Genomic DNA, 115,343 nt, shown 5'->3' on the forward strand with positions numbered 1-115,343 from the left:
CCACCAGCGACTGCAGAGCACGAATGCTGGAAGGCACAATCCATATAGTGGCATCGTGCCAAACCGCTGTCTGCCAACGCAACGATTCCGAATAAGCAGCTTCTTCAACCACAAATTCGCGAACACCGCTTGCATACAACGCCGGTAAAAACTGGTGACCATCATGACGGTCGCCTTTGATCGCGAAAAAGATACTTTGGCCAGGAAATGAGATCTGGCGGCTGTCCGTAAGCAGGTAAGCAGCGTCGGTGGTGATTGTTTGAAAGCTGTTTGCAGTAATGTTCATTCCAATGCGGTTTTCAGGCCACAAAGGTATCAAACCTTACATCCATTTCTTGGATTTGAAATAAAATATCAGCCCCGTCGTGACTGCGATCATCAGTCCCCAAACATAATAATAACCATTATGCGCCCTCAGTTCGGGCATATTTTCAAAGTTCATGCCGTAAACGCCGACGATAAAAGTCAGGGGCATGAACACAGCAGAAAAAATGGTCAACGTCTTCATCACCGAATTCATCCGGTTACTGATCGTGGACAAATGTACATCTGCAAGGCTGGCCACAAGTTCGCGGTAGGAGTCAATGGTGTCCAGAACCTGCATAACGTGATCGTAAAGATCTCGCAGATAGGGAATTGTGTCTTTGTTGATCAGTGGGTTATCTTCACGGATCAACTGGTTGATCATATCCCGCAGCGGCCAGATAACCCTTCTGGCAATGGTAAGCTCCCGTTTCAGGGAATAGAGTTCTTTGAGCGACAACTCCTCCGTGCCCCGGATCACCTGATCTTCAACCGTATCCAGGCTGTCGCCCAGTTTTTCCAGAACGATAAAGTAATTGTCAATGACAATGTCCATTAAGGCAAACATCAGATAATCAGCGCCGTTCCTGCGCGTTTTGCCAACGGAGGCCTGCAAACGGTCCAGCACCGGAGAAAAAATATCATTGGTAAGTTCTTCCTGAAAAGACACCAGGTAATTTTCCCCCAAAACAAAACTGACATGTTCCGAAGAGAGGCAAATAGGCGATTCCGAATCAATATGCAGCATTTTCAATGTCAGGAACAGGTGGCCGCTGTCATATATTTCCAGTTTGGGCTTGTGTTCCGTATTCACCACATCTTCAAGCAAGAGCGGGTGCAGGTTATATAGTTTCCCAAGCTTCGCGATCAATGTGGTTTCGTGAATGCCGTCGACGTCGAGCCAGGTGACTGCCTTTTCGGTGGTCGCTTCCGGGCTGCATTCAAGCAGAGATTTTACCTGTTCATCCTTGAAAATCTGATCATTATACACAATCTTCCTGATCTTGGTCTTTAACTCAACATCAGGGCCAATGTATGTAAGTGTGCCGGGAGAGGTAAGCAGATTTTTCTTGTACCGCTTCGCCTTCCTGTCGCGTGAAATCAGATGTTCAGGCTGAAAAGCCCTTGTATTCTCTGCCTTTTCCAATGTTTTTTATTTAAGATGAAAAACGAGCAACGGCACGTGTGTATCAATGATCAGCTTACGGGTAACGCTCGGATTGATCAGAAACTCTTCAATAAATGATCGCTCCCGCGCCGACATGATCAACAGATCCGCACCCACTTCATCACAATAATCCTCTATGCCGTCCAGCACGTGCCTGGCTTCGCGAAATACGATCGTATCTTCCGCAATCGCGAAGTTGGATTTGATTTCTTCGATATACTGGCGGTCCTCCTGAATGTTAGGCTGTGAATCCGATTTGATTTTTAGCAATGTCAGATTAGCACCCAGATGGTTCATTAATACATAAACTTCGCGCAGAATGTCAGTCTCATCATATTCAAACTGCGTGGCGTAAACGACTTTCTGGAATTTTTTCGGAGTGCTTTGCGGCGGGATCACGAGCACCGGGCAGTTCGAGTTCAAGCCAATGCTGGTGGCCGAGCTGCCGATCAGCTTGTCCAGAAACCCGCCTGTTCCTGTCCTTCCAATGATGACCAGATTGGGGTTATGCGCTTCAATGGCTTCCGACACAGTGGATTGAACGCTGCCAATGGCCCAGATTGCTTCTGCCTGATAGCCTTCCGCAATCACATCATCCACATATTTTTCCAGCCTTTTCTGATATTCGACTTCCAGCTCGCTACTCATTGAGAGAAAATCGGTGCCGTCGATGCCGGGCAACACATTGCCGGGTGTAATGTTAACATCCGCTATATAAGGCTGATACGCATGCAGCACGAGCAACTTTGTAGCTTCTTTGTCCGCTATGATTTTTGCCGCAGCCAATGCATGTTCTGCGTTTTCAGAAAAGTCAATCGGGATAAGGATCTTGTTCATTGTCAGGGCTTATTTTAAATGGAATGATGTAATTTCCGAACATATCAAATTTACGGACTCCAAACAAGGATTTGCGCTGCTTTTAAAACAAAGATAATCTATGGACTAATGGCTGTTTGTCTGTCGCCTGGTGGTAGAGGATTTCAAATTTTCCAGACTGTTCCAAAAACCTACCAAACCAACAATTATTTTATAAACCGAGTATTGTTTAGTACAATCATTAAATAATATTGTCCAATGCATATAGTTAATTTTGTTTTAGGGTTCAAATGCGGCTGTTCGGATAGTTGGCCTTAAATTGATTTTTTATATGTTTACCGTCGAAAAGAATTCCTCATTCCAATTTCCCGTATGAAGAGCAAAATTACCATCATCAACATTGTCCTGGTTACCATAGCTGCGATAGCCACCGTGCTGGATGCATACGATATTATCTCCATACCCGCTACTGTTTTAATGAGCCTTCGCTGGGCCGCTCTTGCCGGGCTGATCATTTTTGCGATCCTGAAAAAAAATCTGACCACGTCTATCCTGATCTCCATGCTGGTAGGAACGGAAATCGGTTATGATTTCCCGAAAATGGGCACGGAACTGCATTTCTTGCGGCAGATATTTTTACAGATGATCAAAACGGTGATCGCACCATTGCTTTTTGCAACGCTTGTAACGGGGATAGCCGGCCATTCCGATTTGAAGCAAGTGGGCAGAATGGGCTGGAAATCATTGCTTTACTTCGAAGTAGTAACCACATTCGCATTGCTGATCGGGCTGTTTTTTGCCAACTGGTTTAAACCCGGCGTTGGCATCATTCCTCCCGAAACATTGAATGCAACCTTGCCGAAAGTGGCTGAACAAACCTGGCAGGACATTGTTCTGCATTCATTCCCGGAGAACATTGCCAAGTCTATTTATCATGGAGAAGTGCTTCAAATCGTTGTTTTCAGCGTTTTGTTTGGAATAAGCCTGGCTTTGCTGCCAACCGTTAAGAAAGAGAAATTCGTTCATGGCGTGGAATTGCTGGCCGAGGTCATGTTTAAGCTTACCAAGATCATCATGCTTTTTGCGCCGATCGGCGTAGGTGCGGCCATTGCCGAGACAGTGGGGCATATGGGAATTGACGTGCTGAGGAACCTGGCATTGCTGCTTGCAACATTATACTGCGCACTGATTGTTTTTGTCCTTATCGTTTTTATCCCCATTGCATGGTTCGCAAGAATTCCTGTTGTGAAATTTGCAAAGGCTATTTTCGAGCCGGTTTCCATTGCATTTGCCACTACAAGCTCCGAATCCGCGCTGCCAAAGGCGATGGAGAAAATGGAGAAATTTGGCGTCCCACGGCAGATCGTTTCATTCGTTATGCCCACCGGTTATAGTTTCAATCTCGATGGTTCGACTTTGTATCTGGCCTTGGCAACTGTTTTCGTAGCGCAGGCCACCGGCACGGAGATGTCTATCGGACAGCAGCTTACCATGGTTTTACTATTGATGTTGACCAGTAAAGGCGTTGCAGGGATCCCGAGGGCAACATTGGTAATCCTGCTAGGCGCCATCGCCAACTTTGGCATGCCGGAATGGCCCGTATTGCTCATTATGGGCATTGACGAGCTGATGGATATGGCCCGGACCTCGGTTAATGTAACTGGAAACTGCCTTGCAACGGCCGTTATTGCGCGCTGGGAAGGAGAATTGGATGATCTGAAAATGCACAATTCAGATCTGATCACGGAGGAGCCGGTGATAACAAAAAGTTAGATTTTTATTGGTTAAATTATTTTTATGTTGACGGTTTACGGAATTCCTAATTGCGATACGGTTAAAAAAACACGCACCTGGCTGGAAAAGCATCACATTGCATATACTTTTCATAATTACAAAACAGAGGGCATCAGCAACGACAAGATCAAGGACTGGTTTAAAACGCTTCCCTGGGATAAGGTGGTCAATAAGGCGAGCACAACCTGGAAAGCACTTTCAGATGAAGAAAAAGCGCTGATAACCGACGAAAAAGCCGCTGCCAAGCTGATGATTGCGCACACGTCGGTTATTAAAAGACCGCTGATCGAAGACGCATCGGGCAAGGCAGTGACTATTGGCTTTTCGGAGAAGGAATATGAAGAGAAATTCCTTTAATACTCCGGTTTTACGGTAACTACAACCGCTTTCAGTTTATTGGAGAATGTGGTGGCGAAGAGATAATATTTGCCACCATCTTTCAATTTCCATTTCTTTCTCAATTCTTCGCTTTTGGCCGGGAAGTTGCGGACTGTCAGATGCGCTTTATCGCCCTCAATATGCTGCATAATTTCGCGAATGTCCGGCTTGCAAACCGCAACCACTTCGAAAGCACGGCCCGGAAAATCGGTTATCAGCTTCTCCGACGTATATAACTGACTGTTAATGGACAATTTAGCGAGCGCATAAGCACTGCATATCGTTCGGAAAGCACCCGCTTTAAGGATCGCGGCATGCGGTTCATACAGATATTTCAATGGTCGCGAGTAATCCACGCCGGTCAACCGCTCGGATTCACGGGTCAGGTCCAACTGGCTGATCACCTTACCGGAACCGTTGATAATGCGCACTTTAATGTCAAATGTGTCGGATATCCAGTCTTTTTTAAGCACAAAAAGCAGTTCTTTACATTCCCCTTCGTAACCGATCACGTGCACTTCTTTGACATTAACAAGCGTTTTCGCAGCAAGGTCGATGTCCAGGAGCGGTGACGTTTTGAGCAAAATATTGGGTGAACTTTCAAATAAAATGGACAGATTTTCGACGATATCCGGTGTGCAATCGGAAAGCAGCACCACTTTTTCCTGTCTATCATTGCGTCTGGCGGGATCGGCATAGATCCAGTCGGCATAGCGTGGTTCCTTTTTAAGCGTTTCTATCGAGTCCAGCGCCTGCACTTCAATGTTGGTGACACCCAGTTGCTTAAAGTTGAACTCTGCCGTTTCGGCCACTTCGGGCTGCTGCTCAAAATATTGCACATGTTTAAAGTTCGTGTGCATATAATAGCAATCCACACCCATTCCGCCGGTAATATCAATCAGTTCATCGCCAGACATTAATGTTGCCTTATACCGTGCCGTAGCCTCGGAAGAACATTGTTCAACCGACAGGGCAGGCGGGAAGATGAGGTTGGGATTGGCGGACCAGTCAGGCAGTTTCTTCAAGGCCTTTTGCCTGGATTGAATTTGCGCCCCTAGTTTCCGGACATTAATGTCCTTGAAATGCTTGGCCCGTAACATGAGCTTGCTCACATCATCCCGCAAATGTTCCTGGATGAATTCGGTTTCTGCGTCGGTGAAAAACGTTTCAGCGGCAATGCGTTGTGATGTGATTTTATCCATGTGTATGTGATCGTTTATAATTTAACTTTTCGAAAATACGTCTTTTTGATCGTCTGTCACAGTTTTACGATGCTTTACGGTCAGCATTGCAGAATCTTGAAAAACCTGCTTATCAACATTGGACGGCTGGGCATTGATTATCAGCGTAATGCACATTCTGGGCTATTTTTTCTGCATTGTAATAAGTAGGACTAACCAAATGAAAATTATAAATTGTCCCCCTATATCCCTTAATCCTAAGTCTAACCTTTATTTATCATGAAAATTAAGACCTTTGAAGCGTATCAGGCTGCCTACAAACAAAGTGTAGACGATCCCGAAGGTTTCTGGGCAGAAGTGGCCCAACAGTTTCAATGGCGTAAACCATGGAAAAAAGTCCTGAGCTGGGACTTCAACGAAGCGAATATCAAGTGGTTTGAAGGCGGCGAGCTCAATATTACCGAAAATGCGCTGGACAGGCATCTTGCCGAGCGCGGCGATCAGCCTGCCATTATCTGGGAATCCAATGATCCCGAGGACAAATCCGTAACCATTACTTACCGCGTTTTATACGACCGCGTTTGCCGTTTTGCCAATGTCCTGAAAAAGCATGGCGTGCAAAAAGGGGACCGCGTTTGCATATATCTGCCCATGGTGCCCGAGCTCACCGTGGCCGTGCTGGCTTGCGCACGCATAGGAGCCATTCATTCGGTTGTTTTTGGTGGTTTTTCGGCCAAGTCCATCGCCGACCGCATCAATGATGCTGAATGCAATATGGTCATAACTTCCGACGGCGCATTCCGCGGCTCGAAAGTGATCCCGATGAAAGAAACGGTTGATGCCGCATTGGATCAATGCCATAGTGTAAAGCATGTGATCGTGATGACGCGCACGCGGACGCCGGTTTCCATGCTGAAAGGTCGGGATCTTTGGTGGGAAGAGGAAGTAAAACACGTGGATTCCGTGTGTCCCGCCGAGCCTATGGATGCCGAGGATACATTGTTTATCCTTTACACTTCGGGTTCAACGGGCAAGCCAAAAGGCGTGGTGCACACCTGCGGCGGTTATATGGTTTATGTGACCTATACTTTTGCCAATGTGTTCCAATATGAGCCGGGAGAAGTCCATTTCTGCACCGCTGACATTGGCTGGATCACAGGTCACAGCTACATTGTTTACGGTCCGCTTTGCTATGGAGCCACTTCGGTAATCTTCGAAGGCGTTCCGACTTATCCGGATGCAGGCCGTTTTTGGGAAATCGTTGCCAAACATAAGGTTAATATTCTTTATACTGCCCCGACGGCCATTCGTTCGCTGATGAGTTTTGGGTTGGATTTTGTCAAAAAACATGACCTTTCGTCGCTTACCAAACTGGGTTCAGTAGGAGAGCCAATCAACGAAGAGGCGTGGCATTGGTTTAAAACCAACATTGGCCATGACCATTGTCCTTTGGTGGACACCTGGTGGCAGACCGAAACAGGCGGTATTATGATTTCCCCGCTGGCCGGCATCACGCCTGAAAAGCCAACCTTTGCAACATTGCCATTACCCGGCATTCAGCCGGTGTTGGTGGACGAAAACGGCAAGGAACTGGAAGGGAATGGTGTCAGCGGTAACTTGTGCGTCAAATTTCCCTGGCCGGGCATTGTCCGGACCACATATGGTGATCATGAACGTGCGAAACAAACCTATTTCTCAGCCTATCCGGGCATGTATTTTACGGGAGACGGATGCTTGCGCGATGAAGATGGCTATTACCGCATTACCGGCCGCGTCGATGATGTATTGAATGTTTCGGGACATAGGATTGGCACAGCAGAAGTCGAAAATGCCATTAATATGCATTTGGGAGTGGTTGAATCGGCTGTTGTGGGTTATGCGCACGACATTAAGGGACAGGGGATTTACGCTTACGTGATCGCGGAAAATGAGCCTGATGATCCTGAAATGTTCCGAAAAGACATTGCAGCCACCGTTTCCCGGATCATCGGCCCGATCGCAAAACCCGATAAGGTTCAGTTCGTGACAGGATTGCCCAAGACGCGTTCAGGGAAGATCATGAGACGGATTTTGAGAAAGATTTCAGAAGGAGATATGAATAATTTAGGAGACACGTCCACATTGTTAGACCCGGCGGTTGTCGAGGATATCAAGAAAGGAGCGTTGTAAAATACAAATGCTGATAAAGAAAACGGGGAGCTCCAATTGTGCTCCCCGTTTTTATGCCTTAATGTTCTATATCAATGGTTTTTGGCAGTCATCGCTTTGTCCGTTGCGCAACCGCACCCTTTCGCACATCCGCCGGCATTACGCTTGTCAAATGCTTTCCAGACACGCCAGCCCATAAAACCGACTGCGGCAAGGAAAAGGATTAATATGATGATCTGTTGTCCCATGGTTTAGTAACAGCCGGTTTTTACCAATTGTTCCTGGCCGCAAGCTGAAATGCGTGCTGGTAATGATGTTCGCTGTGCCATGCGTAATTGGCGATGACTTCATCGAGGCGGAACACGCGGCCGGTTGCGGGATGCGTGTAAGTTCTTGCCAAATCATTTTCATCCAATGAATTAAGCAGCAGCACCCACCGCAAATGAACATAGCGAAGCAGCTGAATGGACAATTCAACCTGCGCCATTTTTGCATCCGGCAACTCAGCCCAAAGTTGTTCCTCGTAAGATTTTATCACCGGGTTATCCTCCGTCATTGCAAGCCTGCAACGCACATAAGCATTCATATGGCTGTCTGCCACATGGTGTACGAGCTGTCGCACTGTCCAGCCGTCGGGGCGGTAAGGCGTGTTGTATTTGTCATCGTCCCAGCCTCCTAAAAGGTTGATAAACTTAGATGGTAATGCGCTGATGATCTGAATGTTGGATTTAACTTCTGCGGGTGTATAAAGCTCCTGGTGCTGAAATTTTCCGATCGGGTATTTGAGTTGTTCGATGTCCATTCTTAATGATTGATATTTCGGTGGGGTTTACCTTTTTAGAAATTTTCCCGGATTACTTCAACTAGCTCCTTATGGCCGCCTGAGGCTGCAATGATGTCGCCTCCAAAGAGATAGTTGTCGCCGCCATTGAAGTCGGTTACCTTTCCGCCGGCTTCTTTGATCATGAGCACACCTGCCGCCATGTCCCAGGAATTGAGGTTATATTCGTAAAAACCGTCAAACCTGCCTGCTGCAACGTAAGCAAGGTCGACCGCTGCTGCGCCCATTCTCCGGATGCCGTGCGTTCTTTGCATAAGCAGTTCCAGAATGTACATATAGCGCTTCTGCTTCTCGAATTTATAATAAGGGAAACCCGTTGCGATGAGACTGTCGGCCAGCGATTCGACATTGGAAACCTTCATCGGCTTGCCATTGCACCAGGCACCGCCGCCTTGGCATGCGTAAAACATTTCGTTCAGGCTCGGCTCGTGGATCACACCAACCAGCAATTCCTTGCCTCTCGCTAACCCTACGCTGACGCAATAAACTGGGATTCCGTGGATGAAATTTGTCGTTCCATCGAGTGGGTCGATGATCCAGTTCAATGCGGTTGGGTCAGGTTCCTGGCCCGTTGTGCCTTCCTCCGTAATGAAGCTTGCTTCGGGAAGCAGTGCATTAAGCCCTGCCACCAGCAATTTTTCTGCTTCCTTATCGACGTAAGAAACCAGGTTGTTCAGGTCTTTATATTCAATTTTGTCGCGTGAAAATAATGCCGCTTCCTGCTGAATAAAGGATGAGGCCTTTCTTACAATTTCTATGGTTTGTTGCGTGAGCTGTTCGAGATCCATTACTATACTATCCTTTCTCAGGAATTTTAGAGAGTGAATTATTCATGTAGTAAACCCGGATGACCAATGTCAAAATGATCGGGATCACAACGAAATTATGTTTTAACAGATTACCTGTTGCGCAAAGTAAGAGAAATCCGTAAAATATCAACAAGAACGAGAACCACGATGGTTTCTTCTTTTTAGAAATCTGAAAAATCAACGGCATCCACAGTGGGAAAGCCCAAAGAATGTCATAATTCCATTTGGTATCATTGTGCTCGGTAGCGAACCATAGCAGGGCGAGCAGCCAGCCTGCGAGACCTACAACTGAGAAAAGTATTTTGTCCAAAAGAAAATTAAGCTTCTCCTTCCTGATCTGCCAGTAAGTAATGGCTAATGTGATCACAGCAAGGGCCCAGAAAACGTTCATAGGGGTGAAAATGCCGGTGTAATTGCGCGGTTCGGCTTTGAAATACTCATTGGTTGTCTTCACCAGCGGCATTAACCCGGAAGCCGTTTTTACTTTTGCATCGGTAAATGCAATGGCCAGATTATCAGGCAGGAAAGTGGCTTGCTCAGGCGTGGCAATCTCATCTGCAGGAGTTCCCAGGGCAAGGTCCATGCCGAAATCCGCCCAGGGATTCTGCTTGAATGCATAGCGGTCGATCCATTGCCTGAAACTCAGTTTTTCGTGCGTATAACCTTTATAAACCAGGCTGTCGCCGCAGGCTTCTTTTAAAGCAACGGCAAGTCGGCTCGCGCAATTGTCGTAGAAAAATTTGTAGGAATAAACCCTGTTTTGCGGCAGATAATTGTTTTCCAGGTAATTATAAAGTTTTTGTTTTTGCGGAATGCTCAGGTTTAAGACCTGCTCGGAAATAGACCGGTTTTCGGCGCGGTAATATTCCAGTTGCGGCCCCAGCGGATGCACCGAAATGCTGTACGGCAGATAGCCGCGCATGAAATTGATGTAAAAATTACCCTGGTCAAAACTGAATGTGCCGTAACTATAAGCATTATCAATGTTCAGAACGGGGTCATAAACCCATAGCACACTGTGTCCGAAACCGGAGTATAGTTCGTCGCCTGGGCCGAATGTAACAAGGCTAACCTTCGCTTCCGGACTTAATGTGGCAAATTGGGCGCTTGCGGTTGTTTTTGCCAGTAAAAAAATCGCTACAAATGCAATGAACCTGAAAATGCTAATCCTCATATTTATCTGATTTCTTTTTTTCTTCTGCTTTCCCTGCCAGGATGATTACGATTTCACCTTTGATGGTTTTCTCTGAAAAATAGGCGATGACTTCTTCCAGCGTCCCGCGAACATTCTCTTCATAAATTTTGGTCAGCTCCCGCGCAACGGAAACCTGCCTGTCGGCACCGAAGAACTCAACGAATTGCTGCAATGCTTTGATCAAGCGATGCGGCGACTCATAAAATATCATCGTCCGTTCTTCTGATGTGAGATTTTGCAGGCGCGTCTGACGGCCTTTTTTATGTGGTAAAAAACCTTCAAAAGTAAAGCGGTCGCTGGGCAGGCCGGAGTTGACCAAAGCGGGCACAAAAGCGGTGGGCCCGGGCAGACATTCGACTTGAATGCCCTGCTTAATGCATTCTCTAACGAGCAAAAAACCGGGATCGGACACAGCAGGTGTTCCGGCGTCGGAAACCAGCGCCATGCATTCACCTTTCAGGATCCGTTCCACCACCCGCGTCACCGTTTGGTGCTCATTATGAATATGGTAACTGTGCATGGGCTTGGAAATGCCCAGGTGTTTCAGCAGCGATCCTGATGTGCGGGTGTCTTCTGCCAGAACTACGTCCACACTTTTTAAAACATTGATGGCGCGAAGTGTAATATCTTCCAGGTTGCCGATGGGCGTGGGGACTATGTAAAGTTTCATTGAATGCAAATGGGCGGGCCACGCAGTTATTTTTTATTTTTTTCAAAAATTTCGTCGATCGCAGCTGCGAGCTTCTGGTCTTTCTCGGTAACAATGTTGCCTGCGTCGTGTGTGTTTAATTCAAATGTTACTTTGTTATAAGTGTTGGTCCAGAACGGATGATGGTCCATTTCGTCCACGGTTTCCGCGACGTCGGTCATGAAGGCAAATGCCTCTTTGAAATCCTTGAAAGTGAAGCTTTTTTTGAGTTTGTTATCCTCCTCTTTCCACATATCGTTTCGCGTTTATTTTATCAAAAACCTTTAAAACGGCATAATAAAACGAATATACGAGGTTTATGTATCTTTTTAAATTATTCGGTTAAATAGCCGAATCGGGTTTGATGGAGTATATTTGAACTTTGATCCGGTTCATATCCTTATTAAAGTATAACGGCCGGCAGCACATTGCAAATGGCGTGCGAAAGCAGCTCAGGCTGGACTTGTTAACATTTACATTTAACCGAAACTCCGCTCACAATCAGGAGTATTATTATGAAAGTAGAACTCGTTCGTGTTGATGATGCCTTTCATTTTGAAGGCAGTGGTTCCTCAGAAGTGAAAGTGCATACCGACGGCTCCCCGGAAATCGGCGGAAGCAACCAGGGCGTACGGCCTATGGAATTATTATTGATGGGACTGGCCAGCTGCAGCGCCATCGACGTAGTACTGATCCTCAAAAAGCAACGCCAGGATATCACCGATTTTCGCGTTATCGCCGACGGCGACCGCACACAGGAAGAAAACACGCAGCGCAAGCCATTTACCAAGATACATCTGACATTCAAATTTGCTGGCAATCAGTTGGATGAAAGCAAAATCAACCGTGCTATCAGCTTGTCGATGGAAAAATATTGCTCGGCAACAGCCCAGCTGGAAGCGCTTGCAACGATCACTTATGACATTGAGATCGCAACCGTTTAATTCAACATTACCTTCTTTTACAACGCATTAATTATATCGCAATGCAGCAATATCAGGATTTGTTACGCCATGTACTCAAACACGGAGTTCGTAAAACCGACCGAACCGGCACAGGAACGGTCAGTGTTTTTGGTTACCAAATGCGCTTCAACCTGAAAGACGGATTTCCTTTGGTTACCACCAAAAAAGTGCACACAAAATCGATCATTCACGAGCTTTTGTGGTTTCTGAAAGGCGATACCAACATTCAGTATCTGAAAGAAAACGGCGTCTCGATCTGGGACGAGTGGGCGGACGAAAATGGCGATCTGGGTCCGGTGTACGGCAAGCAGTGGAGGAGCTGGGAAGGGCCAGACGGCAAGACTGTGGACCAGTTGCAGGAGGTTTTGAAGCAATTGAAGAACTCGCCGGATTCGCGCCGGATCATGGTTTCGGCATGGAACCCGTCGCAGTTATCGGAAATGAAATTGCAGCCTTGTCACGCTTTGTTCCAGTTTTATGTGGCCCCGCCGGATGAGGATGCGGGAGAAACGCGTGGAAAATTGTCGTGTCAGCTATATCAGCGCAGCGCAGATGTTTTCCTGGGCGTGCCGTTTAACATTGCCAGTTATGCGTTGCTTACCATGATGATCGCGCAGGAATGTGACCTTGATCTGGGTGATTTTATCTGGACCGGCGGCGATACGCACATTTACCTGAACCACTTGGAGCAAGTAGGCTTGCAGCTGAGCCGCGAACCGCGTGCCCTTCCAAAAATGGTCATCAATCCGGATGTTAAAAGTGTTTTCGATTTCAAATTTGAAGATTTTGAATTGCAGGATTACAGTCCCTGGCCGGGTATCAAGGCCCCGGTTGCGGTTTAGCAATTTCGTGGGATGAGCATTCAGTATATCTTAGAGATCATTGGTACATTCGCTTTTGCTATTTCCGGCGCGCTGGCTGTGAAAGATCAGAAGCATCAGGACTGGTTCGGCGCAAGTTTCACGGCTTTTATTTCTTCTATCGGAGGAGGAACATTGCGGGATATTTTGTTGGATAGCTATCCGCTTGTTTGGATCAGTGATATTACCATCATTTATGCCATTATGGCCGGAATTTTGGTCACTTTTATTTTTTACAAATTCCTTTTAAGACTTCGCAAGACGCTTTTTCTGTTTGATACATTCGGGATTGCATTATTTACCATTGTAGGCACCGAGAAAGCATTGCATTTGGGCGTCCGGCCTGAAATCGCCGTTATTATGGGCGTCTTTACAGCCACTATGGGCGGCGTAATCCGGGATATGATGACCAACGAAATTCCCATCATTTATCGAAAAGAAGTGTATGCAACGGCTTGCCTTGCAGGCGCTTGCAGTTATTTGTTGCTGGATAGCATTGGGGCCGGGCGCAATGTTGCGTTCATTTCCGCCTCACTCGTCATCATAGCCATCCGCATTTTAGCGGTAAAGTACGGATGGAGCGTCCCGCGGTTTTTCCGCTGACAGGGGTTCCAGGGTGGCGTTACGAAAGTCATCACATGCCTCCGGCATTCAAATTCAACATTCGCATATCCATTGCTACCAATATTGCGTTGCTACCAATATTACATGCCTCCGGCATTTGTTACCAATATGCAAAAAAAGGGATGCGACGAAATCCGCCGCATCCCATATCATTTGAACATTCTCTGTTAACTCTTCTTTTTCTTGCCTTTCACAGCGGAAACAGCCTGCTTGGGCGCGGCGGATACTTTGGATTGGATTTGCTTGATTCCGTTTTCGATTTGTCCTTTGTAGAAACTTGTAAAAGCGACATCACTCGCAGCAGTTCCTAATGTCAATGCTTTCTGTGCAACCGGCAATGCTTCTGCATTCTTACCTAATTTGCTCAAAATCTGTGCTTTAAGCCATAGATTTGAGTAGGACTCTTTCAGGGCGATCGCCTTATCGGCCAGCGAAAGCGCCACTTGCAGATCCTTGCCTTTGGATAACAAGTAACCTGCTGTGCTTTGTAACGCCGCAACATCCTCCGGTTTTTCTGCAACTGCCTTATTGAGGCCAGCCATGGTGAGCGACTCCGTGTTTACAGCCAGGGGAACAGGCACATTAACGGACGACCAGGCAATGTTCAGGAAACCCGTGCTATCCGACGTAGGCTCGATGCTGATCTTGAAGTTTTCGGTAAATTCAGCCGACGTAGGAACGACCATGACTCTTGCCACGTCTTCGGCTTCTTTATAATCCTGCGTTCCGCCCTGGTTGAAGTTTTTATTCAGAATCACAGTCCAGGCAGCGCCGGATGGGATGGAGAACAATGCGTATTTCCCAGCGGGCACTTTTTTCCCTCCGAATGAAAAATCTGTTCCTGCTTCGAAGATGGTAGCCATGTTAGCGCCTGTGCGCCAGACCTGGTTATAGGGAGCCAATGCGGAGCTGTCGGCAAATACTTTTCTTCCTTTAAGGGCTGGACGCGAATATTTTACAGTGAAATCGGTTACTCCGATGCTTTGCATTACCGTAGCGGCCGGGCTGGCCTGTGGCGTGCGTTGACCGATGGCTGTTGCAGCTAATAATGCGGCAAGGGAAACCGATAATAAATACTTTTTCATTTCTTAATAAGGTGGTTTATTTCTTGAAGTATTAAACTTGTGGTGAAATTAGAATGAAAAAATCACATAGCCTACATGAAGCGAAATAGTTTGCTTACCCTCCTTGATGCACATACGCCGGAAGATGGAATTGAAAAAGATATGTATCAGGACACGATCGCATTTGTGAAAATGCATCCGGATTGTTTCGAACGATCGCTGGAAATCGGGCATGTTACGGCTTCGGGACTTGTACTTTCTACGGACGAGCAATCGGTGTTGCTCATGCATCATCAGAAACTGGGACGGTGGTTACAGCCCGGCGGACATTGTGATGGCGACTCTGACACAGAACGGGTTGCGCGTAAAGAAGTCTGGGAAGAAACAGGGATCCAACATTTGGATCTGTATAAAAGCGGAATTTTTGATGTCGATATTCATCTGATTCCCGAGCGAAAAGGCGTTCCTGCACATAACCATTATGACATCAGGTTTGCCTTTAAGGCTGCGCCCGGCCAGGAAATCGTTGTGAACGATGAATCGCTGGACGTGCAGTGGATCCCGTTGCAGGAGGTGCAAAAGCTGAACGATTCCGAATCCGTCGTGCGGATGATCCGGAAGATTACTGCTTGATGAATTTCAGTGCTTTTTCGTGATTATCCACACGTATCTTAATCAGATAAAGGCCTGCTGCCAATTGGTTTGCCGCAATGGGCTGTGTGCTGGTCAGTCTTGACTCTGAGACACTTAATGCCTTTCCATTTAATCCGTAAATACTAAGCGTAGCTTTTTTGCCGATCAAATGTGGCGGGATAGCAAGGCTTGCATTCTCCTGGACAGGGTTGGGTAACAGCACAATGGCTTTGAGCAGATCGTCCTCTGTACCAAGTGGCATAAATTCGTCCTGAATAACCTGTTCGGCCTTAACCGTGCTTGGAACACCGTAGCCTAGCAAGTTGTCAGGCGCGCTGGCCTGATGTCCCGATTTTTTGATTACATAAATAAGCTGCTGCGCGGTGAGATTAGGATAAGCCTGCCACAAAATAGTTGAAAAACCAGCGATCAAAGGCGACGAAAACGATGTTCCATTGCTGCTCGCCACATTTCCCGATGTATTACCGATCACCGAGCCGAGGCCCACGGCGGCAACATCTGGCTTTTGCTGGCCTACCGCATTTGGCCCAACTGAACTTAATGCCGCATAAGCCCGCTCGTAATTGGTCGCGCCGACGGTAAGTACGGAATCCACATCCGCGGGAGCAGTGACGTAGTGCCACGGCTTATTCCCCTCGTTACCGGCTGAACAGACCACCAGCATGCCCGTGCGGGTTGCATAGCGCGCGGCACGGCTTACAATCGTGGTTTTTCCATCCAGATCTTCGTAGGTGTAGTTGTATTCTGGTTTATTAAATTCCGCGTCGAATTGGCGGTAACCCAAGGAGGAATTGATCACGTCCGCGCCCACACTGTCTGCGCGTTCAGCTGCCATTAACCACGCAATTTCTTCATAAGGTGATTCCAGAAAGTCATTTTCTGTGCGATACAGGGCATAATTAGCTTTAAATGCAGCGCCTATCATAGTTCCAGGCTGATTCGCTGCCATGGTGGACATTACGTGCAAACCGTGCGATCCATCATTATAAACATTGCTTTCGCGACCCATGAAATCATAAGTGTCCGTGATCCTTTTTTCATCGCGCAGCGCTTTCAAAAAGCCGACCTGATCGGCATTCAAAAAGCCATTGTCGAGGATCGCGATCAGCATATTTTCTCCGTGGAAACCCTTGGTATGCAACTGGGGGACGTCCATTAATGCAAGCTGCGCATTCATATTTCCATAGTTGAGATCTTCCTCCGCTTCCAGTTTCCGGTTCAATGCGCTCACACGCTCTACATCGGGGGATTGTCCGTTAATGTTGGCAACGGGCAGGTTGAATTCAATGCTTTTGTAAAATGCCAGCTTTTTAATGTTCGCCAGCTGAGCAGCATTGGCTTCTACCACTGCGCCATTGAACCAGCGGGAAGTGAAAATGACCGACGCGCCCAGCTGTTTTATTGCAGCTATGTAAGTTTGATTCACAGGAAAATCACGCGTGGTAACCGGGATATTCTGTCGGGTCCTTCTTTCGATAGACCGGGCCGACAGAAACTCTGCCGGTTTATCTGCGGAGAATGTGGTGTTGGTTTTATCCTTAAAAAGAACAAAATAACGTGGGTTGCTTTGCGCGAAACAGAGGTTCAGGCAAAGGAATGAAGCAATGAGTGTGGTTTGTATAGTTCTTATCATGTTCCTAAAAGGTTAAACCGTCTTTTCACCAGGAATCTTTCTGCCACCCAGATGCGGACAATCGAGGAGCTCACGAATGCCGGAATAGGGGACAATGGTTTTCAGATAACCGTAATTGTCTGCCAAAGTAATTGTTTTATTGAGATCGCCCATTGAAATATCAATATCATTCATTCCAAACTGGCAAGGATGCTCATATCCCGTGGCGTGTGTGATTTCGATGATCTCCTTAGCCAGTGTGCTCATATAACTGTTGAAGCGCTCACTCTTTAATGTTGGATCAATGCCCGCTTCGAGCCATTTGTTATTGGTAGCGATGCCGGTAGGGCAGCGGTTGGTATGACAGGTTTGCGCCTGAATGCAGCCAATCGACATCATTGCCTCGCGTGCCACATTAATGATGTCCGCACCCATAGAAAAAGCCATCACTGCCTGAGCAGGAAGTCCCAGCTTGCCCGAAGCGATAAACGTAATCTTATCAGTAAGGTTTCTTTTTTGAAATATTTTATAAACAGTGCTGAAAGCAAAAACCAATGGCAACGAAACGTGATCGGCAAAAGAAGGCGGTGCTGCACCCGTTCCGCCTTCACCGCCGTCAATGGTTATAAAGTCTGGGCCTTTGCCCGTTTCTGCCATAATATCTGCCAATTCTTCCCACATATCCGTTTTTCCGACAGCCGATTTCAGCCCGACCGGCAGGCCCGTCGCATCAGCCATGGCCTCGATAAAATCCACCATTTCCTTCACATTCGAAAAAGCGCTGTGATAGGGTGGGGAAACCACGTCTTTACCGATGGGTACGCCGCGGATCTCGGCAATCTCTGCCGTGATTTTACTCGCAGGCAGCACGCCGCCTTTTCCCGGTTTTGCACCTTGTGAAAGTTTAAGCTCGATCAACCGGACGAATGGGTTCAGCTGCGTCATTTTTACGAGCTTTTCCATGACAAAATTACCTTCATCATCCCGGACACCAAAGTAGGAAGTGCCCATATTGAAAACCACATCCGCCCCAAACTTGTGGTAAGGAGACAGACCGCCTTCGCCGGTGTTATGGTAATTGCCGAATTGATACGAACCTTTATTCAATGACTCAATGGCCCGCGAGGAAAGCGAACCAAAGCTCATTGCGCTTACATTCACAATGGAACGTGGCCGGTAAGGGCGTTTCCGGTTATGGGATTGACCGATTACTTTGGCCGAAGGAATGGTATAATGATGCGGATCATTGCCATTTTTGATGTGATGGCTATGCGTAGTATCCAGCCGAAAAGGAAGCATGGCTGGTTTAATGAGCACATATCCAGGCTCTTGCATATTCTGGTCTGTGCCAAAACCCTGGTAATTATTTTCTTTTTTGGAAGAAGCGTAAATCCACGAACGCTGACGCCGGTTGAAGGGCAACTCTTCGCGGTTGTTGGCCACAATATACTGCCGCAACTCAGGGCCGATCGTTTCCAGCATGTAACGGAAATGCCCTACCAATGGAAAATTATGCTGGATCGTGTGCTTTCGCTGCAAAATGTCCCTGACGGCAATGATAACGGGAATCAGGATCAGGTATGCCCATATTGGGACAGCAGCAAAGAACGACGCAACGTTTTCCATGAATTGGTGGGTTTAGTGAACGGAAGGTCAGACCTCTTCCCAGGTGGTTACCACCGCGAGGTCCTTCCAGTAACCAGGATACGATTTTACAACAACGCCTGGTTCTTCAATAATGATGGGCGAAACCATTCCGGCTGGCGCAAAAGCCATGGCCATGCGGTGGTCGTCATACGTATGGATGGATGGGGTTTCTGCGGACGCAAAACCCGGAATCCGGGCGACTTCGTAGAGGTGGTCTTTTTCTATTTCCTTCAATGTCGCGCCCAGCTTCTGCAATTCTTGCTGTAAGGCGAAAACACGGTCTGTTTCCTTTATTTTGAGGCTTTCGATGCCGGTAAGGGACAAAGTAATGCCTTTAACGGCGCAACAAACTGCGACGGTTTGAGCAAGATCCGGACAAGCTGTAAAATCCCAGCCTATTGATGCAGCAGGGGCGATTTTAGTTAACAGAACGCCTCTTTCCGTAAATGTACTTTCCACGCCCAAATGACGCATAATGTCGACAATGGCACTATCGCCCTGCAAAGAATCTTTTTTCAGGCCCAGCAATTCCACTTCGGCATCATCAGCAAGCGCCACAATGCTATACCAGTAACTCGCACCCGACCAATCTGATTCGATGGCATAGGGATGCGGCTGATACTTGAAAGGGGGAATTATAATGGTGTTTGTGTGCCAGTCTGCATAATAGTTGATGCCGAAATGAGCCATTTGATTCAATGTCATTTCAATATAAGGCTTCGAGCCAACTTCACCTTCGAGCTGTATTTTCAACCCACTGGGCAATCCCGGCGCTATCAACAGCAATGCTGAAATATACTGGCTGCTCACATCGCCGCGCATGTTAATTTCGTTCTGGCCGGAATAGGAGAAACCATTCAGTTTTAATGGCGGGTAACCTGTTTCTTTCTGATATTCAATGTCTGCACCTAAAATCCTTAACGCATCTACCAGAATGCCGATAGGCCTTTCACACATCCGCGGCGTGCCCGTCATGATTTTCGACTGACCCGTTACAGCAAAATAAGCGGTCAGGAAACGCATTGTCGTGCCTGCATCAATCACATCGGCCACAGCATCATTGGAATTGAGCAATCTGAGCATGGTTTGCGAATCCCGTGCTTCCGAAACGTTGGTGAGCTCGCATTCAAAACCTGTTAAGGCATTAATGATCAAAGCACGGTTGCATTCGCTTTTGGATGCTGCAAGCCGGATTTCTGCGCGTATGGATTTCTGGGGTGGGTGGACTAGAATGGATTTCACTGTAAAGAATCAGATTAAGGACAAATCGAGGGCATCGGCCTTCGGGTAATTCGGTAAGTATTAATATGTTTCCAGGACTTTCAGCTTATTCCTGCCGTTTATTTTAAGCGAGGAGAAAGTCAGTTTGTAGCAAACAAAACCTGCGGCAATGAACGCGCCGCCTACAACAAGCGAGGATGCATCGGTTGTGAATCTTTTGTCATCAACGCCTTTGTTAAAAAAATCAGCACCCACATAAAGGAGGCCTGCAAGAGGCAGTAACGGTGCCAGCTGAGAAATGAACGGGATCCGTCGTGAAACCTTCATCAAACGAATATCTTTCAACAGGATTTCCTGGTAATCCATCCTGCCAACTGCCTCATTGATAATGGCAATGCTAAACGAGGAATCGCTGACGCTGGCTATGGTTTCGTTGAAACGGATGGTTTCATTGTGCATCCGGAACTTGATGTTGTCGCCGGGAAAGAACCGGTATCTGTGAAACCCGCCGATTACGGGGGATGCATCCAAAACCAGATATTTTTGTCCGGGTGTTGCAATAACCCGGCTTGTATTGCCTTGTTTGATAAAAAGTTCTTCGCTTGAAAGTGCTTTTCTGGCATCATAATGGTCTTGCGACCATGCATGAAGACTCCCTGTGAGTAGAAAAATTGCGATAACGAAAAGCTGTCTCATAGCGTTAAAAGAATGTTTCAAATATAGGGAATCATTCTCTGAAACGGGCAAAAGTGTTGCATTGTTGCGCACATTTTAAGCGTAAACTAATCTTCGCCAGCAGTTTAAAATGCATTAATCTGCCCGTCTTACAGCACAGCTGAACAGATTTCCATGAAATATTGGACGATGCGAATTGAATTAGGATATTTGCGGACTTGAAAAGAAGTTCACTCATTTGACGTATATGTATCAGGCCAGTTATTTAAAACATTTCACGGAAGAAGTTTTTCTTGCCATCGGATGCTCGCCGGAAGAGGCGAAACTGGCTTCAACGGTTTTGGTAAAAGCCGATTTGCGTGGTGTTGACTCCCACGGCATTGCACGTTTGGCGGGTTATGTGCGACTGTACGATCACGGAAGGCTTAACCCGGCGCCGGATGTAAAAGTGGTATATGAAACGCCAAGCACAGCCGTTGTGGACGGCGACAGAGGTTTAGGTCTCGTTGTGGCACCGAAAGCAATGGAAATTGCCATGGAAAAGGCCGAAAAAGTGGGTTCAGGCTGGGTTTCTGTTCGGAATTCAAACCACTTTGGCATTGCCGGATATCATGCGATGCTGGCTTTGGAAAAAGATATGATCGGCTGGACGATGACCAATGCTGCGCCGTTGGTAACGCCTACTTTTTCCTTGGATAAATTATTGGGGACTAATCCCATAGCCGTTGCTGTGCCGGCTTTGACAGAACCTGCATTTGTTGCAGATTTTGCTTCGACAGCCGTCGCTTACGGAAAATTTGAAATATTACAGCGCAAAGGCTTGCCTGCTCCATTAGGTTGGGCACAGGATGCGGAAGGAAATGCTACAACGGATTCCAATGCCGTGAAAAGTGGGGGCGGCTTGCTTCCGCTGGGCTCCGACCGTGAGCATGGAAGTCATAAAGGTTACGGACTGGGTGCCATCGTCGATATATTTTCGGGTGTGCTTTCGGGTGCTAACTTCGGCCCCTGGGTTCCGCCATTTGCAACTGCCGGATTCATGACGGCGCAGCAGGGTGTTGGCTTGGGAACGGGACATTTCCTCGGTGCCATGCGCGTGGATGGTTTCCGTCCTGCGGAGGAATTTAAGCAGGATATGGACAAATGGATTAAAGCATTTCGCGGCGCACGGGCTGCGGACGGACAAAAAGTGCTTATTCCCGGTGACCCTGAGCGTGAAAGTGAAGCCGAACGCAGCGTGAATGGCATTCATTTACTCGAACCCGTCGTTTTGTCATTACAGGAGTTGGCCAAAAGATTTGGCATACCCTTTGAAATCAATTTATAACATTAAACACAAAAGCCGACGGCCGCTTGCCGGAAGCCGATAGCCGTATCACTTATGTCGCGTAATTTCAAAGTAGGGTTGTTTGTAACAATTGCCATTCTGACTACAACATTCACGTTTTATTTCTGGCAGATATTCAAAACGCCAAACCTGCAAGCGGATAAAGAGACAAGCTTTGCATTGCTTATTCCTGAAAACGGGACTTATAAAGGCGTGCTTGATTCGCTGAATAAGCATGACGTTATTAATGACCACATTTCATTTCAGTTTCTGGCAAAGCTTCTGAACTATCCTGACAAGGTAAAGCCGGGAAGATATGTTATTAAGCCGAAGTCAAGTAACTATACGGTGGTTAAAAAGCTCGCGGCGGGAAACCAGGATGCCGTGAAGCTGACTTTCAACAATATCAGGCTGAAAGAAGATCTTATCAAAAGAATTGGCAGTCGGTTTGAGTTTGGAGAAGAGGGTTTCAGAAAAGCATTGAACGATCCGGCAGTTTGCAATAAATACGGGCTGGATACACTGACGATCGTTTCCATGTTTTTACCAAACACTTATGAAATATACTGGACAACCGGCACGGAGAAATTCCTGGACAGGATGCACAGTGAGTATAAAAAGTATTGGAATGAGGAAAGAACTGCAAAAGCAAAAGCCATCGGACTGACGCCCGCGCAAGTTTCCATTCTGGCTTCGATTGTGGAAGAAGAACAGGCGCGGAAAGTAGACGAGCGGGCCAAAGTGGCAGGGCTTTACATGAACCGCCTGAACGCGCAGATGCCTTTGCAAGCGGATCCAACCATTAAATTTGCTCTACAGGACTTTGCTATCAAGCGGATTTTGAATGGTCAGCTTTCGATTAAATCTCCTTACAATACATATGTCAATGTAGGCTTGCCTCCCGGCCCGATCCGCGTTGCAGACCTTAATTCCCTGAATGCTGTGCTGAACTACGAAAAGCACGATTATGTATATATGTGTGCAAAGGCGGACCTTTCAGGTTACCATGCCTTCGCCACCAATTATTCGGACCACCTGAACAACGCAAGAATGTACCAGACTGAGTTGAACCGACTCAAAATCATGAAATAATGTTCATTTACGAAGTTAAGGGCGTTCGGGTCCGGTATGCGGATACGGATCAGATGGGATATGTGTATTATGGAAATTATGCGCGCTATTACGAAATAGGAAGAGTGGAGGCCTTGCGGAGCCTGGATTTTCATTACAAGGTGATGGAAGACGAAGGAGTTATGATGCCGGTTTACGAAAACCACTCGCGCTACATTAAACCTGCCCGCTATGATGATGAGCTTAGTATCCGCGTTATTTTGCAGGAAATGCCGGGGATAAGGGTTGTTTTTCATTATGAGATCCGTAACCAGCTGAATGTGCTGCTTAATACAGGAGAAACGACACTGGTTTTTCAGCGACGCGACAATGGAAAACTTTGCGTGGCCCCGGAAAAGCTCCTGAATAAGCTGAAACCGTATTTTGAAATCTAAATAACCGCCTATGCTTGAGAAACTGTTGAAGAACCGTCATGTGAAGCGGCTAATTGTCTGGTTGCAGCAGACCGTTTTTCTGGGCGGGACAGTTTCTCTGTACGAAATCCTGGTGAACCTGGTCAGGAGCAACCGGAAATATGACATTGACCAGCGGGCTTCTGCGGTCGCTTACAGCCTTACGCTGGCAGCCTTCCCGGCCATTATCTTCCTTTTTACATTAATTCCTTACATTCCCATCGAGCACCTGGATCAGCAGATCATGGAGTTGCTGCGCGAGAACATTCCGAGCGGAATTTATGAAGACGCCGACCAGACGATCATGGACATTATCAGCAGGCCGAGGAAAGGCGTGCTTTCGTTCGGTTTTATTTTCGCCATGATCGCGTCGACTAATGGGATGATTTCGTTGATGCGGTCATTTGATATGGTTTATGATGACAACGAAACGCGGGGGTTCCTGAAACTGCGCGGCATTGCTACATTACTGACCCTGCTTCTAATTCTCGTGCTTTTTCTTTCTGTCATTTTGCTGATTGTGGGTGATGCGGTGATGAATATTCTCAGCGACTGGAACATTCTGCGAGACACCTGGATGATCAGCTTGCTGAACATTACCCGTTATCTGATCAGTTTTGGCTCGTTAATGCTCACGATTTCCATGATTTACAGGTTTGCACCATCGCATGGACGGCAATTCAGCTTTATCAACGCCGGCTCAGTCATTTCTTCTGTGCTGATCCTTTTTGCGACTTACGGTTTCTCCTTTTATCTGTCCCGTTTTAGCTCCTATAACAAACTTTACGGCTCCATAGGAACCATGATTGCGTTAATGATCTGGCTTTATCTGCTGGCTTTTGTGATCATTCTTGGGTTTGAAATCAATGCGGGAATTAACACAGCAACCAGGTCCAAAGCCATCTCGAAACGCTGAACTACCGCAAACTAACTACTTTTCTGACATCGCCTCAATGTTGCTAGTTTTGTCCTTCGGCTTCATTAAGAACTAAAAAAATGGCTGAACGGTCTGAATTGCCCTTCGTGTTGAGATGAAAGAAAAGGAGAATCCATTGGTGACTGTTATCCTGACAGCCTATAATCAGGAAAAATACATTGGCGAAACACTTGCATCGGTCTTTGACCAAACTTACCACAACATTGAACTAATCATCATCGACAATGCCAGTGCAGACGATACGCTGGCTGTCATCGGGACTTTCAAAAATCCATCCCGGAATTTTTCATTGATCAAAAACAGAAAAAATTCCGGCTTGTGCGCCGCCTTTAACTACGGGCTGTCCATAGCAAAAGGTAAGTATGTGATCGACCTTTCGGGAGATGATGTGCTGATGCCCGACCGCATTGAAAAACAAGTGGCAGCTTTTGAATTGCTGCCGGAGGATTATGCGGTGATTTTTTCCAATGCCCAATACATTGATCCTGCCGGAAAAGAGCTTGGTAATCACTATGCAGTGGATGCGCTCGGCAGCGCGGTCGGGCCGATTCCTTCGGGTGACGTTTATAAAAATGTGCTGGAACGTTACTTCATTTGCACGCCTACCATGATGATGCGTACGAGCACTATGCTGGAACTCGGCGGTTATGACGAGACGCTTACATTCGAGGATTTTGATTTTTGGGTGCGCTCGGCTGCCAAATTCCAATATTTTTATCTGGATGAAATCCTTACCCAAAAGCGCATCGTGCCCTCATCGCTTTCTTCCATGGTTTATAAAAAGGGAAGCGGCATGCTGGCCTCATATTACGCAGTCTGCAACAAAGCTTACGACCTGAATAGGGACCAGAAGGAATTTGATCTTTTGGCCGCACGCATCCGTACATTTATCAGAAAATGCTGGTATGCACAAGAATATGAACTTGCAGTTCGTTTTCGGGTTTTGCTGAACTACATTGAGAATCCGGGATGGCAAACCGAGCTCGTTGTTTTAATGTGCAGACTTCATCTTCCTGTTAATTTTGCCTATCGTTTTTATATCAAAAACTTAAAAAAAGCGCTTGGTCAGGAAGGTTTTAGCTTTTAGGATTGTTATTTTAAAAAGTTACTATTGCCTATGCCTGCTGAGTTTATAAAAATTTACCCGCAAAATCCTGACGAAAGAAGAATCCGTCAGGTCGTTGATGTGCTTCGGAACGGTGGCCTGGTGATTTATCCAACGGACACAGTTTATGGGCTCGGATGCGATATTTACAATTCCAGGGCTGTCGAGAAAATCGCCCGTATCAAAGGAATTAAGCCTCAGAAAAACGATTTTTCCTTTATCTGCTACGATCTGAGCCACATTTCAGATTTTGCCCGCGTCGATAATTCCGCATTCAAGATCATGAAAAGGGTTTTGCCGGGTCCTTATACATTCATTCTGGAAGCCACCAGCGCGGTTCCCAAACTTTTAAATACCAATAAAAAAACGGTCGGAATCCGTGTCCCGGACAACAACATTGCACGCCTGATCGTGAAAGAGCTTGGTAATCCCATTGTCACGACTTCTATCAAAGACGACGATGAGATCATCGAATATTCTACTGATCCTGAGCTGATTTATGAGAAATTCCAGCACCAGGTGGACATTGTTATTGACGGCGGATACGGTGGGAACATTGCTTCGACGATCGTAAAATCGGACAATGACGGATTCGAGATCATCCGGGAAGGACTGGGCGATACGAGTATGTTTTTGTAGGCCAAATTGTAATGTTTTAAGTTCGTATGGTATAATGCTATCCGGGTAAAATATTTATTATAAATTTTTTGATAATATCGTGAGGCTTTACCATATTTGATAGTGTCAGAAATTGAGAGTAACAGTAAGGAAATTAGCGGAATACGGATCGAATTACAGTATTTGCCTTGTATAGCGTATTTTACAAGTTTATTAAAGTACGACCGTATTTATATTGACATTGAGGAACGGTACGTAAAGCAGACCTATCGAAACAGGTGCAGTGTGCTAACTGCGAATAAAGTAGACCAGCTGACAGTTCCGGTTCAGAAGTACGAGACAGCCACCCCCACGAAAGACATTAAGATCGACTACGGTCAGGATTGGATCCGCCGTCATTTAGGCTGCCTGCAATCAGCTTACGGAAAATCTCCGTTTTACGAGTTTTACGCCCCGGAGCTTTTGCAGATATACGACAAAAAATTAGCTTATCTCGTCGATTTGAATTATGAATTATTGACAATTTGTCTTATATTGGTAGGAGTTAAAAAGGATTTACAGTACAATTTGTCAGGTCCGGAAATGGAGGATAGCGGAGTTTTTAATGCTATTTCACTCATTAACAATAAGAAAAGCGACTTTTCACCCGAATGTTATAAGCCAGCGCCTTACTACCAGACATTTGGGAATGATTTTGTAAGCAACTTGAGTATTATCGATTTACTATTTAATATGGGGCCGGAAGCAAGGAGTGTTTTGTCAAGATCCTGTAAGTTCCAGTAAAGCTATTTTGAACAAACGAGGATCAAGTAGCGTTTAGAATATTAAACACTTTTTATTGCTGCATAATGGAAGCAAAATTTTCGAATAGAGTGAAAGAAGTAATCACGATGAGCCGGGAAGAAGCACTTCGCCTCGGTCATGATTACATTGGAGCAGAGCATTTGTTGTTAGGAATGATTCGTGAAGGAGACGGCGTGGCGATTGGCTTATTAAAGAAGCTTGGCGTTTCACTGGACGATGTCCGACAGACCATTGAGCAGGCAACAAAGGGCGCAGCGACCAATAACGTTAAGAATTTACAAAATATACCCCTGACAAGACAGTCGGAAAAAGTTTTGAAAATTACCTATCTGGAAGCCAAAATTTTTAAGAGTAATTTGATCGGGACAGAGCATTTGCTGCTTTCGATTTTGCGTGATGAAGACAATGTTGGCACCCAGATTCTTCATAAATTTAATGTTAACTACGAAGTCATCAAAGAAATGTTAGAATATCAATCATCAGGATCCAAGCCGCATATGGGGCCGGAGACCGAAGACGGAGATGATGAGGCAAGAGGTGGCATGTTCGGGGGAGGAAGCGGCTCTGCATCTGGTAAAGAATCAAAAGGAGCAGAGAAATCACGGACTCCAGTGTTGGATAACTTTGGACGTGACCTGACCAAAATGGCTGAGGTTGGTAAATTGGATCCGATCGTTGGACGTGAAAAAGAGATCGAACGTGTAGCCCAGATCCTTAGCCGTCGTAAAAAGAATAACCCAATCCTTATTGGTGAGCCCGGTGTAGGTAAAACTGCTATTGCAGAAGGTCTTGCATTGAGAATTGTTCAGAAAAAAGTTTCCCGTGTGCTTTTTGGCAAACGTGTTGTAACATTGGATCTGGCTTCTCTTGTTGCCGGAACGAAATACCGCGGTCAGTTTGAGGAAAGAATGAAGGCTGTAATGAATGAATTGGAAAAATCTCCGGATGTGATCCTTTTCATTGATGAGCTTCATACTATCGTTGGCGCAGGTGGCGCTTCTGGTTCACTGGATGCTTCAAACATGTTCAAGCCTGCATTATCACGTGGAGAAATCCAGTGTATTGGTGCAACGACATTAGACGAATATCGCCAATATATTGAGAAAGACGGCGCGTTAGCACGTCGTTTCCAAATGGTAATGGTGGATGCAACTTCGATTGAAGAAACCATTCAGATCCTTGAAAACATTAAGGATAAATACGAGGATCACCACCACGTAAACTACACGCCTGAATCGATCAGTACAGCTGTTAAGCTTTCTGAAAGATACATTACAGACCGTTTCTTGCCGGACAAGGCGATCGACGTTCTGGATGAAGTAGGAGCGAGGGTTCACATTAGTAACATTACGGTTCCGGAAGATATTCTCGTTCTTGAAGAGCAGATTGAAAATATCAAGCAGGAAAAGAACCGGGTTGTTAAGAGCCAGAAATACGAGGAAGCAGCGCAATTAAGAGATCGTGAGAAGAAATTGATCGATCAGTTGGAGCGTGCGAAACTGGCTTGGGAAGAAGAAACAAAGCAAAAGCGCTACACCGTAACCGAGCATAATGTAGCCGAGGTGGTTGCAATGATGACGGGAATTCCGGTAACGAACGTGTCCATGGACGAAGGCAAGAAATTGCTGAACATGGCCGACGAATTGAAAGCCAAAGTAATCGGCCAGAACCCGCCCATTGAAAAGCTTGTAAAAGCAATTCAGCGCACGAGGGTAGGTTTGAAGGATCCTAAGAAACCAATTGGATCATTCATTTTCCTTGGACCAACTGGGGTAGGTAAAACCGAGCTTGCGAAAGTGCTTTCTACCTATCTGTTCGACAAAGATGATTCGTTGGTTCGGATCGATATGAGCGAATACATGGAGAAATTCAGCGTATCGCGTTTGGTAGGAGCGCCTCCGGGATATGTGGGTTATGAAGAAGGTGGTCAGTTAACTGAAAAGATCAGACGGAAACCTTATAGCGTAGTCCTTCTGGATGAGATCGAAAAAGCGCACCCGGATGTGTTCAACATTCTGCTGCAAGTGCTTGACGATGGAATCCTGACAGACGGTCTGGGCCGCAGAGTGGATTTCAGAAATACGATCATTATCATGACTTCAAATATTGGAGCACGTGACTTGAAAGACTTCGGATCCGGCATCGGTTTCTCTACCAAAGCAAAAACAGAGAACCAGGACGACATTATGAAAGGCACCATTCAAAGTGCACTTCGTAAAGCATTCTCTCCTGAATTCCTGAACCGTTTGGATGATGTGATCGTGTTTAACTCGCTTCAACGCGAGGATTTGCACAGAATCATCGACATTTCACTGGGCAAATTGTTCAACCGTGTGAAAGGTTTGGGTTACGAAATAGAATTGACAATTCCTGCGAAGGACTTCCTGTCGGAAAAAGGATACGATCCGCAGTACGGAGCGCGTCCTTTGAACCGGGCGATCCAGAAATATCTTGAAGATCCCGTTGCAGAGGAAATATTGAAAGGCGATTTGCGCGAAGGCGATGTGCTGGTTGCCAATCACGAAGAGAACAGTGAACAACTTGTTATCAGTGTTCGTAAGAAAGAAGAAGAGCTTGCCAACTAAGCGGCAGATCTCTTAGAGTCATAATGCTTGAAGAGGCGGGTCATTTGATCCGCCTCTTTTTTGTTAACATTCATTACCAAGAATGAAATGCAGATTTTAGCAAATAGTCGTTATGATTTAGTTTATATTTAGCCCAAGAAAATTATCATATCAAATGACCGTAAAATTCCGGAATAAAGCAGTTGTAATTGTACTGGGCTTACTGCTGGGCTTTACCAATTTACAAGCGCAAAAGCTTGCTACCGGCCCGCAAGTCCTGACTTTCTTCTCAGACGCCGACGATACCGAGCAGCCATATGGCCTCTATCTCCCCAAAAATTTCGACGAAAACAAAAAATATCCACTGGTAATTATGCTGCATGGCGCTGGTTCCAATCACCGGCTGGATTTACGGCGTGTCTTTGGGAAAAGCAATGCAGAGGACGAAACAGATAAAGAGGCAACCCGTTATTTTCCGCCGTGGGAAGATGTCGATTTCATTGTCGCTGCGCCGTTTGCAAGAGGAACAGCAGGTTATCAGGGCATCCCGGAGGAAGACGTTTATGATGTGTTGGACGATGTAAAAAAACGCTTTAAAATTGATGAAAATAAAACTTATCTCACCGGCTTATCCATGGGCGGAGGAGGAACGCTTTGGCTGGGGTTGACGAGGCCCGACATTTGGGCAGCAATTGCGCCCGTTTGCCCTGCGCCGCCGAATGGAACATTCGATCTGGCAGCCAATGCATTGAATTTCCCTATCCACTTTTTCCATGGCGATGCCGATCCCGTTGTTCCCGTTGCAGACACGCGGAAGTGGGTGCAGCATTTGCAGGACATTGGTGTAGAAGTGAGTTATAAAGAGTTTGTGGATGTCAAACACGACAGCTGGGTAAGTGCCTATGACAATGAATTTATCTTCGAATGGTTCGGGCATGCTGAACGTAACCCTTTTCCCGATCGCGTGAAGTTTGTCAGCAAGCAATACAAATACAATAAGGCGTTCTGGGTTCAGTTTGATAAGATGAATCTGGGAAGCCTGGCAGAGATTGACGCAAATCTGAACAAGCCTAATGCTGCGACCATTACCACAAAAAACCTTTCTGCATTTACAGTCAACCTGAAAGGCCACCCGAAATTCAATGCGACAACCAATGTAACATTCAATATTGACGGAAAAGCACTTTCGGCGAAAGTGGACAGCTCGGTTTCTTTCGTGAAAAACAATGATGTGTGGGCTGTTGCTACAAATCCAATTGCGACAGGCCTGGTTAAGAAAAAAGGAGCCGAAGGGCCGATATACGAAGCATTCTCGACACCTCATATTTACGTGTATGGCACTGCTGACAATCCTTCTCCAGAAGAGTTAAAGAAGCGCGTAGACGCTGCCACGCAGGCCGCGAACTGGTCCTATTACAGAGGCGAGTTTGTAGGCAGGATCATGTTCTTTCCGAGGACTTTGGCTGATAAAAATGTGCGGCCAAGCGATATAGAGAATGGCAATTTGATTCTGTTCGGAACAAAGGAAACAAATTCGCTGATTGCAAAATTTGCGGACCGGCTGCCGGTGCATTTGAATGCGGCCGACAAGGCGCATGGCCTTTTTTACATATTCCCCGTGGATAAGCATTATGTGGCGGTAAGCTCTGGTTTGCCGTGGTGGACTAGCGCAGATAATAAGGATGCAGCGTTCATATCCCCTGTGCACCGCAGGCTTCCGGAATTCAAGGACCTATTTTTCTTTAAAGATTCATCCACCAATGTGATAGTCGACGGCAACTTTTCGGAAGACTGGAAAGTGACGGACGAAATGAAGACAAAGCTTTCCAACTCAGGAGCAATTATGATTACCAAATAAATATAACCAACCCCAATTTTCGACAGAGAACAAATGAATTACAACGAGAAGATTTCACGGAAATCATTCATGAAAGCGAGTGCTTTTATGTTGGCAGCTCCTATGCTTTCAAAACTTGATTTGACAGCTAAGGCATCCTCTAAGATCGGTTTGCAGCTTTATACGCTACGGACAGACCTTGCGAAGGATTTGGAGGGGACATTGAAAAAAGTTGCGGCGATCGGATATAAGGAAGTTGAGCTTTTTGGATATAACGACGGGAAATTTTTTGGTAAAACACCAAAAGAATTCAAAGCGATTTTAGATGGCCTGGGACTCAACCCGGTAAGCGGACATTATGGTGCAGGCGTTCAGATGAAAGACCAAAAAGGCACATTATCCAATGACTGGCAGCGTGCGGTTGACGACGCAGCTGCTATCGGACAGAAATATGTGAACTGCGCTTATCTGACGGACGGCGAAAGAAAGTCAATTGAAGATTATAAGAAATACGTTGACCTGTTTAACAAATCAGGTGAGGTTGCCAAGAAAGCAGGTTTGCAGTTTGGTTACCACAACCATGATTTTGAGTTCAAGAAAATGGACGGCCAGCTTCCTTACGATTTGATTGCAAGCACAGATCCTGACTTGGTTAAGCTTGAATTGGATTTATACTGGATCGTAAAAGCAGGACTTGACCCAGTTGATTTGTTCAAAAAATATCCTGGCCGTTTCCCATTGTGGCACGTGAAGGATATGGACAAAACCGATCAGTCTTTCGCAGAGGTGGGAACAGGTTCTATCGACTTCAAAAAGATCTTTGACGCCCGCAAAATCGCTGGTCTGCAGCACTTCTTCGTGGAGCAGGATGTAGCGAAGCGCCCGGCTTTGGAAGCGATTGATATTAGCTTTAAGAATGTTACAAAAATGAAAGTATAGCAACATTCGGACATAAAAAAAGACCTGGCCGCATAGCAGCCGGGTCTTCCAAATTATGCAGATAAAAATATCAGTTTACAAACTGTAATTTAAGCTCGTTCAAACGGCTTCTCAAAGATGCGTCGATCTGACGGTCATCGATTTTCAGCACATATCCGCCGATCAGATTTGGATCGATTTTCTCAGCCAGCTGCACAGTGCGGCCGGTTTTGGCAGCAACCATGTCAGAGAATTGCTTGCGGAGCTCTTCCGTAAGCGGGGTGGTTGTCGTAACCGTCGCTCTTTGGATTCCCTGATTCAGGTTATAGCTTTGGATAAATTCGTTTGCTATTTCGTCAAGGATCGCCTCCCTGTTTTTCTTCGTAATGATGGTAAAGATCGCGTAGGAAACCGAATTGACACGCGTTTCAAAAAGCGCTTTCAAAATATTCAGTTTCTTCTCGTGACGCACAACCGGGCTTTTCAATGCAAGCATTAAGCCCCTGTTTTTATCGGCCGTATCCTTAAATAAAAGCATATCCTGATAAACCGCTTCCAGAACATTCTGTTCTTTGGCTAGCTCGATCAGCGATTTTGCATATCTGGAAGCAACTATACTTACTGACATTGATTTTTAATTTAAGGGACTAATTAGTTTAAGCGAGCAGAGGAAGCAAGGTCTGCGATCAGTTTTTCCTGTGCTTCTTTGTCTTTCAACTCACGCTGCAAAACCTTTTCAGCAATTTCAAGGGAAAGAACAGCAACCTCTTTTCTGATCTTCGTAACGGCAGTTTGTTGTTCGTTACGGATCGCTTCACGTGCGCTGTCGATCATTTTTTGTGCTTCAACAGCTGCCTTATCTTTTGATTCAAGGATGGTGCGGTCCGCAGCATCTTTCGCATCGCGCAGGATCTGATCACGAACGGCGTTTGCTTCTGCGATCAGCTTTTCGTTGTCCGATTTCAATTTAATCATTTCGGCTCTTGTTCTCTCTGCAAGATCAAGTGCGCCCTGGATTTCGTTTTCACGGTCTTTAAGGCCTTTAATGATTGGTTTCCAGGCAAATTTGGCTAAGATGAAAACAACCAGCAAGAATACAACCAGCATCCAGAAAATAAGGCCTGGGTTTGGAGTAAGCAATGACATAGTATAATGAGTTTTGAGTGTAAGAACCGCTCTCTTTTATTTCTTAAAAAATCGTGGAAGCCTAATGCTCCCACGAAGAATTTCAATGTTACCTCAGCCGCCTAATGCAAAAGAAGTAAGGACCCGTGGTCCAATGTTTTTTACTACAGCTTGAACGAAATCAGCAGACAGATAACCGCTGCGAAAAGCGCAACCGCCTCGATAAGAGCGGCGATGATAAGCATGGCAGTCTGGATAGCACCAGCAGCTTCTGGCTGACGAGCGATACCTTCAACAGCACTTCCACCGATTCTACCAATACCAAGACCAGCACCGATAGCAGCAAGACCAGCGCCGATTGCAGCACCGAATACAGCTAGACCAGCACCACTTTGTTCTGCAGCTTGAAGCAAGATTTGAAACAACATAATTGTGTTTGTTAAAATATATAATTAATAAAAAAGAGATTCAATCAATGTCCGTGATCTGCATGGCTGTGCTCTTCAATGGCACTTCCGATGTACATGGACGACAAAAGGGTAAAGATAAATGCCTGAATAAACGCCACCATGATCTCGATAAAGTTAAGGAACAAGGCGAAAAGCGAAATAACAGGAGCGATCACAATGCTTTGGAAAATAAAGATCAGACCGAAAAGACTCAAAAGGATAATGTGACCTGCTGTCATGTTGGCGAACAACCGGACCATGAGAGAGAAAGGCTTCATAAACACGCCTACGATCTCAACCGGAATCATAATCAGCAACAATGGAATAGGAACGCCATCAGGCTTCACAAGGTGTTTGTAATAATTACCATTTGCGTTCAAGTGCACAACAATGAATGTCAGCACAGCAAGCGTCATTGTAACAGCAATGTTACCCGTCACGTTGGCCGATCCTGGAAGCAAACCCAGAATGTTGTTTACCAATATAAAGAAGAACAATGTAAGCAGGTAAGGAAGGTATTTTTCGTATTTAGGGCCCACATTTGGCTTCACAACGTCATCGCGGATGAAAAGGATAATAACCTCCATGGCGGACTGGAAACCTTTCGGCGCCTTGCCTTTGCTGTTTTTGTAATAACCTGCAATGCTGGTGAAGATCAGGATCAGGATCACCGCGCTCAGCATCATGGATGCTACGTTCTTGGTGATCGAGAAATCATAAACAACGCGGGACTCGTCAACAGGGACAATTGTCTCAGCATCACCGTGAACGAGGTGATAACCATTGTATTCGTGGTGCTCGTTGTGGAAGTTCGAAGATGAGAAAACTTCAATTCCGCGATCTGCTGAATAAAGAATTACAGGAAGCGGAAGAACCACGCCATGCGTGATTTCCCACTCATGGGAATCAGCAATGTGGTGCATGATCATCTGACCAATATTGAACTCCTCTTCTGACTCTTCAAGATTATGTTCAATTTTATGCTCTTGCTCATTAATGCCTTCAACCAACTTTTCAGCCTCGTGCTGGGTAGGTTCGTCCGCCCTTGCAGGAACATTCAAAAGGCAGGTTGCCGCAACCAGGGCAGTAGTAAAAAACAGTCTCAAATGGGTGTACATAAAGGCTTGAAATGCTATGCTTTGTCAATTGCGGCGCAAGTTACGATACAAACCATATATTTCAAAGCATGTATAAAATAAATAGAGTGCAAAAAAGTTGATGATAAATAAGAATGAATCACTTAGCCCTTTGAACAAAAATAATGCAATGAAAATCAAGCTGAGAATGATCCTTCCGACGATGACTGCAATGTAAAAAGTGACGAATTTTTCACGGTTGTTTCGAAACCCGATCTCCATCAGGCGATGTGCGAAAAATGAGAGCCCGAAGAAGAATACCAGAATGTACCATATATAGGGGTGCAAAAAGCGGTCGAAGTGAAAATGTTGAGCAAGGAAAAATGCAATTCCGATAATGATAGTAGCAGCAACTGTCCGTAACATTAGAGGCGCTTTAAGTGCAATCTATTTTTTTGTAAAACCTTTGATCAACATATACAATGAACCTGCAATGGACAGCAGCGACAGCACCAGCGTCCACACAGGAACATCATTTTGCTGCCATTCGTCGAGCTTATAGCCCCCGTAAGTGAAGATCAGAATGGTCCCGAGCATTTGGGTGGCCATGCCGGAATATTTCAGGGAACCCGAAGATTGTTTTTGCAGCGCCCTTTTACGCTCGTCCTTCGCCGCATCATCATTGTTCGTTTCCATGTAGTTGCCGGATTATATAAGGCAAAATTGCTCCAAATTTTACAATTGCGCTTATCTTCGATACGTAATTATTTAAATTACCGTTTTAGATTTGCTTATAAGAAGACCAAAGACATCCCTAACTTCATATTTGTGACCAACCGTTTTGCCCTCTACATCTGCCGCACAGCCCTTTCACTAACCATGATCAGTTTGGTGGCAGCTTGTTCGCAGTTCAGTACAAAGCCTGCCGCAGTCGGTTTCCACAATCTTTCCGCACATTACAACGCCTATTTCATCGCCGAGCAGGGACTTGCCGAAGCGGAGTTTCAGATGAATAAGGCTTACAAAGAAAACTATAACGAATTGCTGCCCATCCTCCTGCCCATGGATTCGGTGCTTTCCCTGCCGGTAAAGCCGCAGTTGCAGGACGCAATCAAAAAGGCATCCATCGTGGCCGAAAAGCACCAGAATAGTAAATGGGTTGACAACAGTTATATTGTCCTGGGCAAATCGAGATTATATCTCGGCGAATGGGCCGACGGACTTGAAGCATTGCGTTATGTATATGCAAATGGCAAAGACGAAAATGACAAGAACAATGCGCTAATCCTGCTTATGCGGGCTTACATTATCAGAAAGGATTTTTCCAATGCACTGGGTGTGGCCGAATATTTAAGCCAGCAGCCGCTCAGCAAAGCATCGACCCGTGAATTTTATCTTACCAAAGCTTACCTGCACCAGCAAAACGGAGAATATCTGACTTCCGTGGCGATCCTGGAAGAGGCATTTCCGCTCCTTAAAAAATCTACCGAAACAGCCCGTATCCACTTCGCGGCAGCGCAGATGTACGACCGTCTGGGGCAGTACGCCTTGGCGAATAAGCATTATAAAAGTGTAAGCAAAAATCGCCCGGGTTATGATCTGGGGTTTTATTCTTCCATGAACTCGCTTCAAAATGAAGTTGTGCTGAACCCGAAGAAAGATTTGGATGATGTGGGTTTTGATAAAATGCTTCGTGATCGCAAGAATGCAGACTTGAATGACAAGATTTACTTTACGATGGGTTTGCTGGCTGAGCATAGGAAGCAGATCCCGGAGGCGATCAGTTATTTGCAAAAGGCCGTTGCAGCTTCAAAAGGCGCGAATATGGAGCAAAAGGCTTACAGTTATTTGCAACTCGCGCGGATTAACTACGAGTCGTTGGAAAAATTTGAATTGTCAAAAGCATATTATGATAGCGCGCTAACCATTCTGCCGCAGCAAGCACCTGAATACAAGCTTGTTTCAGAGAGAAAGAGGGCCCTGGATGAATTTGTAAAGCATTATAGCGTAGTAAATACAGAAGACAGTTTGCAAAAGCTGGCGCAGATGAACCCTGCCGCGCTTGACAACCGGATAGACGCTATTATTGAAGCGCAGGAAACCGCAAGAAAGGAGCAGGAGGCAAAGGAAAGAAAAGCAATGTTGGCGGCTCAGAACACGAATGTTCAAAGTGTCCAAAACCCGCTGATCAATGGTGGAGAACGCAGGTGGGAGCTTTACGATCCGGCACTGATTAATCAAGGACGGACGGAGTTTAAAAGAACCTGGGGTAACCGTCCTTTGGAAGACGACTGGCGTAGAAGCAGCCGGCAAATGCGCTCACTGGCCGGTAATGATCCGAATGCACCCGACTCACTTGCTGCACAAGCAGAAGTGGTCGCCGATAACAGTCTGAAAAGAGGCACACCGGAGTGGGACGCATTGCATGCTTCTTTGAAACAAAATATTCCTTTAACAGAACGCCAGATGGCCGAATCTCAAAAGAAAAAGGAGGACGCACTTTATAATCTGGGCAAGATTTACCGGTTCGATTTACAGGAATCGCAGCGGTCTATCAACACATTCGAGCGCGTTCTGGCGGAATATCCCAAAACACAATACAAGGAAGAACTCTATTATCTGCTTTATCTGACCTATGAGGCTGATAATGATAAAGATACATGGAAAAACAAGCTTTTTACGGAATATCCGACTTCGACCTATGCCAGGCTTGTTGGTAAGGCGTCGGACAGTAATGTGGCTGGTTCGGGAAACCCTGTGAAGGAATATGAAGCGGCTTATGCCCTTTATTCGAAAGGTGATTATACCAAAGCACTTGATGATATTGAACAAAATCTTCCGGCTTACAAAGGCCACGCTATGGAGGACAAATTTGCGCTTTTACGCGTTTTCCTGATTGGAAAAGTGCGGGGCAAAGATGCTTATACACAGGCCATTGCTGAGTTCATGAGATTATACCCTTCCAGCATCTACCTTCCAAGGCTCAAAGAAATGCAAGAGCTCAATTCACTTTCCATGGGAAAGAGATAATTGGCCGAAATTGTATATTTGTCTGTTTACAATTAATTAACTCCGTTTTATATGCTTGAATTCCAACCCGGAAAGTATCGCCGCACCATAATCCGTCTCTGGCGGACTATCGGAATTGGACTGGGTCTGTTTATACTTTACATTGTTGCAGTAAGCTTTAACTTTTTCTGGTTATTCGGCGGAATGCCCGATTTGAAAACGCTTGAAAACCCTAAAAGTGAACTTGCATCCGAGCTGATCAGTGAAGATGGGAAGTCCTTGGGTAAATATTTCTTCGAAAACAGAACGCAGATTGATATTTCGCAAATTTCTCCCAATCTGATCGATGCATTGGTTGCTACTGAGGATGCGCGTTTTGTGAACCATTCAGGGATAGATCCAAGAAGTTTGTTGCGTGTTTTCAAGGGTGTCGTTTCCGGGAATTCGAGTTCAGGCGGAGGAAGTACGCTGACGCAGCAGGTTGCCAAAAACCTTTTCAATACGCGTTCAGAGGAGTTTGAAGGCCTTTTAGGTAAAATACCCTTGGTAAGGATTGTGATTGCAAAGACCAAAGAGTGGATCCTGTCGGTGATCCTGGAAAGGAAGTATACCAAACAAGAGATCATGCAAATGTATCTGAACACCGTTTCGTTTGGTAATAACACCTACGGAATCAAGGTCGCTGCAAAGACTTATTTCAATAAAGAGGCCTGGGATCTGAATGTGACAGAAGCTGCCTTGCTGGTTGGGATGCTGCAAAACCCGACGCTTTTCAACCCATTGCGCTTTCCTACCAATGCTATGAACCGCAGAAATACGGTTTTGGCGCAAATGACCAAATACGATTACATTCCGAGAGAAGATTTTGAAAGATATAAGGAAAAGTCCCTAGGCATCGATTTCAACGTAGAAGGCCATAATACAGGGTTAGCGCCTTATTTCCGGGAATCTATGCGGGGTTACCTGAAAAGCTGGGTGAAGATGTATAATGAGGAGCATGATACGAATTATGATCTGTACACCAGCGGTTTGCGCATTTATACGACCATTGATTCAAGAATGCAACGTTACCAGGAAGACGCACTGACCGAGCATATGAAAGGACAGCAAAAGCTCTTCGACGAACACTGGAAAGGCCGTAATCCATGGTCATTTGATAACGGAAAAGAAATTCCTGGCTTCCTGACAACAGCTGCCCGCCGATCGCCGCATTTTATCTCATTGAAGCGTGACCTGGGAGAAGATGAAGCGTGGAAAATTATGCGTAAACCTTACAAGATGAAGGTTTTTTCATGGAATGGCGAGAAGGAAGTGATGATGAGCCCGATTGATTCAATCGCTTATTACAAGCGGTTTTTGAGAGCGGGTATGATGTCAATGGATCCGCGAAATGGACATGTGAAGGCTTGGGTTGGCGGCATCAATTTCAAATATTTTAAATACGACCACGTAAAGCAGGGATCGCGCCAGCCGGGTTCTACATTCAAGCCTTTTGTATACGTTTCGGCGTTGGACAAAAACTTCCTGACGCCTTGTGATCACGTAACGGACGCACCGGTTTATTTCGGCCCTTCCGACGGTGTGCCAGGTGGTTGGTCTCCTAAAAATTCCAATAATAAATACTCTTACCAGTCACTTTCACTGCGTCAGGCGTTGGGTAAGTCTGTGAACACCGTTAGTGCTTATCTGATAAAAATGGTGAAGGCCAAAACCGTGGCTGAGTATGCGCATAAGCTGGGCATTACGAGCAAGTTGCAGGAAGTTCCTTCACTTTGTCTTGGAATCAGTGATGTATCGGTTTTTGAAATGGTAGGCGCTTACAGCGCGTTCGCCAACGGCGGTCACAGGACTGAGCCTATGACCATTCTCCGCATTGAAGACCGTTACGGCAACGTTTTGCAAGAATTTTTCCAAAAGCAAAATCAGGAAATCAGCGAGAATATGGCATATAATATGCTGTATCTGATGCGTGGAGCCGTGGAAGATCCGGGAGGAACAGCCGGAAGGTTGAGACAATACGGCGTAACAGAAGGCAACGAGATCGCGGCCAAAACCGGAACAACTTCCAATTATTCGGACGGTTGGTTCATGGGTATGACGCAACATTTGGTGTCCGGGATCTGGGTAGGAGGAGAGGATCGCAGCATTCACTTCCGGACCATTGCTTACGGGCAGGGTGGTCGCATTGCCATGCCAGCCTGGGGAATGTTCATGCAGAAAGTTTACAAAGATCCTACGCTGGTCCAATACAGAAAAGAGCCTTTCAAAAAACCTGAAAATTACGTGCGGGAATGCGGCGGCGTGTCCACGGATAGCACCGACACATATGTTCCACCTTCCCGCTCAGACGACGAAGGCGTGTTGTTTTAATGGGTTAATGCACTGATCGTGAACATTCTCGTTGCCCCTGACAAATTTCGTGGCTCTCTTGAAGCAATTGACGTTTGCCGGGCAGTCAGCGAGGGTATTTTACTGGCCTATCCTCATGCGAATGTCACAACCATTCCACTAGCTGATGGCGGTGAGGGAACGGCGCAGATCCTGACACAGCAAGCGCAAGGTAAAACCATCCGCATCGAAGCGAATGATCCGCTAGGGCGTTCAATCACAGCTTCTTACGGCCTGTCTGGTGACGGGCAAACTGCCTACATTGAAATGGCGGCTGCGTCCGGTTTGGCATTGTTGTCTTCGGAAGAGCGCAATCCGTTGTTAACCAGCACGTACGGGACCGGTCAACTCATCAAAGATGCGTTGGGCCGGGGAGTTCAGCAAATTATTTTAGGCATAGGCGGAAGCGCCACGACCGACGGCGGCATCGGCATGGCGGAAGCATTGGGCTATCATTTTTATGATAAAAACAATGTGCAGTTGCCTGCAAGAGGTGAATCCATGCATGAGGTCGCGCGCATTGACGGAACTGAAAAGGATTACCGTTTGAATGCTGTTTCTATTACGGTCGCCTGCGATGTTACCAACCCGCTTTACGGGCCAAACGGCGCCGCACACATTTACGGTCCGCAAAAAGGTGCCGATCCCGACATGGTCGAATTGCTCGACAATGGCTTGAAAAATCTGAGTGAAATCGCTTCAAAAACTTTTGAAAAGGACATTAGTAATCATCCGGGCGCAGGTGCTGCGGGTGGCTTAGGTGCAGGTTGCCTTTGGTTTTTAAATGCAGTCTTGAAAGACGGTGTGAGCATTGTTATTGAGCAAACGCACATTGCGGAGCGCATTAAAGATGCCGATCTGGTTATCACGGGCGAGGGTAAGGTTGACGAGCAGACATTGGCCGGCAAAGTGGTTAAAGGACTGGCCGATTTTTGCAGCATAAACCAGGTTCCGCTGGCTGTGGTTTGCGGCACTTTGCAGATCACGCCCGAGCAAGTGCGTGATGCTGGCATAACTTATGCAGTGTCCGTTTTGAACCGGCCTATGGATCTTAACCAGGCCCAGGCAGATGCTTTTGAGTTGGTTAAGGACGCAACTTTTCACCTTGTGCGGTTGTTTTTTTCAAATAGATAAGGTCCAGAAATTTATTCAATGTCTGAATTCAATTATAAAGAAGAACTTTCAAAAATTCCGCTTGATCCCGGTGTATATCGCTATTTTGACGAGACCGGAGAAGTCATATATGTGGGTAAGGCGAAAAGCCTCAGAAGCCGGGTTTCGAGCTATTTCCTGAAATCCAATCAGCATGACCGTAAAACCAAACGGCTCGTAAGTCAGATCCGCCGTATTGAATACACAATCGTTCACAGCGAATGGGACGCATTATTGCTTGAAAATCAGCTTATCAAGCAATTGCAGCCGAAATTTAACATTCTCCTTAAAGACGATAAAACATACCCTTTCATATGCGTCACGCAGGAGCGCTTTCCGCGTGTGTACGTGACGCGCAATCTGGACAGGACCAAGGGCACTTTTTACGGGCCATTTGCCAGTTTGCGGACCATGCACACGCTCCTTGATATGTTCAGATCGCTTTACACGATACGTTCGTGCCAGTTGCCGCTTTCGCAGGCGAACATTGTAGCAGGGAAATTCAAAGTTTGTCTGGAATATCACATTGGCAACTGCAAAGGCCCGTGTGAAGGGTTGCAGGACGAAGCCGAGTACAATGCGGAAATCGAACAGGTCCATAATATCCTGAAAGGCAATTTATCGCTGCCGCAACAATATTTTAAAGACAAAATGTTGAAAGCTGCCGAGCAAATGGAATTTGAAAAAGCACATTCCTGGAAAACGAAAATCGAAAGCCTTTCCAATTTTCAAAGCAAAGCCACTGTTACGAATCCGAAGATCGGGAACATTGATGTCCTGACCATCGTGTCCGATGAAGAAGCCGCGTATCTCAATTTTATGAAAATAAAACAGGGATATATGGTTGCTACACAGACCATTGAGGTGAAGAAAAAGCTCGATGAAAGCGATGCCGAGATCCTCGCATTAATGATCGTCGAAATGCGTTCCAAGTTTGGGGCCGAAGCCAAAGAGCTGATCTCGAACATTAAGCCCGACCTGGAAATGCGCCTGGAACTCACTGTCCCTCAGATAGGTGATAAAAAGAAGCTGCTCGATATGTCCATGAAAAATGTGATGTATTTCCGCCGTGATAAAGCCGAGCGCAGGGAAGTGGAAGCATCTGCGACTTCGTCCAAAAAGGACAGGATTCTGATCCGTTTAAAGGCAGATTTGCAATTAAAAACGCTCCCAAGGCACATTGAATGCTTCGATAACTCCAACATTCAGGGTACGAACCCGGTTGCGGCCATGGTGTGTTTCAAGGATGGGAAGCCGTCCAAAAAGGATTACAGGCATTTCAACATTAAGACCGTTATCGGGCCCAATGACTTTGCATCCATGAACGAGGTGGTAGGAAGGCGTTATCTCAGGCTGATTGCAGAAGAGCAGCCGCTGCCGGACCTGATCGTGGTCGATGGTGGAAAAGGTCAGCTTGGCGCTGCCTGTGATGCATTAAAAAACCTGGGTATATATGGCCAGGTGCCCATTATCGGCATTGCTAAAAGATTGGAAGAGATCTACTTTCCGGAAGATTCCCTGCCGCTTTACATTGATAAAAAGTCTGAATCATTGAAGCTCATTCAGCAGATCCGCGATGAAGCACACCGGTTTGGGATCACGTTTCACAGGGATAAGAGAAGCAAAGCCAGCCTGATCAGTGAACTGGACGGTGTGGACGGCGTAGGTAAGGTTACGGCAGCGAAATTGCTGAAATTCTTCGGTTCTGTTCGTGGTATCCGCGAAAGTTCATTGGAACAGTTGGCGGGGCTCGTCGGACTTGACCGGGCGAAGAAGGTAAGGACTTACTTTGATGCTATGGCAGACAATGTTGAGTGACCAGCCAGGTTTTTGCCGGCAATGTATCCGGTTGTCCAGGCATTTTGGAAATTGAAACCGCCTGTAATGCCATCAATGTCAAGCACTTCACCTGCGAAATATAATCCTGGGACTGCTTTGCTTTCTAATGTTTCATGATCAACATCTAGCAAGGAAATGCCGCCACATGTCACGAACTCTTCCTTGAAAGTAGTTTTTCCTTTGACGTCGAACTGACTGTTTGTCAGTAATTCCGTAAGCCGGTTTAATAATTTATTTGTCGCATCCGACCAGCGCAGCTCGTCCGGAATCTCTGATTTTGCAACGAACGCTTTCCATAACCGCGCGGGAATGCCAAACCTTGCGTGGGAGGAGATTTGCTGTTTCGGCGTTTTGGCTTTTTCACCCATCAAAAATTCCCTGATCTGCTGCTCATTCATTTGCGGAACCCAATTGATCTTGCAAATAAAATTGTAATCCTTTTCCGCAAGATCGCGCGCGCCCCAGGCAGAAAGTTTCAGAACGGCCGGGCCACTAAAACCCCAATGCGTTATTAGCAGCGGGCCTTGCCATTCATGCTTGGTCCCCGAAATTTTTACAAGCGCATCCTGAACTGAGACACCGGCCAGCAACAAAAGATAATTGTCCGGCGTGTTAAATGTAAAAAGAGATGGAAGCGGGTTAATGATCGTGTGATCATGCGTTTGTAGCCAATCAAACCCACTGGCCTTTGGATAGCCGCCGGTTGCAATCAGCAGTTTATCCGCATAAAGTTTTTCACCATCAGTTAACTGAACCGAAAAACCTTCCCGGCCGTCTCCTGTAATTTTGGAAAATGACTGAACAGACGTGCTTGTTCTGATCTCAATGTTCAGGTTACGAGCCGTTCTGATCATGCATTCAATAATCGTTTGTGAAGAATCTGTAACCGGGAACATTCTGCCATCGGGCTCGGTCTTCAATTTTACACCCTTATTCTCGAACCAACTGACGGTGTCCTTCGCGTCAAAATGATGCAGCAGCTTCCGTAGCAGCTTTTCGCCTCTTGGATAATTTTTAATAAAAAAGCGCAGATCGGACGGGTTATGCGTCACATTGCAGCGGCCACCGCCCGACACCCGGACTTTGTTCAAAACCGTCTTATTCTTCTCCAAAATGACAATTTTTGCGTCCGGATTTTCTTCTGCCGCCGTTATAGCAGCCATAAATCCGGAGGCGCCTCCACCCACAATGGCAATCTGCATAGCACTTCTATTCATCATACAAAAATGACATGTAAGTTTTAAAAACTGCAATTTCTTTTCATATCTTTCTCCACAGCTAAAATATTTATAACCTAAATGTTTGACTATACATGCAAAAAATCCTCGTTATCGGTCTCGGAAAAGTGGGGTCTCTCGTCGGGACTTTATTGAGTAAAAAATTCAATGTTACCGGGGTTGATAAAACCCAACCTGCTGTGCTGCTTCCATTTCCGGTGATCCCCGGCGACATTAGCAATCCGGAATTATTAGAACAAACGCTTGCCGGGTTTGATGCGGTTGTGTCCTGCATGCCTTATAATCTGAACTTACCCATCGCGCGCAAAGCCTGCGAGCAGGGAATACATTATTTCGATCTGACCGAAGATGTTGCCACGACTGCCGCAATACGAGAAATGGCAAAGGAGAGCAGGAGCGTACTTGCACCGCAATGTGGCCTGGCGCCTGGTTTTATTGGCATAGTAGGAATGGATCTGGCCAAACGGTTTACCAAATTACGCGACATCGAACTGCGCGTAGGCGCTTTGCCACGCTATCCGAATGGCTTGATGGGCTATTCTTTTACATGGTCTCCGGCGGGTGTCGTGAATGAGTATATCAATGATGCGGAAGTGATCCATAATGGCATCAGGAAGATGGTTCCTTCATTGGAAGGCGTTGAAATGATCAATATTGAAGGGCAGGAGTTTGAAGCTTTCATCACCTCCGGAGGTTTAGGGACCATGTGCGAAACGTTGGAAGGGAAGCTGGATACGCTGAATTACAAGACGATACGATATCCCGGACATTGCAGTCTGATGCGTTTCATGCTTTATGAACTTTGCTTAAAGGATAAGCGCGAACTGATCGAGCAAATATTGACAGAGGCTAAACCGCCTGTGCAGCAGGATGTTGTTTACGTTTATGCAGTTGTTGAAGGCTGGAAAGAGAACCGGTTGGAAAGGGAAGAGTTTTACAGGGCATACCATCCCATTGAAATCGACGGGCAACATTGGCGCGCTATTTCCTGGACAACTGCCGCATCTATTGCCTCGGTTGTAGAGATGGTTGCAAATGGCGTGTTACCCAGTCAGGGTTTTATTCGTCAGGAAGATATTTTATTGCAAGATTTCCTTCAAACACAAAATGGTTCGTTTTTTAATTGAGAAGGAGCATTACACACAAAAGACTTATTAATGGAAAATATACAAACTGTCTTGGATGCGCTAGGCATTCAGCAGCTTAATAATGGTGTTAGCACAGGCAAAGTTCATCAGGCCGGAAATGGAGGGATTTTGGATTCCGTTTCGCCGGTTAACGGCAAAAGAATAGCGCAGGCAAACCAGGCTGATCGCTCTGATTATGACTTCGTGGTGCAGAAAGCGGTAGAAGCGTTTAAAATATGGAAACAGATCCCTGCACCAAAACGCGGTGAGATTGTGCGTCAGATGGGTGATCAGCTTCGGAAATTCAAAACGGAGTTTGGCACACTGGTAAGTTATGAAATGGGCAAAAGCTTGCAGGAAGGATTGGGAGAAGTGCAGGAAATGATCGATATCTGCGATTTTGCGGTGGGTCTTTCGCGTCAGCTCTACGGACTAACCATGCATAGCGAACGCCCGCAACACCGGATGTATGAGCAATGGCATCCGATCGGTGTCGTCGGCATTATTTCTGCATTTAATTTTCCGGTTGCAGTCTGGTCGTGGAATGCGATGCTGGCGTGGGTTTGCGGGGATGTTTGTATCTGGAAACCTTCGGAAAAAACGCCGCTAACGGCATTGGCGTCCCAGAACATTATCAAAACAGTGCTTGAAGAAAACGATGTGCCGGAAGGCGTTTCCTGTGTTTTGACGGGCGGTCGCGAGGTAGGAGCATGGCTCGCAAATGATCCGCGGATCGCATTGGTTTCGGCAACGGGAAGCACACGGATGGGGAAGGCGGTGGGTGAGGCCGTCGCGAGGCGGCTGGGTAAAAGCTTGCTTGAACTGGGCGGTAACAATGCCATCATTATCACACCGTCGGCCGACCTGCATGTTGCTATCCCCGGCATTGTATTCGGGGCAGTAGGAACGGCAGGCCAGCGATGCACTTCTACCCGAAGGATCATTGTCCAGGCTGACATTTACGAAGAGGTGAAGCAGCGGCTGGTAAAGGCATATGCGCAACTGCGCATTGGAAATCCCCTTGATGCCAACATGCACGTCGGTCCGTTGATCGATAAAGATGCAGTTTCTCAATATCAGCTTGCCGTAGAAAAAGTCATAGACGCCGGTGGCACTTTTATTGTCGAGCCGCAAGTGCTGAATGGGCCAGAATTTTCGTCTGGATGTTACGTTGCGCCATGTATTGCGGAGGTTCAAAATAAATATGCAATCGTGCAGCATGAGACATTCGCGCCCATTCTTTATTTGATCAAATACAATGAACTGGAAGAGGCCATCGCCATTCAGAATGACGTTCCGCAAGGACTATCATCTGCTATTTTTACGCTAAATATCAGAGAATCAGAGTTATTCCTTTCTCATGCAGGATCTGATTGCGGAATTGCTAATGTGAACATTGGCACTTCGGGAGCGGAGATTGGCGGGGCTTTCGGCGGAGAAAAGGAAACGGGCGGCGGTCGCGAATCGGGTTCGGATGCCTGGAAATTTTATATGCGCAGACAAACAAACACGATCAATTATGGAACGGCGCTTCCCCTGGCGCAGGGAATAAAGTTTGAGATTGAGTAATTAAAATTTTTAACTTTGTACAAATCAAGACACATTATATAACATCAGAATAGCCCCTCATGACTAAATACCAACTTACCTCAGACCAGATTAGCTCCAAAGTAGCCGGCGAAACTGTCATACTCAATCACAGCAAGGGTGCTTATTACGGACTGAATGAAGTGGGAATGCTTGTCTGGGATAATTTGGAAAGAGGCCCGCAAACCATTGATTCTCTTTGTGATGCAGTGATCAGCGAATACGAGATTGATGCTGAAACATGTAAAAATGACATTGATTTTTTGCTGAAAGACCTTATTTCTGAAAACCTGGTGGAAGTAACTAATTAGGCACGGTTGGGACGATTTAAGCACCATATTGCCAAATGGAATGGTTTATCGCATGAAGGAAAGCTCATTTTTCTGAAAGCGGCTGTGAGCCTGGTGCTTATCAAGACGGGTCTGACGATTTTACCCTTCGGAACATTCAGGAAAATATTCCATTGGCTTTGCAAAAGTGAATACACCAGGGAAATTTCCCAGGAAAGGATCGATCTGACTGTCTGGGCTGTTGATACTGCTTCCCATATACTGCCATTAGAATTGCTATGTCTCCCGCGCGCGCTGGCAACCAAATATCTGCTGCGTAAAGTGCCCGCTCTAACATTAGAAATAGGCATTGAAGTAAATCCTGCCAAGCAGTTTGAGGCGCATGCCTGGGTGGAGAAAAATGGCTCGGTAATCATGGGTAACTGGCCAGAATCAGTTCTTTATCAGCGAATTTGGGTTTGGCAATGATTTTATCATAACATACATGCACTCTTACAAAGCCTTTGGGTTAAATATCCTTTCCGAAATAGAACTTCCCGAATTAAGTGACGGAGACGCTAACTTCGATCCCGATTTATATATCAAATCAGCAGCATTCGAATTGCCAGCCCTGGGCAAAACACAGTTATATCGAAGGGGCGTGCGGGCATCTTTCGGGAAAGATGCTGATGAAGATCTTTATTTGCATTGGGATAATATAGCCTCGTTTAAAGCTACAACTGGTAATTATCTGTATGTTAATGCACTGACTAATGATGATAATCTGCTAAGCCTGTTTACAGTAAGTGAGGCTATCGGTTTGATCCTGTTTCAACGCGGGTTATTTCTCCTGCATGCCAGCTCGGTGCGGGTTGGCAATGAAGGCTGGTGTTTTATGGGAACGCCGGGAGCCGGAAAATCGACAACGGCAGCTGCGTTTATAAAGGCAGGTTGCAAATTGCTAAGCGACGACCTAACCGCTATCGGATTCCATGAAGATGGATCGGCTTACATTGTTCCTGCATACCCACAGCTTAAAATCTGGGACAAAACCGTCGCCGGCCTGCATTACTCAGAATCCGAATTACATCCGGTGAGCGAAGGTGTCAACAAATTCTCATATGAGCCGAAATCAGGTTTTTCACATGAGCCAGTGCTATTAAAGGAAGTATTTTTTTTGCATAGAGCACGCAATAAGAAGCCATTAGCAGCGCTGTCTGCTGCTGAGATCCCTACCGAGACATTGAAACACTTCCCGCTGCCGAGCCAGCTGCTTACCCGGGATGTTTTAAAAAGGCTTTTTTTACAGAGCTTTCAATGCAGCAAATCTGCGAAGCTGTGGAAGAAAAAACGTCCGGACGGATTTGAAAACCTGGAAAAATGGGTCAGTGAATGCATTCCGGAACAATTAATTGCCGGATAATATGCCAGACCTGAAAATTTCTCCCGAGCTGGCCCTGCTCATTGAAGCTGCGCTTGGAGGGAAATCAAAACCGCCATTCCAAATACGTCAACGCGAGGTAATCTGGCCAAAATTCACAAGGCTGGCCAACTGGCATCAGGTGAGACCATTATTACTGGATCATTTGCAAAGCCGTACGGAACAGCCTGACATTCCTGCCAAAAATCTGGCAGCTTTGAAAGAGTTTGCAATGGGGCAGGCGGTAACCAATATGGCGTTTCTGGGAATTTCCGTGCGCTTATATCAGCAGCTTATCGCGGCTGACGTCAAAGCTTTTTTAATGAAAGGTGCATTGTGGGCCTGGCTGTTGTATGACAAGCCCAATCAGCGGGAATTCGGCGATATTGACTTTTTTATCAAGGAAGAAGATGTTCCCCAAAGTCTTGACACATTAAAAGCAAGCGGCTTTGCGCCAGACGCTTACCGCAAGTATTTATTGAGTAAGGATACATTGAGACAGGCCTATCTGAATACGGATTATCAGCTTCCTTTGGAACCGGTCGGGGAACATACATTGCAGTCGCTGGAAGTCCAGTGGAGGCCGAGTTACCCTCGTTACTGCTATGACCTGAGCTGGGCGGAGCTTTCAAAAGATATGATCCAGGTTCAAATGGCCGGTGCTGCTATCCATATTCCCCGCATGGAAAACCAATTGCTCCTGATGGTCATTCACCATGGCGGGATCGAGCAGTGGGACAAGCTGAAATACATGGGCGATTTCGTAAGACTTTTACGCAAACATGCAGGTGAGCTCGATTGGGATTACATTCAGGACATGACCATAAAGAAAAGTTTCAACCGGTTGCTCATGGAATCGCTGGCGATGGCCCATATGCTTACTGGTGAAACCTTTTTTAGCCCGCACCTTTCAAATACTATGAACACTCCTTCTGAACATTTCAAAAATGCAATTCTTATGCATTGGGAAAACGAGCGTCCGGTATTGAAATCAAAATCATGGCGCATATTTACTTATAATATGCGGCATAGAGATAATTTGAGCATTAAATTATCAATTATCGCTGCCCATTTACGCTATCTCACTTACTGGAAGTTGCTCTGGCATAAGGCCTTTTGGTACAAGCAACACCGCTCTTAAACCAGCGTTAGCGTAATAGAACCAGAGATGCTCTTTCCATGCGCAAGAATGTTAAGCCCTTCGCCGGAATTGAATGAATCCACATTGGCTGTCAATGGCTCGATAGCGACACAATCGCGCGCAGGCGGGGTGTATACGACCAGATAATTGAACTTGCCTTCTCCGGTTTCTTGCTTAATCCGCAATGTAATGTCCTGATTTTCCGAGATGAGCTCAGTGGTTACACTGTCAGACACGGAGTTCACCACGAAGCAATTATCAAAAGCTTTCTGATATATTTTGGTCGGCTTTTCTACAAGAAACGGCTTTCTGCCAACCGGAATCTGGTTATTGTCAAAATCTACAATTTCATCAGAAGGAATGTTGATCTTCCATGCGTCGGCCTGCTCATTACCAAGCACGAAATACGGATGCCAGCCAAACATTGCCGGAGCCGGCTCATTGCCTTGATTGATTGCTTCGTAAGTTAATACAAACCGGCCGTCGGCGTGCAATGTATAGAGCACAGAGAAATCAACGTCAAATGGATAGCCTTCGGGATTATCGAGCGAATAGGAGAGTTTCACAGACGCGCGATCGGTTTGAATGTCCTGTTCGTCGATGTTGAATGATTGTTTTCTCACCAATCCATGTATGGCATTCAGGTTGCCGGTTTCATTTTTAACCAACTGATATTCTTTGCCCAAGAACTTATATTTCCCATCCGGGATCCTGCTGGCAAAGGGAAATAGAAGTTCACTGGCGCTCTTCGAATCCGCAAGCAGGCTGTCGGGAGTAGGCGGTGTTTTTAGCAGAGAAAACAGGGTGATACCTTTTCGTAATGATAGCTGACGGACAATTCCTCCTAATTCCGGAATGACAACACAGCGATTTCCGGTTGCTGATTCCTGGATTACAAGTTCAGTAAGCTCGCCAAATTGTTGCGCGAATATTTCAAAAGACATTTGTTGCGGGGTTTGGGATGGATGTTTGTTACAAAAATAATAGCCGGACAATGTGATTGCCCGGCTATATATATATCATTATGAAGTCAAAGCGGCTTATTCGTTTGACACGTCTTTGCCTGCCTCTGCCAATTCTTCTTCTTTGTTGTCTTTTTCCAATGTATGTTTCACAACTTCCTCATGGATCGCTGCTTCTTCATTGGAACGACGGTTAATGTAGGCCTGATAGCTCGTTTCCTTCTCGTAAGGACGTTTTCCAATCAGTTTTTCAAGATCACTCTGGAACAAAATCTCTTTTTCCAAAAGCTCTTTCGCCAACACTTCCAATTTGTCCCGTTTCTCGAATAACAGATTTTTAACAAACTGGTAAGCCTGATCGATCAGCTTTCTAACCTCTTCGTCAATAGCTTGTGACGTTGATTCGGAATATGGCTTCGTGAATGCATAATCGCTTTGTTTTGAATCGTAGTAAGAAATGTTTCCGATGCGCTCGTTCATTCCGTACATGGTTACCATGCTATACGCGACTTTCGTTACTCGTTCCAGGTCACTTAATGCACCGGTTGAGATCTTGCCGAATACCACATCTTCCGCAGCACGACCGCCTAATGTCATACACATTTCGTCAAACAGCTGTTCTGTACGATACAAATACTGTTCTCTCGGCAGATACTGGGCGTAACCCAATGCTGCTACACCACGGGGAACGATAGATACTTTAACCAATGGGTCAGCATGTTCCAGGAACCAGCCTGCCACCGCGTGACCTGCTTCATGATAAGCAACAATTTCCTTTTCCTCAGGTGATATAAGCTTGTTTTTCTTTTCCAAACCACCGATAACCCGGTCCATAGCATCCTGGAAGTCCTGCATGGTTACTTCCTCACGGTTACGACGGGCTGCAATCAATGCCGCTTCATTACAAACGTTCGCTATTTCAGCGCCGGCAAAACCGGGTGTCTGAGAAGAAAGTTTTTGAATGTTAACGTCAGTCGACAATTTTAACGGTTTCAAATGCACTTTGAAAATCGCTTCGCGACCGATAACATCTGGCTTATCAACAGAGATCTGACGGTCAAAACGGCCTGGACGAAGCAAAGCAGGGTCCAAAACATCAGGACGGTTGGTTGCTGCTACGATAATGATACCGGAATCGGTAGCAAAACCATCCATTTCAACCAGCAGCGAGTTTAATGTATTTTCACGTTCATCATTAGACCCTGGCATTGCACCACGTCCACGTGAACGGCCAACTGCGTCGATTTCATCAATAAAGATGATACAAGGCGCTTTTTCTTTTGCTTGCTTAAAAAGGTCACGAACACGCGCCGCACCCACACCTACGAACATTTCAACAAAGTCAGAACCGGACAGGGAGAAGAATGGAACACCAGCTTCACCGGCAACGGCCTTAGCCAACAATGTTTTACCAGTTCCCGGAGGTCCTACAAGCAATGCACCCTTTGGAATTTTAGCACCCAGCTTCTTGAATTTGTCCGGGCTTTGCAGATATTCAACGATCTCTTTGATCTCTTCTTTTGCTTCATCAAGGCCTGCAACGTCGTTAAAAGTAATTTTAACTTTGTTTTCAGCATCGAACAATGTAGCACGTGAACGACCAATGTTAAAGATCTGACCACCCGGACCAACACCGCCGGACATTCTGCCCAGAATGAAGTACATCACCAGGATCATGACAATGAAAAAGCCCCAGGTTCCGAGGAAACTGGTCCAGTCGTTGCGGGTATCCACTACAAACGGCACCTTGTCATCGTCAGGAATGCCTTCCTGCATTTTGTCGAAATCTTTCTTAAATGTTTCAGCGGACGTTACCTGGAACTGGTAATGAGAAACTGTCTCACCACCGAAGTAATTATTCTCCTTTGCAACAACCTTGTATTTATCCTGTTTCAGCGCCTCAGCTTTCAGTGTAACCTCAACAGACTTGTCATTAACAATCGTTACCCTTTCGACTTCTTTGTCAGCCATCATCTTCTCGAAACGCTTTTGCGTCGTCTCACGAATGGTTGAGGTTCGGTTGAGGTATGTTATTCCAAGTATAGTGGCAATCAGAGCAGCGATAATCCAGCCCTGATATCCTTTTTGGGGACTTTTAGGACTGAGAGGCCCTCTTTTGTTATCGTTTTCGGACATTCTGTGTTTTTAATTAAGAGGAAATATAATAAACAACATTCCGGTCCAGGCTAATGTTCACCTGCCGGTCATTTATACCATGGAATCTTCCAGGTATGTTACCTCTGCATCTCCCCAAAGTTCTTCCAGATCATAATGCTTGCGGCGATCTTTGTTGAATATGTGTGCGACAACGTCGACATAATCAATCAAAATCCACTCTCCATTCGCCTTTCCTTCCTTCTGCCAGGGTTCTGTTTTGGACATTTTATAAACTTCGTCTTCAACCGAATTGGCCAAAGCATCTATCTGCGTGTCGGAGTTACCCGAACAAATTACAAAAAAATCAGTGATTGAGTTTTTTACATTTCTGAGGTCAAGTATTGCGATGTCCAGGCCCTTCTTTTCTATCATTCCTTTTGCTACCAGCTCAGAGAGATCTTTTGAGGATAGTTCTTTATTTTTGCGTTCTTTCATTCGTAGTTAATTCCTTTTCTAAACCCTAAAGTAAAACAAAAAAATTGTACAACTCTATACAGGATACCTTAATAATTGGTAAAAAAGTTATATATCTGCCAACTTGTCACTCTACAAACGACATAGCGGCTGAAATAGTGCACGCAGGGTTGTTCGATGAAGGGACGATTGTCATAACAGATAATCAGGTAAAAGGCAGGGGGCAGAGGGGTACAGAATGGGTTGCAGATCCGGGTCAGAATCTTACATTTTCCGTCATTTTAACGCCCGGTTTCCTGCCGGTAGGAGACCAGTTTTTATTAAGCCAGACAGTCGCATTGGGAATCCGCGCTTATGCTGCATTATACGTAAATGACGCCAAAGTGAAATGGCCGAACGATGTGCATGTGAATGGTAAAAAAGTGAGCGGCGTCCTGATCGAAAATTCTATTCAGGGAAGCAAAATTGGCAGCTCAATTATAGGGATAGGCGTGAACATTAACCAGGCTGCATTCACAACTTCCTACGCAACGTCTATTAGCAGGGAAACAGGCCGGCGGTTTGTGCTCAGCGCAGAGTTCCACAAGCTGCTTCGCTGCCTGGACCATTCCTATGCCAATTTGAAATCCAAAACATTACATGATCGTATCCGTAAAGATTATTTGACAAACCTGTTCGGATACAATCATGCTGTTCGGTTTAAATATCAGGACCGTGTTCTCGAAGGCACGGTAAGCCGCGTTACTTTGCAGGGAAAGCTGGTTTTAAACCTTCTTTCCGAAAGCGGCATGCTGGAAGTGGGGCTGAAAGAAATAGAATGGCTGAAAGATTAGATCAGCCCCATTTGCCTATCACAATCATCACAATAGTACAAATTCCCAAACCGAGCGACTCTCTTGCGAGTTCAATGTTGAGGCTTCGCATGGCAGTTTCTCCAAAGAATACCCCTTCAAATTCCGGCGGCCATTGCAGCACAGCCGCGACCAAATACCCCGCACCAAGCGCATAAAACACCCAACTAGGCCACAGTTCGCGAATGCTCATAAAGCATGCAAGTGCCGCAAAACTGTAAATAGCAATCCATAAGCCCGAATCGGGGTCGTTAAGCTGTAAATAAGCAAAAGCGATGAACAGTATTCCGGAAGCAATCTTAAAAAGTCTCATATCGAAGTGGGGTTAGATTGGTTTTATTTACAAAATTGCGCCAGCGCATTGGCAGCATCCGAGTAACCAACATTAAGGGCTTGTTTCAAATTCGTACAGCCCAAATCCTTTTCACCATCATTCCATTGCGCAAGGCCGAGCCCATAAAATGCTTTGCCATAAGCCGCGTCCAAACGTACGGTTTGGCGAAAGGCCAGCGTGGCTTTCTTGTAGTCTTTGTTGCGATAGTAAGTGTTTCCGAGGTTATACCAGGCCATTTTATTGTTGTCGTCCAGTTTGGTGGCTTTCTCAAAGTCAGCGATGGCTTCGGTGGGTTTTTCCATCAGCACCAATAACTGACCGCGGTTAAGGAAGACGTCGGCGGTGTCCGGTGCGAGTTCGGCTGATTTGTTGTAATCTGCAAATGCGGAATCCAGCTTGTTCTCATCTGTGTAAAGCAGCGCACGGTTAAAATAGGGTCGGTAGGAGGTTGGTTTTATTTTGATTGCCTGGCCAAAGTCCAGGAGTGCGCTTGGATATTCTTTCAGTTCGTAAAAAGCAACGCCCCGTAAATTAAATGCATCAGCGTTCGCATCGTCTTTTTCAATGGCTTTGTTGATGAACTCAATGGCCTCGCGGGTCTTGCCCTGTTGCATTAATTCTTTCCCTTTTTGCAAAAAAGCATCAGAAGATTGGGCACATGAGACACATAAATAAAGGAAAAATAAAAAAAAATAACGCGGCATAACTGTTCATTTCTAATTGATTCGCACAAAAGTAAGCCCAAACGTTAAATGAATGTTTTCTTTTTGTCAATAAAATGTCTTTATCTTTGCACCTGGCAAATCGGAACTACCAGCTCCTTCCGAATCCCCCAGGTCCTGACGGAAGCAAGGGTAGGTGGTCGATGCGGTGAGATTCTCGGTTTGCCTTTTTTTATGTCCTTTCGGTTCTATTCTCCTCTTTCTTTTTGCTTTTGACCAGGGTTTTCTACTTTTGTGGAATATTCTAACCAATAAATTCCCGTTATGAAATTTTTTATTGATACTGCTAACCTGGCAGAAATTCAGGAAGCACAGGCACTTGGTGTTTTGGACGGCGTTACTACCAACCCATCGTTAATGGCGAAGGAAGGAATTACGGGCAGAGACAACATCATGCGCCACTATAAAGCAATCTGTGACATTGTGGATGGGGATGTGAGTGCGGAAGTTATTTCAATCGATTTGGCTGGAATGATCCGTGAAGGTGAAGAATTGATCGAGATCGACGACAAAATCGTTGTGAAGATCCCTATGACGAAAGAAGGCGTTAAAGCTTTGAAATATTTCTCAGGCAAAGGTGTTCGTACCAACTGTACATTGATTTTCTCCGCAGGGCAGGCTCTTTTGGCTGCAAAAGCAGGTGCAACATATGTTTCTCCATTCATCGGTCGTCTTGATGATATTTCAACTGACGGTATCGCGTTGATCGAGCAGATTCTTTTGATTTACAGAAATTACGGTTTTGATACACAAGTTCTGGCGGCATCTGTTCGTCACCCAATGCACATTATCCAGTGCGCAGAAGTAGGTGCAGATGTTATGACAGGTCCTTTGAGCGCGATGGAAGCATTGCTGAAACACCCGCTTACAGACATCGGACTGGAAAAATTCCTTGCTGACTACAAAAAAGGAAATCCAAATACCTAATTTTTTATGACAGAGTCAACAGAGCCAATTATCATACTGGATCGAGCAGATATTTATCAGGGTGAGCGGCCTGTTTTAAACGATGTACATTTTGAAATAAAAAACGGTGAGTTCGTCTACATGATCGGACGGACCGGAAGCGGGAAAAGTTCTCTTTTGAAGACGTTGTACGCAGATTTGTGGCTGCATACGGGATCTGCCAAAGTGGCTGGTTATGAGCTGCACAACATTAAGCGATCAGATATTCCGTTTCTCCGCCGTAAAATAGGCATTGTTTTTCAGGACTTTCAGTTGCTTTCCGATCGCTCTGTTGAGGATAACCTGTCATTTGTTTTAAAAGCGACTGGCTGGGACGATAAGGGCAAAATCTCAAAGCGTATTGCTGAGGTTTTGATGCAGGTAGGACTGGGAACTGCACAGAAAAGAATGCCTCACCAGCTCTCGGGTGGTGAACAGCAGCGGGTCGTAATTGCCCGCGCCATGCTGAACGAGCCGCGGATACTGATCGCCGATGAGCCCACGGGTAATCTTGATCCGGAAGTCGCGGAGCAGATTATGCAGGTTTTCAAGACGATAAACAATGCTGGCGTAGCCATTCTGATGGCAACCCATAACCACGAATTCCTGAGGAAATTCCCGGCGCGTGTTTTGAAATGCGAGAACGGAAGTGTTATAGAAGGCTGATTTAAATAAGCCTGTAAAAGGAAAAGCATCCTGTCGAGCGACGGGATGCTTTACTTTTTTATATGAACCTTAAATTACTTTGCAGTTAAATCAATGATCGGAATGATCATTTCTTCCAGCGACACGCCTCCGTGCTGGAATGTATCCCTGTACAAATTCACGTATTGATTGTAATTGTTCGGGTAAGCAAAGAAATAATCTTCCTTGGTAAACACGTAAGATGTAGAAACGTGTGGTTTTGGAAGGAAAATTCTTTCAGGCTTGCGGCATACCATCAGATTTTTATCATCAAAGCCCAGATTCTTCCCGTGTTTGTAACGGAGGTTCGTATTCGTCTCACGGTAACCAATGATTTTCACCGGTTTCTGAACGCGGATCATTCCGTGGTCCGTAGTCAGGATTAGTCTGCATTTCTTCTCCGCCACCTTTTTAATGAAGTCCAAAAGCGGAGAATGCTGGAACCAGGATTTCGTGATGGACCTGTAAGCAGCCTCATCCGGTGCCAGCTCCTTGATCATCTGCACGTCCGTCCGCGCATGTGAAAGCATATCCACAAAGTTGTACACAACCACATTCAGCTGGTTATTCAGCATATTATTGAAGTTGTCTATCAATGCTTTGCCCTGGTTGGCATTCAGGATTTTGTGATATGAGCTTTTTACATTATTAAGGTGATTCATTTCCAGCTGCTTTTGCAGGAAATCATGCTCATGATTATTCAATCCCTCTTCACCTTCGGGTGTATTTTCATCACTTACCCACCATTGCGGATGCTTACGCTCCATTTCGCTCGGCATAAGGCCTGAAAAAATCGCATTACGGGCATATCCGGTCGTAGTCGGCAGGATGGAATAGTAGGAAGACTCTTCTTCAATGTTGAAATATTCCTGCAAAATCGGCTGGATCATTTTCCATTGGTCATAACGGAAATTATCGATCAGCAGGAAAAACAATGGCTCATCAGATCCTTTCAGATGCGGGAAAACCTTTTGTTTCATCAATTGATGTGACAAAATAGGCTTATCCGAACGCGGATCGTTCAGCCATTCTTCGTATTCGTCTTCAATAAACTTGCAGAAATTAGCATTCGCCTCGCTTTTTTGCATGCTGAAAACCTCTGCCATACCTTGGTCTTCGGAACTTTCAAGTTCCAATTCCCAGTATATCAGCTTTTTATAAATATCCGCCCATTCTTCATGTCCGATCCGGTCCTGATATTGCATCGCGAGATTACGGAATTCCTGCTGGTAACTTAATGTCGTTTTTTCAGTTACAAGCCTTTTATTGTCCAGGATCTTCTTTACAGAAAGTAATATTTGGTTGGGATTCAGTGGTTTGATCAAATAGTCATCGATTTTGGAACCGATGGCATCTTCCATAATATGCTCTTCCTCACTCTTTGTAATCATCACAACAGGCAAATTCGGCTGTTGCTGTTTTATTTGTGCCAACGTTTCGAGGCCCGTCATACCAGGCATCATCTCATCTAAAAAAACAATGTCAAACCGGTCATTTTCAATGCGGTCCAATGCATCGGCGCCGCTGTTCACAGGCGTAACACTGTAACCTTTATTGGTTAAAAACATGATATGTGGTTTGAGAAGATCTATTTCGTCATCGGCCCAAAGAATGTTATATTGCATAGATACGTTTTTTCAATTGTTGTTAATAAAATCACTACAAGGGTAACGCCCCAGTTTGAACGGGTCGTATAAAAATACCCATTTTAACGTTTTTTAAGAGAATAGAATCTGAAAGCGCGTTGCTGAAAAAGTTACAAATAGCGTTCCAGATGGCGAAATTTAAAGTAAAAACTTTCTGCTTACACGAATCAGGTCCTCCGGCGTATCCACGCCATGAGAGTCATCGGAAGTGATCACCGCTTTGATTGCATAACCATTTTCCAGCCACCGAAGCTGCTCCAATGCTTCTGCTTTTTCGAGTGAGGAAACGGGTAGTTTAGTGATTTCCGCAAGGACGTCCGCTCGGTAAGCGTAGATACCTATATGTTTGTAAAATGTGTGAGCGCCAAGCCATTGTCCCGATTCCGGGTTGCGTAAATAAGGGATTGTTTGTCTGCTGAAATACAGGACTTCGTTGCGCTTGTTGAGAACGGCTTTGGGTACATTGTGGTTGAAAAGTATTTCATCGCTGTCAATCACTTTGACAAGCGTTGCGAGCTCCACATTACCATTCAATGCTTCTGCCAGATTATCAATGGGTTCCGGGCTGATAAATGGCTCGTCGCCCTGGATGTTGATCACATATTCGTATACGCCGTCCGTTTTGGAAAGTGCTTCGAAACAACGGTCTGTCCCGCTCTGGTGAGCACTGTCCGTCATAATGGCCTTGCCGCCGAAATCCACAACGTGGTTGAAGATTCTTTCGTCATCCGTTGCAACAATTACCTGGTCGAGTTGTGTAGCTTTGGATGATTGTTCATAAACCCGCTGGATCATGCTTTTTCCTCCTATATCAACCAATGCTTTGGCTGGAAAACGGGTGGAAGCGTAGCGGGCAGGGATTATTCCTAATATTCGCACGAGGTCGGTTGGTCTATATTTTGTTGAATTTTGTTTCAAAATAAAGCTAAAAAATTGCAAAAGGTCTTTTCTCAACGGTTTTTACAAAATATCTGGCGGATTTTACCAAACGCCGATCCGGACAGTGATCTCTGGGTGGTGGAATTGCGCGACACGACATTGAAAAAAGTGTCATTCTCTGTCATTGATACGGCGCAGATGACACAACTGTGGCATCATTCGCCCGACGAAGCCGATTGGTGGAGCTCCCTGACCGCATTTTCCCAAAACAGCATTTTCCTGCACAATTATCGCTATCCGGATGTTCCCGAACCCACCGACTTACTGGCATTCTCAGCCACCGACGGCCATTTTCGGTGGGCGTTACCCGGACATTTAATGGTAAAACAGCTGGATTCCAGGCATATAGAAGTCGCAACCAAGTCGGGAGAGCAGTTTGTTCATAAAGAATGTGATGTGGAAACAGCTGCAACCGCGTCGATGAAAGAAAATTATGGGCCGCAAATGGAAAAAGTAATTTTACAGGAACCGGTTCGTTACAGGAAGGACAGCGTTTATTTCCAAAAGCTGGCCTCATTTATCCGTGAAATAACCAACGGGCATGAAGCCGTAACGATTGATTATTTGGAGAAAAGACCCTATATAATGTTTTCTTATTATATTTACGATCAGGATAAATCAGTTCAATACCTCCTCATTGTGACCGATCAAAGGCAGTTGGTTTTACATGAACAACTATCCGAAGAACGCGAAGGAATGGGCCGCTCAACGATGATGTTAAAAGCATCTACATTGGTTTATCTTAAAAATAACAACGAGTTTTCGAGTCTAACACTTTCATAATAAATGAAATACATTTTTTGCCTGACCATTTTGTTAGGTTTGTTGACAGGTATGAGTGAGGCCCGGGCAAACGGGAGTTATAAGGTTGACTCCGTTGGGGTCGAAAGAGTGGGAGGTAAGATTTTCGTTCTGCATAGGGTAAACCAGGGACAGACCATGTTTGCGGTGGTCCGTCAGTACGGCACTTCCATTCAGGCGCTTCGCGAGGCTAACCCCGGTATGGCTGATCAGATTCAGTCGGGACAGACGATCAGGGTTCCTTATACACCGAAAACCAGCAAGAAGGATTCGAAAAAGGAAGACAAGAAAGAGGATAAAAAAGAAGATAAGAAAGAGGATAAAAAGGACGCTGCGAAAGCTGAGGTGAAGGAAGTAAAACCAACTGTAACAACACCTGCGGCCACGACACCTGCTCCATCAGCACCAGTTGCTACCGCCCCTGCACCCACAACAACATCTGCACCAACTGCCAGCGCAACCGTCGCTGCGCCAGCTAACGGCCTACACAAAGTTGAGCCAGGCGAAACGCTTTACCGTGTTGCAGTGAAATACGGCGTATTAATGGCTGATCTGAGAAAGTGGAACAACCTGGCCGACGACAATCTGAAAGACGGACAAGAGCTGATCGTCAGCGAGAAAGCACCTGAAAAGCCAGCTCCAACGGTTGCTGCGCCTGCGCCAAAGGTTACTACTACAACCACAGTGGTAAAAGATTCTGTAAAGGCAAAAGCGATTGTTCCTGAGAAAGTGGTGAAGCCGGTTGAAGAAGTTGCGCCTCCGAAAGTCGTAAAGGGCAAGAAGAAATCAGAATCCGGTCTGGCGGAAGTGATTGAGACGGATGAAAGCACTAGCAAATTCCTGGGCCTGCACCGCACTGCTCCCGTGGGCGCTTTGGTTGAGGTTTTAAATGAATATAATCAGGAAAAAATCATCGTCCGCATCATCGGCCGCATTCCCGATACGAGCATTAATGACGACATTGTAATCAAGTTATCTTCAAGGGCTTTTGAAAAAGTTTCGCCGAACAGCAAACGATTCCGGGCAGTTGTCAGTTATCTTGAATAGCATCCTACATCAACATTATGAAGCATTTACCTCAATTTCGTTCCAAAAGAGAAGAGGAGCGGGCAGCACTGAAAAACACCACCGGCTATAAATTATGGAGCGTGATGTTTACGATTCTTTATCCGTTTATCGCCATTTTTACCTTCTTGTTTTCGGGCATCATTATGTTTTTTTCAGGTATTTCAAAAGTTTTGGCTTACCTGTTCGGAGGAAGCCATGCACGGCACTGAGGTTATCATCCCTACATTTTCATCATTCGTTACGGATTTATTGGAAGAAAAGGCCGAGCAATATAATCAGCCTGCATTCATTCCTTTGGACCCGATCAGCATTCCGCATTCATTTTCTGTCAAACAGGACATTGAGATTATGGGTTTTTGGGCCGCAGTGCTTGCCTGGGGACAACGGAAGACCATTATCAACAAATGTCACGAATTGTCTGCGCTGATGGACGGCGCACCTTACGATTTTGTCCTAAATCACACAGAAAGCGACCTAAAACCTTTCCTGCATTTCAAGCACCGCACATTCAACGCGACAGATACGCTTTATTTCCTGCATTTTTTCCAGCAATATTATCGTAAGCATGAATCGCTTGAATTTGCATTCAGCAGTCACATGCAGGAAGGCGAGGAAACCATTGAAAACGCTTTAATAGGCTTTCACAACCTCTTTCGGGACTCAGAAAATTTCCCGTCCAGAACCGCCAAACACATTGCCACACCATTAAGAAAATCATCCTGCAAGCGCCTGAACATGTTCCTGCGCTGGATGGTTAGAAAAGACGACAGAGGCGTGGATTTCGGCATTTGGAACACTATTAAACCCTTCCAGCTCGTGTGCCCCTGCGACGTCCACGTAGACCGCGTCGCCCGCCTTCTAGGCCTCATCAAGCGTCCGCTCACCGACTGGCAAACCGCCAAAGAGCTGACCGCCTCCCTGAAGCAACTTAACCCTGATGATCCTGTGAAGTACGATTTTGCTTTGTTTGGGCTGGGGATTGAAGGCTTCGCGAAGTAATTCCTTTAAAGGACCTCTATACTTAAAATGGCTTTGTCGGTTAGTTTCAGTGATTTTCCGATTACTCACTGCTTCCTGCCTTTCATTCATTCTTTTGGCTTATCAAACTTTACAAAGAGCAAATTGCTTGCCTTAAACGGACTCTTCCGATTTGTGAACCAAAATTAAAGCGCGATGAAAAAAGTTTATCTGACAGGATGTCTTCTTGGCTTTTTCTTATCTGCGAAGCCGCTGGAGGGGAGAGTACGACTGCGTCCTCAAATACTTCGGTGGGTAGCAGTGCCGGCTATGAAAATCAAGTTGGAATTGGAAATACTAACCTGGGATACAGAGCGGGATATAAGAACCAGACAGAATATAATACTTTCATAGGCTATTCAGCAGGTGCATCAACACAAAGTGGTTATCATAATTCCTTTCTGGGAACCGATGCAGGCCTTTTCAACAAATACGGAAGCTGGAATTCATTTTATGGTTCGGGGTCGGGCAAGTCAAGCCAGGGCCATTATAACAGCTTTTCCGGTGTGAATACGGGCTTCAAAAATGACACAGGAGAGGGAAACAGTTTTTTTGGCAGTCATGCAGGGTATAATAACAAGACTGGACAGGAAAACACCTTCATCGGGTCAAAATCAGGAAGCGGGATCTTTGGAGATTTGTATAATGCAACTGCAATTGGTGCAAATGCATTCGTGAGCAATAGTAACAGCCTTGTTCTCGGAAACAATGCAAATGTAGGAATTGGCGTTTCGGCTCCTAATTATAAGTTACAGCTTAATACATTCTCGGCAGCAAAACCTGGATCTTCCACTTGGATCGTTGCATCTGATCGTCGTTTAAAAAAGGATGTTTCAGACTTTAAGGATGGTCTGGATTTGATTCAAAAGATGAAGCCTGTTTGGTTTACTTACAATGGAAAAGCAGGCATTGAGACAGACAAAAAGTTTGTTGGCATCATTGCACAAGAAATGCAGCAAATAGCGCCCTATACGATCGGCAACTTCACTTATCAGGATTCACTAGGCAACAAAACGGAGTATCTGGACTATGATGCGGGTGCGGTGACTTATATGCTGGTTAATGCGGTGAAGGAACAGCAGGAGATTATTGATCAGAAAGAAACGAAAATTCAGGATTTGGCTAGGCGTTTGGAACAATTGGAAAGAATTGTAGCTTCGGGAACAATCAAGCCGCTAGCTGGAAACAATGCGGCACGGCAGGAGCCGAATGAGAATGGTGTAGTGCTGGAACAAAACGCGCCCAATGGATTTTCTCAAAGCACTGCAATTCGCTTTTTCATTCCACAAACTGTGAAAGAGGCCGTAATTAATGTCTATTCAGTGGAAGGCGTTAAGGTAGGTTCGTACCCGGTTCTGGACCGCGGTGAGAGTACATTAACTTTGTCGGCAGACCAGTTTGCGAGCGGTGTCTTTGTCTATGACCTGGTAACCGATGGCAAAAGCAATGGTGCCAAGAAAATGATGATTACCAAATAAGCACTGCTAACTCAAAAAAATGCTGGCTCCGTGACAAAGCCAGCATTTTTTTGAATATATCAAACCCTACATCGCTGCGCTATCGAACTTTATCCATTCGATTCCGAAAAGAGGTTTCGGGCCTGCTGAGGGGTTTTTGAACACGAAAAACAGTTTGTGTAGCTTGTTGTCTGCGGGCGCTTTGACAGCAATGTTGATGGTTTCGGCCTTATCGACCTTTCCTTCACCAACTTTTGGTCCCGCAACGCCGTCGAGATGAATTTCGAGTATTCCGCCTGCTGTCCGTTCCGCAACCGAAGAAACGGCAACCGACAGATTTGAAATTCCACTCAGATCAATGTCATCAAATGAGATAAAACTGCTGTTTTTCGTGCCTATGACCATTTCACCACCTTTTTCATTTTTGAATTTAAAAATGTTGCTGGTGCTGTCCGCTGCATTGGCCAGGATGGTTGCCGGGCGCAATGCAATGGTTTTTGAACCGGTTAATGGTCCCATGGCTGCGCTGCCTTTATCTGTGTAGCTGGCTGTGAAAATATAGGAGCCATCCTTCTTCTTAGCCTCGGTTACATAACTGCTTTTCAGCGGCTTTTTATCAACCACTTTTTCCTTCGCCAGGGACAGAATGTATTTTACCATTTCCTCCGCTTCTTCCGGTTTATGTTGCGGATGCGCTGCCATAGCTTGCTCACCCCAAACCCCTCCACCACCGCGGATCACTTTTTCCGCAAGTGTTTTTACCGAGTTGCGTTCTTTTTCATAGCGTTTCGCTACTTCAATATAAGCTGGTCCGATAGACTTTTTATCAATAGAATGACAAGCTTTGCAGTCGCTCAGCTCAATCAGTCGCTTGCCGGTTTCGAAGCCTGTATTCGCCACATGGCCTTGTGCCAACTGCGTTTTATCGAAACCTTCCAAATAGTTGATCGTCAATGTCACTTCATCTGCCGGGATCTTTTTGTCGGCCAGACTTCCATCTTCCTTATCAGCCACGGAAACTTCGTAATTCACAGGTTTATCATTCCAATAAAACGTCTTGTTTCCCTTAATGGCGACATCTACTTTTGGAATAGCATTACCCGCTTTCACGGTTACTTCTGATGTGTTGGAATTTCCGGCACTGTCTGTCACTTTCAAAATCGCAACGTATTCGCCTGGCTTGGTATATGAGAAGCTTGGATTAGCAACTGTGCTTTTTGGAAGTCCTTTGCCAAATGTCCATTCATATTTCACCGCGTCGCCATCATGGTCAATAGAGCCTTTTGACGAGAAATTAACCTTCAAAGGAACCGCTCCAACCGTGTTTGTGGCTGTAGCTAGTGCAACCGGAACGCGATTTCCAGCATTGTATGTGATGTGGGACAAGCTGGCCTCATCATTTTGCGCAAACCAGTTCGGGCCATACTCCAATGTGTACAATGAACCGTCGTTCGCAAACTGCATATCAATAGGATGACTAAACTTGGTGTTTGGCAGGAAGCGCTCAATATTTTGCAAATCTCCCTGCTCGTTCATGGTTACAATGTTAATGTAATCGCGGATCCAGTCATATGCGAAGAACTTTCCATTGTAGTAACCCGGGAATTTGTTTTTGCTATCCTGGAAATCCGCAGCATAGTAAACCGGGCCAGCCATCGCATTACGGCCACCTTTGCCAACAATAGCGCCGAAATCAGGCGAATCGGCATATGGATAATAAATGAATGCTGGCTGTGCAGGCGGAAGTTCTTGTAAACCAGTGTTATGCGGTGAATTGTTGATCGGCTTAGCCGGATCGAAAGGTTTTCCCGACGTGCTGTCCGCAAAATTGAATTCAACATATGGCTTATTGTCAGCAATGAAAAGCGGATAACCGAAGTAGCCTGCTTTTCTTGCCTGGTTAACCTCGTCATAACCGCGCGGGCCGCGTTTTGGATCATCATTGGATGCATCCGGGCCTACGTCACCCCAATACAAATAACCTGTATGCTGATCCACTGAAATACGATACGGGTTTCTCGTTCCCATGACATAAATCTCTGGCCTTGCTCGGCGGTCGCTACCGTTTGGGTCTCCGGGAGGGAACAGGTTTCCTTCCGGAATGTCGTACAAGTTAGTCCCGCCCGGCATATTCGCCCGGCGATCGCCATATCTTGGCTTGATCCTGAGCACCTTACCACGCAAGGAATTCGTGTTTGACGAAGTATGGCGACCATCCCAGCCTTCACGTCCCGGCCGTCCGTCGATCGGTCCATAACCATTTGATTGGAAAGGGTTTACGTCATCACCCGTAGATAAATACAAATTGCTCTTTGCATCCCAGGCGATAGAACCTCCCGTATGGCAGCAATCATTTCTTTTCACCGGCACAGTCAGCAAAACTTCCTCGGTCGAAAGCAGCAACGTGTCTTTTACATCATCATACTTGAAGCGCGATAAATGCTGAGCTGTGTCTTTTTCAGTTGACGGAGGCGAATAGTAAAGGTAAACGAGCTTGTTGGTTTTGAAGTTTGGGTCAATGTTTAAGCCCATCAAGCCATATTCCTGTTTGATATAAACGGGAACATCTGCAACAACTTTGATCTTACCCGTTTTTGGATTGTAGAGTTTGAGTTTTCCTTTACGCTCAGACAGCAAAACACGCTGATCGTCCAGCACTACAAGCTCTGTCGGCTCGTCCAGTTTCGTTGCCAGCACTTTCTTGGTGAAGCGGTTTTCTTCGGGACGGGATTTGGAATAATCCAGCTTGGAAGCCATGACATAGTTGAGGCCGCCGGTTAAATGTTTTACAAAAACCGGGTTGACAAAAGTGGCATCCTCATGCCCGAAATTGGTATAAAACGCCTTTCCGCCGTCATATTCGTGATACCATGACATCGGATGATCATCGCCCATTTTTCCGTCTTTGTAAGACTTTTCATCGATCTTAACCAGCACATTAACCTTCGGATTGAAATTTTTGAAGTCATAAAACTCATCCTTAATCTTCCATTTTTTAGGAAAATCGGTCATGGATTCGTGCTTGTCATTCACCACATAAGCCTCGCCTTCCTGCACATTCGGATTGCCCGGGTGGCTCATGAATTGTGCGCCTGCCAGCTTGTTATACCACGGCCATTCATATTCTGTGTCCGTAGACGCGTGAATGCCCAGATAACCGCCACCAGCCTGAATGTAGCGTTCAAATGCATCCTGCTGCTTGTCGTTCAGGATGTCGCCTGTTGTATTCAGGAAAAGGACAGCGCTGTATTTTTGTAAGTTCTTTTCATTAAAAACAGAGGAATTCTCTGTTGTATCCACTGCAAAGCCCTTTTCTTTGCCCAGCTTAATAAGCGCCGTTCGTCCTGCCGGGATCGATGAATGTCGGAAGCCTGCCGTTTTTGAGAAAACAAGCACCCGCTTTTCAGGGGGCACCGTTTGCGCGGTTGCATTTACACAAAAATAGGCCATTGCCACAATGCCAATCTTCCGCAGCTGTTTTGGTAAAATTCGATTTAAAAAATTACTCATCCTTCGAGTCATAATGGAGTTAACTGATATAGCAAAAAAACCTATCTTCCATAAGGAAAATAGGTTTTCAATATACTTGTGAAGTCGACAATTAAAGTCCTAACACCTTGCGGTTGAATGCCTCATCGGCGCCCGTTCCCGCAAAATCGTCAAATGCTTTCGTAGTTACTTCGATAATGTGGCTTTCAATGAATGGTGCGCCTTCCGCTGCTCCCTGAACGGGAGATTTGATGCAGCATTCCCATTCTAAAACCGCCCAGCTGTCGTAATCGTACTGAGATAGTTTTGAGAAAATGCTGTTGAAGTCAACCTGACCGTCGCCTAGCGAACGGAAACGTCCGGCACGATCGGCCCAGCCTGCAAAACCGCTGTAAACGCCTTGCTTACCCGTTGGATTGAATTCCGCGTCTTTTACGTGGAACGCCTTGATACGATCGTGGTAAAGGTCGATGAATTGTAGATAATCCAATTGCTGCAACACAAAATGGCTTGGATCGTAATTAATGTTGGCACGCGTATGGCCGTCCAGATAGTCAACGAACATTTCGAAAGTTGAGCCATCGAACAAGTCTTCGCCCGGGTGCAGCTCGTAGCATACATCCACGCCGTTTTCGTCATAAACATCCAGGATCGGTTTCCAGCGCGCTGCCAGTTCTTTGAAAGCAGTTTCAACCAAACCGGCCGGGCGTTGCGGCCATGGGTAAAGGAATGGCCACGCCAATGCGCCAGAAAATGTTGCACTCGCTTTCAAACCAAGGTTAGCACTTGCTTTGGCCACATATTTTAAATGCTGCGTAGCCCATTCCGCACGCGCTTTCGGGTTATTTCTAACTTCGGGAACTGCAAAACCGTCATACATTTCATCATAAACCGGATGCGAAGCAACCAATTGTCCGATAATGTGTGAGGCGAGTTCAGTGATTTCCAAGCCTTTATCAGCCAGCTTTCCTTTCAGCTCATCCGCATAAGTCTGCGATTCAGCAGCCTGCTTCACATCAATCACACGAGGATCCCAGGTAGGAAGCTGCAAGCCTTTATAGCCCAACCCCGCCATGTAATCAGCGATAGAATCCAATGAATTAAACGGAGCCTCATCGCCCAAAAACTGGGCAAGAAAGATTCCAGGTCCTTTTATTGTTTTCATAATGTTATTGATTCAAAATTAAATAGTTACCCATGCCTGTGCTTTGTTGCTTTCCAGGATTTTTTCACAGATCAGCAGCTCGCGGTAGCCGTCTGCGAAGGTTGGGAATGTTGGTTTTTCTGGTTGTTTGCCTTCTGCGATGGCAGCGTACACTTCTTTGAACATTTGTTTTGAAGTGTCCGGGAAGCCTTCGTTGTGTCCGCCCGGGAATGTGATGGTGGAGCGAACGTCTTCATTCACCAGAGACGGATCGCGCATCAGGATTTCATTCGCTTTATCGCGGTTTCCTATCCACATTTCGTTGGGTGATTCTGAGCACCAGCTGAATGTTTTCTTCGAACCGGAAATTTCCAGGCTCATGCGGTTTTTACGGCCGGCAGAAACTTGTGAAACGGTGATGACCCCTTTGTTACCATTATCGAAACGAAGCAAAACGTTCGCATGATCTTCGGTTGTAATGGGGACGTCGGCATAATCTTCCGGTTGGAGCATTTTGCCAGAATAGGTTTCAACAGCTTTAAGCGGCTTCTTACGTGTTTTATGAACGGTGTTGAAATCGGCCATAACGGCAACGGTTTTCAATCCCGTAATGTATTCCAGAATATCCATCAAGTGAGAGCCAATGTCGGCAATCGCGCGAGAATCGCCGGATTTGTCCGGTTCAAGGCGCCAGTTGTAGTCGGTTTGGTAAAACAGCCAGTCTTGCAGATACGAACCGATAAACGAATAAATTTCACCCAATTCGCCTTTTTCACGCATGGATTTCATCTGGCGCGCCAAAGGATAGTAACGTAAATTAAAATGCACTGCATTAACAAGGCCTGTTTCAGCAGCCAGTTTTACCAGTTCTTCTGCTTCGTGCAGGTCTTTGGCAAGCGGTTTTTCACAAATAACATGTTTCCCGGCAAGCAATGCAGCTTTTGACTGGGAATAGTGAAGAAAGTTTGGTGTACAAATGTGAATGGCCTGAATGTCATCTTGTTTCAGTAATTCATCAAATGTGTAGGAACGGGCGATTCCGAGTCCATCGGCTTTTTCTTTTGCAAGCTCAGCGGTTACTTCGCAAAGTGCAGCAACTTCTACATTGGGAAGACGTCTCAAAGCTTCGATGTGTGCGGGCCCAATGAAGCCGGTTCCGACAACGCCAACTTTAATTTTGTTCATAAAACGGGTATTGAATGAAAAGGTGAAAAAAGATTAGATCAGAAACTTGTCCATTTGGTATCCGAAGCATTTGACGCTATGACGGCATCAATGAACTTCATACCCCTAAGGCCATCCTGTGCCGACGGAAAATCATAAACGGGATCAGCTTTGCCGCCTTCCCAGTATGCTCTCAAATGGATGGCAAAATTGCGGTATAGGTTCGCAAATGCCTCAAAATAGCCTTCCGGGTGACCTGCGGGAATGCGGGTGTGCACCTGAGCGGCTTTGGATAAGTTACCTACACCGGTGCGGATGATCCTTGCGCCCTGGTTGGTTTTGTGGATTAATGTGTTCGGGTCCAGCTGCTTCCATTGCAAGCCGCCTGTTTCGCCGTAAACACGAATGTTCAGGTCATTTTCTTCGCCGTTGGCAATCTGGCTGTTTTGCAGAATCCCTTTTGCACCATTGTCGAAGCGTAGCAATACATGCGCATCGTCGTCCAGTAAGCGGCCTTCCACGAAAATTGTCAGATCGGCGCAAACCTGGGTAATTTTCAGCCCGGTAATGTATTCGGCCAGGTTTTCGGCATGTGTTCCGATGTCGCCTAAGCCACCCGCAGCGCCTGAGCGTTTCGGGTCGGTTCTCCATGCAGCCTGCTTATTACCAGTCACTTCTACCAATGTTGCCAGCCAGCCTTGCGGATATTCCACGATCACTTTCCGGATCTTGCCGATAGCACCCGAAGCGATCATATGTTTCGCTTCTTTGACCATAGGATAGCCCGTATAATTGTGGGTGAGGCAGAAAATCAAGCCTGTTTTTTCAACCAATGCTGTGATTTCCTCTGCTTCCTCCGTATTCAATGTGATAGGCTTATCGCAAACAACGTGAAAACCGTTTTCGAGGGCTAGTTTAGTAGGGGCCTTGTGCATGTGGTTGGGCGTTACAATGGCCACAAAATCCATGCGTTCTCCCTCGGGAAGCTCTTTTTCTTTGAGGATCATTTCCTCGAAATCGTTGTATAATCTATCCTCCGGCAAATATAAAGCTCTGCCCGTCTCTTTCGATTTGGAAGGATCGGAACTGAACACACCACAAACCAGCTCTATTTCTCCATCCATAATAGCAGCACGGCGATGGACGCCGCCTATAAAGGCATCAAGCGATCCGCCCACCATACCCATCCTAATCTTTCTTGACATTCCAGTTGGTTTAAAGTTTTGAAAAGATTTATAACATGTTAAAGAGTAGTATAGATGACTCTTACTTCTTACAAATATAATTTTAACACTTAAAAAACACTTCCCAGGCATAACTAAATGCAGTAGAAAAAGCGTTTATTTGTTTTTTCAGTGAAATTCTTTCATAAAAACAGCAGTCTCCATAAGGTTAATCATCCATTTAAATAACAAACCCTTTTAGTCTCATGACTCAAACAATTAATAGCGACAGGCTTTTTAATGCTAGTTGTTTTGCTCTTATTACCACCGCTTTTTCTTTCAGTATCCGGGCGGGTATCCTTCCACAGCTGGGGGATGAATTTGGCCTGACTGCGGAGCAGCTTGGGTTTATTAACCTTATGTTTTTCCTCGGTTTCCCCTTGTCCATGATCATTGGCGGACTTGTTTACCACACCGTGGGCCCGAAAATCATCATGCAAATTGCATTTGTCTGCCACGTAATCGGCATTCTCCTTACCATATATGCAGGCGGTTATACCGGCCTTTTGATCTCGACATTTTTTATTGGAATCGGAAACGGATGTACGGAAGCGGCCTGTAACCCAATGATAGCGGACACTTATGAAGGTTTGAAAATGAATAAGATGCTCAACCGCTTCCATATGTGGTTCCCGGGCGGAATCGTTGTAGGGAGTTTGATATCGAAGTTCATGACCGATGCGAACCTGGGATGGCAGGCGCAAATATGGGTGATTATGATCCCGGCTGTGATTTATGCATTCTTATTCTGGGGACAGGCGTTTCCTAAGCCTCACGTCGCAGGTGTAACTTCAATAGGCGAAAACCTGAAAGCAATGGCTTCGCCTTTGTTCATATTTATCTTCGTTTGCATGACGCTGACCGCTATTTCTGAGTTCGGGCCACAGCAATGGACGGGGTTGATCATGAGCAAGAGCGGTGCAAGTCCAATGCTTATTCTTGCCCTCGTAACAGGCTTAATGGCTTTAATCCGCTTCTTCGCTGCGCCAATCGTGAAAGTCCTTGGCGCAACAGGGATTCTCTGGGGTTCGTCTATTCTCGCGGCAATCGGAATTTATTTATTTAGCACGGTAACAGGCGGAGCGGCTTATGCGGCAGCGGTTATCTTCGCGATGGGCGTGGGCCTTTTCTGGCCAACGATGATTGGTTTTATTGCACAGAATGTTCCGCTTAGCGGCGCGTTGGGAATGTCCATCGTAGGTGGTGTGGGTATGTTCTCAACCGCGATCTGGCAGCCTGTTATCGGTAAATGGCTCGATGATGCGAAAGCTGAAAAGATAGCAGCTGGTCTGACAGGTGATGAAATGGAACTGGCAGCCGGTCAGGCGACGCTCAGCACCATGATCATTTTCCCTGCCATATTGATCGTTGCATTCGGGATTTTGTTCTTCTGGATGAAAGGCAGACGTTCAACAACCACAACTACGGCAGCAGCGCATTAATTTGCTAGCTTATAAAATAGGAGAGGGTGCCGTACGGCACCCTCTTTTTTTTGTTGCTATGCAATCAATAAAGGCTATTTCAACTTCACAATGGTAACACCCGCCCCGCCGCGGTCCGGATGCTCGTCCTGCATGCCGGAAACTTGCGAGTAACCTCTCAAATGGTTCCTGACCAATGTCCGGAGGATGCCATCGCCCTTTCCATGTACAATGCGCAGTTCGTCGTAGCCGAGCATGATGGCGTTGTCCATAAACTGGTCTACAAGCCCCAATGCTTCTTCCCCGCGTTTGCCGCGCATATCCAGATTAAAACTGAAATTGAGCATACGCTCATTCAAATCAACGCCCTTAGCACTGGTTTTCAACTTCTTTTCGCCCGTCGCGGCTTTGTAAGTTTTGTTAGAAACCTTTTCCAATCGATTCAGCTTGATGGTAGATTTCAGGTCACCGATCCGCACTTCGGCGTCTTTTCCTCTTAATCCGATGACCTCACCAATAGCCGTTTGTCCCACAATCCGGACGTAACTGCCAGGGGTAATGTCGCCGCTTTCGGGTTCGAAAATGTCTTCTGCCGGTGCCGGTTCAGTCACTTGTTCCAGTTCGAGGTTTTTCTTGCCAAATTTTTCAAGCTCGACCCTTACCGTTCTGGTTTTTTCCTTTTCGGCTTTATTTTCTTTAATCTCCCGGATCGTATTCTCAATCAGCTGATTAGCGTCCGCAATGAGCGTTTTGGCTTTCTGCTTTGCCTCGTTAACGATCTTTTTCTCATTGTTATCCAGCTTTTCTTTCAGTGCTGTGTAATCGGCAAGTTGTTTGGTCAGCTTGCGCTCCTTAATGCCGACTTCAATGTTCTTTTCGGCGAAAACCCGTCTTTCAATGTCGAGCTCTTTCAACAGTTTTTCAAAATTCACCTGCTGCGTTCCCAGCTTTTCCTTCGCACGGTCGACCACAGCATTCGGCAGCCCTATTTTGGAAGCGATTTCAAATGCAAAAGAACTGCCCGGCCTTCCTATTTCGAGCTGATAAAGCGGTTCCAAGTGCTCGCCGTCAAAACGCATGGCACCATTCACAAGGCCTTCGGTTTTGTCCGCAAGCACTTTCAGGTTGGTATAATGCGTATTGATCACGCCATATGCACCTGATTTGGTCAGGTTTTCGAGGATTGCTTCGGCTATTGCCCCGCCAAGTCCCGGCTCCGTTCCAGTTCCGAATTCATCGATCAGGAAAAGCGTGCGCCTGTTGGCCATGGCCAGGAAATGCCGCATGTTCGTTAAGTGCGAGCTGTATGTACTAAGGTCATTTTCAAGTGATTGTTCATCGCCGATATCAATGAAAATGTTTTGGAAAAAACCCATTGTAGAACCTTCCGCAACCGGCACCAGCAAGCCGCATTGGAACATATACTGTATTAGTCCGACCGTTTTTAACGACACCGACTTTCCACCTGCATTTGGCCCGGAAACAATGAGTATGCGCTGCTTTTCCTGCAATTCAATGTTAAGCGGAACCACTTTCTTGCCTTGTTTCTGGAAAGAAAGATGTAATAACGGGTGCCTCGCATCGCGCCAGTCTATGAACTGTTTATTGAAAAAAGGCGGGTTAATCGCACTCATTTCAGCAGCTAGCTTTGCTTTGGCCCTCAGGAAATCCATCAATCCTAAAAAGCCATAGGCCTTTTGCAGGTCCGGGACGTAAGGCCGGAGCTGCGCGGTAAGTTCCAGCAGGATCCGGTTAATCTCACGGCGTTCCTCGTATTCCAGTTCGCGGATCTCGTTATTGGATTCGAAAACGTCCGTTGGTTCAATGAATACGGTTTGCCCGGTGGCCGACTCATCGTGCACAAATCCCCGCAGCTTACGCTTGTGCTCAGCGGCAACCGGAATAACCATCCGGCCATTGCGTATGGTAAGCGAAACATCGTCGCCAACCCAGCCATTGCTTCGTGCCGATTTCAGGATCGTATCCAGCTTCTTGCGAATGCCCGCTTGTTCGGATATAAGCCTCTTTCTGATGCGTGATAATTCCGATGAAGCCGAATCTCTGATTTGCCCCCGATCATCAATAATGCGGTCAATGGCGTCCGTAATGGCCTTGTCGACGCGGATTGTTTTGGCATATTCGCCCAGGATCGGGTAAGCTTCCGGCTCTTCATTTGCGAAAAAGCGAAGGCAAAGTCTGATGGTGAGCAGCGAAACTTTAATGTCGGAAAATTCGGCCTGCGTGAGCAGCATTCCCTCAATTGCCGCGCGTTTCAGAAAGGAAGTGGCGTCAATGTAATTCTGAGAAGGGAAATTTTCGCCGATCTGCATAATCTTCTGCATTTCAGCGGTTTGACTTACGAGCTTTTCTACAAGTCCGAAGTTTTCCGAAAACTTGATTTTCTCAACGTAACTCTGCCCCAGCGGGCTTATACAAGCTTCTTTGAGCCGCTCCCGCAGCTTGTCAAAGCCTAATTTTTGTTCTAATGTATTGGGATAAAGCATTTTTTATGGCTATCGGCCTGCGGCAATCCGCTTTCGGCCTGAAATATTGTAAAACATAACGCAATCCGACAGCCATAACCCGACAGCCGGTTGCTTCTTAAAATAAAGTCCTGATTTCTTCTTTTAAGACCTTTAATGCATGTGCCGAAGGCTGCACTTCTCTCTCGATCACGTGCGAAAATATTTTTTTTGCAAGATCCGCAGGAGGGGAGTCCGCAGCCACTTCCGTAGAAGCCTGGTTAATAACAGCAACCATTTCGTTCATGGCGTTCGTCACCTGTTCCCAAGCATTGCTGCTGATGTACATTTGCTGCGCAACATTATGATTGTATTCTTCGCGGATCTCGTGCAGGAGGATCTGTTGCAATTCCAGTGAGCTCATTGCCGAGGGCACCAGTCTTAACAACAAATTATTAGGTGCGATCCGTTCTAGAAAGAGGCACATGCGTTCGTAAGCCTGCAACCTTAATGGAAGCGTAATGTCGGTATGTTTGCCGCGGATTTCCCATCTTTGCTTATCCGACAACTTGGATGCTACGGTTGTAATGGTCGCATAGATGCCGAAGATTATGGCCAAGCCAAGCACGAAAATAACAAGCAGTGAATAATATTCCATCGTTTTTAGAGTGCTGATTTTGATCAATAAACCGCAAAATTAAAGGAATAACTGCATTAAGCAGAGAATTATTTGAAATAGCGAATGGATTGACAGCCTTTCGTGTTCATGGAGATACTTAACACAACATTGCATCAGATCTCAAATGGAAAGCCCTGTTCAGCTTACAGATAAGGCCAAAACGGAAATAAGGACAACATTAGCCGCCAATAAAATTCCAGATACTTACGGATTAAGGGTGGGACTAAAAGGCGGCGCATGCAGCGGTTCATTTCTGCTGGGTTTCGACACCGCAACCGAGCATGACCAGACTTATGTGGTGGATGATATCAAGATCTTTGTGGACAGGCGACACCTTATGTACGTAATCGGTTTGTCTGTCGATTTCGAGGAAGGAGCGAACGGCACTGGTTATACGGTTTCTACCGAGGAAAAGGTGTAATTAAGTATTTGCATTAATCTTCAATGGTTACATGTTTCCAGTTTTCTCCCGAACGAATCCTGTTAAGCTGCGTATGCGTGATCCCAAACTGCTTTGCAATCATTTTTAAGCGGTTATTGTCATTCTTCAACAGCTTCTTTATGATCCTTACCTTGCTCTCCGTCAGTTTGTAGTTTTTAGTCCTCCTTGGGATAACACGATTGATAAATGCTGGGTTTTCCCGATTATGGTCGATCATTTCGGCTTTGGTAACCCATTTCAGGTTCTCGAAATGGTTGTTTTGTTTTTCAAAATCCGAGTGAATCACGAAGATGTGTTCATCGCTTGGTTTGTCAACAAAATGCTCCGCTACGAGCTTGTGCACGTATCTGTTGATCGTCTTTCCACCTGTTACCCGTATGTTTAATGATCTGTAACCTTGTATTACAGAGCCTTTTATCACTGCGCCTTCTTTTGGATTATTCTGAAAGCTCTTTAACCTGCCGTAATTTGATACTTCGTAATGAGGAGCGTTCTCGATTTCGTCGAAGATAATTTTTGCCCACTTTTCGTTCCAGAAACTCCGACCTACATTTGACTCATTCATTTTGATACAATATATAATAGTTTTTAAAGCTGTTTTTAGTACTCACTCACACGATCTGTTGTCTTGGAAACGATTTTGCATCTTTTCGATGTTAATGAGCAAGGAATATGATTCCATTTGTTCACTAAATCTAAAAGTATGAAGCGCACGCTTATCCTCGGAGCAACCTCAAATCCCACCAGATACGCTTATCTGGCTGCACAAAAACTCAGAACCTACGGACATCCGATTTTGCTCCTTGGCCGGAGAAAGGGAACTGCATTAGGTGAAGAAATTCATTTGGACAAACAAGACTGGAAGGATGTAGATACGGTGACGTTATACATTAATCCAACCCATCAGCCCGAATATTACGATTATATCCTTTCTTTAAACCCTAAACGCGTCATCTTCAATCCCGGTACAGAGAATCCTGAATTTAAAAGCATCCTAGTAGATAAAAATATCATACCAATAGAGGGATGCACGCTAGTAATGCTTTCAGTTGGCCAATATTAGGCTATTTACCACCTGATCAGCGCAGAAGCCCACGTAAACCCGCTTCCGAAGGCAGCCAGACAAATAAGGTTTCCATCTTGTAACCGGCCCTGCTCCCAGGCTTCCGCCATGGCGATGGGGATGGAGGCTGCCGTGGTGTTACCGAAACGTTGAATGTTATTAACCACTTGTGCCTCAGACAGCCCTAGTTGTTGCCGCACATAGTCGCTGATACGGATATTGGCCTGGTGCGGAACCAGTAAATCAAGATCGCTTTGCTGAAATCCATTCGCTTCCAGGGCCTCAGTGATCACCTCTCCAAAACGGACGATTGCGTGCTTAAAAACCGCATTTCCGTTCATATGAACATTGAAACCACCCTCGTCGAGCATTTCTTTTGTGGCAGCCCGGCCAGGACGGCTGCTGCCTGGTTCTTTTACATATAAATCTTCTGCAAAACGCCCGTCTGCGTGAAGGTGTGTAGATAATATACAATGTTGGGGATCTTCAGTAGCGGTAAGAACCGCTGCCCCGGCGCCGTCTCCGAAGATTACGGCGGTGTTTCTGCCGGCCGTGGTCTTGTCAATCCAGGAAGACTGGATCTCGCTGCCGATCACCAGTGCTGTCTTATACATGCCGGAGCGGATGAACTGATCCGCAATGGAGAGTGCATATAAAAACCCGGAGCATTGCTGACGGATATCGATCACCGGCTTCCCGTCCATGCCGAGCTCGCGCTGCATTAAAAAGGCGGAGCCGGGAAAGAAATAGTCGGGTGTAATGGTGGCGTAAACTAGAACGTCGATGTCGTTGGGCTCCAAACCTGCACGTTCCAGTGCCTGCCGGGAGGCTGCTGCGGCCATGCTGTAATTGGTGTCTTTTCCATGCTCAAAGTAGCGGCGTTCGCGGATTCCGGTCCTTTCCTGGATCCATTCATCCGAAGTCTCCATCCATTTGGTCAGGTCATTATTGGTGACAATGTTATCAGGCACGTAATAGCCAAGACCGGTTATTTTAGAGAAAGCCATACTTTTTTTGCGAAGAATTACTTGAAAACACCCGTGACAAAGTTGCAATAAAAACTAAATGTTACCAATTGATCTATCCTTTTTCGTGACATTATCCAGCACCGAAAGCAGGATGTAAAGAATGATAATGGCGGGCACTGCAAGGATTTTAAGCGTCAGGATCAGAATCACTGTCGATGCGATAAGCAAAAACCGGAATTCGTTCCCTTTCCAGCCGAAATGCTTGAATTTCAATGCGATCAATGGCATTTCCATGACGAGCATGAACGACATTACGACGGATAAGATGAGGAGATTGGTGGTGTTGACAATAATGTCTTTCCAGAACGGATCTTCGGTCAACAGGATAACCGGGAGCGATGCGATCAGCATTGCGTTGGCCGGCGTGGGCAGGCCAATGAAGGAATCGCTCTGGCGGGGATCATTGTTAAACTTCGCCAGCCTTAGCGCTGAGAAAATGGCAATGATAAACGCTGGATAAGCTTTCCATATGCCGAGCAGGTCGGGAATGCTTTGCATCAGAAGCTGATAAACAATAATGGCTGGCAATAACCCGAATGTCACCATGTCGGCCAGCGAGTCAAGATCTTTTCCGATGGCAGAACTCACTTTCAATAGCCTCGCCACAAAGCCGTCAAAAAAATCAAAAATAAGTGCTGCGCCGATTAAGATGCAGGAAATAACCAGATTGTTATGAAACGCTTCTACGACTCCTATGCATCCGCATAGCAGGTTTGCACAGGTGAGGGCGTTGGGAATGTTGCGGCGGATCATGGGTTATTTGAAAAAAGGGTTGTTTTTCTTCTCGAAACCAATGGTCGTTGCCTGCATATGGCCTGCGTAAACCTTATAGTCATCAGGCAATGTAAACATTTTGGTGCGAATGCTGTTGATTAAAATCTCATGGTTTCCTCCCGGCAGATCCGAACGCCCGATGCTCATGTGAAACAGCACGTCACCGCCTATTAAGAAATGATCTGCATGGTTTACAAATGCAACGTGTCCGGGAGCATGGCCGGGGACAAAAATGACTTCCAGCTCAGTATTCCCGGATTTTACAATTTCTCCTTCTGTCAGATAACGGTCAATTTCGGGCTCGTCAAACTGGTAAAAGCCATAATTGGAAGCGTAAGTTTTAACGGCTCGCAGGTAAGGTTCATCGATCTGGTGCAACGCAAATGGAATGTTATATTTCCGTTTTACAGCTGCAACGCCCAGAACGTGATCAATGTGTGCATGCGTGTTGATGATCCCGACCGGTGTTAGGCCATTTTTTTCAATAAAACCATATAATTCCTCGTATTCATCTTTCTCCACACAGCCCGGATCAATGATGACCGCCTCGCCCGTTTCGTCATAAAGCACGTAGGTATTTTCCTGAAATGGGTTGAATGTGAAAGTCTGGACAGTCGTCATTTTATCTGGGTAAGAGCTGCAATAGTTTCGGACGAAGTTACAAAACACTTTGCAAACAGACCTGAAAGATGCCGTGAATGTGCCAAAAACAAAAAGCGCCGCAACATTAAAAAATGCAGCAGCGCTTTAAATCAGAAGTTACCAAGAACCGTTATTGCGCGGATATAAATGCTTTAACCCGGTCATAATAAACCGTGTTCAGACCCTCATACCCGGAATCAACGCCCACAAAGAGCCAAATCTCACCATTCTCGTTGGCCTTCACGGCAAATGGCTTCGTGTTGGACTTTTTAGTAAGCCGGAATGCGCTCTGAGTGCTTTCGTTGGTCGCGTTTCCAAGGATAACCGCATCAACGCCTTCCTCCGACTGGGCTCCCTTGTCAAGATTGAATTCGTATGTTCCACTTACCAGTCTCCGGCCTGGCTGAACACCGGACGCGCCGGCTTTCAGAAACATGGAACCGCCGGGAGCGCCGCCGGCGCCTATGCCGTCTTCGGGATAATTTGTTGCAATGGTCACTTCAAATGTGATGTTGTAAGTCTGGTTCGCATTAAAGCCGGTCAGTCTCTTTTTGAGATACATAAACATATCATCACTGCGATTTGACGCCTCAACGAAATAGGCATATTTGCTCGTATCCAGGCCGGTCGGCAGCCGTGAACGGACCGCTAACATGCGGAATGTTGAAGAATCTGTGGTTGTGTCGTATTCAGCAAATTCAGCGGCCCAGCCATCCGTGCCGGTTTCAAAAGCGGAATCAGAGATAAATACGGGGTTAAGCGAATCGCCGTCCTTGCACGATGACATGAAAGCAGCCAGCGGAAAGACCAAAAACAGGATCCATTTTTTCATGGTGGAGTAAAGTTTGTAGTTGAGTTATTGACTTTAATTACCAATAGGATCAGTTTTCAGCACAGATGGTTGGAAATATTGTACAACATTTTAGCATTACCCAATCAGGAAAATCGAAGGTTTCTTGTGCAGATCGGGCTTGGCCGACTTCCAGTTTTTGACAGACATCGTCTTAATAAACTCATCCTCAGCCGTCACATTAGCAGCAATACAAAGCATCGTATCTGGTGCGCAGGATTCGAGGATCGCCTCTAAAAATGTGTTGTTACGAAATGGTGTTTCCATGAAAATCTGCGTCTGGCCTGTTTGTCTGGCGTCACGTTCCAGCTGCTGCAAAGCTTTTTTCCTTTCGGATTTATCAATGGGCAGATAGCCGTGAAACGCAAAAGACTGGCCGCTCAGCCCAGAAGCCATCAGCGCCAATAAAATGGAGGAAGGACCAACCAATGGCACCACCTGAATACCCAGTATATGAGCCAGGCCCACCGCCACAGCGCCGGGGTCGGCCACGCCCGGGCAACCCGCTTCCGACAGCACGCCCGCATCCTGGGTAAGCGCCCGCAAATGCTCCCGCGTAATGTGCTCAGGCGTATCCTTGTGCAGCTCGATAAATGTTAATTCGTCAATGACCTTACCTAACCGGAGGCCGCTGATAAAGCGCCTGGCCGTCCGCACATTCTCTACAAAAAATACATTGAGATTTTGGATCGTGCTAAGAATCTGAGGGCTTAGCACTTGCTGCTGTGTATCATCTGCAAGGATGGTCGGGATAAGATAAAGCTTGTTAGGGGGCTGATTCATAAGTTAATTTGAAATTTAAATTTTCTTCCAACCTTATTCACCTGATTTGTTTCATATGTGAAAGAACAAAGTTAAAAGACAATGAAACAGTTACTATACATACCCTTCTGTATCGCCCTGTTGTTATCCTGTAAAAAAGACACAATGGAGGCAATGAGCGCCCCGGAGCTTTTATCTGTTCAGGGCAAATGGTATCTCACCGCAGTGGAGAAAAACGCCATCGACGGCAGAAATAAAGTCTGGGAACCCATTGACCCTGCCAAAGCAGACACGCTGATCTTTCGTTCCGATGGTGTAATGCTTGACACAGACGGGAAACCGCGTTGCTGCGCCCCCGGAATGCTCATTATCAATGATCAGGTAATGCCTGTTAAGCCGCAGGTCGCGCTTCCACCGAATCCGTTATGCGTACTCGTCAATTGTGTGAATTGCGCGAGTTGGGAAATAGAATTATCCGGTCCTGAAATGATCGTTACGCCGTGCAATAACCAGCGGTTTAAGTATGTCAGGTAGTTTCTTCCAGGAATTTCAGCAGCGCTGCAACAAATGCTTTCGGTTGCTCCGCCTGCACCCAATGTCCCGCGTCGGCGATGTTTTCGAGCCGGGCATTCGGAAATATTTTTAGTATCCCTTCCCAGTCTTCATCAACAATGTATTTGGAGTTCTCACCCTTGATAAAAAGGGTGGGGGCTTCAATTTTTTGTTTAGAGACAATCTCCGATCCTACCTTGCTCATATCGGATGTGAGGATTGGCAAATTAAACCGCCATCCGAAACCACCTTCGTCTTTCCTGTATAGATTTTTAAGCAAAAACTGACGCACTGCTAAAATCGGCTCGTATTCACTTAATATCTCGTCCGCCTGGTTCCTGCTTTCAATTTCGTCGATAGGAATCGCATTAAGTCCTTCCAATATTCTTTTATGATGGATAGGGTAGGCTTTGGGTCCTATGTCCACAATGACGAGCTGTGTAAGGGTTTCCGGGTAAGTTACAGCGTATTCCATAACGGTTTTGCCGCCCATGGAATGGCCGATCAGAACAGGATCAATGATTTGGTGCTCTTCCAGAAAGCCCTTCAAATCTGCTGCCAAGGTCTGAAAATCCAGATGTCCCTCGTGAGGGGAACGTCCGTGGTTGCGCTGGTCGACGAGATATACCTGGAAGCCGTGTTCAGAAATGGTCTTGCCAATTGTAAGCCAGTTGTCGAGAAAACCGAAAACGCCGTGGAGAATAATCACAGCTCTTCCGCTTTCACCGATCTGTTTATAGTTGAGTTGCATTATGTATTGGAGATGGTTTTAATGGTCGAAATGTAAAAGTCGGGCTATTTATAAGAAGGACAAAGCCAGGCAGGTTTTAATTCAACATTGATTTTCCAGGATCTTTTTGCGGGTGTTTCAAAAATTTATTTTTCAACCGAAAAAACTGGTTAGCACCTCAATAATTGCTTTAAAAAGCCATGGGGCTGATCCGCTGGTTTATTAACAATTTCTTAATCTTTGTAATATTGAATAATTGGTACAGAATTATGTATTATTCCAACAAATCAAGCATTTACGCTGATTAGTATTGTATTTTAGTAGGATTTGCGATTTTGTTATTGAAATAAAAAAGAATTTATTTTACGGTAAATATTACTCATCGTCATTGATGAAGCTTCTAATATTGCAAACCAAATCAACCAAATTTATGAACGGGAAAAGTTTACTTTTCAGGGCAGCGAGCCTAGCGCTGGTTGTCTTCCTATTATCCCTGTTTAGTCCTGATGTCAGGGCGCAGGTAACTTCATCAGCAATCAGTGGAAGAGTTACAGATGCCGACGGCGAAGCATTGCCCGGCGCAACAGTCCTTGCCATTCACGTTCCCTCCGGCACCGAATATGGTTCAGTAAGCAATGCTCAAGGGGAATATATAATCCCTGCGGTGCGCATTGGGGGGCCTTACTCAATTAAAGTCAGTTTCGTCGGCTTTTTGGACCAGCAGATTAACGACGTTTACGCCAATCTTGGTTCAGCAGCAAATGTGAACTTTAAGATGGCGGATGGAAATACTGAGCTGAAAGAAGTGCTCATTACGAGCAGCAGAAACTCCGTAATTAATTCTGACAGGACCGGTGCGGCGACCAACATTTCCAATTCGACAATTCAATCAATTCCCAACATAAGCAGGGGGTTGAAGGATTTTACAAAATTAAGCCCACTGGCAAACACAAACGGGAATGGAACTTCTTTCGCAGGCATCAACAACAGATACAACCAATTCGCTATTGACGGATTGGTAAGTAACGATGTATTTGGGTTATCGTCCTCCGGAACAAACGGTGGGCAAACAGGCATCGAGCCTATTAGCTTAGACGCAATTGAGCAATTTCAGATCAGTGTTGCTCCTTACGATGTTACGCAAAGTGGCTTTACGGGAGGCGGAATCAATGCGGTTACTAGAAGTGGTTCTAATAAGATTCAGGGATCCATATATTATTTTGGTAACAACCAAAACCTTGCGGGAAAAACGAATCCAAATACGGACAAGGAGGATAAGTTGTCCAAGTTTACAGATAAGCAAGTGGGGTTCAGGATAGGCGGGCCTTTGATCAAAAATAAACTTTTTCTTTTTGTAAATGGGGAGTGGACACGTCGGGAAACACCGCTATCATTTACGCCAGGTCAGCAGGGATCTAATATTACCACTGCTCAGGCGGATAGCGTTGTGGATGTTTTAAAAAGAATTGCTCCAAACTATAATCCGGGATCTTACGGCAACATTGCGGAAGAAACAAAAAGCAATAAATTCCTTGCAAGGTTGGATTGGAACATCAACAAGGCCCATAAGTTAACGCTTCGGCATAGCTATACATACGGGGAGCAGATCCAGATCAGCAGAGGTGTAAACAGTCTGCGCTTTTCAAGTAATGGTGTATTTTTTCCAAGTACTACAAATTCAACCGGGATTGAGCTGAACAGCTCATTTGGAAGTTCGATGTCCAACCATCTTCTCATTGGATATACCAGAGTAAGAGATGACCGGGACCCGCTGGGTAATCCATTTCCAAACGTAAATATTTTAATGAGCGGAGGCCGTTCGATAGCGATCGGAAGTGAAAGTTCGTCTGTTGCCAACCAGCTTGATCAGGATATTTTCAGCATAACAGATAATTTCACTTTATACAAGGGAAAACATACACTTACATTCGGAACGCACAATGAGTTCTACAGTTTCTATAATTTATTTGTTCAGAATATCTACGGAAACTATTCCTACAGAACACTTGCAGATTTTGCTTCAATCGGCACTCCAAACGAAGTAGCACCTGTGTTTTACGGGATTGGCTATTCTCTTGATCCCAGCGATGACCCGAGCCAAAGTGAAGGAGGTGCAAAATGGAAAGCATTTCAATTGGGCTTTTATGCTCAGGACCAAATTAGCCTGAGCCCTAATTTCAAATTAACAGCAGGGCTTCGTTTGGATATTCCTGTCTTCTCGGAAAAGCCGGTTGCTAATCAAGCGTTTAACGAAGCTTATGCGAAGTTTGACGTGGCTACTGACCAAATCCCAAGCACCAAATTGATGGTGTCACCCAGAATTGGATTCAATTGGGACGTGAAAGGTGATAAAACACTTCAGATAAGGGGTGGATCCGGTATTTTCACCGGAAGAGTGCCATTCGTTTGGCTGTCCAACCAGTACTCAAACAATGGTCAGCTGAACGGAACATTTAATACGGGAACCAGCGCTAACACAGCCACGCCTCTAACAAACGTGACAAGGTTCGAAGCAGATCCATACAAGCAACCAAAAGCTTCTGATCTTGGGGGTAAAGCTGGTGTTGGTGACATCAATGTTACCGATAAAGCTCTTAAATATCCTCAGGTTTTTCGTAGTAACCTTGCCATTGATAAGCAGCTTCCGGGTGGCTTTGTGGTTTCACTTGAAGCAATATTCTCTAAGACTTTTAATAATGTGCGTTTTGAGAATCTTAACAGGGTTGAGGATCCTTCGTCCGTCTTTACCAATGTAGATAAACGAATCAGGTATAAGAGCGGAAGAGCGGATGCAAATTTCAATGAGATTATTAAGTATACAAATACCAATAAAGGCTATACTTATAATTTGGTTGCTCAAATTCAAAAGCAATTCAGCAAAAATTTCAATGCTTCGGCAGCCTACAATTATGGAATGGCGAAAGATATCAATCCCGGTACTTCCAGCACGGCTTATTCTAACTGGCGCTTCTACTATTCTGCCTCCGGACCTAACAGGGAAGAACTGGGATATTCGATCGGCGATTTGCGTCACAGAGTAATTGCAAATGCGAGTTATAAGATAGAATATTTGAACCATTCTTCATCGCAGCTGTCTGTCTTCTACAATGGGCAGCACGGTCCTAATCTATCTTATGTCTATAACGGCGATCCGAATCTGGATGGGACGAGTGGCAATGATCTGATTTACGTGCCAAAAAATCAAGGGGAAATTGAATTGGTAACATCAACCAGAAACAATGTTACTGAATCACCGGAAGCACAATGGACGAATCTTAATTCGTTTATCGAAGGCGATTCTTATCTGAAAGAAAACAGAGGTAAGTATGTAGAGCGGTATGCGAAAAAGTTGCCTTGGCAAAACGTGATTGATGTGCGCTTTACACAGGAGTTTGGCGTAAAGGTTGGAAATACTATCAACAAGCTCCAATTTACTTTTGACATTCTTAATTTAGGTAATCTCTTGAACAATGAATGGGGCAGGCAGTACAGCATTTCTAACAATAGCTTTTCTCTCATAAACTTTGAAGGAACAAAAACAGGTACAACAACGCCTACCTACAGCTATAAACCTACACTGACAAATGGGAAACCATTTTCAGCAGAAAACATCAATTCTCGCTGGAGGGCTCAGTTTGGGGTTCGTTATATTTTCAACTAATTCAGTTCAAACGGTCAGAAACAGAGAAGGCGTTCAATGAACGCCTTCTCTGTTTCTGACCGTTTGACAGCGCTATTGCCTATCACAGTTGTCGATTGCAGTAGAAGATGAAATTTGCCAATATTAACAAAATGTTGCTTTTCGGGTGATACCAAGGAATTTGTGATGATGTAAATTGTTGTAACTAATATTTTACTTATTTTCACTTGTAGAATTAGTTATTAATAAATCCGATTGTTGTAGAAAATGTATCACTTAAACATTCAAAATGATGAAAACTGGAATTTTACGTTTTGTTGAAGTAGCATTTCATTTAATACTTGTGTGTTTTATTGTAGTCTCGTGTCAAAATGATACTGATGTAAATGCCAGAAAAGAGGCAGTTGCGGATATTGACAACTCAACGGCCTCCACAGTGCTTACTGAACAGGCACTTCCGGGGACAGCAGGCGAGTCGGTTGTTTTTAAAATGAATGGAGAAGAAATTTATGTTAAAAAAGTTGGTGATAAGTATATCTGGATGGGTGATATAGTTTTATCAAAGGAACAGGTTGAGATGCTTCAGAGTGGAGCAAATCAGCGGACTGCAACATCAGACTTTGTAAGACATTGGCCTAGCTCAATTGTTTACTACACAATTAATTCTGGTTTGGCAAATCAGCAGCGGGTAACAAATGCTATCGCTCATTGGGAATCAGTGACTTCTTTGGACTTTCAGGTGCGGACCAATCAAAGTAATTACATCGAATTTGTATCCGCTGGTGCTGATGATTGCTCCTCGAGTATCGGCCAGATAGGAGGAAGGCAAACAATAAATTTAGGAACAAATTGTTCTACGGGTAACACTATACATGAAATCGGACATGCCGTCGGTTTTTATCATGAGCAAAGCAGAACCGATAGAGGTAATGCGATACAAATTAATTGGGCCAACATTGAAAACAACGAAAACACCAGAAATCAATTTCGGACTTATTCGGAATTGGGCAGACCTGGCTTCCAATTTGGTGCTTTTGATTTCGGCTCTGTTATGCTTTATGGATCCTTTGCTTTTAGTAGCAATGGGTTACCTACCATTCAAAGAATTAATCAAACCAACTTTGTCGGTCAAAGGAATGGCCTTTCACAAGGAGATATTGAAACGGCCAACGCTATTTATGGAGCTCCTTACGCAAAAGTTAGAAAGGTTCAAATCTCGTATGATTCCAATTCCTCGGGTACCACATCATACTATAATGAAGAAGCTGACTATTTCGTCGAATTTTATAATGACAGACAGTGTACGTCACCATACACGGGTAATGCGCCGAGAGTCGTAAACGTAAATAAGCAACTAAACCAAGCCAATGGATTTGGAGGATACAGCTCCTCTATTTCAAATTTAAGTTACCAACGTCTAAATGGGGAATCAGGCGCTATTTGGTTGGGTAGATACAATAATTATGAAAATACAAATTATGGAGATATAACTTCTGGCGAGTATGTGAACTTCGCTGTCACGAGCCCGAACAAGGGGAATTATTGAATTTATCATCAGTCGTGTACTCTTGACTTTCGTCTGAACTGTAAGATTTGTAAGAAACGAAGGAGCCTGTTTCTGAACCGGAACAGGCTCCTTCATGTCAAATGGCGCCAACTTTATTTCTGTACTTTTTCGGTTGCCGTAATAACCGCCTCAATACCAGCCCGGTAACCTTCCACAATCAATCGGGAAATGTCTTCGGAAGTGAAGTGTTGTAAATCAAGAAAAAGCGGTGCGGCGGGACGGATAACCGTTAGTTTCATAGGCTTCCCGCGGAGATTGGAACGGTCTACAAATGACTCGGCCCAGACAATGTTGCTGTTGACGATCTGATTGACCGTAATGTCCCTGACACGCTCTATTAATGTGATCAGGTTGCGTGAATTTATGTCTTCCGGCTGATACAGAAGCGGTGAATGGCAGGCGATCAGCACAATTTCCGTAGCACCATCTTCAATCGCCTGCCGGATCGGCGCCACTTCGCGCAGACCGCCATCCAGGTAAAGCTGCTGCTCAATCTCGACAGCGGGCATCAGCATAGGAATGGATGAGCTTGCGTATACATAGCTCATAAAGTGGGGACTATTGGGCGAAGCATACTTGATTTCGCCGCTGCCGATGTTCACGGCGCCTACTTTCAGCTTAACGGGGTTGTTATGGAGATATTTATCGTTCACATGCTTCCGGATCATGGAATGCAGGGGCATAGGATCCACGATCCCGTCGAAACGGCTCATAAGCGTCGCCATACCCAGCATTACACGGGAGCGGAGCATGGAAATGTCCTGCGGCTGCGTAATGTTTTTGATCCAGAATTCGAGCAGTTTTCTGCTGACGACCGGCCATTGCACTGCATTCTTTTCGTGCATTTGCTTTCCAGCTTCATTGGCAAGAAATGTTGCATTCAGCGCGCCGACGGAAATGCCGTAAACCATTTCGGGCTCAAACCCATTTTCCAGCACAGCTTGTATAACGCCAACCTGAAAGGCGCCTTTCATTGATCCTCCTCCCAGCACTAATGCTTTCATGTAATGTTGTTTGAACCGGGGTGCCGGCGCAGTGATTGAATGGTAGAACGACGGATCGCAATCCTAATTTTTTCAATTCTAAACATTTTCATACTAAAATTGATATAAACAGAAGATTTTATTCCAAATTTGAAGATCAGAGTTCAGAAGCGGAAAAACGATGAAAACGAATTCCGGTTTTCCGACGCCTTTTATATCAGGAGGGATTTTTGAAGCCCTCGTCCATAAATATGACCCTTTCAATAAAGGAAATTCAGGTCCCGGTTGCAGATGAAATGAAAGCTTTTGAGCACAAGTTTCGTCAGTTTATGAAAAGTGACGTAATGCTGCTGGACCAGATCATGAATTACATCGTCCGCCGCAAAGGCAAGCAGCTCCGGCCGATGTTTGTGTTTCTTTCAGCTGGTGTTTGCGGCCAGATAGCCGAGTCCACTTATCGTGGCGCCGCTTTGATCGAATTGCTCCATACGGCTACGCTCGTGCACGACGATGTGGTGGATGACTCCAATTACCGCCGCGGTTTTTTCTCTGTTAATGCATTATGGAAAAACAAGATAGCCGTCCTTGTGGGTGATTATTTACTCTCGCGCGGGCTGCTCCTGTCCGTGGATCATGGGGAATTTGATATCCTGAAAATCGTTTCTACTGCCGTTCGTGAGCTGAGTGAAGGAGAGTTGCTTCAAATTGAAAAAGCACGCCGGCTCGACATCAACGAGGAAGTTTACTATCAGATCATTAAGCAAAAAACAGCCTCTCTTATTGCTTCCTGCTGCGCGGTAGGCGCCAGTTCTGTGGGTGCTACGGCCGACATTGTGAAGCGCATGCATGCATTTGGCGAAAAAGTTGGAATGGCTTTCCAGATCAAAGACGACCTTTTCGATTACGGCGAAGATGAGATCGGCAAACCGCTTGGAATTGACATTAAGGAGAAAAAAATGACGCTGCCGCTCATTTACGCGCTCAATAAGGCAAGTTGGCTTGAAAAACGGAGGATCATCAATATCATCCGAAACGAAAGTCACAAACCTAAAAAAGTGAGCGAGGTGATTGCCTTTGTAAAAGACTCCGGTGGCCTCGGTTACGCGCAACAGGTCATGCAGCGTTACGTCGAGGAAGCAAGGGCACTTCTATACGAATTCGCTGAGTCACCACACCGGCATTCCCTCGAACAACTCGTTCAATACACCATCGAAAGGAGTAAATAGTTATTAATCTGTTAGTTACAGATTCTACCAAGCTTACAAAGGAAAATATGTAAGTAACTATAATAATATGACTAAACTTTTAGTTATGTTAGCACTTCCATAAAAACCTTTATTTCATGAAAGCTATATTCTCTGCATTAATCTGCTTGTGCGTGCAATGTGCGTGCGCACAAATGAAGGTGGTTTCTTCAAAAAATCTCGGAAAAGAGGGCATCGACCCTATTAAAATCGCCAACGAGTACGGAAGTGAAGACCAGTCCAGGATGACTGAGGTGATGAAGAAAACCAGTTTGATTATCGCGTCCGCATTTCCCGAAAATCCCAATCCGGGTATCACCGTATTCACGCAGATTTATGTCAATGAATCCGGAAGCCTGGACTATTTGATCTTCGACCTGCGGACCGGTGATGGATATGACAAAGACTCCCTCGATAAACACGCCCAATATGCTTTTCTGACTGGTTTTGATGGATGGAAAGTTTCGAAAACAGGGAAAAAGTTTTCGGTCGTGTCGGTCCGAACGGTAGGGAAGCAGCCCGTAGTGCGGGAGGTTAGACGTGGCGACAGCTCGGTAGTTGATTTGAAAACGGCGCTGGTTTTTCAGGATACATTAAAAACAAAGCGGCTTTATCTGAACCAGCTGGAATTGAAGACATTACCCGATGTCATTTACCGGTTTCCCAACCTGGAAGAGTTATATTTGGGAAACAACGAGTTGCAGGCGGTTCATATCGACATGGCGCGCTTGCCTAAGCTGGCTCAACTCCATTTACAGCAAAATAAGCTCACCGAAAAAAGCTTTCAGATCACGGGTAACAAAACATTGTATCTGCTGAATCTAAAAGAAAATAAATTTACCAACATTCCTCCTGCCATTCGAAAATGCAAGAAATTAAGGACGCTATGGCTCGGCGGCAACCAAATGTCAGCATTGTCAAACGGCAGTTTTCGAAAACTGAAATCGGTGCAAGACCTGAATTTTTACAAATCCGATATCGCCGTTTTGCCCAAGGGGATTAAGAAAATGAGGAACCTGCAAGTGTTGGATCTGTATTACAACCAGCTGGAAATGCTGCCGAAAAGCATTACTAAGCTTAAAAACCTGACACATCTGGCCGTTTCCTATAACCAGATAAAAGCATTGCCCGAACGGATCGACAAACTGAGCCGCATTCATACATTATATGCGCACCATAATCGGCTGAGCAAACTTCCGGCAAGCATTACCAAAATGCAAAACCTGAAAATCCTGGATCTGGGGTTTAACTGGTTTACCAATTTCCCCCCGGAACTGACCGCATTCGTGAAATTGCAGGAGCTGGATCTTTCTTCCAACAACTTCCCGGAGTTCCCGGAGCAGCTTTTGGAAATTAAGCAGCTTGAAAAACTTTACCTGCGCGGCAATCCGTTCGTCAAAGACGATGCTGAAACAAAATACAGCCGGCAGCTTGGTCAGCTGAAAAGCAAGAACATTGAAGTGTTTTATTGAATTACAAATTCCACCAATACGTAAACTTCAGGACAACCGCCCGGTTCTTCACGCGGAAATTTTCGGGCAGATAGTTATCCGTATAAACGATAAACAAATCCGAAGCAGGCTTATAGCGCCATTGCAGACGCGCATTCAGGTTAATGTTATCGGCCTGATTGTTGTACTGCATGAATGTGGTGAAGAACAGGTTGTTGGTAAATGTGAAGTCCACCCGCGGGCCTACAAGCCACAATTGCGTTCTTTTCCACGGCTCAGGAAGGCGGATGTCATTATAGTTTCCAGCCATTGTGATCGCTACGTAAGGCTGCACACGATAGCCCAGCTCCGCCCGTAAATTGTTACGGTGACCATTCTGATAATAACCACCAAAAATCCCCGAAGCAGTGTAAGTAAGGCGATTCTGCGGACCTGAAACAATGTCAAAACCGGCGGCTTTCCAATTGTGCTCGCTGCCGGTTGCCAATGTTCCCACGCCCAGGTTCGTAGGGTCAAAAGGTCTCAGTAATCTTACATAATTACTCGATCCCCAAACGGCGACTGTGGCGCGGTTGATGAAATTCAGGTTGTAGGAAAGGATAAATTCACGATCGCTGAGGTCAAACTTTTTGTCCCAAAATACATTGCTGATCAGCTTGGGGCCGTGGCTGATGATCTTTGGATTTTTTACAAAAAACAGATAGCCAATGTTCGGGCTGATCTTGTAATAACCCATCCTGACGGCATTCGGCACATAACCTACTTCTGCATTGAAATTTTTACCCACGTATTCGTGCTGCCACTGCCAGAAAAAATTGGCTTTGTTAAACTTCAAATCAGCAGCGTGCGTGAAATCGTCTGTGGACTTGCCAGGTGTAAATGATTTGAGCATCATAACTTTTCCTGTCCAGAGATTTTTAGCGCTGGCGAGGTTAAATTCTGCTCCTATATTGCGGTTATAGCGGTTTGTGGCCTGATGCTGCTCCGGCGAGTAGTTCGTCGCGTCTTTATTTACAAAAATGAAACGGACATTGGACCGGGCTAATAATTGCCTTTGCAATGCAAAAACCGCGTAATTATTTCTGGGCGTCAGGCTATCGGAAGAACCCGTCTGCACGTCCAGCACACCGATGCGCCAGTTCTTGTTGATCTTCCCGCTCATACGCGCACCAAACTGAATCGGGACGCCTAATCCGATGCGTCGGGAGAAAAAAGGCCGAATGGTAGCGTACCCGAAATTGGCAAAAAGGTCAGCATTTTCGAGAAAGAACTGGCGACGCTCGGGGAAAAACAATTCAAACCGGTCCAGATTGGTCTGCTGCACGTCCACATCCACCTGCGAGAAATCCGGATTGACGGTTAAGTCGAGGTTCAGGGAAGGGGTAAGGCCGATTTTAACGTCACCGCCAACGGCTGGCTTGTATTTATTCGGTGTGTCTTTTTGGAAATCTTTCGTCAACCTTGTGGCTGCGTAGGGAATGATGGAAATGTTCGGGCCGGGATTGGGCGGCGGAACGTCCCATGCCAGCACGCCTGTGTAAGCAAGCGAGGCCGAGGGGAATTGCCTCGGAACCGGCGCCCAGGCCGATTTTTCAGAAATAGTGAGATCCTGACGACTGAAATTAATGCCCCATCTCGTTATTCCCGGCTTGTAACGAATGCTTTTGAAAGGAATGGCAGCTTCCCAGACCCATTTGTCATCATCATTTTTGACGGCGCTCACCCATTTATTGTCCCAACTCAGATCAACCGTTCCGCCGTCTCCCTGCTGGCCATCCCACGGCGCACCCGCAGCATTGGCACCGAATGAAAAACCATTGGTCTTATCATCAAATGTGTCCATGAAAAGGAGAAAGTTGTCATTTTTCCCGAAAGAAAAATCCCTTTTCAATGATTCGACAATAATAGAGCCTTTTACCGGCTTATAATTAACCACCAGAATGTAGAGGTTGTCCTTGTCATAGCACATTTTCACATCCGTAAGCGCCCTGGAAAAGCTGGTGTCCATAGGCGTGATCATGAAAAAGTTGTTGGCAACCTCAGCGGATTCCCATGCCAGGTCATCCGCGACACCATCAATGTTCAGCGGGGACGTCGCGGAATGAATATTGTATTGATATTTTTCATTAGGTTTCTGTGCAATGCTTTTTGAAATGATTAAACAGAAAAAAATAAGGTTTAGGATAGAAATTTTTTGCACTTGATCGGGGTGTAGGAATGGTTGTAGATAAAGGCTCAGGCGATGTTCTCAGCTTCTGAACCATTTTGCATCCGCATAAAAAGTCCCAAAAGGAACGAGCGAAGAAATGAAAGCCAGAAGTGATTTCTTAAAAGACCAGCTTCTTTCCGTAGCAACCTGGATCAGCAAAACGACAAACAGCACGAACAAAACGCCGTGTGCCATGCCAACAATGCGGACAGCCTGCGGAAGACCGGCAAGATATTTCAACGGCATAGCAATGCCGAGCAAAACGAGGTAAGAAATGCCTTCAAGAAAAGCAATGATGCGAAGACGGCCGAGGGCGGATTTAACAAGCGTGGAGATCATAAAAAAAAGAACTGTAAGCGTAAGATTATTAACTGTAAAGATACGCAATAGGAAGATTTAGAAGGCAGGAATAACCAAAAATCAAACACCAACGTTCGTGAGAAAATCAATTTTTACATGTCTGCTTGCGCTTGCAGGATTTTATGCAACGGCGCAAAGCCTTAAAGTTTCGGGAAATGTGCGCGATGAGCGCGGAGAGCCGCTCGTTGGCGCTTCGGTGCTGGAAAAAGGAACCAATAACGGAACCATTACGAACAGCAGTGGCGCCTATACGCTGTCGGTAGGGAAGTCCAATGCTATTCTGGTTGCGACATTTGTCGGTTACAATGTTGTCGAGCGCGCGGTTCCGGCCAATGCTAATCTGGACTTCACAATGACCGACGCGTCCATTCTTAATCAGGTGACCATTGTGGGTTCGAGAAATGGAAACCGGTCGTCCACAGACACGCCTTCGCCCGTGGATGTGATTGATATTCGGGAGATCACCACCAAACAAGGCCAGCTTGATGTGAATCAGCTTTTGCAATTCGCTGCGCCTTCTTTCAATTCCAACAGGCAAACGGGATCTGACGGCGCGGATCATGTGGATCCTGCATCGCTGCGAGGCCTTGGACCTGACCAGACATTGGTTTTGATCAACGGAAAAAGACGCCATCAGTCTGCATTGGTCAATCTTTTCGGAACAAGAGGCCGCGGGAATACGGGCACCGATTTGAACGCTATCCCGGCGGCGGCCATTGAGCGTATCGAGATTTTGAGGGACGGCGCAGCAGCGCAATATGGCTCCGATGCCATTGCCGGCGTGATCAACATTGTTTTAAAAGAGACAGTCAACCAGCTTTCCGCCAATGTGAACGCAGGAATTTATAAGGCAAAATATCGCTTTGATAACAAGGATTTTGATGGGCTGAATTATAATGTTAACCTCAATTACGGCGTAAAAGTCGCGCAGAAAGGTTTTGTGAATGTGACGGCCGATTATAATTTCCGGGACCATACCAACCGGGCAAACACAGTTTCCGATCCGGACGAGCTTCAAAGGCGGCAATATGGCGATCCCAGGATCAACAATGCTGCGCTTTATTACAATGCAAAAGTCCCGGTTGGTGAGAATATCCAGTTTTATAGTTTTGGGGGAATCAACAAGCGCAGAGGTGATGCTTATGCGTGGACACGTTTCGCAGATGATGACCGCAATGTGCCAGCCATTTACCCTAATGGATTTGATCCCATCATTGCCAGCACGATCGATGACAGAGCTGTAACGGCGGGAGTTCGTGGCGTTTGGAAGTCGTGGAACATTGATCTGAGCAATACTTACGGGTTTAATAAATTTCAGTTTGATGTGAAAAACACCATTAACACGTCCTTAGGCGAGGGTTCACGGACGGAGTTTGATGCAGGCGGATTTCAGTTGGCGCAAAACGTGACGAACCTGAACATTACACGTAATTATAAAACCATTTTGCAAGGACTCAACATTGCTTTTGGTGGTGAACTCCGGAATGAGCGCTATAAGATTTTCGCAGGCGAGCGGGGTTCGTACTACAATTACGATCCATCCCTGGCAGGCGGATCGCAGGGCTTTCCGGGTTACAGTCCATCAGATGTCACGGATAAAAGCCGCTCCAACGCAGGTGCTTACCTGGACGTAGAAGCAGATCTGACTAAAAAATTGTTGATCGATGCAGCCGCCCGGTTCGAAAGTTACAGCGATTTTGGGACTACATTGAATGGGAAAGTCGGATTGCGTTACAAGATCACCAACGCCATTGCGTTACGCGGATCGGTGAGCACAGGTTTCAGGGCGCCTTCATTGGCTCAGAAATATTTCAATTCAACTTTCACCAATTTCGTCAATGGTGAAGCGGTGGATGTGCTGCTGGCCAATAACAACAGCGAAGTAACCAGGGCGCTGGGCATTCCAAAGTTGAAGCAGGAAACTTCCCAAAACGCCAGCATCGGACTTACGACGAACCCGGCTCCGGGGCTTTCCGTGACAATTGACGGTTACTATGTAAAAGTGAAGGATCGCGTGGTGCTTACCGGGCAGTTTAGCGATGAGGATGAGGACATTGGAGAGCTGCTAAAAGATCTGCGGGTTGGACAAGCTCAGTTTTTCACAAACGCTCTGTCTTACACCACCACAAAAGGCATCGACCTGATCATCGCACATTCCACCCCGGTGGGCGTCGGGCGGCTGAGCACCACATTGGCGGCTAACTTTAATGATATGAATTTGGGGCCGGTAAACACGGTGCCAAGATTGCGCGGAAAGGAAGACACTTATTTTGATGAAAGGGAGCGACGCTTCGTGCTGGCTTCGGCGCCGCCGTCGAAAATCAACCTGACGTTTGATTATGGGGTCGATAAATTCAGCCTTATGCTCCGTTTTATACGGTTTGGTGAGGTGAAGCTGGCCAATTGGGACTATGAGCTGGATATCTACAAGGCGAAAGTCCAGACTGATTTAACTGCAAATTACAAGTTCAGCAAAAACATTTCGCTTTCGATCGGAGGCAGCAACATTCTGAACATTTACCCGGATAAGTCCCTGCCGAGTCTGACAGAATCAGGTGGCGGCTGGGATCCCGTACAAATGGGCACCAACGGAGCTTTCTTCTTCACCAGATTAGGTTTCAGGTTTTAACATAGTGTTGGATCAAAAACTTAAATGTTCGTTATTTAGCACGCTGCTTTTGCGCGCAAAACTTTGAGTTATGACAAATAAAAAGGGTGCGTTCGCTTAGCAAACGCACCCTTTTAAATGATCCAGCATCGCTAGACAGCCTGCACCTTAATTTTAGGCTTCTTATCGGCGGACTGATTTTCCTTATCCCGCATTTTAATAAAGTCTTTGAAACGTCTGATCGTTGCCATAATGAAACCGATCATCAGTACAAATGTTCCCAGCCAAAGAATGTTGATCAGCGGTTTTTCAATTGCTTTCATTACGATAAAATCGCGCTGGGTGGTGTTGACAGCGAAGGAGAACTGTCCTGTTTGTGGATTGATCTCCTGGAACTGAATGCGCATGCCCAGATCATTGTTGACCTCCGGCTTACGCGCCACCATGCGGTCGCGGATCACGAATGATGGGGTTACCACGTATTCTTTGTCTTTGTCCAGCACGCGTATCACGGCTTTCACTGCAGCATCACCTTCGCCGAGCTTAACACCTTCAACCTGCTCCGTACGCACCACGTTATCTAGGATCGCGACGTAATCGTTCACGAAGAATGTGTCGCGCATGCTGATCGTAAAGTTCTCCGTCTGGCTCCAAACCGGCTCTGCAGTTGGATTGGTCACCATGTTTACGTGGGTATAAAGGTCTTTGTCCACCTTCCGCTGAATGTCGGGTGACGAAACAATTCCACCCATTCTCGGGTTGATCTGCACCCTTGGGAACAGGCTGAAAATACGTCCTGATGGCTCCCTATACTCGATTTCATAGTAGAAATTCTCAGGAAAAAGCTCAATGGTGTCCCCTTTCACATTGTATTTTTTGCCATCAACAACGATGTCGCGTAAGGCAACAGCATGGAAATCATCTTCAATAATGTCCACCCAGCTCTTAGGAATGTAACCAGGAATCTTACGCGGCTCAACGCGCACATCGCGCCAGGTAAGCATATAGTCGCCCATTTTCTCTGGCTTATTGAGCCATAGCGTAATGTTCTCCTTATTTTCCTTATTGTCGTTATTCGTAAATTCTTCGCTCCGGGAAATCATCAAACCCGAATTGTTGATCGAAACGACTTTGGTATAAGCCGAAGAAAACAGGATCCCGATCAGCATAAGCGCCACACCAATGTGGGTGATCGCACCGCCGGAAAGGTTGTAGTTCCCGCGGATAATGTTGATCAAAATGGTCCCGTTTGCAACGATCGCAAAGACTGCTGACGTCAGCAAAACAATGTATTGAATTTCCTTAACACCCTGAATCGTGATGATCGCAGCACTAATGATCAACGAGATCAGCAACGGATTGTAAAGTGCTTGTAATTTGTCCTTGCCCGTTCTTTTCCACCAGAAAAACTGTCCTACGCCCGTCAGAATGACGATCAGCGAAAAGAACCAAAGCTGGAATTTGTTATAATGTCCGATCTGATCGGCAGGAAGCGCCATGTTTAAAACCGTCCCGAATGCTTCCGCGATTTTGTTATAAACCGGAATGGAAGTTGTTGCTAAAATCTGGAAACCAGACAAACAAAGCAATGTTGCACCAATAAAAATCCAGAATTCCTGAGAGTAAGTGGAAACTTCTTCTTCGTCACTTGGCAAGTCTTTCCAACGATAAATCAGCAAGCCGATTGCTACAATTGTGAATGTCAGCAAGTAAATCAGAAGCTGTCCTGAAAGGCCCAAATCCGTAAATGAGTGAACCGAAGCATTTCCCAAAACCCCGCTTCGCGTCATGAAAGTCGAGTAGAGGATCAGGATAAATGTGGCAATGGTGAGGATAAAGGATGTTTTTAATGCTGTCGCATTTTTGCGTCCGATGATCATTGTATGCACCGCCGCCACCAGGATTAACCAGGGCACAATAGATGAATTTTCAACGGGATCCCAGTTCCAGTAACCGCCGAAGTTCAGCGTTTCATAGGCCCAGTAAGCGCCCATCAAAATCCCGATACAAAGGATCATGGCAGAAAAAAGCGCCCAGGGCAATGCAGGACGGATCCATTCCTGGATCTTTTTGGTCCATAAACCTGCAATGGCAAAGGAGAAAGGAATCAATGTTGTAGCAAAACCCAGGAACAGGGTAGGAGGGTGGATTACCATCCAATAGTTTTGCAAAAGCGGGTTCAAGCCGTTTCCGTCTTTTGGAATAAAGTTCGCATCCATCTGGTAAACAGGCAGATCCGGCATTACTTCTTTTAATAACAAGAATGGTGTGGAACCGATTTTAAGATCCAAGCCAGGAATAACAACTCCTAAAATCATGGAAGTCAAAAACGCCTGCACCAATGCAAAAACAGTCATTACCGGTGCTTCCCAGGAGCGGTTTGTGAAGATTAAAACACAACCTAAAACCACATTCCAAAAGATCCACAACAAGAAACTTCCTTCCTGATCCTGCCAGAAACTGGAAATCGTATAACCTGTTGGCAGGGATAGCGAGGAGTTTTTCCAAGCGTAATGATATTCAAAATAATGGTTTCCGATGATCCAGTAAAGGGAGAAAACCACGCCGATCACGGCAGCAACGTGCGCATAAAAAACGGCGCGTCCGAATTTTTTCCAGGTTTGGGCGTCGTCAATGGTGATGCCAGCCGTGCTAGCCTTAAAATAGGCGAATGTGGCAACCAGGGCTGTTACAAATGCAATTATTACCAGCAGGTGACCTGCACTTCCGATTGTGCTGTGAATCATGATTGTTCTGCTGTATGTTCAGTCGTTTCCATTTTACCGTTCTCGTATTTTGACGGGCACTTCATCAGGATTTTCTCCGCGGTGAAAGCGCCGTCTTTCATTTTACCTACCACCACAACCTGCTCCGATTTGTCAAAATCCTGTGGTTTTGAGTTTTTATAAACGACCCTTTGCTCCACCTTGTTATTGTCGATCAATGTGAAGGCAAAATAGTTAGGATCAACCTGCGGCTGGTATTCCATGCCGATAATATGGCCGGATGCATCTTTTTTGAGTGTGCCCACAACGTGAATGCTTTCTGCATCACCATCCTGTGCCATCTCTTTGGCTTTTGTAAAATCGACATATGTGCTCGCGTCACCGGCTGTTGAGACAATAATGCCAATAGCCACAGCAATGATGATCAAACCGAATATTTGTATCTTTTTCATGAAAGTTTACTTGATATTTAATTCCTTTTCGATTTTGCTTACTTTGGAATCTATCCGAAGCATATTGATTGCGATCCCTGCGAAAATCACAGCAATCACAGCTACAACAACCCATATCTTACCGTCTTCCCGGAGTTTGTCGGCCATAGGCACGCCATTATCAACGGCTTGTGCAAACAAGTTTCCTGAGATCAAAAATAAGGTGAGTAGTAAGAGGGAGACTTTTTTCATTATATGAGTAACGGTCTAAATTCTTAACGAAAATTTGATTTAAAATGTTTGTGATCGTTCAAACTTAGTGCGTGTTCAGGCGATTTTGTCAGAAGTGATCAATGCTTCGTCCCTGACGCGGTTGATTACCTTGATCCGGATCCGAAGTTCGGCCAGCCATAATCCCAACATAATGTAACCGATAATAGCAGGATAGAAAACTTTCCGGATGTCGCTGTTGAAATCGTAGGAGCCGAATGTGCTGTTTCCGCCGCTGCCCGGGTGCAAAGAATCTGTCAGCCGGGGCAGGATGTAAATGATTGGAATAAAAACAGCGAATGCAAAAATGTTGTAAACCGAAGAAATACGCGCTTTTCGCTGCTCGTCTTCAAAAGAGCTTCTCAGCAACAGGTAAGCCAGATAGATCAGGATGCCAACTGCCGCACCATTCAGTTTCGGGTCATTCGGCCATGGATCGCCCCAGGTGTAGTTCGCCCAAACGGAGCCGGTAAGGCAGCCCAGAATACCGAAGAATATGGCAGATTTAGCGAGTTCACTCGCAATGTCGTCGTCGCCGATGCGTCCTTTATTTAAATAACGAATTGAAAAAATCATGGACACGAACAGCAGTGTGGTCATCGCCAGCCAGAGCGCTACGTGAAAATAAGTGTTACGAATGCTCTCATTGATGATGGCAAGGTGCGGAACCGGGCCCATCAGACCCATAACAATGACATAGAATATGATTACTATGCAGAGGATTTTCCACCAGGTTTTTCTCATTTTACTCTTTACTTTGGTGCTTACTCGCTAGTCTGAATCAACTTCTCCACAGATAAGGAAAAAGCAGATAACTGAGCGTAATTACTATGAGATCAATTGATAACAGTGTGCTGATTTCGTCCGTGCTAACCGACCAGTCCAAGCCATCCATGGCATTCTTGGCTAGCTTGATCGTCATAAGCAGCATCGGTAAGATGATCGGGAAGCTTAGAACAGCCATTAATGTTGCGCTGTTATCCGCTTTGGAGGCAATCCCTGCCACCAGGGTAAGCACGGATGCAAAACCGATGGCAGCCAGAAAAAGGCACAGGATAAAAAGCCCCATATCACCGATTGCATTGCCCATTACAAACGAATAAAATACAAACCCCATTCCTGATAACAATAACATTATCAGTGAATTGTAAATTATTTTTGAAATAATGATCGCCTGCGGACTGCAAAGGCTGTAATAATAAAGCAACCGGCCATAGCGCTCCTGAGAGAAACTTTTGGCGATCGCATTTACCGCAGTGAACAAAATAATGATCCAGAATAGTGTGTTCCAGACAATAGGAGTGAGTTGATTTCTTCTGAGATTAAAGCTCAGATAGCAAACGAAAACGGTGCTGATCACGTAAAGTAACATGCCGCTCAGCGCATACTTTTGACGCCATTCGAGTGTAACTTCTTTCCAGATAAGGGTCCTGATCTCGTTCAAAATTCCGCTGCTCATTTACTCTTTGCGCTGCAAAAGTACTACATAAAGCCTGAGGGAAATAATAAATTGATCATGATTTTCCATGATTTGTATGGGTGTGGGCACAATTGCAAAAGTTATGTTTGAATTACGGTGTGATAGTGCTTTATTTGCACTTTAAATAAAATGAATCTAAATAAGGAGTGTATGTCAGCTCGTACGGTCAGTCATCTTCGAAAGGGCGAAAAGGGGGTCATAAAATCTTTTACGGATCGGGCAATGTCTTTGAAATTACTGGAAATGGGCTGTCTGCCCGGGTGCGAGGTGCGTCTGGATGCGGTTGCGCCATTTGGTGATCCGATCTGTATTAATGTTGGTGGTTCCTATTGCCTTTCGCTCAGGTTGAACGAGGCGGCCGTGATTGTGCTTGAATAAGCGATACGTTCCGATTATAAGCCTCTCCATTGAAACAAGGGAATATAAAAGTTGCGCTGGTTGGTAACCCCAACGCCGGCAAGTCTACATTATTTAATGCATTAACCGGTTTACGCCAAAAGACCGGGAATTTTCCGGGCGTTACCGTTGAAAAAAAATCTGGAACATTCAAGCTTCCCGGCCAGTCGGGCCAGCCCGATGCTGCTGCCATCGTCGTAGATCTTCCGGGAACATATAGTATTTATCCCAAATCAAGGGATGAGGTTGTCGTGATGGACATTCTCGCTAACCCTGCACACCCTGACTTCCCGGATGTCGTTATCGTAGTTGTCGACGCGTCCAACCTTCAAAGAAACCTGCTGTTGTTCACTGAAATCAGCGATCTTGGCTTGCCGTGCGTCCTGGCACTCAATATGTTGGATGTGGCTACGAGTATGAACCTGACGGTTAATGCCGTACAGCTTGCTATGAAACTGAATGTGCCGGTCGTGCGCATTAATGCCCGCACAGGTGAAGGATTGAATGCGTTGAAAGAAGCGGTTAGACAAATGGCGGATCGCGTTGCAAAACCGGAAATAGCCTATTTCTATAAGCCCAAAGATAATGAGATCGACCTCATTGCGGATGTAAAGCGCATGTATGCGCTTGATAATGATTATGTTGCATTGCAATATGTTTGTCAGCACGATAACTTCTCATTTCTTGAAACGCCTGCAAAAGTTGCATTGGATAAGCTGATTGAAAAGCACGAGTTTGATGAAAACGGCTTTCTGGCAGCAGAAACCGTTGCGCGTTATGAGAAAATAAAGCCGATAATTTCTAAATCGGTTAAGTCAGCAGGTGTAACCGAGCAACCTTACTGGACACGAAAGCTGGACAGCATTCTGATGCACCCGTTTTGGGGATATGTTACATTTGCCGCTGTCCTGATTCTGGTTTTCCAAGCAATTTTTTCATGGGCAACTTATCCCAGCGATCTGTTGGATGCGGGGATTGCGGCAACCATTGAGTGGACCAAAGGTGTTCTGCCCGAAGGCTTTTTGAATGATCTCCTAACCGACGGCATCATGGCCGGACTTGGGGGGATTCTGGTTTTCATTCCGCCGATCGCTATTCTCTTTGCGCTCGTCTCAATTCTTGAAGAGTCGGGTTATATGGCACGGGTGATGGTGATTATGGATAAACTGATGCGCAAATTCGGCCTGAATGGCCGGAGCGTAGTTCCTCTAATTTCAGGCGTGGCCTGCGCGGTGCCGGCGATCATGACAACCAGGAGCATTAGCAGCCGTTACGAACGTTTACTGACGATTTTGGTAACACCATTAATGAGCTGTTCCGCTCGTTTGCCCATTTACACCATCCTTATTGCCTTGGTTGTGCCGCCCACAAAAGTGCTTGGCTTCCTCAATATACAAGGCTTGGTTCTGTTCGGACTGTATTTCCTGGGTCTTGCAGGCGCGCTGGCAACGGCTTGGATTTTGTCATTATTTATCCCCAGAAAAGAACCCGGCTATTTCATGCTTGAAATGCCTTCATACAAGCTGCCGCGCTGGGGCCATGTGGCATTTACCATGTATGACAGCGTGAAATCATTTGTGCTGGAAGCAGGAAAAGTGATCATGGCTATTTCGATCATTCTCTGGGTGTTATCCACATATGGCCCGGGTGATAAAATGGAGAGGGCGGAGGAAAAAGTTGTCGCCAGCATGCCGCAAGCTTCTGAGGAACAGGTTAATGCTGCCATTTCGTCCGCGCGCCTGGAAAATTCCTACGCGGGTCATTTCGGTCATTTCATCGAACCAGCAATAAGGCCATTGGGTTATGACTGGAAAATTGGCATTGCATTACTTGCATCATTTGCCGCAAGGGAGGTTTTTGTAGGAACAATGGCAACCATTTACAGCATCAGCGGTGATTTTGAGGACGTCCCGACCGTCAAGGAACGGTTAATCAAAGAGAAAAATCCCGAAACCGGCGGCGCCATGTTCACGCCAGCAGTTTGTTATTCGCTGCTGATATTCTACGTTTTCGCCATGATGTGCATGAGCACCATCGCCGTAGTCCAGCGCGAAACCCACGGCTGGAAATGGCCCTTGATCCAACTAGCCTACTTAATGGTGCTGGCTTATGTTTCGGCGTTTGTGGTTTATCAGATTATGAGTTGAAAGATCAGGAAAAGTATTGCATAGCTTAATCAATTGTATCAAATTTAATCATTTGCGCTCACCAACCCAAATGCTCTACCAAATCCGAAGCGATCAGCGCGCTTTGGCCTCGTTGCTCGGCGGCGCGGTCGCCTGCCAGGCCGTGTTGATATACTGCTAGAATTGCTGCTGTCTGAGGTTCGTATTTTTGTGCCAAAAGACTGGTTACTATCCCTGTAAGCACATCGCCGGTGCCGCCGGTGGCCATGCCTGGGTTGCCGGTGGAGTTGAAGTGGACCTCGCAGTTTGGGAGAATGACTGCTGTGTTGGCACCTTTTAAGCAGATAATTACTTTGTGTTTTTTGGCAAAATCAATACCGATTTGTAAGCGTTCGAATTCATCCTTGCTTTCTCCCGCCAGGCGCTGGAATTCTTTGGGATGTGGGGTTAGGACTGTATTCTCTGGCAATTTTTCTAGCAGGTGCCGGTTTTCCGATAAAATGTTCAAGGCATCCGCATCAATGATGAATCTGGCGTTTATATCATCCGCATTGATGCTATCCAATAGTTTTTCTACAACTTGAACAGTCGCGGCGTCTTTGCCAACGCCCGGGCCGATGCCGATGGCTGAGTAAGATGTAAGATCCGTTACTTCGCTTAAATGTTTTGCATTCTGGTCCGTAATGGCCATTGCCTCGGGAATGGAAATCTGGATAATGTCATATCCGCAGGACGGAATGTGCATGGTCAGCAAACCGACGCCTGATCTGAGACAAGCCTTGCCGGATAGGGCAGCGGCGCCCATTTTGCCGTAACTCCCTGCCATGAGCAATGCGTGCCCAAAAGTGCCTTTATGCGAAAATTTATCCCTTGGCTTAATCAGTTTTTGCGCTGTTCGCTTGTCGGTGTAATGGTAAGGCGTCTCTGCATTTTTAATAAATTCTTCGTTCAAACCGATGTCCACCAAATGCCATGAACCCACAAATTTCGCATTCTGGGGCATCATAAAGGCAAGCTTTGGCAGCTGAAATGACACAGTGAAATGAGGTTCTATAATCGGATCCTCTTTTTGATTACTTTTATCAGTGTATAATCCACTCGCAACGTCAACGGAAACCAGCTTGTTGGGGAGTGCATTTAAAGCATGAATGATGTCAGCCAAAAGTCCTTCCGCAGGCCTGGACAAACCAGATCCCAACAATGCGTCAATACAAATTACCTGCGGTGATAATGTGGGAAAATCGTCTTTTTGGGCAATGCTAGCCGGCTGTAAGTGGTCTGTTAATCGTGCTAAGTTGGCTTGGGAATCGGGTGTTGTGTTGTCGGTATATTCAGCGATAAAAACCTGGACATCATAGTGATTGCTGCTCAGAATTCTGGCAATGGCCAGGCCGTCTCCGCCATTGTTTCCTTTTCCGCAAAAAACGGCAACGGGGCGGGTGTTGACAAATTGATTACAAAACCATCGGACAAAGGCATTGGAAGCCCGTTCCATTAAATCAACAGATGAAACCGGCTCATTTTCAATCGTGTATGCATCTAGCTCACGTATCTGTTTAACATTTAGGATTTTCATGTAAATGCTTTTACAAACAAAGAAAAAATATTAGCTTTGCACTCGTTTTCGCAAGAGCTGTTTTGAATGAAGGGGCGTCACCTCATCCGCTGGAAGCAAGCTATCATTTTAAATCCAAAAAAGCATTCGTCATGAGCGAACTTATTAAACTCGTAGAAGCTACGATTGAAAATCGTAAATCCGAGTATCCTGAATTTAATTCAGGCGACACGATCAACGTACACGTTAAGATCCGTGAAGGTAACAAAGAGCGTGTCCAGCAGTTCCAGGGCACAGTTATGCAACGTCGTAACCTTAGCGGAAGCGGTGAAACTTTTACTGTACGTAAAATCTCAAACGGTATTGCCGTAGAACGTGTTTTCCCAATTCTTTCACCAAGTATCGCTAAAATCGAATTGATTCGTCGCGGTAAGGTGCGTCGTTCACGTCTGTTCTTCCTTCGTGGCCGTCAGGGTAAAGCCGCTCGTATTAAAGAGCTTAAAGTATCGAAGTAATATAAATTTCCTTCGGACAAAAAATTTAAACCCTGCAAGCGATCATTTCTTGCAGGGTTTTGTTTTTCCAGTGTCCGCCGGTTTAAACCGGCGGCCATTGTTTTTATTTGTCCGTCAATTTAAATGGACCCCATGCCCGTCGGTTTAAACCGACGGAAACATTAATAATATGAACATTGCTTTCTTTAAATATCAGGGAACAGGAAACGATTTTGTGATGATCGACGATCGGAGCAGAACATTTCCGGTTACGAAAGAGTTGATCGCTTCTATCTGTCACCGTAGATTTGGCATCGGTTCCGATGGGCTGATCCTGTTGCAGAATGAGCCAGGCTACGATTTCAGGATGGTGTATTTCAATGCGGATGGGGGCGAGGGCAGCATGTGCGGCAATGGCGGACGCTGTGTTGTGCGCTTCGCGCACGATTTAGGGCTTTTTACGGATTCAACAACATTCATAGCCGTCGATGGCTTGCACGAAGCGACGGTTACGGGTGATGTCATCAGCTTGAAAATGTCCCCGGTCACCAATGTTGAGCGTTATGAAGAGTTTGATTTCATGAACACCGGCTCACCGCATTATGTCACTTATGTGGATAATGTGTCAGAAACGGATGTTGTGAATATCGGCAGTGAGATTCGCTATGGTTCAGTTTATGGGCCGAAAGGCGGGACGAATGTGAATTTTATTGAAGTAATTGAACCTAATCATCTCAGCGTGAGGACTTACGAGCGTGGCGTGGAGGATGAAACTTACTCCTGCGGCACGGGCGTAACCGCGTGTGCGCTATCCGCACATTTACGCAAAGGCTTCGCAGGCCCGATTATCATCGAAACAATTGGCGGGACATTGAAAGTTGATTTTGAAGAAACGCCGTCCGGATTTGACAACATTCATTTAATAGGCCCGGCGGTTAGGGTCTTTGAAGGGACTTTGGAGGCTTAATTAGGAAGGGGCAGTGAAAGCTCTGTAAAAACCAGCAACACCATCACTCCGCTTCTATAATCCCCCCCTTTACATGGAAGATCTGCTTGTCGAGCCACTCTGGCACGCGGCAGTAGTCCATGGCAGCGACTTTACTTCTTACGCCATTTGTGCAAATTACGATAATGCTTTTATATGAAACGAGATCCGCTCTTCTTTCGCGGATCTCGGCCAAAGGAATATTAATTCCTCCTTCATTAAATTCTTCAAATTCCCAGGTTTCCCTTACATCAACTAATACAGCATCAGGTTGTTTTCCTAATTGCCTGGCCTCATGGACGTTAATGTCGGTGTAAGTATTGCTTGTCATTGTTACCGGCCCGTTGCGTACGGATGGTCGTTTACAACCGGGATATTTTTAGCGATCAGTTTGTGAATGTCTTTCAGATATACTTTTTCGTCCAGATCACAGAATGAAAATGCAATTCCCTTTGCTCCGGCACGACCGGTTCTTCCGATTCTGTGCACATAAGTTTCAGGAATGTTAGGGATCTCGTAGTTGATGACGTGTGTTAGGTCATCCACGTCGATTCCCCTTGCAGCAATGTCTGTTGCCACTAAAACCCTGGTGGTCTGGCTTTTAAAGTTTTTCAAAGCGTTCTGACGGGCATTCTGGGATTTGTTTCCATGGATTGCCTCAGAGCTCACGCCTGCTTTTCTCAAAACCTTCACAACTTTATCAGCCCCATGCTTTGTCCGGGTGAAAACCAATGCAGTAGCAATGGATTCGTCCCTCAAAATGTGCAGTAAAAGCGAATTTTTATCAGATTTATCTACAAAAAAAACAGACTGACGAATGGTGTCCGCAGTGGAGGAAACCGGAGTTACCTCCACTTTCAGCGGATTTCTTAAAATCGTATTAGCTAATGTTACAATGGCTGGTGGCATTGTGGCTGAGAAAAACAGCGATTGCCTTTTTGCTGGAAGCAGCTTGATCACTTTTTTAACATCATGTACAAAACCCATGTCAAGCATTCTGTCCGCCTCGTCCAGAACAAAGAATTCAAGCTGGTTCAGCTTGATAAAGCCTTGATTGATAAGGTCTAACAATCGTCCCGGTGTAGCTATAAGCACGTCTACGCCCCTTTGAAGCGCATCCGTTTGTGGTTTTTGACCAACTCCACCAAAGATAACCGTATGTTTAACACCCGTATGCCGACCGTAAGCGGCGAAACTTTCACCGATCTGTATCGCAAGTTCGCGTGTTGGCGTTAAAATTAGTGCGCGAATTCTGCTTTTCTCGAATTTTCCAACTGGATTATTATGAAGCAATTGAAGCATTGGAATAGCAAATGCTGCTGTTTTTCCTGTGCCTGTCTGCGCGCAGCCTAGTAAATCTTTCTGATCCAGGATAATGGGGATCGCTTTGGCTTGAATGGGGGTGGGAGTGGTGTATCCTTCTTCTTGAAGAGCCTTAGCAATAGGCTCAATGAGCTTTAAATCTTGAAATGTCATTTGATTTTTTTAAATGGCTGTCCTCTATATTAATATAAAAACAGCCTGAATAATATAAAGGCCCTTGTAAGCCAAGGGTATAACAGTAGTATATTTTTAAACGTTCAGTCCATATACTCCGCAAAAGTATCCAGGATTGTTTAAATTTGGTTGACATTCATCAACTCATTTGTTTTATGATCAGATCCTTCGCGCTAACTCTATTATTATCAGCAGTATTCCTGATTGCAAATGGTCAGGATGTTCTTGTTAAGAAAAACGGCTCGACCATTGAGGGTAAGGTTACGGAGGTTGGAATTGATCGCGTTTCCTACAAAATCAGCTCCGAGGATGGAAGCGCCAGTTTTGTTATCCGAAAAAATGAGCTTAACCGCATCGAGTTTGGAAATGGCCAGACTGTTTTCATAGATGAAAGAAACCTGCCGGGCAAACGGCGCGCACAACCGGCAAGCAGTTCGTATCTTTTTGGAAGGCATCTGGTCAACTTTTCACCATTTAAAGCATTGGATAGCGGACCCGGATTAGGGTTGAGCTATGAAATCCTGGCAGATAAAAAGGGTTATTTCGGCGTCATACTGCCGATCTCGATCATTTTTCCGGACCGTTTTAACTACACGTTTGATGGAAATGGCGATCAGACAGAGTCCTTCTACTTTTCTCCCGGCTTGAAAATATATCCTTTCGGGCAAAGAAGGGTTACCTACGCCGTCGGACCGAGCGTTTTCAGCGGTTTTGGAAAGCAGTTCCGCAACAATGGTTATTACGATCCTAACACCGGGACATATATCGGTACGAACGCTGAAACAAAAATCTTTCGTTTTGGTATCATCGTCAACAATTATGTAAATTTCCAAATCACAGAACGTTTTCAGATCGGCCTGAATGGAGGCTTAGGATCGCGGTATATTGACCGGGAAACTTATAATGACACCCGGCAGATAAGCAATGGCGGCATTAATATCACCGGCGAATTCAATTTCAATCTGGGCCTGCGTTTCTAAACAGCATCATTTCATTAGCCTGAATATAGGATAGCGCATATATTCTTTTTCGCGGTATGGCGAATTGTCGTAAATAAAGTCCAGCTGCGCCGCGGCACTTTTTGCAAACTCAGGATCAATTTTACGCTTATCCGCCAGCTTAATCCTCAGGCTGACGTCCTTGGCGAGCAATTCGGCGGCAAGATCTTCAAACACATAGGCCGAATAATGTTCCTTGGATTGCAAGATCGTGTCAAAGAAATTCCATTTAAAAAAAGAATCTACGCCCTTCGGTTCCAGCGTTTCGACAATGTATCGGTTAGTCCATTGGTTTACAGGGATATACCAATCGCCTTTCTTGAATTTGACCTGCTGCTTAACAGTCTTCGTAGTCACGCTCGTATGCCAGTAGTGGCCCTCAAATGGCTGTTTGGGGGTTTCCAGATCTTGTATATAATACGTTTCCACTTCCATTTCCGCGTCATTTTCGAGCTGTTTTACTTCTACACCATTCAGCTTCATGAGGTCGATAATGTTGTGCCACCCTTGCGGAATAATGTATGCAACGGGCTTGGTAACCTCGTCTAATGGCGAGTAAGTGTCGTAAAAAGGGATTTTTTTGGTAAATGGCTTGGAGCGGTTGTACGATAACCTTTGCGCTCCGCTCACCTTGCTGATAATGTATTCAGGTTCAAAACCCTTAAAGTCGATTTGCGTGTTTTTGACTTTATTGACTTCCCACGAGACAGCAAATTTCTCCTGCGTTTTTACAGCCTCTTTGGTGTCTTTCCGAAGTTTAAGGAGCTCCCTGCGGTTTCTTGCCAGGAATTTAATGTTGCCCAACAAATAAGCGTAAGTTGCGGCAACGCGCTTGTCATAAGGCTTCAACATATGCGTTTCTGTCATCACACCGATCGTGTGAAATAATGCAGCGTAACCTGTTGAATAGCGCGGCCAGTCGGGGAATTGCACAAAACCCTTGTCCGGCGTCTGGCCCCAGGAATTGACATAAGGCGTTGCCTCAAATCCTGATTCCTTCAAATGCTTGTACATATAAGGCAGGAAAACCTTATCATTAAAATAGCCCAATTTGCCTCCCAGCTTATCTTTTTGTGCATAATCTAATGTTATCACATACTGATAATCAGCGCCATTGCTCACGTGTGTATCTGCGAAAAGATCGGGGTCTAATTCGTGGAAAATAGCCGCAAAGCTTCGCGCGTTTCTGGTGTCGTTTTTGATAAAATCCCTGTTTAGGTCGTAATTCCGGGCATTGCCGCGAAAACCATATTCCTCCGGCCCGGCCTGATTTGTTCGTGTCGTGCTGTTCCTGTTTAATGCACCGCCAATGTTGTAAAATGGAATTACGGCTATGATCACATTGTCCAGCTCAGGGAATTTTCCGGGATTAACGGCTATGTCGCGCAGCAGCATCATGGACGCATCCACACCATCCGACTCGCCCGGGTGAATGGCATTGTTGATCAGGAGAATGGCTTTTTGCTGCGATTTTAGTTTCTTGATGTCAAAGGTTTTGCTTTTGGAATATAACACCAGGTGAAGCGGATGCCCGCTGTCGGTGAGTCCTTTTTCAGTGATCTGAATCTGTGGAAAGTCCTTGGCCAGAAGTTTGTAAAAAGCAATCCCTTGTTCATAAGTTGGCGTTTGTTTGCCGCCGCTGCTTTCAAATCGGGTTGTGTACTGGGCCTGTGCTGATAATGTAAAGGAGAAGAGTATTGAGTAAAAAAATAAACGCATATTCGAATTGAAACTTGTTGAGATTAATGTTTGTATTTCTGCATCAAATACAAATACGGGTCTGGCAAATGGTGTACAAAGCCGATGTATCAGTTGCTTAGATTATCTCTGATATACGACCAATCTTTAAAAAGCGTGAACGCAACATTTGTTCACTTAAATGTAGAAAATCCCGGCAGATAAGCAGGCAGGCATTTAAATATTTTCCTGATCAACAAGCGTGTTAATCAATGCATTGGCCTTGTTAAGCCACAAATTCTGTGCTTCACAGGTCCAGTGCGAATCGCCTTTAAGGTAAGAAGCAGCGCCCATTTTGCGGAAATCAGTAAGCACGTCAATGTAGGGAACTGGGAGCTTTGGATGTTTGTAAACGCGCTCAATGAGTTGATTATAAACGCCGTAGTCAGGCTGCAAAACAGAAACTTTGTTGGGGATGATAGCCAATGCAACGAAGTCAAAACCCATTGTCAGGGCAGCATTTTTTGTCAATTCGAGATTCATAACAAGCGAATCCAGTTCCGAATTCCGGACTTCGGAGAACGAAGAGGTAACATTCGGCGTGTCCGTGTCCATGTGCGAAACTACAGCGCGGTCATTGTCGACCAGGGTTACATTGGTGTTGACACGATGAAAAAGATGATAGGTGAAATCGGCTTTCCATTCCTTAACCTTTAAAAAAGCTTCATTTTGGAACAAAAGAGCCTCAAAGCGGTCCTGAGCTTGTTTCCCGTTGAATGCTGCATCCAGTTTGTGCATAAATTTGGATGACGAGATCTGTTGCGTGAATGTGGCTGAATCCGGCACAACGGAGGTTACGGGTGTTGCCAGATGCTGTCTGAAATGGCGTTCTACGGATTCAAGCAAAAGAATGTTGGTCGCCGAAGTGTCGAGTTTCACGTGCAGCACATCGGCCCACTTCACATATGCATATTGATCCACTGCGAAATCACTCTTTCCTACGCGCTGCGCTTCCGTAAAACTATCGCCTACAATATACAAATGCACTTTTTTCGCAGTGTTTTTCGTCGCGGGCGGCGTATAAGCGGGGCATTCTTGTCTTGGATCTTTGAATGCCGATAGGTTGGCCATGCGGTAAAGGTCACCGTACTGATAACCGTCGGTGATCAATTTGTATTTTCCAACCAATGCTAACAGGGTAGGGTTGAGCCCGCTGACCCAGACAATGCATCCCAAAAATAAAACCGCGTATTTTAAAAACTTCATAACTGCTAACGAAGCTTAATAGACCAAACCTGGATTTTTTTCTCCGAACGGCTGAATATAAGCAATTTGTAATATCCGGGCTGATAAGTGAGTTGCACAGGCATTTCGGACGGGATTGCCTTGTCGCCCAGCCGCTTGCCGGTCATGTCGAAAACCGTAGTGTAACTTCCTGACTTAATGGTAATAAAGCGATTATCAACGCCAAAAAAGTGATATTGAATGATCGAATTGGGAAGGATATCCTTTATTTCAAAAAGATCATTTCCATCCTTCGTGATGATCGCCGTTTTAGAATTCAATGACCGGATCAGGATCCAATCCAGCGAATTCCGGTCAAATAATGTCTTGAATTTCGAGCCCGGCTCAGGTCTAAGCAACTGCTTACGCGATGTGATCTTTCCGTCCAGACTAATGCGGATCAACTCGCCGGAAACACTTACACCTACAAGCTCAGGCTGGCCGGTTGCGGGATTTTGCGTCCAGGTAAATGCGCTTTCCGTCCGGGTCAGGATGTCCACCGGGAAACCCTGCTTAACCGTTCCGTTTTCCTTTAAAAGGAAGATCTTACCGTTTTTCTGTGTGACAATAAACCCACGGTTCCCGGTCTGGTTCAATGCAACAACGGGACTTTGAATGTTCTCAAACTGAACGGAATGGTTTAGCCGCCTGATCGGCTTTGTTACGCTTTCCCATAGGAAAAGCTCTTCCGCCGTATTTTTTATGATAAACCGGTTACTGCCATCATCCCCACCGTCAATCGCATACAATGCAGCAATATCCTGGCCGGAAGGCAGCGAGCCCGTAAATGTTGTGACGGTGGTAGAATCATCTTCGTCCAATGCGTAAACCGTGCCCTTAGTCGCAAAAATACGCTGTTGCCGTCCAATGTTCAAAAAATCGACCTTATAGGCAGATGTAATGATCGGTCCGTTAAGCTTGGCAATGGTTTCGGTTTTTCCTTCTCGCAAATTATTGGTCCTGAGTAAGTTATTTTGCTTGTCGGTCAGCAATATTTCCGAGCTCCCATCGATCGGGTTCTGCAAAGCCGCTAATTGAGAATCGAAGATTTCCGGCCATTCAATGTCAATGTTCAGGAAAGTGCGGTTGAGGACTTTATTGGCAGTCTGGCGTTTTTTAGGAATAAGTGTGATTTCCGGAAATGCATCGCCGTCCTCATATTTACATTGGAATACGAGTGATTCCATCTTGGTAACCAAATCATTATATTTCTTAATCCCGCCATTGCCTGCACGCGTCTGCGCCTTACGCAAATTGACGATCAACGAAAGCTGGGCTTCTGATTTCGCAGAAGTAAGAATGCTGTCATATTCCGGCGATTGTTTCCAGGTAATCTGATTCTCGTAGTCGACAATGTAATTCTGCAAAACCTGAGAATTATTGCTGATCACCAGATAAGGCGCAATGTACGTGATGTAACTGCGTGGGAACCCCGTAAACATGGGACCGTAAAGGCCGGACGGCAGCTCGGGAATGGGCACAGAGTAAATGTCGTAACCCTGGTATTGGTCAATGGAAACATTCGTTTCTTCATTCGCCAGGCGCGCCAGCTTTTGCAGTACAGGCCGCAATTTTTCATAATTCGAAAACTCAGCCAGCAGAATTTTGCCGTCACTGATGCTGTTATTTTCTTCCAGTTGACATAAAATCAACTCGGCACCCAGGTTATCGATGAGCTGATTGCTTTCCTTTCCAATGTAGTAAGCAAGCTTATTCCAGGATTCGGACTTGTATTTTTTATGCCATTTTTTAAACTCCTTCTGAAATGCAGCCCGGTCCACAACTCCCGATCTGTAAAGAAATGACGTTTGCTGAGATATGTGCTTGTGACCGGTGAAGGGAGCACCAGGAATGTCTTTGATAATGTTGGTGAGATAGTAATCCGGCGCGTCGGTTCCGGTCGACTTTAATGAAAGACCGCCTTTTGCCTTCGCTTCTTCAATGTGAAAATCCTGGAATGTTGGAAAATTCCGGCCGAACTCATAAAAGTTGCCATTGATATTATCCCCTGAAATAACTGATTTCCAGGCATCATTTCGCAGATAAATGCTGGTTCCATAATCCGAATCGTTTAAATCGGAGAAGCGCGATTTCAGCCGGAACGATTCAATGTTGATGGAAGAAGCCCGGACTGCATCCTCAATCAGATCGCCGTAATAGCTTACAATTAAATAATGATCTTCAATAAGATAGGAAAAAAGCGGACGCGAATTAGCATCGATAATGTCTGTAATGCGGTGATCCTGGAAATTATGATGCAGCGCGCGGATATTGGGATTCTGCGGCGTGCTTAGCCATTTCGATTCTTCCTCATTAGCGATCGGAATGTACATGATCACACCCCATTCTGTGCTTGTGCGCGGATGGTAGGAGTAGGATACTGCCTTGTTTTTGAGGAAGTTACTTAACTTTTTCTGGTCTTTTGCGAAAAGGTTAAGGAGCGATAAGTTGTCGCTTGCAACATCCAGCAGAGGAAGTCGCTTCACATCCAGATTGGCGTCGGTAGCGACGTAAAGTGAATCTTGAAGATGCTCGCTGGTAATGACGACAAGTGCGCTGGACGGGATGAATTTCCACGCAGCAGCCGAGCCTCTCGAATATTTGAACAGAAAATATCCTGCTGCCGCAATGACAGCAGCGAGCAGGATAGCTAAAATGTATTTTTTCGACACAAGCCTAATGGTTAAGCACGGATCGCTCTCACTTTATCATTGAGTTCCAGGCGAAACCGCAACAGTTCTTTAAAGCTGCGTATACAAACCTTCCAGAGGTTCCACTTAACGATCGAAACCGTTCCGGTTTCGCGGTCTTTATGTGTAATGGGTATATCGAATAATTCCTGAC

Annotated in this window: 106 protein-coding genes (2 of these 106 cut by a window edge); 49 read left to right on the forward strand and 57 right to left on the reverse strand. The window is 45.7% G+C overall.

Annotation, left to right across the window (positions count from 1 at the left end; all coding sequences use genetic code 11):
• The 3 genes in view from G395_RS0115240 to G395_RS0115250 are tightly spaced (at most 36 nt apart) and all read right to left on the reverse strand, a layout consistent with a single transcriptional unit that may run on beyond the window.
• A protein-coding gene (locus tag G395_RS0115240; protein WP_035361444.1) for a bifunctional UDP-N-acetylmuramoyl-tripeptide:D-alanyl-D-alanine ligase/alanine racemase crosses the window boundary here: on the reverse strand, positions 1-286 show its 5' end (the start). 2,189 nt of this gene lie to the left of the window's left edge; 286 of the gene's 2,475 nt are visible here — the first part of the coding sequence; the start codon lies at positions 284-286; its stop codon lies beyond the left edge, outside the window.
• Between the two features lie 36 nt (positions 287-322).
• Positions 323-1,450, reverse strand: coding sequence for a magnesium/cobalt transporter CorA (corA, locus tag G395_RS0115245; RefSeq protein WP_229204182.1), 1,128 nt, complete (start codon positions 1,448-1,450; stop codon positions 323-325).
• A gap of 6 nt (positions 1,451-1,456) precedes the next feature.
• Entirely contained in the window at positions 1,457-2,308 is an 852-nt protein-coding gene (locus G395_RS0115250) for a universal stress protein (RefSeq protein WP_026630843.1), read from the reverse strand.
• 351 nt (positions 2,309-2,659) lie between these two features.
• On the opposite strand from G395_RS0115250, the gene G395_RS0115255 reads away from it, so the two are divergent.
• Positions 2,660-4,060: a dicarboxylate/amino acid:cation symporter gene (locus G395_RS0115255; protein ID WP_026630844.1), complete on the forward strand. Its 1,401-nt coding sequence runs from the start codon at positions 2,660-2,662 to the stop codon at positions 4,058-4,060.
• Positions 4,061-4,084: 24 nt separating this feature from the next.
• Entirely contained in the window at positions 4,085-4,438 is a 354-nt protein-coding gene (locus G395_RS0115260) for an ArsC family reductase (RefSeq protein ID WP_026630845.1), read from the forward strand.
• Here G395_RS0115260 and G395_RS0115265 read toward each other — a convergent pair.
• The gene (locus G395_RS0115265; protein ID WP_051350185.1) at positions 4,435-5,661 is read right to left on the reverse strand and encodes a THUMP-like domain-containing protein; all 1,227 of its coding nucleotides are present in this window, start codon (positions 5,659-5,661) and stop codon (positions 4,435-4,437) included. The genes G395_RS0115260 and G395_RS0115265 overlap by 4 nt on opposite strands.
• A 258-nt stretch (positions 5,662-5,919) precedes the next feature.
• Between G395_RS0115265 and acs the strand changes: the two genes are divergently transcribed.
• Positions 5,920-7,809 carry an acetate--CoA ligase gene (acs, locus tag G395_RS0115275; RefSeq protein ID WP_026630847.1) on the forward strand — a complete coding sequence of 630 codons (1,890 nt, stop codon included), beginning with the start codon at positions 5,920-5,922 and terminating at the stop codon, positions 7,807-7,809.
• 71 nt (positions 7,810-7,880) lie between these two features.
• On the opposite strand, the gene G395_RS31715 is transcribed toward acs, so the two are convergent.
• From G395_RS31715 to G395_RS0115305, 6 genes are read right to left on the reverse strand one after another with little or no spacing between them, the layout of a single operon-like run.
• Positions 7,881-8,036 carry a FeoB-associated Cys-rich membrane protein gene (locus G395_RS31715; protein WP_084439650.1) on the reverse strand — a complete coding sequence of 52 codons (156 nt, stop codon included), beginning with the start codon at positions 8,034-8,036 and terminating at the stop codon, positions 7,881-7,883.
• A 20-nt stretch (positions 8,037-8,056) separates the two neighbouring features.
• Positions 8,057-8,590 (reverse strand): YfiT family bacillithiol transferase, encoded by a 534-nt coding sequence (locus G395_RS0115285; RefSeq protein WP_026630848.1) that lies wholly within the window; start codon positions 8,588-8,590, stop codon positions 8,057-8,059.
• 35 nt (positions 8,591-8,625) lie between these two features.
• Positions 8,626-9,417 (reverse strand): inositol monophosphatase family protein, encoded by a 792-nt coding sequence (locus tag G395_RS0115290; RefSeq protein WP_026630849.1) that lies wholly within the window; start codon positions 9,415-9,417, stop codon positions 8,626-8,628.
• Between the two features lie 7 nt (positions 9,418-9,424).
• Complete coding sequence (locus G395_RS29510) at positions 9,425-10,612, reverse strand: lipoprotein N-acyltransferase Lnb domain-containing protein (protein WP_051350186.1); 1,188 nt, start codon at positions 10,610-10,612, stop codon at positions 9,425-9,427.
• A complete protein-coding gene (gene rsmI / locus G395_RS0115300) occupies positions 10,602-11,303 on the reverse strand; it encodes a 16S rRNA (cytidine(1402)-2'-O)-methyltransferase (RefSeq protein WP_026630850.1) in 702 nt (233 codons plus the stop codon). Before rsmI ends, G395_RS29510 begins: the two co-directional genes overlap by 11 nt.
• Before the next feature lie 26 nt (positions 11,304-11,329).
• Positions 11,330-11,575 carry a 4a-hydroxytetrahydrobiopterin dehydratase gene (locus G395_RS0115305; protein ID WP_026630851.1) on the reverse strand — a complete coding sequence of 82 codons (246 nt, stop codon included), beginning with the start codon at positions 11,573-11,575 and terminating at the stop codon, positions 11,330-11,332.
• A gap of 261 nt (positions 11,576-11,836) precedes the next feature.
• Between G395_RS0115305 and G395_RS0115310 the strand changes: the two genes are divergently transcribed.
• The 3 genes from G395_RS0115310 to G395_RS0115320 are packed head-to-tail and all read left to right on the forward strand — an operon-like array spanning position 11,837 to position 13,749.
• On the forward strand, positions 11,837-12,265 hold the full coding sequence (locus tag G395_RS0115310) for an OsmC family protein (protein WP_026630852.1): 429 nt from the start codon (positions 11,837-11,839) through the stop codon (positions 12,263-12,265).
• Positions 12,266-12,306: 41 nt separating this feature from the next.
• Positions 12,307-13,128 (forward strand): thymidylate synthase, encoded by an 822-nt coding sequence (locus tag G395_RS0115315; RefSeq protein ID WP_026630853.1) that lies wholly within the window; start codon positions 12,307-12,309, stop codon positions 13,126-13,128.
• Positions 13,129-13,140: 12 nt separating this feature from the next.
• Positions 13,141-13,749, forward strand: a complete 609-nt coding sequence (locus G395_RS0115320; RefSeq protein ID WP_026630854.1) for a trimeric intracellular cation channel family protein — start codon at positions 13,141-13,143, stop codon at positions 13,747-13,749.
• A 188-nt stretch (positions 13,750-13,937) separates the two neighbouring features.
• Here the strand turns inward: G395_RS0115320 and G395_RS0115330 are convergent, their stop codons facing one another.
• Complete coding sequence (locus G395_RS0115330; RefSeq protein WP_026630855.1) at positions 13,938-14,855, reverse strand: DUF2911 domain-containing protein; 918 nt, start codon at positions 14,853-14,855, stop codon at positions 13,938-13,940.
• 75 nt (positions 14,856-14,930) lie between these two features.
• Here G395_RS0115330 and G395_RS0115335 point away from each other — a divergent pair, with 75 nt between their 5' ends.
• Complete coding sequence (locus G395_RS0115335; protein WP_026630856.1) at positions 14,931-15,467, forward strand: NUDIX hydrolase; 537 nt, start codon at positions 14,931-14,933, stop codon at positions 15,465-15,467.
• Here the strand turns inward: G395_RS0115335 and G395_RS0115340 are convergent.
• Genes G395_RS0115340 through G395_RS0115355 form a run of 4 tightly spaced genes read right to left on the reverse strand, consistent with a single transcriptional unit; the run spans position 15,457 to position 20,664 of the window.
• On the reverse strand, positions 15,457-17,121 hold the full coding sequence (locus tag G395_RS0115340; RefSeq protein WP_026630857.1) for a S8 family peptidase: 1,665 nt from the start codon (positions 17,119-17,121) through the stop codon (positions 15,457-15,459). The two genes, G395_RS0115335 and G395_RS0115340, sit on opposite strands and share 11 nt — an antisense overlap.
• Before the next feature lie 12 nt (positions 17,122-17,133).
• On the reverse strand, positions 17,134-18,726 hold the full coding sequence (locus tag G395_RS0115345) for an FMN-binding glutamate synthase family protein (protein ID WP_026630858.1): 1,593 nt from the start codon (positions 18,724-18,726) through the stop codon (positions 17,134-17,136).
• Between the two features lie 27 nt (positions 18,727-18,753).
• Positions 18,754-19,989 (reverse strand): 3-phosphoshikimate 1-carboxyvinyltransferase, encoded by a 1,236-nt coding sequence (locus G395_RS0115350; RefSeq protein ID WP_026630859.1) that lies wholly within the window; start codon positions 19,987-19,989, stop codon positions 18,754-18,756.
• A gap of 60 nt (positions 19,990-20,049) precedes the next feature.
• Positions 20,050-20,664, reverse strand: a complete 615-nt coding sequence (locus G395_RS0115355; protein WP_026630860.1) for a hypothetical protein — start codon at positions 20,662-20,664, stop codon at positions 20,050-20,052.
• A 226-nt stretch (positions 20,665-20,890) separates the two neighbouring features.
• Here G395_RS0115355 and G395_RS0115360 point away from each other — a divergent pair, with 226 nt between their 5' ends.
• From G395_RS0115360 to G395_RS0115405, 10 genes are all read left to right on the forward strand, one after another.
• Complete coding sequence (locus tag G395_RS0115360) at positions 20,891-21,970, forward strand: Ldh family oxidoreductase (protein WP_026630861.1); 1,080 nt, start codon at positions 20,891-20,893, stop codon at positions 21,968-21,970.
• Positions 21,971-22,024: 54 nt separating this feature from the next.
• Positions 22,025-23,062 carry an endolytic transglycosylase MltG gene (mltG, locus tag G395_RS0115365; protein WP_026630862.1) on the forward strand — a complete coding sequence of 346 codons (1,038 nt, stop codon included), beginning with the start codon at positions 22,025-22,027 and terminating at the stop codon, positions 23,060-23,062.
• Positions 23,062-23,475: an acyl-CoA thioesterase gene (locus tag G395_RS0115370; RefSeq protein WP_026630863.1), complete on the forward strand. Its 414-nt coding sequence runs from the start codon at positions 23,062-23,064 to the stop codon at positions 23,473-23,475. Before mltG ends, G395_RS0115370 begins: the two co-directional genes overlap by 1 nt.
• A 10-nt stretch (positions 23,476-23,485) precedes the next feature.
• The gene (locus G395_RS0115375) at positions 23,486-24,409 is read left to right on the forward strand and encodes a YihY/virulence factor BrkB family protein (RefSeq protein ID WP_026630864.1); all 924 of its coding nucleotides are present in this window, start codon (positions 23,486-23,488) and stop codon (positions 24,407-24,409) included.
• A 115-nt stretch (positions 24,410-24,524) separates the two neighbouring features.
• The gene (locus tag G395_RS0115380) at positions 24,525-25,517 is read left to right on the forward strand and encodes a glycosyltransferase (RefSeq protein WP_026630865.1); all 993 of its coding nucleotides are present in this window, start codon (positions 24,525-24,527) and stop codon (positions 25,515-25,517) included.
• 30 nt (positions 25,518-25,547) lie between these two features.
• Positions 25,548-26,174, forward strand: coding sequence for an L-threonylcarbamoyladenylate synthase (locus G395_RS0115385; RefSeq protein ID WP_026630866.1), 627 nt, complete (start codon positions 25,548-25,550; stop codon positions 26,172-26,174).
• Between the two features lie 102 nt (positions 26,175-26,276).
• Positions 26,277-26,936, forward strand: a complete 660-nt coding sequence (locus G395_RS0115390; protein ID WP_229204183.1) for a WbqC family protein — start codon at positions 26,277-26,279, stop codon at positions 26,934-26,936.
• A gap of 65 nt (positions 26,937-27,001) precedes the next feature.
• Complete coding sequence (locus G395_RS0115395; protein WP_026630868.1) at positions 27,002-29,542, forward strand: ATP-dependent Clp protease ATP-binding subunit; 2,541 nt, start codon at positions 27,002-27,004, stop codon at positions 29,540-29,542.
• 154 nt (positions 29,543-29,696) lie between these two features.
• A complete protein-coding gene (locus G395_RS0115400) occupies positions 29,697-31,379 on the forward strand; it encodes a carboxylesterase family protein (RefSeq protein WP_026630869.1) in 1,683 nt (560 codons plus the stop codon).
• A gap of 33 nt (positions 31,380-31,412) precedes the next feature.
• Complete coding sequence (locus G395_RS0115405) at positions 31,413-32,297, forward strand: sugar phosphate isomerase/epimerase family protein (RefSeq protein ID WP_026630870.1); 885 nt, start codon at positions 31,413-31,415, stop codon at positions 32,295-32,297.
• 70 nt (positions 32,298-32,367) lie between these two features.
• Here G395_RS0115405 and atpH read toward each other — a convergent pair whose 3' ends face one another.
• The 6 genes from atpH to G395_RS0115435 form a co-directional block, all read right to left on the reverse strand.
• Positions 32,368-32,904 carry an ATP synthase F1 subunit delta gene (atpH, locus tag G395_RS0115410; protein ID WP_026630871.1) on the reverse strand — a complete coding sequence of 179 codons (537 nt, stop codon included), beginning with the start codon at positions 32,902-32,904 and terminating at the stop codon, positions 32,368-32,370.
• A gap of 23 nt (positions 32,905-32,927) precedes the next feature.
• Positions 32,928-33,422, reverse strand: a complete 495-nt coding sequence (gene atpF / locus G395_RS0115415) for a F0F1 ATP synthase subunit B (protein WP_026630872.1) — start codon at positions 33,420-33,422, stop codon at positions 32,928-32,930.
• A gap of 143 nt (positions 33,423-33,565) precedes the next feature.
• On the reverse strand, positions 33,566-33,829 hold the full coding sequence (gene atpE, locus G395_RS0115420) for an ATP synthase F0 subunit C (protein WP_026630873.1): 264 nt from the start codon (positions 33,827-33,829) through the stop codon (positions 33,566-33,568).
• Positions 33,830-33,873: 44 nt separating this feature from the next.
• The gene (atpB, locus tag G395_RS0115425; protein ID WP_026630874.1) at positions 33,874-34,968 is read right to left on the reverse strand and encodes a F0F1 ATP synthase subunit A; all 1,095 of its coding nucleotides are present in this window, start codon (positions 34,966-34,968) and stop codon (positions 33,874-33,876) included.
• A gap of 24 nt (positions 34,969-34,992) precedes the next feature.
• On the reverse strand, positions 34,993-35,352 hold the full coding sequence (locus G395_RS0115430) for a hypothetical protein (protein ID WP_026630875.1): 360 nt from the start codon (positions 35,350-35,352) through the stop codon (positions 34,993-34,995).
• Between the two features lie 21 nt (positions 35,353-35,373).
• Positions 35,374-35,622 carry an AtpZ/AtpI family protein gene (locus G395_RS0115435; protein ID WP_026630876.1) on the reverse strand — a complete coding sequence of 83 codons (249 nt, stop codon included), beginning with the start codon at positions 35,620-35,622 and terminating at the stop codon, positions 35,374-35,376.
• Positions 35,623-35,754: 132 nt separating this feature from the next.
• Here G395_RS0115435 and porW point away from each other — a divergent pair, with 132 nt between their 5' ends.
• From porW to uvrC, 4 genes are read left to right on the forward strand one after another with little or no spacing between them, the layout of a single operon-like run.
• The gene (porW, locus tag G395_RS0115440; RefSeq protein WP_051350209.1) at positions 35,755-37,956 is read left to right on the forward strand and encodes a type IX secretion system periplasmic lipoprotein PorW/SprE; all 2,202 of its coding nucleotides are present in this window, start codon (positions 35,755-35,757) and stop codon (positions 37,954-37,956) included.
• 51 nt (positions 37,957-38,007) lie between these two features.
• Positions 38,008-40,305, forward strand: coding sequence for a transglycosylase domain-containing protein (locus G395_RS0115445; protein ID WP_026630878.1), 2,298 nt, complete (start codon positions 38,008-38,010; stop codon positions 40,303-40,305).
• A gap of 18 nt (positions 40,306-40,323) precedes the next feature.
• Positions 40,324-41,457 carry a glycerate kinase gene (locus G395_RS0115450; RefSeq protein WP_026630879.1) on the forward strand — a complete coding sequence of 378 codons (1,134 nt, stop codon included), beginning with the start codon at positions 40,324-40,326 and terminating at the stop codon, positions 41,455-41,457.
• 18 nt (positions 41,458-41,475) lie between these two features.
• Positions 41,476-43,293, forward strand: a complete 1,818-nt coding sequence (uvrC, locus tag G395_RS0115455) for an excinuclease ABC subunit UvrC (protein ID WP_026630880.1) — start codon at positions 41,476-41,478, stop codon at positions 43,291-43,293.
• Here the strand turns inward: uvrC and G395_RS0115460 are convergent.
• Entirely contained in the window at positions 43,260-44,534 is a 1,275-nt protein-coding gene (locus G395_RS0115460; protein ID WP_229204184.1) for a BaiN/RdsA family NAD(P)/FAD-dependent oxidoreductase, read from the reverse strand. The two genes, uvrC and G395_RS0115460, sit on opposite strands and share 34 nt — an antisense overlap.
• A gap of 92 nt (positions 44,535-44,626) precedes the next feature.
• On the opposite strand from G395_RS0115460, the gene G395_RS0115465 reads away from it, so the two are divergent.
• The 6 genes from G395_RS0115465 to G395_RS0115490 are packed head-to-tail and all read left to right on the forward strand — an operon-like array spanning position 44,627 to position 50,096.
• Positions 44,627-45,679, forward strand: coding sequence for a saccharopine dehydrogenase family protein (locus tag G395_RS0115465; protein WP_026630882.1), 1,053 nt, complete (start codon positions 44,627-44,629; stop codon positions 45,677-45,679).
• A 39-nt stretch (positions 45,680-45,718) separates the two neighbouring features.
• Positions 45,719-47,248 carry an L-piperidine-6-carboxylate dehydrogenase gene (gene amaB / locus G395_RS0115470; protein ID WP_026630883.1) on the forward strand — a complete coding sequence of 510 codons (1,530 nt, stop codon included), beginning with the start codon at positions 45,719-45,721 and terminating at the stop codon, positions 47,246-47,248.
• A gap of 59 nt (positions 47,249-47,307) precedes the next feature.
• Complete coding sequence (locus G395_RS0115475) at positions 47,308-47,577, forward strand: PqqD family protein (protein ID WP_026630884.1); 270 nt, start codon at positions 47,308-47,310, stop codon at positions 47,575-47,577.
• A gap of 6 nt (positions 47,578-47,583) precedes the next feature.
• Positions 47,584-48,024, forward strand: coding sequence for a lasso peptide biosynthesis B2 protein (locus G395_RS0115480; RefSeq protein ID WP_026630885.1), 441 nt, complete (start codon positions 47,584-47,586; stop codon positions 48,022-48,024).
• A gap of 16 nt (positions 48,025-48,040) precedes the next feature.
• Positions 48,041-48,958, forward strand: a complete 918-nt coding sequence (locus G395_RS0115485) for a phosphoenolpyruvate carboxykinase (ATP) (RefSeq protein ID WP_026630886.1) — start codon at positions 48,041-48,043, stop codon at positions 48,956-48,958.
• A gap of 1 nt (position 48,959) precedes the next feature.
• Positions 48,960-50,096, forward strand: a complete 1,137-nt coding sequence (locus G395_RS0115490) for a nucleotidyltransferase domain-containing protein (protein WP_026630887.1) — start codon at positions 48,960-48,962, stop codon at positions 50,094-50,096.
• Here G395_RS0115490 and G395_RS0115495 read toward each other — a convergent pair.
• The 3 genes from G395_RS0115495 to rsfS all read right to left on the reverse strand — a co-directional run bounded on the left by G395_RS0115495 (position 50,093) and on the right by rsfS (position 53,650).
• Positions 50,093-51,040 carry an aldose 1-epimerase gene (locus G395_RS0115495; RefSeq protein ID WP_026630888.1) on the reverse strand — a complete coding sequence of 316 codons (948 nt, stop codon included), beginning with the start codon at positions 51,038-51,040 and terminating at the stop codon, positions 50,093-50,095. The genes G395_RS0115490 and G395_RS0115495 overlap by 4 nt on opposite strands.
• Before the next feature lie 96 nt (positions 51,041-51,136).
• On the reverse strand, positions 51,137-53,194 hold the full coding sequence (gene ftsH, locus G395_RS0115500; protein WP_026630889.1) for an ATP-dependent zinc metalloprotease FtsH: 2,058 nt from the start codon (positions 53,192-53,194) through the stop codon (positions 51,137-51,139).
• Between the two features lie 72 nt (positions 53,195-53,266).
• Entirely contained in the window at positions 53,267-53,650 is a 384-nt protein-coding gene (rsfS, locus tag G395_RS0115505) for a ribosome silencing factor (RefSeq protein WP_026630890.1), read from the reverse strand.
• 44 nt (positions 53,651-53,694) lie between these two features.
• On the opposite strand from rsfS, the gene G395_RS0115510 reads away from it, so the two are divergent.
• Positions 53,695-54,462 (forward strand): biotin--[acetyl-CoA-carboxylase] ligase, encoded by a 768-nt coding sequence (locus G395_RS0115510; RefSeq protein ID WP_026630891.1) that lies wholly within the window; start codon positions 53,695-53,697, stop codon positions 54,460-54,462.
• A 1-nt stretch (position 54,463) separates the two neighbouring features.
• Here G395_RS0115510 and G395_RS0115515 read toward each other — a convergent pair whose 3' ends face one another.
• A complete protein-coding gene (locus G395_RS0115515) occupies positions 54,464-54,793 on the reverse strand; it encodes a transmembrane 220 family protein (protein WP_026630892.1) in 330 nt (109 codons plus the stop codon).
• Positions 54,794-54,816: 23 nt separating this feature from the next.
• Positions 54,817-55,518, reverse strand: coding sequence for a tetratricopeptide repeat protein (locus tag G395_RS0115520; protein ID WP_026630893.1), 702 nt, complete (start codon positions 55,516-55,518; stop codon positions 54,817-54,819).
• 282 nt (positions 55,519-55,800) lie between these two features.
• On the opposite strand from G395_RS0115520, the gene fsa reads away from it, so the two are divergent.
• Entirely contained in the window at positions 55,801-56,463 is a 663-nt protein-coding gene (gene fsa, locus G395_RS0115525; RefSeq protein ID WP_026630894.1) for a fructose-6-phosphate aldolase, read from the forward strand.
• A gap of 27 nt (positions 56,464-56,490) precedes the next feature.
• Positions 56,491-57,147 (forward strand): cell division ATP-binding protein FtsE, encoded by a 657-nt coding sequence (locus G395_RS0115530; protein ID WP_445438715.1) that lies wholly within the window; start codon positions 56,491-56,493, stop codon positions 57,145-57,147.
• A gap of 74 nt (positions 57,148-57,221) precedes the next feature.
• Here G395_RS0115530 and porX read toward each other — a convergent pair whose 3' ends face one another.
• Together porX and kdsB are read right to left on the reverse strand one after the other, a co-directional pair.
• Positions 57,222-58,790 carry a T9SS response regulator signal transducer PorX gene (porX, locus tag G395_RS0115535; RefSeq protein ID WP_026630896.1) on the reverse strand — a complete coding sequence of 523 codons (1,569 nt, stop codon included), beginning with the start codon at positions 58,788-58,790 and terminating at the stop codon, positions 57,222-57,224.
• A gap of 159 nt (positions 58,791-58,949) precedes the next feature.
• Positions 58,950-59,690: a 3-deoxy-manno-octulosonate cytidylyltransferase gene (gene kdsB / locus G395_RS0115540; RefSeq protein ID WP_026630897.1), complete on the reverse strand. Its 741-nt coding sequence runs from the start codon at positions 59,688-59,690 to the stop codon at positions 58,950-58,952.
• A gap of 54 nt (positions 59,691-59,744) precedes the next feature.
• Between kdsB and G395_RS0115545 the strand changes: the two genes are divergently transcribed.
• From G395_RS0115545 to G395_RS29515, 5 genes are all read left to right on the forward strand, one after another.
• On the forward strand, positions 59,745-60,533 hold the full coding sequence (locus tag G395_RS0115545; protein ID WP_035361451.1) for a DUF4905 domain-containing protein: 789 nt from the start codon (positions 59,745-59,747) through the stop codon (positions 60,531-60,533).
• A gap of 3 nt (positions 60,534-60,536) precedes the next feature.
• Positions 60,537-61,598, forward strand: a complete 1,062-nt coding sequence (locus G395_RS0115550; protein ID WP_026630899.1) for a LysM peptidoglycan-binding domain-containing protein — start codon at positions 60,537-60,539, stop codon at positions 61,596-61,598.
• A 17-nt stretch (positions 61,599-61,615) separates the two neighbouring features.
• A complete protein-coding gene (locus tag G395_RS0115555) occupies positions 61,616-61,828 on the forward strand; it encodes a hypothetical protein (RefSeq protein WP_035361453.1) in 213 nt (70 codons plus the stop codon).
• Positions 61,815-62,618: a TIGR02757 family protein gene (locus G395_RS0115560; RefSeq protein WP_051350187.1), complete on the forward strand. Its 804-nt coding sequence runs from the start codon at positions 61,815-61,817 to the stop codon at positions 62,616-62,618. The genes G395_RS0115555 and G395_RS0115560 overlap by 14 nt, the downstream gene beginning before the upstream one ends.
• 197 nt (positions 62,619-62,815) lie before the next feature.
• Positions 62,816-64,114, forward strand: coding sequence for a tail fiber domain-containing protein (locus G395_RS29515; protein ID WP_051350188.1), 1,299 nt, complete (start codon positions 62,816-62,818; stop codon positions 64,112-64,114).
• A 66-nt stretch (positions 64,115-64,180) separates the two neighbouring features.
• Here G395_RS29515 and G395_RS0115570 read toward each other — a convergent pair whose 3' ends face one another.
• The 4 genes from G395_RS0115570 to G395_RS0115585 all read right to left on the reverse strand — a co-directional run bounded on the left by G395_RS0115570 (position 64,181) and on the right by G395_RS0115585 (position 71,077).
• Complete coding sequence (locus G395_RS0115570) at positions 64,181-67,543, reverse strand: ThuA domain-containing protein (RefSeq protein ID WP_229204194.1); 3,363 nt, start codon at positions 67,541-67,543, stop codon at positions 64,181-64,183.
• Positions 67,544-67,694: 151 nt separating this feature from the next.
• On the reverse strand, positions 67,695-68,747 hold the full coding sequence (locus tag G395_RS0115575; protein ID WP_026630903.1) for a sugar phosphate isomerase/epimerase family protein: 1,053 nt from the start codon (positions 68,745-68,747) through the stop codon (positions 67,695-67,697).
• Between the two features lie 18 nt (positions 68,748-68,765).
• Positions 68,766-69,911 carry a Gfo/Idh/MocA family protein gene (locus tag G395_RS0115580; protein ID WP_026630904.1) on the reverse strand — a complete coding sequence of 382 codons (1,146 nt, stop codon included), beginning with the start codon at positions 69,909-69,911 and terminating at the stop codon, positions 68,766-68,768.
• Positions 69,912-69,949: 38 nt separating this feature from the next.
• A complete protein-coding gene (locus G395_RS0115585) occupies positions 69,950-71,077 on the reverse strand; it encodes a Gfo/Idh/MocA family protein (RefSeq protein ID WP_026630905.1) in 1,128 nt (375 codons plus the stop codon).
• A 242-nt stretch (positions 71,078-71,319) separates the two neighbouring features.
• On the opposite strand from G395_RS0115585, the gene G395_RS0115590 reads away from it, so the two are divergent.
• Positions 71,320-72,555, forward strand: a complete 1,236-nt coding sequence (locus G395_RS0115590) for an MFS transporter (protein ID WP_026630906.1) — start codon at positions 71,320-71,322, stop codon at positions 72,553-72,555.
• Between the two features lie 74 nt (positions 72,556-72,629).
• Here the strand turns inward: G395_RS0115590 and G395_RS0115595 are convergent, their stop codons facing one another.
• Both G395_RS0115595 and G395_RS0115600 read right to left on the reverse strand, forming a co-directional pair.
• Positions 72,630-75,038: an endonuclease MutS2 gene (locus tag G395_RS0115595; protein WP_026630907.1), complete on the reverse strand. Its 2,409-nt coding sequence runs from the start codon at positions 75,036-75,038 to the stop codon at positions 72,630-72,632.
• 97 nt (positions 75,039-75,135) lie between these two features.
• A complete protein-coding gene (locus G395_RS0115600; RefSeq protein ID WP_026630908.1) occupies positions 75,136-75,654 on the reverse strand; it encodes a DUF7935 family protein in 519 nt (172 codons plus the stop codon).
• Between the two features lie 145 nt (positions 75,655-75,799).
• On the opposite strand from G395_RS0115600, the gene G395_RS0115605 reads away from it, so the two are divergent.
• Positions 75,800-76,096 (forward strand): HesB/IscA family protein, encoded by a 297-nt coding sequence (locus G395_RS0115605; RefSeq protein ID WP_026630909.1) that lies wholly within the window; start codon positions 75,800-75,802, stop codon positions 76,094-76,096.
• Positions 76,097-76,109: 13 nt separating this feature from the next.
• On the opposite strand, the gene G395_RS0115610 is transcribed toward G395_RS0115605, so the two are convergent.
• On the reverse strand, positions 76,110-76,682 hold the full coding sequence (locus G395_RS0115610; RefSeq protein WP_026630910.1) for an NUMOD4 domain-containing protein: 573 nt from the start codon (positions 76,680-76,682) through the stop codon (positions 76,110-76,112).
• A gap of 138 nt (positions 76,683-76,820) precedes the next feature.
• On the opposite strand from G395_RS0115610, the gene G395_RS0115615 reads away from it, so the two are divergent.
• Positions 76,821-77,180, forward strand: a complete 360-nt coding sequence (locus G395_RS0115615; protein WP_026630911.1) for a CoA-binding protein — start codon at positions 76,821-76,823, stop codon at positions 77,178-77,180.
• Between the two features lie 5 nt (positions 77,181-77,185).
• Here G395_RS0115615 and G395_RS0115620 read toward each other — a convergent pair whose 3' ends face one another.
• From G395_RS0115620 to G395_RS0115645, 5 genes are all read right to left on the reverse strand, one after another.
• The gene (locus tag G395_RS0115620) at positions 77,186-78,187 is read right to left on the reverse strand and encodes a 3-oxoacyl-ACP synthase III family protein (protein ID WP_026630912.1); all 1,002 of its coding nucleotides are present in this window, start codon (positions 78,185-78,187) and stop codon (positions 77,186-77,188) included.
• Positions 78,188-78,241: 54 nt separating this feature from the next.
• Positions 78,242-78,961 carry a CDP-diacylglycerol--serine O-phosphatidyltransferase gene (gene pssA, locus G395_RS0115625; protein WP_026630913.1) on the reverse strand — a complete coding sequence of 240 codons (720 nt, stop codon included), beginning with the start codon at positions 78,959-78,961 and terminating at the stop codon, positions 78,242-78,244.
• Between the two features lie 3 nt (positions 78,962-78,964).
• Positions 78,965-79,603 carry an MBL fold metallo-hydrolase gene (locus G395_RS0115630; protein ID WP_026630914.1) on the reverse strand — a complete coding sequence of 213 codons (639 nt, stop codon included), beginning with the start codon at positions 79,601-79,603 and terminating at the stop codon, positions 78,965-78,967.
• 151 nt (positions 79,604-79,754) lie between these two features.
• Positions 79,755-80,456 carry a hypothetical protein gene (locus tag G395_RS0115640; RefSeq protein ID WP_026630915.1) on the reverse strand — a complete coding sequence of 234 codons (702 nt, stop codon included), beginning with the start codon at positions 80,454-80,456 and terminating at the stop codon, positions 79,755-79,757.
• Positions 80,457-80,552: 96 nt separating this feature from the next.
• Positions 80,553-81,257, reverse strand: coding sequence for an SAM-dependent methyltransferase (locus tag G395_RS0115645; RefSeq protein WP_026630916.1), 705 nt, complete (start codon positions 81,255-81,257; stop codon positions 80,553-80,555).
• Positions 81,258-81,338: 81 nt separating this feature from the next.
• On the opposite strand from G395_RS0115645, the gene G395_RS0115650 reads away from it, so the two are divergent.
• Positions 81,339-81,770 (forward strand): hypothetical protein, encoded by a 432-nt coding sequence (locus G395_RS0115650; protein ID WP_051350189.1) that lies wholly within the window; start codon positions 81,339-81,341, stop codon positions 81,768-81,770.
• Here the strand turns inward: G395_RS0115650 and G395_RS0115655 are convergent.
• Positions 81,763-82,539, reverse strand: a complete 777-nt coding sequence (locus tag G395_RS0115655) for an alpha/beta fold hydrolase (protein ID WP_026630918.1) — start codon at positions 82,537-82,539, stop codon at positions 81,763-81,765. The genes G395_RS0115650 and G395_RS0115655 overlap by 8 nt on opposite strands.
• A gap of 409 nt (positions 82,540-82,948) precedes the next feature.
• Here G395_RS0115655 and G395_RS0115660 point away from each other — a divergent pair, with 409 nt between their 5' ends.
• Positions 82,949-86,179: a TonB-dependent receptor gene (locus tag G395_RS0115660; protein ID WP_026630919.1), complete on the forward strand. Its 3,231-nt coding sequence runs from the start codon at positions 82,949-82,951 to the stop codon at positions 86,177-86,179.
• A 268-nt stretch (positions 86,180-86,447) separates the two neighbouring features.
• Entirely contained in the window at positions 86,448-87,704 is a 1,257-nt protein-coding gene (locus tag G395_RS31165; RefSeq protein WP_051350191.1) for a M12 family metallopeptidase, read from the forward strand.
• 113 nt (positions 87,705-87,817) lie between these two features.
• On the opposite strand, the gene G395_RS29525 is transcribed toward G395_RS31165, so the two are convergent.
• Positions 87,818-88,729 (reverse strand): patatin-like phospholipase family protein, encoded by a 912-nt coding sequence (locus G395_RS29525; RefSeq protein WP_051350192.1) that lies wholly within the window; start codon positions 88,727-88,729, stop codon positions 87,818-87,820.
• Positions 88,730-88,959: 230 nt separating this feature from the next.
• Here G395_RS29525 and G395_RS0115675 point away from each other — a divergent pair, with 230 nt between their 5' ends.
• Both G395_RS0115675 and G395_RS0115680 read left to right on the forward strand, forming a co-directional pair.
• The gene (locus tag G395_RS0115675) at positions 88,960-89,934 is read left to right on the forward strand and encodes a polyprenyl synthetase family protein (protein WP_026630920.1); all 975 of its coding nucleotides are present in this window, start codon (positions 88,960-88,962) and stop codon (positions 89,932-89,934) included.
• A 116-nt stretch (positions 89,935-90,050) separates the two neighbouring features.
• Positions 90,051-91,424 (forward strand): leucine-rich repeat domain-containing protein, encoded by a 1,374-nt coding sequence (locus tag G395_RS0115680; RefSeq protein ID WP_026630921.1) that lies wholly within the window; start codon positions 90,051-90,053, stop codon positions 91,422-91,424.
• A 1-nt stretch (position 91,425) separates the two neighbouring features.
• Here G395_RS0115680 and G395_RS0115685 read toward each other — a convergent pair whose 3' ends face one another.
• Entirely contained in the window at positions 91,426-93,603 is a 2,178-nt protein-coding gene (locus tag G395_RS0115685) for a DUF5916 domain-containing protein (protein ID WP_026630922.1), read from the reverse strand.
• 48 nt (positions 93,604-93,651) lie between these two features.
• Positions 93,652-93,951 (reverse strand): DUF3817 domain-containing protein, encoded by a 300-nt coding sequence (locus G395_RS0115690; protein ID WP_026630923.1) that lies wholly within the window; start codon positions 93,949-93,951, stop codon positions 93,652-93,654.
• A gap of 97 nt (positions 93,952-94,048) precedes the next feature.
• Here G395_RS0115690 and G395_RS0115695 point away from each other — a divergent pair, with 97 nt between their 5' ends.
• Positions 94,049-96,601, forward strand: a complete 2,553-nt coding sequence (locus tag G395_RS0115695) for a TonB-dependent receptor (RefSeq protein ID WP_051350194.1) — start codon at positions 94,049-94,051, stop codon at positions 96,599-96,601.
• A 131-nt stretch (positions 96,602-96,732) separates the two neighbouring features.
• Here G395_RS0115695 and ccsA (G395_RS0115700) read toward each other — a convergent pair whose 3' ends face one another.
• The 5 genes from ccsA (G395_RS0115700) to G395_RS0115720 all read right to left on the reverse strand — a co-directional run bounded on the left by ccsA (G395_RS0115700) (position 96,733) and on the right by G395_RS0115720 (position 101,466).
• Positions 96,733-99,327 carry a cytochrome c biogenesis protein CcsA gene (gene ccsA, locus G395_RS0115700; RefSeq protein ID WP_026630925.1) on the reverse strand — a complete coding sequence of 865 codons (2,595 nt, stop codon included), beginning with the start codon at positions 99,325-99,327 and terminating at the stop codon, positions 96,733-96,735.
• On the reverse strand, positions 99,324-99,758 hold the full coding sequence (locus G395_RS0115705) for a cytochrome c maturation protein CcmE domain-containing protein (protein WP_026630926.1): 435 nt from the start codon (positions 99,756-99,758) through the stop codon (positions 99,324-99,326). Before G395_RS0115705 ends, ccsA (G395_RS0115700) begins: the two co-directional genes overlap by 4 nt.
• Positions 99,759-99,764: 6 nt before the next feature.
• Positions 99,765-99,989 carry a CcmD family protein gene (locus G395_RS0115710; protein WP_026630927.1) on the reverse strand — a complete coding sequence of 75 codons (225 nt, stop codon included), beginning with the start codon at positions 99,987-99,989 and terminating at the stop codon, positions 99,765-99,767.
• A gap of 75 nt (positions 99,990-100,064) precedes the next feature.
• A complete protein-coding gene (gene ccsA, locus G395_RS0115715; protein ID WP_026630928.1) occupies positions 100,065-100,751 on the reverse strand; it encodes a cytochrome c biogenesis protein CcsA in 687 nt (228 codons plus the stop codon).
• Positions 100,752-100,788: 37 nt separating this feature from the next.
• Entirely contained in the window at positions 100,789-101,466 is a 678-nt protein-coding gene (locus G395_RS0115720; protein WP_026630929.1) for a heme exporter protein CcmB, read from the reverse strand.
• Positions 101,467-101,637: 171 nt separating this feature from the next.
• On the opposite strand from G395_RS0115720, the gene G395_RS0115725 reads away from it, so the two are divergent.
• Together G395_RS0115725 and feoB are read left to right on the forward strand one after the other, a co-directional pair.
• On the forward strand, positions 101,638-101,865 hold the full coding sequence (locus G395_RS0115725; RefSeq protein ID WP_026630930.1) for a FeoA family protein: 228 nt from the start codon (positions 101,638-101,640) through the stop codon (positions 101,863-101,865).
• 29 nt (positions 101,866-101,894) lie between these two features.
• Complete coding sequence (gene feoB, locus G395_RS0115730) at positions 101,895-104,030, forward strand: ferrous iron transport protein B (protein ID WP_026630931.1); 2,136 nt, start codon at positions 101,895-101,897, stop codon at positions 104,028-104,030.
• 58 nt (positions 104,031-104,088) lie between these two features.
• Here feoB and G395_RS0115735 read toward each other — a convergent pair whose 3' ends face one another.
• Positions 104,089-105,585: a bifunctional ADP-dependent NAD(P)H-hydrate dehydratase/NAD(P)H-hydrate epimerase gene (locus tag G395_RS0115735; RefSeq protein WP_026630932.1), complete on the reverse strand. Its 1,497-nt coding sequence runs from the start codon at positions 105,583-105,585 to the stop codon at positions 104,089-104,091.
• Between the two features lie 131 nt (positions 105,586-105,716).
• Between G395_RS0115735 and rplS the strand changes: the two genes are divergently transcribed.
• Both rplS and dapF read left to right on the forward strand, forming a co-directional pair.
• Entirely contained in the window at positions 105,717-106,079 is a 363-nt protein-coding gene (rplS, locus tag G395_RS0115740; RefSeq protein WP_026630933.1) for a 50S ribosomal protein L19, read from the forward strand.
• Positions 106,080-106,248: 169 nt separating this feature from the next.
• A complete protein-coding gene (gene dapF, locus G395_RS0115745) occupies positions 106,249-107,025 on the forward strand; it encodes a diaminopimelate epimerase (protein ID WP_026630934.1) in 777 nt (258 codons plus the stop codon).
• Positions 107,026-107,068: 43 nt separating this feature from the next.
• Here dapF and G395_RS0115750 read toward each other — a convergent pair whose 3' ends face one another.
• The gene (locus G395_RS0115750) at positions 107,069-107,374 is read right to left on the reverse strand and encodes a rhodanese-like domain-containing protein (RefSeq protein WP_026630935.1); all 306 of its coding nucleotides are present in this window, start codon (positions 107,372-107,374) and stop codon (positions 107,069-107,071) included.
• Between the two features lie 2 nt (positions 107,375-107,376).
• The gene (locus tag G395_RS0115755; protein WP_026630936.1) at positions 107,377-108,519 is read right to left on the reverse strand and encodes a DEAD/DEAH box helicase; all 1,143 of its coding nucleotides are present in this window, start codon (positions 108,517-108,519) and stop codon (positions 107,377-107,379) included.
• Positions 108,520-108,695: 176 nt separating this feature from the next.
• Between G395_RS0115755 and G395_RS0115760 the strand changes: the two genes are divergently transcribed.
• Complete coding sequence (locus G395_RS0115760) at positions 108,696-109,520, forward strand: hypothetical protein (RefSeq protein WP_026630937.1); 825 nt, start codon at positions 108,696-108,698, stop codon at positions 109,518-109,520.
• Between the two features lie 6 nt (positions 109,521-109,526).
• Here the strand turns inward: G395_RS0115760 and G395_RS0115765 are convergent, their stop codons facing one another.
• The 4 genes from G395_RS0115765 to G395_RS0115780 form a co-directional block, all read right to left on the reverse strand.
• Complete coding sequence (locus G395_RS0115765) at positions 109,527-111,257, reverse strand: M14 family metallopeptidase (protein WP_026630938.1); 1,731 nt, start codon at positions 111,255-111,257, stop codon at positions 109,527-109,529.
• Between the two features lie 195 nt (positions 111,258-111,452).
• Positions 111,453-112,481 (reverse strand): hypothetical protein, encoded by a 1,029-nt coding sequence (locus tag G395_RS0115770; protein ID WP_026630939.1) that lies wholly within the window; start codon positions 112,479-112,481, stop codon positions 111,453-111,455.
• A 5-nt stretch (positions 112,482-112,486) separates the two neighbouring features.
• Positions 112,487-115,171 (reverse strand): DUF3352 domain-containing protein, encoded by a 2,685-nt coding sequence (locus G395_RS0115775; RefSeq protein WP_026630940.1) that lies wholly within the window; start codon positions 115,169-115,171, stop codon positions 112,487-112,489.
• 11 nt (positions 115,172-115,182) lie between these two features.
• A protein-coding gene (locus G395_RS0115780) for a glycosyltransferase family 2 protein (protein WP_026630941.1) crosses the window boundary here: on the reverse strand, positions 115,183-115,343 show its end. It continues 583 nt past the right edge of the window; only the last 161 of its 744 coding nucleotides appear in the window; the start codon falls outside the window, past its right edge; it ends in the stop codon at positions 115,183-115,185.

Origin of the sequence: Dyadobacter alkalitolerans DSM 23607, assembly GCF_000428845.1 — a bacterium.
GTDB lineage: Bacteria > Bacteroidota > Bacteroidia > Cytophagales > Spirosomataceae > Dyadobacter > Dyadobacter alkalitolerans.

Excerpts from the sequence above, each read along its gene's own strand:
- G395_RS0115735 (WP_026630932.1), bottom strand. The coding sequence starts at position 105,585 with ATGAAAATCCTAAATGTTAAACAGATACGTGAGCTAGATGCATACACG.
- acs (WP_026630847.1), top strand. The coding sequence starts at position 5,920 with ATGAAAATTAAGACCTTTGAAGCGTATCAGGCTGCCTACAAACAAAGT.
- G395_RS0115620 (WP_026630912.1), bottom strand. The coding sequence starts at position 78,187 with ATGGCTTTCTCTAAAATAACCGGTCTTGGCTATTACGTGCCTGATAAC.
- G395_RS0115285 (WP_026630848.1), bottom strand. The coding sequence starts at position 8,590 with ATGGACATCGAACAACTCAAATACCCGATCGGAAAATTTCAGCACCAG.
- G395_RS0115255 (WP_026630844.1), top strand. The coding sequence starts at position 2,660 with ATGAAGAGCAAAATTACCATCATCAACATTGTCCTGGTTACCATAGCT.
- G395_RS29515 (WP_051350188.1), top strand. The coding sequence starts at position 62,816 with ATGTCTTCTTGGCTTTTTCTTATCTGCGAAGCCGCTGGAGGGGAGAGT.
- G395_RS0115250 (WP_026630843.1), bottom strand. The coding sequence starts at position 2,308 with ATGAACAAGATCCTTATCCCGATTGACTTTTCTGAAAACGCAGAACAT.
- G395_RS0115345 (WP_026630858.1), bottom strand. The coding sequence starts at position 18,726 with ATGGAAAACGTTGCGTCGTTCTTTGCTGCTGTCCCAATATGGGCATAC.
- G395_RS0115585 (WP_026630905.1), bottom strand. The coding sequence starts at position 71,077 with ATGGGTATGGTGGGCGGATCGCTTGATGCCTTTATAGGCGGCGTCCAT.
- rsmI (WP_026630850.1), bottom strand. The coding sequence starts at position 11,303 with ATGAAACTTTACATAGTCCCCACGCCCATCGGCAACCTGGAAGATATT.
- G395_RS0115430 (WP_026630875.1), bottom strand. The coding sequence starts at position 35,352 with ATGTTACGGACAGTTGCTGCTACTATCATTATCGGAATTGCATTTTTC.
- G395_RS0115555 (WP_035361453.1), top strand. The coding sequence starts at position 61,616 with ATGAAGCATTTACCTCAATTTCGTTCCAAAAGAGAAGAGGAGCGGGCA.
- G395_RS29525 (WP_051350192.1), bottom strand. The coding sequence starts at position 88,729 with ATGAAAGCATTAGTGCTGGGAGGAGGATCAATGAAAGGCGCCTTTCAG.
- G395_RS0115290 (WP_026630849.1), bottom strand. The coding sequence starts at position 9,417 with ATGGATCTCGAACAGCTCACGCAACAAACCATAGAAATTGTAAGAAAG.
- G395_RS0115405 (WP_026630870.1), top strand. The coding sequence starts at position 31,413 with ATGAATTACAACGAGAAGATTTCACGGAAATCATTCATGAAAGCGAGT.
- G395_RS0115710 (WP_026630927.1), bottom strand. The coding sequence starts at position 99,989 with ATGAAAAAAGTCTCCCTCTTACTACTCACCTTATTTTTGATCTCAGGA.
- G395_RS0115315 (WP_026630853.1), top strand. The coding sequence starts at position 12,307 with ATGCAGCAATATCAGGATTTGTTACGCCATGTACTCAAACACGGAGTT.
- atpE (WP_026630873.1), bottom strand. The coding sequence starts at position 33,829 with ATGTTGTTTCAAATCTTGCTTCAAGCTGCAGAACAAAGTGGTGCTGGT.
- G395_RS0115375 (WP_026630864.1), top strand. The coding sequence starts at position 23,486 with ATGCTTGAGAAACTGTTGAAGAACCGTCATGTGAAGCGGCTAATTGTC.
- ccsA (WP_026630925.1), bottom strand. The coding sequence starts at position 99,327 with ATGATTCACAGCACAATCGGAAGTGCAGGTCACCTGCTGGTAATAATT.
- G395_RS0115750 (WP_026630935.1), bottom strand. The coding sequence starts at position 107,374 with ATGACAAGCAATACTTACACCGACATTAACGTCCATGAGGCCAGGCAA.
- G395_RS0115265 (WP_051350185.1), bottom strand. The coding sequence starts at position 5,661 with ATGGATAAAATCACATCACAACGCATTGCCGCTGAAACGTTTTTCACC.
- G395_RS0115400 (WP_026630869.1), top strand. The coding sequence starts at position 29,697 with ATGACCGTAAAATTCCGGAATAAAGCAGTTGTAATTGTACTGGGCTTA.
- G395_RS0115605 (WP_026630909.1), top strand. The coding sequence starts at position 75,800 with ATGGAAAGCCCTGTTCAGCTTACAGATAAGGCCAAAACGGAAATAAGG.
- G395_RS0115380 (WP_026630865.1), top strand. The coding sequence starts at position 24,525 with ATGAAAGAAAAGGAGAATCCATTGGTGACTGTTATCCTGACAGCCTAT.
- G395_RS0115465 (WP_026630882.1), top strand. The coding sequence starts at position 44,627 with ATGCAAAAAATCCTCGTTATCGGTCTCGGAAAAGTGGGGTCTCTCGTC.
- G395_RS0115675 (WP_026630920.1), top strand. The coding sequence starts at position 88,960 with ATGACCCTTTCAATAAAGGAAATTCAGGTCCCGGTTGCAGATGAAATG.
- G395_RS0115335 (WP_026630856.1), top strand. The coding sequence starts at position 14,931 with ATGAAGCGAAATAGTTTGCTTACCCTCCTTGATGCACATACGCCGGAA.
- atpH (WP_026630871.1), bottom strand. The coding sequence starts at position 32,904 with ATGTCAGTAAGTATAGTTGCTTCCAGATATGCAAAATCGCTGATCGAG.
- G395_RS0115765 (WP_026630938.1), bottom strand. The coding sequence starts at position 111,257 with ATGCGTTTATTTTTTTACTCAATACTCTTCTCCTTTACATTATCAGCA.
- G395_RS0115355 (WP_026630860.1), bottom strand. The coding sequence starts at position 20,664 with ATGAGACAGCTTTTCGTTATCGCAATTTTTCTACTCACAGGGAGTCTT.
- uvrC (WP_026630880.1), top strand. The coding sequence starts at position 41,476 with ATGTCTGAATTCAATTATAAAGAAGAACTTTCAAAAATTCCGCTTGAT.
- G395_RS0115590 (WP_026630906.1), top strand. The coding sequence starts at position 71,320 with ATGACTCAAACAATTAATAGCGACAGGCTTTTTAATGCTAGTTGTTTT.
- G395_RS0115360 (WP_026630861.1), top strand. The coding sequence starts at position 20,891 with ATGTATCAGGCCAGTTATTTAAAACATTTCACGGAAGAAGTTTTTCTT.
- G395_RS0115615 (WP_026630911.1), top strand. The coding sequence starts at position 76,821 with ATGAAGCGCACGCTTATCCTCGGAGCAACCTCAAATCCCACCAGATAC.
- G395_RS0115475 (WP_026630884.1), top strand. The coding sequence starts at position 47,308 with ATGACTAAATACCAACTTACCTCAGACCAGATTAGCTCCAAAGTAGCC.
- G395_RS31715 (WP_084439650.1), bottom strand. The coding sequence starts at position 8,036 with ATGGGACAACAGATCATCATATTAATCCTTTTCCTTGCCGCAGTCGGT.
- G395_RS0115595 (WP_026630907.1), bottom strand. The coding sequence starts at position 75,038 with ATGCTTTATCCCAATACATTAGAACAAAAATTAGGCTTTGACAAGCTG.
- G395_RS0115310 (WP_026630852.1), top strand. The coding sequence starts at position 11,837 with ATGAAAGTAGAACTCGTTCGTGTTGATGATGCCTTTCATTTTGAAGGC.
- atpF (WP_026630872.1), bottom strand. The coding sequence starts at position 33,422 with ATGTCATTGCTTACTCCAAACCCAGGCCTTATTTTCTGGATGCTGGTT.
- G395_RS0115395 (WP_026630868.1), top strand. The coding sequence starts at position 27,002 with ATGGAAGCAAAATTTTCGAATAGAGTGAAAGAAGTAATCACGATGAGC.
- G395_RS0115260 (WP_026630845.1), top strand. The coding sequence starts at position 4,085 with ATGTTGACGGTTTACGGAATTCCTAATTGCGATACGGTTAAAAAAACA.
- G395_RS0115760 (WP_026630937.1), top strand. The coding sequence starts at position 108,696 with ATGATCAGATCCTTCGCGCTAACTCTATTATTATCAGCAGTATTCCTG.
- dapF (WP_026630934.1), top strand. The coding sequence starts at position 106,249 with ATGAACATTGCTTTCTTTAAATATCAGGGAACAGGAAACGATTTTGTG.
- rplS (WP_026630933.1), top strand. The coding sequence starts at position 105,717 with ATGAGCGAACTTATTAAACTCGTAGAAGCTACGATTGAAAATCGTAAA.
- G395_RS0115630 (WP_026630914.1), bottom strand. The coding sequence starts at position 79,603 with ATGACGACTGTCCAGACTTTCACATTCAACCCATTTCAGGAAAATACC.
- G395_RS0115640 (WP_026630915.1), bottom strand. The coding sequence starts at position 80,456 with ATGAAAAAATGGATCCTGTTTTTGGTCTTTCCGCTGGCTGCTTTCATG.
- G395_RS0115580 (WP_026630904.1), bottom strand. The coding sequence starts at position 69,911 with ATGAACAAAATTAAAGTTGGCGTTGTCGGAACCGGCTTCATTGGGCCC.
- G395_RS0115720 (WP_026630929.1), bottom strand. The coding sequence starts at position 101,466 with ATGAGCAGCGGAATTTTGAACGAGATCAGGACCCTTATCTGGAAAGAA.
- G395_RS0115460 (WP_229204184.1), bottom strand. The coding sequence starts at position 44,534 with ATGATGAATAGAAGTGCTATGCAGATTGCCATTGTGGGTGGAGGCGCC.
- G395_RS0115770 (WP_026630939.1), bottom strand. The coding sequence starts at position 112,481 with ATGAAGTTTTTAAAATACGCGGTTTTATTTTTGGGATGCATTGTCTGG.
- porX (WP_026630896.1), bottom strand. The coding sequence starts at position 58,790 with ATGCAATATAACATTCTTTGGGCCGATGACGAAATAGATCTTCTCAAA.
- G395_RS0115340 (WP_026630857.1), bottom strand. The coding sequence starts at position 17,121 with ATGATAAGAACTATACAAACCACACTCATTGCTTCATTCCTTTGCCTG.
- G395_RS0115485 (WP_026630886.1), top strand. The coding sequence starts at position 48,041 with ATGCACTCTTACAAAGCCTTTGGGTTAAATATCCTTTCCGAAATAGAA.
- pssA (WP_026630913.1), bottom strand. The coding sequence starts at position 78,961 with ATGATCCGCCGCAACATTCCCAACGCCCTCACCTGTGCAAACCTGCTA.
- G395_RS0115435 (WP_026630876.1), bottom strand. The coding sequence starts at position 35,622 with ATGGAAACGAACAATGATGATGCGGCGAAGGACGAGCGTAAAAGGGCG.
- G395_RS0115330 (WP_026630855.1), bottom strand. The coding sequence starts at position 14,855 with ATGAAAAAGTATTTATTATCGGTTTCCCTTGCCGCATTATTAGCTGCA.
- G395_RS0115520 (WP_026630893.1), bottom strand. The coding sequence starts at position 55,518 with ATGCCGCGTTATTTTTTTTTATTTTTCCTTTATTTATGTGTCTCATGT.
- G395_RS31165 (WP_051350191.1), top strand. The coding sequence starts at position 86,448 with ATGATGAAAACTGGAATTTTACGTTTTGTTGAAGTAGCATTTCATTTA.
- G395_RS0115680 (WP_026630921.1), top strand. The coding sequence starts at position 90,051 with ATGAAAGCTATATTCTCTGCATTAATCTGCTTGTGCGTGCAATGTGCG.
- G395_RS0115305 (WP_026630851.1), bottom strand. The coding sequence starts at position 11,575 with ATGTGGAAAGAGGAGGATAACAAACTCAAAAAAAGCTTCACTTTCAAG.
- G395_RS0115575 (WP_026630903.1), bottom strand. The coding sequence starts at position 68,747 with ATGAAAACAATAAAAGGACCTGGAATCTTTCTTGCCCAGTTTTTGGGC.
- G395_RS0115655 (WP_026630918.1), bottom strand. The coding sequence starts at position 82,539 with ATGCAACTCAACTATAAACAGATCGGTGAAAGCGGAAGAGCTGTGATT.
- ccsA (WP_026630928.1), bottom strand. The coding sequence starts at position 100,751 with ATGAGAAAAACCTGGTGGAAAATCCTCTGCATAGTAATCATATTCTAT.
- atpB (WP_026630874.1), bottom strand. The coding sequence starts at position 34,968 with ATGTACACCCATTTGAGACTGTTTTTTACTACTGCCCTGGTTGCGGCA.
- mltG (WP_026630862.1), top strand. The coding sequence starts at position 22,025 with ATGTCGCGTAATTTCAAAGTAGGGTTGTTTGTAACAATTGCCATTCTG.
- G395_RS0115660 (WP_026630919.1), top strand. The coding sequence starts at position 82,949 with ATGAACGGGAAAAGTTTACTTTTCAGGGCAGCGAGCCTAGCGCTGGTT.
- G395_RS0115370 (WP_026630863.1), top strand. The coding sequence starts at position 23,062 with ATGTTCATTTACGAAGTTAAGGGCGTTCGGGTCCGGTATGCGGATACG.
- G395_RS0115515 (WP_026630892.1), bottom strand. The coding sequence starts at position 54,793 with ATGAGACTTTTTAAGATTGCTTCCGGAATACTGTTCATCGCTTTTGCT.
- rsfS (WP_026630890.1), bottom strand. The coding sequence starts at position 53,650 with ATGAAAGAACGCAAAAATAAAGAACTATCCTCAAAAGATCTCTCTGAG.
- G395_RS0115550 (WP_026630899.1), top strand. The coding sequence starts at position 60,537 with ATGAAATACATTTTTTGCCTGACCATTTTGTTAGGTTTGTTGACAGGT.
- G395_RS0115755 (WP_026630936.1), bottom strand. The coding sequence starts at position 108,519 with ATGACATTTCAAGATTTAAAGCTCATTGAGCCTATTGCTAAGGCTCTT.
- ftsH (WP_026630889.1), bottom strand. The coding sequence starts at position 53,194 with ATGTCCGAAAACGATAACAAAAGAGGGCCTCTCAGTCCTAAAAGTCCC.
- G395_RS0115445 (WP_026630878.1), top strand. The coding sequence starts at position 38,008 with ATGCTTGAATTCCAACCCGGAAAGTATCGCCGCACCATAATCCGTCTC.
- G395_RS0115650 (WP_051350189.1), top strand. The coding sequence starts at position 81,339 with ATGAAACAGTTACTATACATACCCTTCTGTATCGCCCTGTTGTTATCC.
- G395_RS29510 (WP_051350186.1), bottom strand. The coding sequence starts at position 10,612 with ATGAGGATTAGCATTTTCAGGTTCATTGCATTTGTAGCGATTTTTTTA.
- G395_RS0115725 (WP_026630930.1), top strand. The coding sequence starts at position 101,638 with ATGTCAGCTCGTACGGTCAGTCATCTTCGAAAGGGCGAAAAGGGGGTC.
- G395_RS0115600 (WP_026630908.1), bottom strand. The coding sequence starts at position 75,654 with ATGGAATATTATTCACTGCTTGTTATTTTCGTGCTTGGCTTGGCCATA.
- G395_RS0115320 (WP_026630854.1), top strand. The coding sequence starts at position 13,141 with ATGAGCATTCAGTATATCTTAGAGATCATTGGTACATTCGCTTTTGCT.
- G395_RS0115490 (WP_026630887.1), top strand. The coding sequence starts at position 48,960 with ATGCCAGACCTGAAAATTTCTCCCGAGCTGGCCCTGCTCATTGAAGCT.
- G395_RS0115690 (WP_026630923.1), bottom strand. The coding sequence starts at position 93,951 with ATGATCTCCACGCTTGTTAAATCCGCCCTCGGCCGTCTTCGCATCATT.
- G395_RS0115495 (WP_026630888.1), bottom strand. The coding sequence starts at position 51,040 with ATGTCTTTTGAAATATTCGCGCAACAATTTGGCGAGCTTACTGAACTT.
- fsa (WP_026630894.1), top strand. The coding sequence starts at position 55,801 with ATGAAATTTTTTATTGATACTGCTAACCTGGCAGAAATTCAGGAAGCA.
- G395_RS0115645 (WP_026630916.1), bottom strand. The coding sequence starts at position 81,257 with ATGAATCAGCCCCCTAACAAGCTTTATCTTATCCCGACCATCCTTGCA.
- G395_RS0115560 (WP_051350187.1), top strand. The coding sequence starts at position 61,815 with ATGCACGGCACTGAGGTTATCATCCCTACATTTTCATCATTCGTTACG.
- G395_RS0115385 (WP_026630866.1), top strand. The coding sequence starts at position 25,548 with ATGCCTGCTGAGTTTATAAAAATTTACCCGCAAAATCCTGACGAAAGA.
- G395_RS0115570 (WP_229204194.1), bottom strand. The coding sequence starts at position 67,543 with ATGGCCTATTTTTGTGTAAATGCAACCGCGCAAACGGTGCCCCCTGAA.
- G395_RS0115610 (WP_026630910.1), bottom strand. The coding sequence starts at position 76,682 with ATGAATGAGTCAAATGTAGGTCGGAGTTTCTGGAACGAAAAGTGGGCA.
- G395_RS0115705 (WP_026630926.1), bottom strand. The coding sequence starts at position 99,758 with ATGAAAAAGATACAAATATTCGGTTTGATCATCATTGCTGTGGCTATT.